Source organism: Methylobacterium sp. E-041 (assembly GCF_022829665.1).
GTDB lineage: Bacteria > Pseudomonadota > Alphaproteobacteria > Rhizobiales > Beijerinckiaceae > Methylobacterium.
Genome location: NZ_JAKSYQ010000268.1, coordinates 1 through 109,261 on the forward strand (window position 1 = coordinate 1; position 109,261 = coordinate 109,261).

The following is a 109,261-nucleotide window of genomic DNA, read 5'->3' on the forward strand; positions in this document are numbered from 1 at the left end:
CCCGGTGAGCTTGGCGGCGCGGTCGACCGTGTCGGAGACGGCGTCCATGTAGCGCTTGCGCCGGTCCTCCGGCAGGTCCGGCCGGCGCAGGAAGTCGACGGACGAGCGGATGATGGTCAGCAGGTTGTTGAAGTCGTGCGCCACGCCGCCGGTCAGCTGGCCGACCGCCTCGAGCTTCTGCGATTGCCGGAGGTCCTGCTCCATCCGCTCGCGCTCGGCCGCCTCGGCGAGGAGCCGGGCGTTCGCCGCGGCGAGCTCGGCGGTGCGGGCCGCCACCTGGCTCTCGAGGAGGGCCCCCGCCTCGCGGAGGAGGGCGGCCTGCGCCTCCAGCTCCGCGTGGAGCGCCACCACGCCCCGGTTGGTGTCGGACAGCTCCCGGTTCAGGCGCTGGGCTTCCTCCTCGCGTTCGGCGAGTTCGGCGAGGCTGCGCAGGAGCTCGCGGTTCTGCTCGCGCATGGCGGTCGCCGGCTCGTCCGTCCGGGCCCGGGCAACGTCGTCGGCCAGGGTGGTCAGCCGGCGCCCCGTGAAGGTCTCGGAGCCGAACGGCAGCCGCATCCCGAACGTCACCATCGTGCCGTGGTCGACGACGGATTCGATCTCGAAGCGGTTCATCAGCCGGCGCGACCCGGTGATGCCGATGCCGAGCCCGGTGGTCGAGCGGTAGCGCCCCTCCAGGATGGCATCGAGATGCGGGATGCCGGGCCCCGCGTCGCGGACGCGGATCAGCAGGATCTGGCCGCCCTCCACCGCGTCGAGGCCGTACTCGACCCGCCCGCCGCCGGCGTAGCCGTAGGCGTTGCGCGCGATCTCGGACAGGGCCGTGGCGATCCGGGTCTGGTCCTGGACGCCGAAGCCGAGGCGCTCGGCCAGCCCGCGCACCCGCTGGCGCACCGCGATGATGTCGTCCTCGTGCTCGACCAGGCTCGAGAGCAGCGGCCACCTCATGCCGGGTCCCCCCGCACGACGAGCACGGTGGCGTCGTCGCGGGCGCGGGCGAAGTCGCGCAGGATGACCCCGGCCACGAGGGTCGGGTGGGCGCCGGCGAGGCCCGGATGGGCGTCGAGGGACCAGCCCGTCGCGATGCCGTCGGAGCAGAGCACGAACACGTCCCGCGCCTGCATCGGGTACTCGAACTCCTGGATCCGCCGGGCCGCGTGGCCGGCCGTCCCGGCCAGGCTGACCGTCCGCTTCATCGCCGCGCCGGAGACCACCGCCCCGGCGACGTTGCCGATGCCGGCCAGCGCGAGGGTGGCACGATCCCGGGCGTAGCGCGCGACGGAGATCGCGCCGCCCCGGGTGTGGGAGAGGCCCGCGTGGATGGCGGCGAGGATCGCGGCGGGCGGCTCGTCGCGATGGCGCCGGAACAGCTTGAGGGCCTCCTCGGACGCCTTGGCGGCCTCCGGCCCGTGGCCGAGGCCGTCCGACACGATGGCGGTCCAGCCGTCGTCGCGCTCGCGCACGGCGTAGGCGTCGCCGTTGGCGGTCTCGCCCTTCAGCGGCACCGTCACCGCGCCGAAGCCGGGCACGCCGTCCGGGGTGCGCGTCCTGTCGATCGACAGGCGCGCCAGCACCGCGGTGCCGAGGCCGGGCCGGGAGACGATGTCGAAGGCGTCGGAGAGGCGACGCACCGCGCCGAGCCCTTCGCCGGCGCTGCCGCCGGTGGAATGGCCGTCGCGCAGGGCGAGGCCGAGATCCTGGCAACCGTTGCCCTTGTCGAGGGCGAGGATCTCGACCCCCGAGCCGGTCCCGTCCTCGTAGGTGCCCACCAGGACCTCGCCCGGCACGCCGTACTTGACGACGTTGGTGGCGAGCTCGGTGACGACCAGGGCCACGCGTCCGGCCGCGGTCTCGTCGAAGCCGATGCCCTGCGCCACGGCGACGGCGCGCCGCCGCGCCTCGGCCACCTGGCTCGCTTCCGTCACGGTGATCCGGTGCATGCTCACTTCCACCGCGCGATCGTCACGCGGGTGCCGGCTCCGGGGGTCGACGCGATGTGGAACTCGTTCGAGAGCCGCTTGGCGCCGCCCAGACCGAGGCCGAGCCCGCCGCCGGAAGTGTAGTGGTCGGTCATCGCCTGATCGATGTCGGCGATGCCGGGGCCCTGATCCTCGAAGGTCAGGCGCAGGCCCCTGCGCGTCCCGGCCTGGACGATCTCCGCGTGGACGTGGCCGCCCCCGCCGTAGTCGAGGGTGTTGCGCGCGAGCTCGCTCGCGGCGGTGACGATCTTGGTCTGGTCGACGAGCCCGAGGCCGATCTCGATGGCGAGCGCGCGGACCCGCTGGCGCACCCGCACGACGTCGTCGCCCGAGCGGATCGCGAGGGTCTCGGCCTTGGGGGGCTCAGCCTTCGTGGCCTTCACGGTCGCCCCCGCAGCCGTCCTCCTCCTCGGCGAGCCGCGCCTGGATCAGCGCCATGCCGCGCTCGACGTTGAGGGCGGTCTTGATGCCGGTCAGCTCCAGGCCGAGCTCGACCAGGGTGATGGCGACCGCCGGCCGCATGCCGGCCACGACCGTCTCCGCGTCGAGGACGCGCGAGACGGCGGCGATGCTCACCAGCATGCGCCCGATGAAGGAATCGACGATCTCCAGCGCCGAGATCTCGAGCAGGACGCCGCGTGCGCCGGTGCGCGCGATCATCGCGGTGAGGTCCTCCTCCAGCGCGAGGGCGAGGCGGTCGTGCATGTCGACCTGGATGGTGACGATGAGGGCGCCACCCAGCTTGAGGATCGGGATGCGGTCCATGGCGTCAGCCGCGTCCCTCGATGGAGGCCTGCTGGCGCACCACCTTGCGGCCGGTCCGCCTCAGGGCGACGGCGAAGGCGTCGGCCAGGGTCGCCTTCGAGACGACGTTCAGCTCGACGCCGAGATGGACCATGGTCTGGGCGATCTGGGGCCGGATGCCGGAGACGATGCAGTCGGCGCCCATCAGCCGCGCCGCCGCGACGGTCTTCAGCAGGTGCTGCGCCACCAGGGTGTCGACGGTCGGCACGCCGGTGATGTCGATGATGGCGATCTCGGCCTCCTCGTCGACGATCGCCTGGAGCAGGTTCTCCATCACGACGCCGGTCCGGGCGCTGTCGAGGGTGCCGATGAGCGGCAGCGCGAGGATGCCGTCCCAGAGCCGGACCACCGGGGTCGAGAGCTCGGCGATCTCCTGGCCCTGGCGCCCGATCACCTCCTCGCGGCTGGCCAGGAACACCTCCATGGTGTGCAGGCCGAGCCGATCGAGCACCCTGCTCGCGGCCCGGGTCCCCGCCGCCAGCGTCGCCGCGTCCGTCGCGTGGGCCTTCTCGAGGGCCTCGAAGACCGGCGGCTTGAGAGAATACACGAAGTTGGCCGTGTCGGTCGGCGTGAAGCCCTGGATCGCCCGCGAGCGCGAGATGTCGGCGAGGGTGTCGCGGAGCTGGGCGAAGCCCTCCGCGTCGGCGTCGAGCCCGCCCGCGGCGAAAGCGTCCCGAAGCTGGCGATAGACCGCCCTGGCCTGGGTCTGGAGCTCGGCCTCGCGGATGCGGCCGCTCTGAAGGGATGTCCCCTCCCGAAGGGACACGGTCCAGGCATCGAGGATGGCGGCCTCGTCGTCCGCGAGCGTCCGCTTCAGGACCTCGGCGCCATCGATACGCGTCATGTCTTCCCCCTGTCGTGATCCAGCATCTACCTGGGTCGTGACCGTTTCGATAGGCTGCATCGCCGCCAAGTCCGGTCTCTCTCGGGGCAATGCTTGCATTCGGATCAGTGAAAAGAAAGATTTCCCACGCCCGGAACCATCATCGGCCCGGACCGTCCTCGCGCGCCGCGAGACGGATGCGGCGAGGCGCCGCCTGGATTTGAGGTGCTGCGTGACTTTGAAGAGCTTGGCCAAGCTCTTGGCCAAGCGCTTGGCAGAGCCGGAGAAATCGCGTCGGCGACGACGTCCGGCCGGCGTGGAGGAGACGGCTCTCATGGTCGGGCGCCAGCGTCCGGGCGGACGGCGGCTTGCCCGTGGAACCCGGTGACGCCTCGGACGAAGCGGAGACCGACGGCGCGCTGCGCGGCCCGCCGGTCGAGGGCGGCCTCCGACCCGTCAGGGCGTCGGATCGGCCGCCGCGACGGCGTCGTCGAGCTTCCGCAACAGCGTGCAGAGCTGCTCGGAGGGCGGCGGCGTCGGCAAGGCCTCGTACATCGCGCGCAACGTGCGGCCGAGATGCCGCTCGGTCGCGTTCACGGGCGAGGCGTAGAGCCAACGACTCTCGAAGAAGGGCACGGTCGTCTCGCTTTCGGCGTCGGGCAGGGCTGCGTCCCGGCGACCCTGCCCGATCGACGGATTCGATCCGGCGTCGCGGCAGCCCCCGACATCAGACTTAGCCAAGCGTGCTCGTCGCCCGGAGTTCCCGTCACGGGTTCGATGACAGGCATGCGTCCGATCGATGCTTGCGCCATCTTGATGAGCCGAGCCTTCAGGCTCGACCCGACTTGGCCGAGACGCGCAGGATCCGGGCGCCGACGCTCGCGTCCCGGCGTCCGGCCGGACCTCCGATCACTCGGCCGCGCGGAGCGGGCGCTCGCCGACATCGGCCTGCGCGGCCTCGCGCTCGGCGGCTTCGAGGAAGGCGTGCGCCTCCGAGCGGCGCTCGAAGACGTGCGGGGCGAGGCCGCGGCGGCTCAGGGCCTCCTGCATCTTCAGGCGCAGGAAGGCGCTCGTCGCGTAGCGCGTCGTCGTGAGGTAGTGGTACTTCGACAGGTACTCGATCATCTCGGCGTAGTCGTCGTAGAGGTTCTCGCCGATGCGGAACCCGTCGTGGTTGACCACCGAGTTCACCCGCTGCCCGGCCTTCAGGCAGGCGGTCTCGAGCACCTGACGCAGCGCGTCGATGTCGCCCTTCGAGCGGACCTGCCAGCCTTCGAGGTTGACGAACAGCAGGTTGCGCGCCGGGTCGTAGCTCACCCGGTCGGGTAGGTTGAGGTTCAGGAGGTCGGCGAGCAACTCCATCGGCTCGTCGCGGAAGATGCGCGGGTCCATCGGGATCGGGTTCTCGATCACCGGCGTGAAGTCCATGTGGGCGAGGATGTCGCGGCCGATGTCGATGCCCGGCGCCACCTCGATCAGCTCCAGCCCGGCCTGGGTCAGGTTGAAGACGCAGCGTTCCGTCACGTAGAGCACCGGCTGCCGCCGCTCCTGCGCGAACGGCCCGCTGAAGGTGTTCTGCTCGACGGATCCGACGAACTTGCGCGAGCGGCCCTCCTGCACGATCCGCAGGCGGCCCTCGTCGATCTCGGTGACGAGGCCGCCGGAGGTGAAGGTGCCGGCGAACACCACCTTGCGCGCATTCTGCGAGATGTTGATGAAGCCGCCGCAGCCGTTGAGCCGCCCGCCGAAGCGGCTGGTGTTGACGTTGCCGGCGCCGTCGCACTCGGCCATGCCGAGGCAGGTCATGTCGAGGCCGCCGCCGTCGTAGAAGTCGAACATCTGGTTCTGGTCGATGATCGAGTCGGCGTTGGTGGCCGCGCCGAAGCTCGAGCCCGAGGCGAGCACGCCGCCCACGGCGCCGGCTTCCGTCGTCAGGGTGATGTAGGGGGTGACCTTCTCCTCGTTGGCGATCGAGGAGATGCCTTCGGGCGCGCCGACGCCGAGGTTGACCACGCCGTTCGGCGGCAGCTCGAACGCGGCGCGGCGGGCGATGATCTTGCGCGCGTCGAGCGTCATCCGCTTCAGGCCGGTGACCGGCACGCGGATCTCGCCGGCGAGCGCCGCGTCGTGCTGCACGCCGTAGTTCATGCGGTGCTGCTCGGGCGGCGCCACCACGACGCAATCGACCAGGATGCCCGGCACGCGCACGTCCTTGGGCTTGATCGAGCCCTGCTCGACGATGCGCTCGACCTGCGCGATGACGATGCCGCCGTTGTTGCGGGCGGCCATCGCCTGGGCGAGGTTGTCCAGCGTCAGCGCCTCCTTGGAGACGCAGAGGTTGCCCGACGGGTCGGCGCTGGTGGCGCGGATGAAGGCGACGTCGATCTTGGTGGCCCGGTAGAACAGCCACTCCTCGCCCTCGACCTCCACGACCTTGACGATCTCGTCGGTCGTCAGGGTGTTCACGCGGCCGCCGCCGTGGCGCGGGTCGACGTAGGTGTGGAGGCCGACCTTCGAGAACAGGCCGGGCTGGCCGGCGGCGCAGGCCCGGTAGAGCTGCGAGATCACCCCTTGCGGCAGGTTGTAGCCGCGGATGCGGTTGTCCTGCGCGGCCTGCGCCACCTTGGGCATCCGCCCGAAGTTCGCCGCGATCACCCGCCCGAGCAGGCCCTCGTGGTGGAGGCGCCCGGTGCCGAGGCCTTTGCTGTCGCCGGCGCCGGCGGTCATGATCAGGGTGAGGTTGCCGGGCGCGCCGGTCTCGACGAAGCGCTTCTCCAGGGCCGCGTGCAGCGCCTCGGGGATGCAGCTCTGCACGAAGCCCGTCGTCGTGACGACGTCGTCGGTGCGGATGAGGGCGATCGCCTCGTCGGCGCTGACGATCTTGTTCTTCTTCACGCGACTCTCCCTGCCGACGACCGTTCCGGTCTTGCGGCCACTGCCTTGCGGCACCTGTTGGCTCAGGCTCTATTCTTGACGGACCGCGACGGCTCGGCTGCACGGGACCGCTCGGGGGGAGGTTAGGGCAAGCCAAGGCTGCCCTGCAAACGAACATTATTTGTCGCGACGTTGAAATTAACTCGTTCTTCCACGCGCAGAATATTGAATTCAAACCCTGCGCCTTCGGCATCCCGCGGCGCTTCCGCACGCGCGCGGCTCACTGGTCAGCCGGCCGGCGCCGTGTCATGGGCTGAAGCCGTGACCGATGATCCCCACGCCCTCCGCGCCGCAGAAGCGGCCAGCCTCGGCTGGTCCGGCTTCTTCGAGGACCAGTGCGAGGCCGCCGATGCCGGCTTCGCGCCGATGCGGATCGCCCTGGTCCACCGCTCCCGGTTGACGGCGCTGTCGGCCGCCGGCCCCGTCGAGCTGATCCTGCCGGTCCACGCCAGCACCGGCGACGTCACCGTCGGCGACTGGGTCCTGGCCGATCCGCGGACGCTGACCCTGCACCGCCGATTGTCGCGGAGGACCGTGCTGCAGAGGCGCACCGAGGGCGGCAAGGTCCCGCAGGCCGCGGCCGCCAACGTCGACACCCTGTTCGTCGTCACCTCGTGCAACGCCGACTTCAACCCGGCCCGCCTGGAGCGCTACCTCGCCCTGGCCAACCAGGGCGGCACCGACCCGGTGATCCTGCTGACCAAGGCCGACCTGACCGACGACGTCGAGGCCTACCGCCGGCAGGCCGCCGCCCTCCAGCGCGGGCTGTCGGTGGTCGGCGTCAACCCGCGCCGCCCGGACGCCGCGGCGGCGCTGGCGCCCTGGTGCGGGCCCGGGCAGACCGTCGCGCTCGTCGGCTCGTCCGGCGTCGGCAAGTCGACGCTCGTCAACACCCTGGCCGGGCCCGGCCAGGACGCGCCGCAGGAGACCGGCGCGATCCGGGAGCACGACGCCAAGGGGCGCCACACCACGACAGGCCGCTCGCTGCACGCGATGGCCGGGGGCGGCTGGGTGATCGACACGCCGGGGATGCGCACGCTCCACGTCAGCGACGCCGCGGAGGGGATCGACACGCTGTTCGCCGAGATCACCGAGCGCGCGCCCGACTGCCGGTTCCGCGACTGCACCCACGCGCACGAGCCGGGCTGCGCGGTGCAGGCCGCCATCGCCGACGGAACCCTCGACCCCGACCGCCTGGACCGCTGGCGCAAGCTCGTCGCGGAGAATCGCGACAAGACCCCGGCCACGGCGCCGCGGCGCCCGCGCAGGCACTGAGCGCTCGACCGGTATTCGCCGGCTCTTGACCGGGTCGTCCGGCGCGGATCGACTGTCCTTTCGCGCGCCGTCACCGGACCGTCACGCACGCGACCTATCCGAAGGCGTTCGAAGTCCGATCGCCGTCGAGATCCGTCATGTCCGATTCTGCCCGCCTGACACCGCACCTGTCGGGCGCCGAACCGAGGCGCCGCCCGGGTCCGACGCTCGATCGTGGCCTGCATCCGGGCGGGATCGTCGCCTTCCTGCTGATCCTGGTGGCGGGCCTGGTCTACGCCGGCGTCAGCCTGATCACCGACATGAACGCGGTCGGCCAGACGCCGCTGGCGATCGGCGCCTTCGTGCTCCTCGGCCTCGCCCTGCTGATCGCGCTGGCCTTTGAGTTCGTGAACGGCTTCCACGACACCGCCAACGCGGTGGCGACCGTGATCTACACCCACTCGATGCCGCCGCTCGTGGCGGTGATCTGGTCCGGCGCCTTCAACTTCCTCGGCGTGATGCTGTCCTCGGGCGCGGTGGCCTACGCCATCGTCACGCTGCTGCCGGTGGAGCTGATCCTGCAGGTCGGGTCGGGCGCCGGCTACGCGATGATCTTCGCGCTGCTCATCGCCGCGATCGTCTGGAACCTCGGCACCTGGGCCTTCGGCCTGCCGAACTCCTCGTCGCACGCGCTGATCGGCTCGGTGATCGGCGTCGGGCTGGCCAACCAGCTGATGGCGCCGGAAGGCTCCGCGACCTCGGGCGTCGACTGGGCCCAGGCGCTCGGCGTGTTCAAGGCGCTGCTGTTCAGCCCGCTCATCGGCTTCGTCGCGGCGGCCCTCCTGCTGCTGGCGCTCAAGCTCACCGTGCGGCGCAAGGACCTCTACGAGGCGCCCGAGGGCGACACGCCGCCCCCGCTCTGGATCCGTTCGCTGCTGATCCTGACCTGCACGCTGGTCTCGTTCTTCCACGGCGGCAACGACGGCCAGAAGGGCATGGGCTTGATCATGCTGATCCTGATCGGCGCGGCGCCCACCGCCTACGCCCTGAACCGCACCATGGCCGACGACACGACGCCGGCCTTCATCCAGACCTCGCAGAGCGCCAGCGCGGTGTTCGCGAGCCACGCCGGGACGACGGCCCAGCCCGACGCGGCGGCCGCCCGCAAGCAGGTCTCGGACGCGCTCAAGACCAAGGACCTGAACCAGCCGGCGGTCTACGGCGCGCTCGCGGCCCTCTCCACCGACATCGCCGCCAACGTGCGGAACTACGGCGCGATCAAGCAGGTGCCGGCGGCGCAGACCTCGAACCTGCGCAACGACATGTACCTCGCCGCCGACGCGATCCGGCTGCTGCCGAAGAACGGCGCCAGCTTCTCGGAGGCCGAGGCCGGCACGCTGAAGGCCTATACCGGCCTGCTCAACGACGGCACGCGCTACATCCCGACCTGGGTGAAGGTCTGCGTCGCGCTGGCGCTGGGCCTGGGCACCATGGTCGGCTGGAAGCGGATCGTGGTCACGGTCGGCGAGAGGATCGGCAAGACCCACCTGACCTACGCGCAGGGCGCCTCGGCCGAGCTCGTCGCCGCCGGCACGATCGGGCTGGCCGAGGTCTACGGCCTGCCCGTCTCGACCACCCACATCCTGTCCTCGGGCGTCGCCGGCACCATGGCGGCCAACGGCTCCGGGCTGCAGATGTCGACGGTGCGCAACATGGCGCTGGCCTGGGTGCTGACCCTGCCGGCGGCGATCACCCTGGCGGGCGTCCTGTTCTTCATCCTCCGCCACGTCTTCTGAGGCCAACGCCTTTCAAAGCCTGCGCATGTCCCGCTCGTCGCCCCGGGATCGCCCGCGGCGATCACCCGGACGCGTCTGACCGGATCGTGCGCCCGGCCGGGCGAGGGCGCGCGCGGTCGGGTTTCAGGGGCGGCGCCTTGCATGCCGACGGCCGGCTCCACGGCCTCGGCGGGGCTGCAAACCCGGTCGATGTCGGCTAGGCCGGGACCGATCCGGCCTCCTCGGCCGGGCGTTCGCGAGCCGCGGCCCAGCATGCCTCCCACCTCCTCGATCGCTCGCCTGATCCTGGTGCTCGCGGCCGCGGGCTTCTCCAGCACCTTCGCGTGGCGCTCGGTCGAGCCGCTGGTCGGCGTGCTGGCGCGCGACCTGCGCAGCGACGCCCACACCGTGGCGCTGCTCTCGACCGCTTTCGCGCTGCCCTACGCGCTGATCCAGCCGATCCTCGGGCCGGTGGGCGACGCGGTCGGCAAGGAGCGGGTCATCACCGCGTGCCTCGCGGTGCTGGTGGCGGCGCTGGTCGGCTGCGCCTTCGCCGAAGACCTGCGCCTGCTCTTCGGCCTGCGGATGGTGGCGGGCGCCGCGGCCGGCGGGGTGATCCCGCTGGCGCTCGCCCTGATGGGCGACCGGGTGCCGATGGAGCGCCGCCAGGTGGCGATCGGCCGCTTCCTCGTCGCGGTGATCCTCGGCCAGCTCTCGGGCTCAACCTTCGCCGGGCTGATCGAGGGGCAGGTCGGCTGGCACGGCGTGTTCGCGATCAACGCCGCGGTCGCCGTGCTCGGCTGCGCCGCGACCCTGCTCGGGTTCGACCGGAGCGGCCGCCTTCCGGCGCGACGGCCGGAATTCGGGCTGGCGCTGACGCGCTATCGCACGATCGTGGCCAATCCGCGCGCGCGGGTGCTGTTCGCGGCGGTGTTCGTCGAGGCGATCGCGGTGTTCGGCATCTTCCCGCACCTCGCGCCGCTGATCGAGGCGCGCGGCGAGGGCGGCCCGCGCGAGGCCGGGCTGGCGCTCGCCGGCTTCGCCGTCGGCGGGCTGATCTACTCCGCCCTCGTCGGCCTGCTGGTCCGGTTCCTCGGGATGCAGCGGATGCTGGTCGGCGGCGGCCTCGTCTGCGCCGGTGCCCTGACCATGATCGGCCTCGCGGGGCGCTGGCAGCTCGACGCGGCCGCCCTCGTCGCGATGGGGCTCGGCTTCTACATGCTGCACAACACGTTTCAGGTGCAGGTGACCGAGGTCGCCCCGACCGCCCGCGCCTCGGCGGTGGCGCTCCACGCCTTCTCGTTCTTCTGCGGGCAGGCGCTCGGCGTCGCCGTGCTCGGCGTCGCGCTCCAGGGCATCGGCCAGCTCGCGGCGCTCGCCGCCTGCGCCGTCACGATCCTCGCCGTCGGGATCGCGACCGCCGTGCTGCTGGCAAGGCCGGCGGGGCGGGGCGCAGAGTAGGTCTCTTCGCGAATCCGCTCGGTTTCGACGCCCACGCGCGCCTTCCCTCCCCCTCTGCGGGGGAGGGAAAGAGCGCCACGTCACGCCGGCACGCGCGGCCGCGCCCGTGCCGCCACGGTGCGCGAGGCCGTCTCGCGCAGGGCCTGCTCGATGGCGGCGTTGGCGCGGCCGCGCAGCAGCCTGGTCGCCTCCGCCTCGTCGAACGTGTCGGGGAAGCGCCGGGCCAGCCAGAGGTAGGCTGCGGCGAGCTTGACCGTGCGTTCGAGGTACTCGAGCTCGCCGCCGACGTTGGCCCGCAGAGCCGGGACGGCGGCGCCGGCCGCGCGGGCCTGGACCCAGCGGTCGAGCACCGCGGTCGAGGCCGGGTCGCGCCGGTCGATCGGGCAGACCGCGAAGGCGAAGGCCTCGCGGATCGGCAGGTGCGCCGTGTCGACCGCGCGCGCCGCCTCCAGCGCCTCCTCCATCGCGGAGGGCTGGAACGGGGACCCCTCGTAGAACGTCGCGCGGGAAAAATGCGTCAGCACCTCGGCGAGCGAGTCGGTGCCGAGTTCGGCCGCCGCCGCCTCGATCGCGATCAGGTCCGGCCGGACGTAGAACCGGGTGTCGGCGGCGGGCGCCGTCGGCGCGCCGGCCAGCGCATCGCGGATCGGGCCGAGGCTCACGTCGTCGGTGGCCGAGACGTGGCCCTCGTCCTGATGGCCGAAGCGCCCGGCCCGGCCGGCGATCTGGCGGATCTCGGGATTGGTGAGCGGGCGGGTCGCCGTGCCGTCCCACTTGGTGACCGCCGAGAAGATCACCCGCTTGAGCGGTCCGAGGTTCAGGCCCATGCCGATCGCGTCGGTGGTGACCAGCACCTCGGCCTCGGCGTTGCGGAACCGTGCCGCTTCCGCCCGGCGCACCTCCGGCGAGAGCGCGCCGTAGATGGTGGCGACGCTGCGCCCGGCCGCCACCAGCGCCTCGCGGTTCTCGTGCACGGCCCGCCGCGAGAAGGCGACGACGGCATCCCCCGGCTTCACGGATTCGAGGGGCACGGGCTCGTCGAGCGCCACCAGCGGGGTCTTGCGCACGAAGGTCACGACGTCGAGCGATTCGCCCGCGGCCTCCGCCGCGCGGCGGACATGCGAGAGCGCGTCGTCCGAGCCGCAGACGATCACGGTCTTCGCCGGGATCCCGAACAGCGCGTTGGTCCAGGCCCAGCCGCGATCGGGGTCGGACAGCATCTGGATCTCGTCGATCACCGCGACCTCGACCGGGCGGCGCAGGTCCGCGGTCTCGATGGTGCGCGCGGTGTGGCTCGGGTCCGGCTCCCCCAGAATCTCCTCGCCGGTGACCATGCCGGCGCGCAGGCCCCGCTCGAGCAGGGCCTCGTAGTTCTCCAGCGCGAGCAGGCGCAAGGGCGCGAGGTAGGTCCCGGTCGGCGCCTTCGCCAGCACCTCCAGCGCCGCGTAGGTCTTGCCGGAATTGGTCGGGCCCATGTGGAAGACGATGCGCCGGTTCAGCCGGCGGGCGGGCACGAACTTGTCGATGTAGGAGCCGAACCCGACCCGGTCGCGCAGGCGGCGACGGCCGGATTCCTCGCGCGCCACCGCCTTCGCCCGCGTCCGCACCGTCTTCAGGGTGTCGAGGATCGCGTGGGCGAGGTTCGGCGCGGGCGTGAAGACGCGAGCGCGCAGCGACCGGTCGAGATGGGCGATGTAGGTCGGCGCGTCCGCCCCGATCTCGTGGAGGTCGTCCCGGATCTGGTCGCGCAGGCGCGCGACCGTGCGGTGGAGCGTGCGCGCCGAGGCCGCCGACGTCTCGGCCAGCGCCCGGCGCAGGTCGTCGAGGCGCCAGGCCGGATCGTTGCCGAGCGCCATCTCCTCCAGGATCTCGGCCGCCGCCTCGCCCGGCGGCCCGTCGAGGCGCAGGTCGAGGCGGCCGTCGTCGAGGAGCGGCAGGCTCACCCGGAGCCGCCAGGCGAGGGCGCCGTCCCGCCCCGGCTCGGCCCGGAGCGCCGGCAGGGCGAGCTTCAGCGCCGCGACGCCGGTCTGCGAGAAGGCCTGGCGCGCCGTCCCGTCGCGGAGCGCCGCGGCGACGGCGGAATCCTCGACGAAGCCGTCCTGCTCGGGCAGGCCCATCCGGACGCGCAGGGCCTCGCGGTCGATCGCGGCCGCCGCGATCCCGAGCCGGTGCAGGGCGTCGGCCAGGATATCGGTCGTCAGGTGGATGCGCTTGCGAGCCATGCCCTACCTTCTCGGCCGCGACGCGCCGGATCAAGCACGCCGGCAGGTTCTCAACGGTTGCGGACGAGCCAGCGGGCGATGCGGGGGCGGAGCGGCAGGAACGCGCGATAGGCGATCTCGGCGAGCGGCAGCACGACCGGGAGCCGCGCGATCCGCGCGAGCCAACGCCAGCGCGGCAGCGCACTCCACAGCCGGGCGAAGCCCGCCGCCCCCGACCGGAGCCGGCCGTCGGCGTCGCGGACATGGAAGCGGGCGCGGGCCGCCGCACGGTCGAGGTCCGGCCCGAGGGGAGCGCCGTCCGGCGCCACGTCGACGAAGGCGATGCGCTCGGCCCCGCGGCAGCGGCGATAATGCCCGATCTCCGCCCGGCAGAGCGGGCAGGCTCCGTCGTAGTAGACGGTCAGCGTCTCGTCGGGCACGGGATGGTCCTCTTGGCGACCCCCGGGAGATAGGGGGGCAGGGCCCACGCGGCAGCGCGGCCGGACGCCGCTGGGCCGGTCGCACGCCCGGGCCGCAAAGCCCTCGCGCCTCATTAGCGACCGGCGTCGCAGATCCCTCCAAGGGGCCGGGTCGAAGCGGGAGTCCCTTCCCCCAGAGGGAGCCGCGCGGCGCTGGCCACGCCCCATTCGAAGACGTTCGACGCCGTGCGATCCGAACCCCCATCGGCAAGCTCAGCCGCAGCCTCCGCCCTATCGGCGGTCGTAGGGATCGTAGGGCGCGAGCGCATCGCCGAGCGCCTTGGCGGCCGGATCACGCCGGAGATCGAGCTCCCGGTCGAGGGCGCGCACGAAGCGCTCGCGGCCGGCTTCCAGCTCGCGGCCGAGGCCGCCGAAGGCCTCGGCGACCTCGACATGGGGCGGCCCGTCGGTGACGAGGTAGTCGATCCCGCAATCCGGCTCGGCCGGGCGCCCGGCAGGGCGGAGCCAGTAGCAGATGCGGACGCGGGTGAACGGCTCGCCCGCGCGCCGCTCGACCCGGGCGGGCGCCAGTCGAAAGCTGTCTGGCCGGGCCCGCTCGGCATAGGCGAGGCTCTGGCCGACGGTGACGAAGCCCTGCGTGCGGTGCCCGCGCACCAGCGCCATCGCCCGCGCGTCGGAGAGGTCCGCCGGCTGCGCCTGGGCGCCCGCGAGCGAGGCGAGGCCGAGGGCCGCTGTCATAAAAGCCCGCCGCGCCGCCCGCAGCGACGGCCTCGCGGGCCGGCCGGCCTCGTCCGGCGTTGCAGCGCGGCTGGGCTTCACCATGTCTTGCTCCGATCCCGCTTCGCGTGCGTGAAGCCCGATGCTGCAGGAGCCTGTACCGTGCCGCGCTACTTCTTCAACACACGGATCGGCGACGACTGGGTGACGGACCCGGACGGCGCCGACCTGCCCGATGCCGACGCCGCCTGGGAGGCCGCCCGCGACACCATCCTGGCGGCGCTGCGCGCCGGCCAAGCGCGTGAGGCGCGGGACCAGGCCCGGCTGATGACGGCCGACCTCGTCGTCACCGATGCCGCGGGCGAGATCGTGCTGGAATTCCCCTTCGCCGAGGCGGTCGAGATCGACCCGGACCCCGGCGCGACGTTGCACTGACCGCGACACGCGGCATCGATCTCAGCGCTCGGCGCTTCGCTTGCGCAGGGGCCGCGTCAGGCGGGTGCCGGCCGCGACGAAGCCGGTGGCGGCGCAGAAGGCTTCGAGGTCCGGCCGGTCCGGCGGCAGCACCATCTCCAGCCCGTCGCATCCGGCGGTGCGCGCGGCCTGCGCCGCCGCCTTGAGCAGCAGGCGCCCGAGCCCGCGCCGGCGGTCGTCGGGCGCGACGAGGAGCGTCGTGATCTGCGCGATCGGCTCGGCGACGAGGGTGCGGTACCAGTGCAGCACGACGAGGCCGCCCGGCGGCCCCCACTCGACCGCGACGAGGGCCGCACCGTCGCGGCCGCGCAGGGCCTCGATCCGCTCGGCGAGGTCGCGGACCGCGATCGCCGGGCCGCCCGAGCCGATCAGCGCGGCGAGCCCCGGCGCGTCGGCGGCGCTGGCCGCCCGGATCTCCAGCCCGTACCGACCGCTCAAGCCCCACCCCCGCTCATCCCGACCATCGTCATCCCGTCGCTTTCCCGCCGCCGATCGATGCGCGCGCCGCATCGATCCATCCAGCCTTTGAGTTGGACGCCGCGCCGGGGACGCTCCTAACCTGAGATCGCAAGCGGCCGCCGGGGCCCCGTCGAGGGGCCTTCAGAGAACGGCCGCTGTCCGCCGCGGCACCGGCCGGGCGGTCCGCCTTCAGGGAGAAGGTCGTATGAGCGCGGGTCTCGCCATGACCGCGGTGAAGCGCAGCCGCGTGCGGCTCCTCATCGTGACGATGCTCTTCATCGCCACCACCATCAACTACGCCGACCGCGCGACGCTCTCCATCGCCGGCCCGTCGCTGGCCAAGGACCTGGGCCTCGATGCGGTGGCGATGGGCTACGTCTTCTCCGCCTTCGCCTGGTCCTACGTCCTGGCGCAGCTGCCCGGCGGCTGGCTGCTCGACCGCTACGGCGCGAAGTGGGTCTATGCCGGCGCGATCTTCCTGTGGTCGGCCTTCACGCTGATGCAGGGGGCGGTCGGCTTCTTCACCGGCTTCACCGCGGTGGCGGTGCTGTTCGGCCTGCGCCTGCTGGTGGGACTCGCCGAGGCGCCGGTGTTTCCGGCCAACGCCCGGATCACCGCGGCGTGGTTCCCCACCGCCGAGCGCGGCACCGCCTCGGCCTTCTTCAATGCCTCGCAGTACTTCGCCACCGTGCTGTTCACGCCGCTGATGGGCTTCGTCGTCCACCATTACGGCTGGCACCACGTCTTCACCCTGATGGGCGCGCTCGGCATCGCCTTCGCGCTGCTGTGGACCCAGGTGATCTACGGGCCGAAGGAGCACCCCGCGATCAACCAGGGGGAGCGCGACTACATCGAGGCGGGCGGCGCCCTCCTCGACATGGACGGCCGCGACGCGGGCGTGGCCCAGGTCGACGCCGGCCGCACGATCCGGCAGCTGCTCGCCAACCGCATGCTGCTCGGGATCTACGTCGGGCAGTACTGCATCACCACGCTGACGTACTTCTTCCTGACCTGGTTCCCGGTCTACCTCGTGAAGGAGCGCGGCCTGTCGATCCTGCAGGCGGGCTTCGCCGCGGTGCTGCCGGCGCTCTGCGGCTTCGTCGGCGGCATCCTGGGCGGCTGGATCTCGGATCGGCTGCTCAAGCGCGGCTGGTCGCTGACCGCATCACGGAAGATCCCGATCGTCGGCGGGATGCTGCTGTCGATGGTCATCGTCGGCTGCAACTACGTCCAGACCGACGCGCTCGTGGTCGGGCTGATGGCGCTCGCCTTCTTCGGCAAGGGCGTCGGGGCGCTCGGCTGGGCGGTCGTCTCCGACACCTCGCCGCGCCAGGGCGGCGGCCTCTCGGGCGGGCTATTCAACACCTTCGGCAACACCGCCGGCATCACCACCCCGATCGCGATCGGCTACATCGTGCAGCAGACGGGGTCGTTCAACGGCGCGCTGGTGTTCGTCGGGCTGAACGCGCTCGTCGCCGTGTTCTGCTACCTCGTCGTCGTCGGCGAGATCCGGCGGGTGGAGCTGCGCTGAGCGGGCTCGCGCCGGCAAGGCGACGCTTCAAAGGCGACACGTCTCCGGCCCGGCTTCCAGACCGGTCGCAGGTTGCGCGGACCCGCAGAACACGTCCGCGCAACCGGCTCAAGCGGACCGCCGCCGCCACCCCTCGGGCACGGGATGGCGGGCATGCGCCTCGGCCAGCGCTTCGAGCCAGCCTGCGACGTCGGGTGGGATCGCGGCGTCGCCGGAGGCCCAACGGCGCACCAGGCGGTCATCGCAGGCCAGGGCCTGAGCGAAGCCCCGTTGCGACCAGCGCAGCCGGGCGAGCACGTCGCGGAGGCGGCTGGCGGTCACCCGCCCAACACCTTGATGAAGGCGGCGCCCGCGCCGAACAGCGCAGCACCCGCGGCCATGCCGGACAGGGCGATCTGCCAGGGTGCCAAGGCTCGCTCGCGCGTCAGCTTGTCGGCCTCGGCGCGCAGCTTAGCCTGTTCCTCAATGAATTTCTGGGTCTCGGCGTTCGACCGGAGGACGCGAGCGACCTGCTCGGCGATGTCGAGGCTGTTCGGAGCGGATGTGCCGGCCATCGGGGTCGTCCTGCAATTTAGCCGGGGAACTCCCGCGAACATGTCCGCAATATGAGGGACGATCGGACGAACGTCAACGACGGCGAAGTCGAACGTGCCCGTGACGACCCACCTCGCCGAAGCGACGCCACCCGATCGAGACCGTCTTCCGCAAGCCGAAGGCGTTCAAGCGCATCGCGAGGCAGGCCGACGAGACCGATCGAAGCTTTGCTGCCATCATCCGTCTCGCCGCGACCGGCATCGGGATGCGATCAATCCAGGCACGTCGCAACCCGGGTCGCCTTTCCAGGATCGCGCATGTTCGACTTCAGCCAGCTCCGGTGCTTCGCGGCCGTCGCCGAGGAGCTGCATTTCGGCCGGGCCGCCGCCCGGCTGAACATGACCCAGCCGCCGCTCTCGCGGCAGATCCAGGTCCTGGAGCGCATCCTCGACGTGCAGCTCCTCGACCGCACCAGCCGCTCGGTGCGCCTGACCGCGGCCGGGCGCAGCTTCCTGCCCGAGGCGCAGCGCATCCTGCGGCTCGCCGAGACCGCGACCCACGTCACCCGCCAGGTCGCGGCCGGAAGGGCCGGGGTGCTCAAGCTCGGGTTCACGGCGGCTTCGGCCTACGACTTCCTGCCCCGCCTCGTCATCGCCGCCCGGGCCGCGCTGCCGGACGTGACGCTCGCGCTGCGCGAGATGGTGACCAAGGATCAGGTCGAGGAACTGCTGGCCGGGCGCATCGACGCGGCGCTGGTGCGCCCGCCGGTCAGCCATCCCGACCTCGCCTCCGTGCGGGCGCTGGCCGAGCCGATGGTGGTCGCCGTGCCCGCCGGCAATCGCCTGGCGGCGCACGCGGGCCTGACGCTGGCGGACCTCGACGGCGAACCGTTCATCGCCTACGCGCCGAACGAGGCGCACTACTTCCACGACCTCGTCCGCGGCCTGTTCGCCGAGGCCGGCATCCAGCCGCGCATCCTGCAGCAGCTGACGCAGATCCACTCGATCCTGGCACTGGTGCGTGCCGGCCTCGGGGTCGCCCTGGTGCCGGCGGCGGCCGAGCGCCTGCGCTTCGAGGGCGTCGCGTTCCGCCCCCTCGACCTGCCCGCGCCGCGCCCGGCCGAGCTGCACCTCGCCTGGCGCCGCGACGGCGACGACCCGCTGATCGCGCGCCTGATCGCGATCCTGGCAGTGCTGCCGCCGGGATGATCGATGCCTGTCGCGCATCGATCGATCCAGCCTTTGGCTTGGACCCGCATCGGCATCCTTGCGAGAACGTGCGGCAGACGGCGCGCCAGACGCCGGTCCCGTCAACGCCCCGGGAGGCACGCATGCAGGCCGACGCCGTCGATGCCCCGTCGCGCGGATTTTCGCGCTCCCCCACCGTCACCGCGATGCGGGTCGTGCCGGTCGCCGGCCGCGACAGCATGCTGCTCAACCTCAGCGGCGCGCACGGCCCGTTCTTCACCCGCAACCTGGTGATCCTCGAGGATTCCACCGGCGCGACGGGCCTCGGCGAGGTGCCCGGCGGCGAGCGCATCCGCGGCGTGCTGGAGGAGGCCCGCGACCTGATCGTCGGGCGCCCGCTCGGCGCCTGGCAGGCGGTGCTCAACGCGATGCGCGCGCGCTTCGCCGACCGCGATTCCGGCGGGCGCGGCCTCCAGACCTTCGACCTGCGCGTCACCATCCACGCGGTGACGGCGGTGGAATCCGCCTTCCTCGACCTGCTCGGCCAGTTCCTCGACGTGCCGGTGGCGGCCCTGCTGGGCGAGGGCCAGCAGCGCGACGCCGTCGAGATGCTGGGCTACCTGTTCTACGTCGGCGACCGCCGCCGCACCGATCTGCCCTATCGCGAGCCGACCGCCCGCGACGGCTGGATGCGGCTGCGCGACGAGGAGGCCCTGACGCCCGACGCCGTCGCACGCCTGGCCGAGGCCGCGCATGCGGCCTACGGCTTCAACGACTTCAAGCTGAAGGGCGGCGTGCTCGCCGGCGAGGACGAGATCGCCGCCGTCACCGCGATCCACGAGCGCTTCCCGGAAGCCCGCGTCACCCTCGACCCGAACGGCGCGTGGTCGCTCGCCGAGGCGATCCGCCTGTGCAAGGGCCGCGGCGGCGTGCTCGCCTACGCCGAGGATCCGTGCGGGGCCGAGGACGGGTTCTCGGGCCGCGAGATCATGGCCGAGTTCCGCCGCGCCACGGGCCTGCCCACCGCCACCAACATGATCGCCACCGACTGGCGCCAGATGAACCACGCGATTCAGCTGGGCGCCGTCGACATCCCGCTGGCCGACCCGCATTTCTGGACGCTGGCCGGCTCGGTGCGGGTGGCGCAGCTCTGCCGCGACCACGGGCTGACCTGGGGCTCACACTCGAACAACCACTTCGACGTGTCGCTGGCGATGTTCACCCACGTCGCGGCCGCCGCCCCGGGCAAGGTGACGGCGATCGACACGCACTGGATCTGGCAGGACGGCCAGCGCCTGACCAAAGAGCCGCTGGCGATCCGCGGCGGGCTCGTGCGGGTGCCGGATCGTCCGGGGCTGGGCATCGAGATTGACATGGCCGAGGTCGAGGCGGCGCACGCGCTCTATCTGGACCACGGCCTCGGCGCCCGCGACGACGCGGCGGCGATGCAGTTCCTCGTCCCGAACTGGACCTTCGACAACAAGCGCCCGTGCCTCGTGCGCTGAGGGCGACGGACGCTTCAGATCCCTCCCCCTCTGCGGGGGAGGGTGGCCCCTGCGTCGGCAGGGGTCGGGAGAGGGGAGCGCCGTATCCGGCACCGGCGCTCCCCTCTCCCGACCCGCTTCGCGGGCCACCCTCTCCCGCAGAGGGGAGAGGGAGGCGCGTGATCCGGACGACGCTCGACCTCTCAGATCGATTCCACGAAGGAGCACATCCGATGGACATCCTCTCCAACCGCTTCAAGGCGGCGCTCGGCCAGGGCCGGCAGCAGATCGGCCTGTGGTGCAGCCTCGCCAGCCCGATCTCCACCGAGGTCGTAGCCGGCTCCGGCTTCGACTGGCTGCTCCTCGACATGGAGCATTCGGCCAACGACCTGCGGGACGTCTACAGTCAGGTCCAGGCGATGATGGAGAGCCCGGCCCACGCCATGGTGCGGGTGCCGAGCGACGAGGCGATCACCATCAAGCGCATCCTCGACACCGGGGTGCAGTCGCTGATGATCCCCAACATCGACGACGCCGACCAGGCCCGCCGCGCGGTGGCCGCGACCCGCTACGCCCCGCGCGGCGTGCGCGGATTCTCGCAGGCGCCGCGCGCCGCCCGCTTCGGCCGCATCCCCGACTACCACGCCCGCTGCGAGGCCGAGATCTTCGTGGCCGTGCAGATCGAGTCGCGGCGGGCGCTGGACAACCTCGACGAGATCGCCGGCGTGGAGGGCGTCGACGGCGTCTTCATCGGCCCCGGCGACCTCTCGACCAGCCTCGGCTACCTCGGCCAGCAGAATCATCCCGACGTGGTGGCGATCATCGCGGAGACGATCGCGCGCATCACGAAGGCCGGGAAGCATGCCGGCATCCTCACCGCCAACGAGGATCTGGCCCACCGCTACATCGCCGCCGGCACCCGCTTCACCGCGGTCGGCTCCGACATGGGCCTGCTCGCGCGGCAGTCCGAGGCGCTCGCCGCCCGCTTCAGGGGCTGAGCCAGGATCAACCCTCCCCCCTCCGCGGGGGAGGGCGGATGCGCCATTCCGGGAGACACCACCATGAACATCGGATTCATCGGCCTCGGCATCATGGGCGCGCCCATGGCCGGGCACCTGATCGCCGCCGGGCACAGCCTGTTCCTGAAGAGCCGCCGGGCGGTGCCCGAGGCCCTGGTCGCCGCCGGCGGCACGCCCTGCGCCACCGCCGCCGAGGTCGCCGAGCGCGCCGACGTCGTCATCCTGATGCTGCCGGACACCCCCGACGTCGAGACGGTGCTGTTCGGCGCGGACGGCGTCGCGGCGGGCCTGAGGCCCGGCACGACCGTGATCGACATGAGCTCGATCTCGCCGATCGCGACGAAGGACTTCGCCGCCCGCATCAGGGAGCGCGGCGGCGCCTATCTCGACGCGCCGGTCTCCGGCGGCGAGGTCGGGGCGAAGAACGCCGCCCTCTCGATCATGGTCGGCGGCGACGAGGCCGATTTCGGGCGCGCACAACCGCTGTTCGCGGCCATGGGGAAGACCGTGACCCATGTCGGCCCGGTCGGATCGGGCCAGGTGGCGAAGGTCGCCAACCAGATCATCGTCGCGCTCACCATCGAGGCGGTGGCCGAGGGCCTGCTGTTCGCCTCGAAGGCCGGCGCCGACCCGGCCAAGGTCCGCGAGGCCATCACCGGGGGCCTGGCCACCTCGCGCATCCTCGAGCTGCACGGCAAGCGCATGATCGACCGCACCTTCGATCCGGGCTTCCGCATCGGGCTGCACCAGAAGGACCTGAACCTGGCGCTGGAGGGCGCCCGCGCGCTCGGGCTCAGCCTGCCGGCCACAGCTCTGGCGCAGCAGCTGTTCTCGGCCTGCGTCGCCAACGGCGGGGCGGCCTGGGACCATTCGGCGATGGTCCGCGCGCTGGAGATCATGGCCGACCACGAGGTCGGCGCCGCCTGATCAAGGCTCGATCGATCGATGCCGCGATGGCATCGATCGATCCATCGTTTGGATTGGAAGGTATCGACCGGGCGGACTAATCTGGAAACCTCAAGGAAACCGACCGCGACGGGCACGCATCCGTCGGGCGATCCCGAGGAGGAAACCATGTCGCTGGCGATTCCGGTGCAGAGCGCGACGCGCATGCGCGTGCGCTACCTGATCCTCCTCGTACTGTTCGCGGTCACGGTGCTGAACTACGCCGACCGCGCGATCATCTCGATAGCGGGCGTGCCGATCGCGCAGGAATTCGGCATCACGCCCGTGCAGATGGGCTACATCCTCTCCGCCTTCAGCTGGTCCTACGTCGCGGCCCAGCTGCCCGGCGGCTGGCTGCTCGACCGCTACGGCACCAAGTGGATCTATGCCGGCGGCGTGTTCTTCTGGTCGTTCTTCACCTTCGTCCAGGGCTGGGCCGGCTTCCTCGGCGCGGGCTCCGCGGTGGCGGTGTTCTTCCTGATGCGGATGCTGGTGGGCATCGCCGAGGCGCCGTCCTTCCCCGGCAACGCCCGCCTCGTCACCGCCTGGTTCCCGGCGGCCGAGCGCGGCAAGGCCTCGGCCGTGTTCAACGCGGCCCAATACTTCGCGCCGGTGCTGTTCGCGCCGCTCACCGCCTGGGTGACCCAGAGCTTCGGCTGGCGCTACGCGTTCTTCAGCATGGGCCTGATCGGCCTGGCGATGGTGCTGCTCTGGGTCTGGCTGATCCACGACCCCAAGGACCATCCGAGCGTCACCTCGGGCGAGCTCGACGAGATCGCCCGGGGCGGCGCGCTGGTGCAGGTCGGCGCCGCGCCGTCGGGCGCGACCACGTCGACATCGCGCGACGCGAAGCCAGTGCGGGCGGGCGCCGCCCCCGCCGCCGGCACCTGGGGAACGATCAAGCAGCTCCTCGGCAACCGGATGCTGCTCGGCATCTACGTGGCGCAGCACTGCATCAACGTGATGACCTACTTCTTCCTGACGTGGTTTCCGATCTACCTCGTCAAGCAGCGCGGCATGTCCGTGCTCCAGGCCGGCTTCACCGCCTCGCTCCCGGCCTTGTGCGGCTTCGTCGGCGGTATCCTCGGCGGCGTGATCTCCGACGCGCTCCTGCGCCGGACCGGCTCGCTCAACATCGCCCGCAAGCTGCCGATCATCGCCGGCATGCTGCTGTCGATGGTGATCATCGCCTGCAACTACGTCGACTCGCATGCCCTGGTGATCGGCCTGATGGCGGCGGCCTTCTTCGGCAAGGGCCTCGGGGCGCTCGGCTGGGCGGTGGTGTCCGACACCTCGCCCAAGGAGGCGGCGGGCCTGAGCGGCGCGCTGTTCAACATGTTCGGCAACACCGCCGGCATCACCACGCCGATCATCATCGGCTATCTCGTCCAGTCCTCGGGCTCGTTCGACACGGCGTTGGTCTTCGTCGGGATCAACGCGCTCGTGGCGATGAGCGCCTATCTCCTCCTCGTCGGCGACATCCGGCGGGTCGAGCTGCGCCGCGCCTGACCGACCGCCGACCGCCAGGGAGCATGCGATGCCAGACGCCGTGATCGAAGCCCCGCCGGTGCCGCCGGCCGGGCCCGCCCTGGGCGACGCCCCCCGCACCATCCGCCTGCACGCGAGCGACAACGTCGCCATCGTCGTCAACGCCTTCGGGCTGCCGGCCGGCACGGTGTTCCCGGACGGGCTGACCCTCGTCGAGTTCGTGCCGCAGGGCCACAAGGTGGCGCTCGCCGCGATCCCCGAGGGCGGCGAGGTCCGGCGCTACGGCGAGATCGTCGGCATCGCGACGCAGGATATCCCGCGCGGCGCCTGGGTCGAGGAATCGCGCGTGGCCACCCCGACCGCCCCCGCCCTCGACGCGCTGGAGATGGCGACCCGCGTGCCGGCGCCCCTGCCGCCGCTGACCGGCTGCACCTTCGAGGGGTTCCGCAACCCGGACGGCTCGGTCGGCACCAAGAACATCCTCGCGATCTCGATCAGCGTGCAATGCGTCGCCGGCACCCTCGACGTGGCGATCCGGCGGATCAAGGCGGAGCTGCTGCCGCGCTTCCCCAACGTCGACGACGTGGTCGGGCTGACCCACGCCTACGGCTGCGGCGTCGCGATCAACGCGCCGCAGGCGGTGATCCCGATCCGCACCCTCCAGAGCCTCGCCCGCAACCCGAATTTCGGCGGCGAGGTGATGGTGGTGGGCCTCGGCTGCGAGAAGCTCGTCTCCGAGCGCCTGCTGCCGGACGGCGACGACGCGCAGGACGGCGGCGTCGTGCGGATGCAGGACGAGCGCCACCAGGGCTTTTCCATGATGCTCGACAGCATCATGGCGATGGCCGAGGCCCGGCTCGCGATCCTGAACCGGCGCCGGCGCGAGACCTGCCCGGCCTCCGACCTCGTGGTCGGCCTGCAATGCGGCGGCAGCGACGCGTTCTCCGGCGTCACCGCCAACCCGGCGCTCGGGTACTGCGCCGACCTGATCGTCGCCGCCGGCGGCACGGTCCTGTTCTCGGAGGTCACCGAGGTCCGCGACGCGATCCACCTGCTGACGCCGCGCGCCAAGACGCCGGCGGTGGCCGAGGCTTTGGTGCGCGAGATGGCGTGGTACGACGACTACCTCGCCAAGGGCGAGGCCGACCGGCGCGCCAACCCGTCCCCCGGCAACAAGAAGGGCGGGCTGAACAACATCGTCGAGAAGGCGCTCGGGTCGGTCGCCAAATCCGGCACCTCGGCGATCTCCGGCGTGCTCGCCCCGGGCGAGCGGGTCCGCGAGAAGGGCCTGATCTTCGCGGCGACGCCGGCGAGCGACTTCGTCTGCGGCACGCTGCAGCTCGCCTCCGGGATCACCCTCCAGGTGTTCTCGACCGGGCGCGGCACGCCCTACGGCCTCGCGCAATGCCCCGTGATCAAGGTCGCGACCCGCACCGAGCTCAGCCAGCGCTGGTCCGACCTGATCGACCTCGACGCCGGCCGCATCGCCACCGGCCACGCGACGATCGAGGAGGTCGGCCGCGAGCTGTTTCAGCTCATCCTCGACGTGGCGAGCGGGCGCAAGACGCCGTGGTCCGACCGCTGGGGCCTGTTCAACGACCTGACGCTGTTCAACCCGGCGCCGATCACCTGAGGGTTCCGACGCCACGGAAGGAGCGGACACGCCGCACGCCATGCGCCGTGCCCGCCGGGGACCGAGCGACGGACAGGCCGGGACGACACCGGCCGGGAGGACACGATGGGCGCACTCGATCGCCGGACCCTGCTGGCGCTGGCGGGCGCCGCCGCCACGACGGCGTGGGCCGGGCCTGCGCAGGCCGCCTTCGAGCCGTCCGAGCGCCTGCCCGACCCGGCGATCGAGATCCTCGACCCGTCGTTCGCCCGGTACCGGATCTTCTCGGCGACGGTGGAGCGGATCGCCACGGGCTTTCGCTGGGCGGAAGGACCGGTCTGGCTCGGCGACATGCGCTGCCTGCTGTTCAGCGACGTGGTCAATGACGCGATCATGCGGTGGGACGAGGCGACGGGCACGACGAGCGTGTTCCGCAAGCCCTCGAACTACGCCAACGGCAACGCCCGCGACCGCCAGGGCCGCCTCGTCACCTGCGAGCACAAATCCCGCCGGGTGACCCGCACCGAGCACGACGGCACGATCACCACCCTGTTCAGCGGGTTCGACGGCAAGCCCGCCAACGCCCCGAACGACGTCGTCTGCCGCTCAGACGGCGCGATCTGGTTCACCGACCCGGCCTTCGGCCCCAACCCCTACGAGGCGATGGCCCAGCCGGAACGGCCGGGCCAGGTCTTCCGCCTCGATCCGCGGACCGGCGAGGCGAGGGTCGTCGTCGCCGACATCGCGGGCCCGAACGGGCTGTGCTTCTCGCCCGACGAGACCAAGCTCTACGTCATCGAATCCCGCGCCCAGCCGAACCGGCTGATCCGGGTCTACGACGTGGTCGGGGACGGCAGCGCGCTCGCCGACGGCCGGGTGCTGTTCGATTGCGGCAGGGGCACCGCGGACGGGTTCCGGGCGGATGCCGACGGCAACCTCTGGTGCGGCTGGGGCATGGGCGCCGATCTCGACGGCGTCCTGGTGATCTCGCCCGAGGGCAGGGCGATCGGCCGGATCCGCCTGCCGGAGCGCTGCGCCAACCTGTGCTTCGGCGGCGCCGACGGCAACCGCCTGTTCATGGCCTCGACCAAGTCGATCTACGCGCTCTCCGTCAACACCCGGGGTGCGGTGCGGTAGGGCCGCCCTACACCAGCTCGAGGATCGCGAGCCGGTCCGTCACGCCGAGGGTCAGCGTCCGGGCCGGGCCGAGCGTTTCCACGCCGACGGAGCCGTCGTCGGCGAAGCGGTGCAGCCGCGCCGCCTTCGGGACGCCCGAGAGGGTGAGGGTCACGCCCTGCGCCGGCGCGTCGGGCCGTGCCCGGCGTTGCACCCGGTCCCAGCCGTCGATCCCGAGCCAGAGCGGCACGAGGACGGCGCCGTCGCCGCGCAGGAAGCGGATCGCCTGGAGGTCGCGCGGGGCCGCGTCGAGGGCCACGTCGAGGGCGGGGCCGGCCACGGCCGGGCCGGCCCGGAACAGGCGCATCAGGTTGGCGACCGCGGCAAAAGTCGGCGTGGCTGAGCCGTCGAAGCGCAAGAGGCCGAACCGGCCTTCCGGGTCGCCCTCGCCCCGGTCGACCGAGGCGGCCAGCTCGTAGAGGTAGGTGCGGCGGATGCCCTGGAGGAAGCTCCACAGCAGCAGGCGGGGCGTGTAGCGCGCCCGCACGGCCTCCGAGACCGGGAAGTGGAAGCTCCGGGTGGCGAGCGCGGTGTGGTAGCCGTTCTCGGTGGCGAGCAGCGGCGCGCGGCCGAAGATGGGCTGAGCGGCGGCGACGAAGCGGCGCAGGTCGCCGTTGCCGGCGTTCTCCGGGTGCTCCATGCCGGGGTAGGGGTGGATGTTGCCGTAGTCGACGGCGTTGGCCAGGGACTCCGCCGCCGCGACGTTGGCCTGGACGTAGCTCGGCCCGGCGACCTTCACCGCGCCGCCGGCATTGCGTGCCGCCCGGTAGAGCGCGCGCTGGTGCTCGGCCGAGGCCTGCGGGCGGCCGGCGCCGGCGGCGATGTTGGGCTCGTTGCTGCCCTCGGCGATCGCGAGCCCGCCCGCGCTCCAGGCGGCGATGTCGGGCAGGCGCCGGGGCGGCACCAGCGGCCCGACGTCGAGCCCGTCGTAGAAGACGAGGCTGAACCGGTAGCCGGCCCGCGCCAGCTCGGCGATCCGCCGGAACTGCGGCGGCGGCCCCGATGGCGGCTCGCCCGCCGGCAGGACGATGTCGTCGCGCAGGTGCCGGATCCCGAGGGCGTCGAGCGCCGCCGCGCAGCGCGCGAACCGGTCGACGTACGGGGTCCCGTCGTGCCCGAAATGGGTGTTGATGCCGACGGACTGCGCGAAGTCCTCGCTCGGATACGACGGCAGCGGGCCGGCCAGGGCCGGGCGTGCCGCCAGCGCCGACGCGCCCGCCGCCAGCACGAGGCGGCGGGTCGGTCCATGGGGCCTCATCGATCGCACCTCCTCTAAGGCGTCGCGGCCGCGGGCACCGCCTCGGCGCGCGGCGCGGCGGCGGCGACCAGGGCGGCCTTGCGGTTCAGGATCAGCGCGACGCTCCGGCGCAGCGGCGCGCGCAGGAACAGCAGCGCCAGGATCCCGTAGACCAGGATGCCGAGGCCGATCGCCGCCGCGAGGCCGGCGTGGTCGCCGAGCCGCGCGTAGAGGCGATCCTGCGCCAGGAACACGGTGGCGCCCATCGCGAGCGAGCAGGCGAGGATCGGCGCCAGCGAGGCGGCGACCGCCAAGGTGCCGACCGGCACGAACCGGCCGGCGGCCCGCACCACCACGGGCGAGAACAGGTAGGCGCGCAGCACGTGCCCGACGACGAGGGCCGACAGGCCGAACGGCGCCGTCACCAACGAGGCCAGGATCGTGATCGTGAACTGCGCGGCCGACAGGACCAGCGCGGTGCCGGTCCGGTCGGAGGCGGTGAAGATCATCCACAGCATCGAGGTCGCGACGAATTCCGGGCCGAGCAGCGCCAGGATGCGCAGCACCGGCACCGCGTCGCGCCACTGCTCGCCGAAGAGCAGCGGCACGAGGTGCGGCGCCACCACGGCCATGCCGACGAAGGCCGGCAGCGCCAGCACCGCCGACATCGCGACGAAGCCGTCGAAGGCCGCGGCCAGGTCGCGCGGCCGGTCCTGCAGCCGGGCGTAGGTCGGCAGCGCGACCGCCGCGAGCGGGATCACCGCGACCTGGCTGATCAGGTCGATGCAGCGCCAGGCCATGCGCAGCAGGCCGATATCGGCGGTGGAGAGGAAGTAGGCGGCGACCACCTCCTGGCTGCGGATGCTGAGCGTCAGGAGGAGCTGGGTCGAGAACACCCGCGAGCCGAAGGCGAGCTGGCGGCGGGCATGGGCGCGCACGAAGCGCCATCCGGGAAGCCACGGAAACGCCGCCCAGGTCAGCAGCGTCGTCATGCCGGTGGCGAGCAGCCGCTGGATCACCAGGCTCCAGACCCCGAACCCGTTCAGCGCGAGCGCGATCGCCACCGACCCGCCGATCAGGTTGGCGACGAGGGCCCGGATCGCGAGGCTGCGGAAGCCGAAGAGGCGCTGCAGCCGCGCCTCGTGGATCACGCCCGCGGCCGCGATCACGAAGGTGGCGGCGAGCGCCGCCAGCACCGGCTGCAGCTCGGGGATCCGCAGCATCCACGCGATCGGCCACGACAGCGCGACCAGCGCCAGCCCGTAGAGGCAGCCGGAGGCCAAAGCCACCCAGAAGGCGGTGTCGACGAAGCCGTCGTCGAGCCGGTCGGTCTGCACGACGAGGTCGGGCAGGCCGCCCCGCGTGACGATGAGCAGGATGTCGATGAACACGACCGCCACGGCGACGAGGCCGAACTCGCTCGGGTCGAGCAGGCGCGCCAGCACCAGGAACACCACGAAGCTCAGGACGACGTTGCCGATTGCGCTGACGGCGACCCACCCGGCCGCCCGGACGGAGCGGCCGGCCATATCGTCCCGGGTCGCAGCCGCGTCCGGCGCCGCGGCGGACGGGCCGGGCGGGCTAGGCGCCATGATGGATGCCGTGCGCTGGCGACGGTTCCGGCGCGATGCCGCGGCGCTCGGCGAGAAGCTCGGCGTAGAGGTCGAGATACTTCTCGGCGACGCGCTCGGAGGTCGATTCGCGCAGGACGTGCTGGAACGCGCGCTCGTCCGGCAGGCTGGCGCGGCCGCGGGCCAGCACCGTGCGGATGCGGTCCGCGAGGTCGGGCGCGTCGCCGGCGCGAAACAGCCAGTCGGCGTTGTCCTCGCCGATCAGCTCGGGGATGCCGCCGGAATCGGCGCCGATCACCGGCACGCCCATGGCGTAGGCCTCGTAGACCGTGCGCGGCGAGGGTTCGGCCCAGAACGAGGGCACGACGAGGACGTCGACCTCGGTGAGGAAGTCCTTCGGGTCGACCCAGCCGACGAACTCGATCGGCAGCCCTTCGGCCTTCGCCTTGAACCGCTCGATCGAGTCGTCCATCGCCTGGCCCGCGAACAGGCAGCGCCAGCCGCCGGAGGCGGGATTCCCTTCGGTGGCGTGCGCGCGTGAGCCGATCTCGGCCAGCGCGTCGATCAGCGTGCCGACGCCCTTCTCGACGTTGATCCGCCCGAGATAGCCGAAGGTCATCGGCTTGGCGCTCCGGTCGACCCGGCGGCGCGCCTCGGGATCGCCGTCCGGCACCGTGCAGGAATAGTAGATCACCCGTCGCCGCTCGGGAGCGAGGTGGCGGAACAGGCCATGGTCGACATGGGTCTGCAGGATCCGGGTGCCGACGCTCGCCACCGCGTCGACCCAGCGGTTGGTCAGCTGCTTGGAGGCGTTCACGACCTTGCAGCCGAGGTGCCAGTGCGTGCACGGCGCGCCGTGCTTGAACATCGCCGCGTTGCCGCAGATCAGGTCGTACTCGCAGACCGTGTGCACGATCGGGATGTCGCGCCGGGCCGCCTCGCGCCAGACCAGCGTCGAGATGTCGAGCAGCGAGTGGGTGTTGACGACGTCCGGCCGGAAGTCGTCGAGCACCCGGCCGAAATCGGCGGCGATCGCGAAGTTCCACTGCTGCTTGAGCTTGGCGGCGTTGCGCGCGAAGCGGCCGTGCTGCGCCCAGTCCTCGAGCCAGAAGTCGTTGTGATGCGCCATGCGGTAGACCGTGACGCCGTTGCGCACGGTCTTGGGCTCGGCCTGCCGCTCGATGCAGGCGGCGGCGACCGTGTGCCCGAGGCCGGCGAGCTCCTCGGCCAGATGCTCGACGGACCGCTCGGCGCCGCCGACGATATGGGGCGGGTAGAGCGAGCTAAGGTGCAGGATGCGCATGGCGCCTTGATCCTTGAGGCGTTGATTCTCGAGGCGTTGACCGCTGGGACGTCGATCCTTGGGACGCCGATCCGTGGGCGACGGCGGGCTCACGGGCGAGGAGGCTGCGGTAGAGGTCGAGGTAGCGGGTGGCGACCGCCTGCGGCCGAGTTCCTTCGGCGACCGCGGCGGCGTTGGCGAGGCCGGTCGCGAGGCGGGCGGGGTCGGCGACGATCCGCGCCATCGCGGCGGCCAGCGCCGCCGCGTCGCCGGGCGGCACGAGCCAGGCGGGATCGTCGGTGCCGACCTGCTCGGCGATGCCGCCGACGGCGGTGCCGATCACCGGCACGCCGCGGGCGTAGGCTTCGGCCACCGTGCGCCCGAAGGCCTCGGGCCAGACCGGCGGGACGACGAGGCAGTCGATGCCGTCGAGGAAGGCGTCGGCCGCGACGAACCCGTCGAAGGCGACGGGCAGCCCGGCGGCGAGGCCTTCGTAGCGGTCGAGCCCGTCGACGGCGCGCCCGGCGATGCGCAGCCGCCAGCCGGTGCCGGGCAGGCGGCGGCAGGCCTCGATCAGGGTGTCGACGCCCTTCGACGGCTCGATCCGGCCGATGTAGCCGAACGTGACTTCGCCCGAGGGGAGGGCGCGCGGCGCCGGCGGCGGCCCCGCCTCGATCGGGTTCCAGATCACCTGCCGCAACGCGGCCGGCACGTCGCGGAAGAACCCGGCCGCGAGGTGGCGGGCGAGGATGTCGCTGCCGACACCGACCACGGCGTCGACCGGCCGCTGGCAGAGCCGGTGCAGGAGCGCGTAGGCGCGGCACTTGGCGTGCTGCCGCTCGCAGGCGCGGCCGTGCCGCACCATCGCGCCGTTGCTGCACAGGCTCGTGAAGTCGTGCAGCGTGTGGACGACCGGCACCCCGAGCCGGCGCAGCATCGGCCAGATCTGCGGCGTCAGCTCCGACATCGAGTGCGTGTTCACCACGTCGGGCGAAAAATCCCGCACCGCGGCCTCCATCGCGGCGAGCGTGCGCCCGTCCCACTGCGCGGCGAGCTTGTAGCGCAGGCGGTCGAGCCGCCCGTGCTCGGCCCAGTCGAGGACGTGGAACGGCGTGCCGTGGCCGAGGCGGTAGATCGTCGCCGCGCCCGACCGGTCGGGCGGCTCCGCCCGGCGCGACAGGCAGGCGACGCCGACCTGCGCCCCGAGACCCGCCTGCATCCGCACGAGGGTCTCCACCATCAGCTCCGCCCCCCCGACCTGTTCGGGCTGATACAGCGATGAGAGGTGGAGAATACGCATCTGATCAATCTGACGGTGCTAGATCGACCCTAGTCCGGGGTTATTGCCAGTCGATGAAGCGCATCCTGCTCAACATGCCGAGCCAGTTCGGCGGCAAGCCGTCCGGCGTCGCCCGCGTCGCCTTCGCACTGATCGACGAGCTCGTCCGGCGGCCCGACGTCGCCGTGGTGCTGCGCTCGCCCTGGACCCGAGCCGAGCTTCCCGCGGCGTGGCGCGACGCCGTCGCGGTCGTGACGGTGCGCCGCCCGCGCATCGTGGTCCTCGACGTGCTGGCCCAGCTCGTCACCGTTCCGGCCTGCTGCCGGCGGCACGCCATCGACGTGGTGCTGAACATCGACCCCTACGGCGCGGGCGCCGGCGGACGGGCGCGCATCGTCGTCGTCCACGACCTGTACTTCCGCACGATCCCTCAGAGCACCGGCCCGCGCGAGGCGCTCACCACCGACTGGATCTTCCGGCTGATGCTGGCGCGCAACCACGCCGCCGTCGCTGTCTCGGACGCGACGCGGCGCGACCTGGAGCAGCATTACCCTGCCGTCCGCGGGCGCGTCCGCGTGATCCCCTCGGCTTCCGTGCTCGACCCTGCGGCCCTCGCCGTCGGGGCGCCCGCGGAGGTCGCCGGCCCCTACGTGCTCGCCGTCGGGAACGCCACGCACAACAAGAACTTCGGCTTGCTCGCCGAAGCGGTGGCCTCGATCGCGCACGCCCATCCCGATCTCGCCGTCGTCCATGTCGGCGAGGACCCCGCCGACGCCGTCGCCGGGACGCTCCGGCGGATCGGGGCGGCTTCCCGCGTGGTGCGCCTGTCGCGCATCAACGACCAAAGGCTCGCCGCGCTCTACCGCGGCGCGCTGTGCCTTTGCGTCCCGTCCTTCGCGGAAGGCTTCTGCCTGCCGGTGCTGGAGGCGCAGGCGCTCGGCTGCCCGGTGGTGTGCTCGGACCGCTCCGCGACGCCGGAGGTCGCAGGGGAGGGCGCCCTGACCTTCGATCCCACCGATGCCGGCGCCCTGGCCGCCTGCCTGCGCCGGCTGATCGAAGAGCCGGCCCTGCGCGAGAGCCTGGTCGCGAAGGGCCGGAGCAACCAGGCCCGCTACACCTGGGACGCCACCGCCCGCGGCTACGCCGACCTCCTCGACGCCGTGCTAGCAGGCGGCGACCCGCCGTCGCGCCCGCTCTGAGGCCGGCGCGGCCGGCAGCGGGCCGGAACCGCGCGCCGAGCGGCTTCAGCATAGTTAAGATTTACCAAGCGGACGAATTCAGCAGTCTTTGCGCTGTCGGCAGGCCTTTGAGCCGTCGATATTTCTAAAAGTGCAAGCATCTCCGCCTATCACCAGCATTGGCCGCGACCATTCAGGTGACTACACCTTTAAGTTGCATCCATACCGGGCTTCGCCTCGGTGCCCCCTTCCTTCGAGGTCTCGAAGATGCGCGTCGCGATCGTCCATGATTGGCTCTACGTCGTCGGCGGTGCCGAGCGCGTCCTGCACGAGATCCTGGCGATCTATCCCGAGGCGGACATCTTCACGCTGTTCGACTTCCTGAGCCCGGCCGACCGCGCCAAGATCGGCGTCGGCGCCACGCGGACGAGCTTCCTGCAGCGGATGCCGCTGGTGCGCACCCGGCACCGCGCCTACCTGCCGCTGATGCCGATCGCCGTCGAGCAGTTCGACCTCTCGGCCTACGACCTCGTGATCTCGAGCAGCTACGCCGTCGCCAAGGGCATCCTGACCGGGCCGAGCCAGGTCCACGTGTCCTACATCCATTCGCCGATGCGCTACGCCTGGGACATGCAGCACAGCTACCTGCGCGAGAGCGGGTACGAGCACGGCGTCAAGAGCATGGTCGCCCGCATGATCCTGCACCGGATGCGCCTGTGGGACACCCGCACCGCCAGCGGGCCGGACGCGGTGGTCGCCAACTCCGCCTTCGTCGCCCGGCGCATCCGCAAGGTCTACGGCCGCGCCGCCGAGGTGATCCATCCGCCGGTCACGCAATCGGCGATCCGGGCGGACCTGCCGCGCGGCGACCACTTCCTCGTGGCGAGCCGCCTCGTGCCGTACAAGAACGTGCGCGCGGTGATCGAGGCCTTCGCCCTGATGCCGGACCTCCGGCTCGTCGTCGCCGGGACCGGCTCCGAGGAGGCGCGCCTGCGCGAGGCGGCCGGGCCGAACGTGACGTTCGCCGGCTTCGTCGGGGATTCCGAGCTCCGCCGGCTGATGGGGACGGCGCGCGCCTTCGTGTTCGCGGCGGAGGAGGATTTCGGGATCATCCCAGTGGAGGCGCAGGCCGAGGGCACCCCCGTGCTGGCGCTCGGCCGCGGCGGCGCGCGCGAGACCGTGGCGACGCTTCCGCCCAACCGCTCGGGCATGTTCTTCGCCGAGCCGGACCCCGCCGCGATCGCGGCCTGCGTCCGCGACTTCACGGAGCAGGAGGGCATGTTCTCGCGCGCCGCCTGCCGCGCCCAGGCGGCGCTGTTCGCCCCGGAGGTGTTCCGCACCCGGTTCGCCGGCTTCGTCGACGAGCAGATGGCCCTCCACCGCGACCTCGGCGCCGGCCAGGAGCGCTCGGGCCACCGCCTCAAGGCCCTGGCCTGACCGAATCCGCCACGCTCGGCCCGCGCGCGGCGGCCCGAACCTCACAATCCCTTCCGCACGGTCGCGCGACCCCGTTCGCGAACCGGCGCCAGACCCGGTGGTCGACGATGACGACGTCCTACCTCAACCCCGCCCGCACCGCCGTGCCGGCCGCGCCGAGTTCGGGCCCGGCCACCGACCAAGCCGGCCCGTTCGCGACGATCTGGCGGCGGCGGCGCCTGTTCGCGGCGGTCTTCATCGGCGTCATGTCGGTGGCGATCGGGCTGCTGATGGTCGCGCCGGTGCAGTACCTGGCGGTCGGCTCGGTGATCGTGGCCGAGCCGGAGCCCGGCAGCAACAACGCCAACGCGTCGGTCGCCTGGATCCAGAAGCTCGGCGACCCGGCCGACATCGAGAGCCAGATGCTGGTGATCCGCGCGCCGCGGATCATGCGCCTCGTCGCCTCGGGCGACGTGGTCGAGAAGGTTGTGGCCGAGTGCCGGCAAATCGCGCGCGGCGGGCTCCTCGCGAGCCTGCTGCCGCCCAAGGAGGACGGCTGCGACAAGCTGCGCGGCAACACCGACCTGGTGGTCGACTACCTGCAGCGCCGCTACGTCGTCACCGGCGCCGGCCGCTCGCGCGTCATCAACATCGCCTACCGCTCGCCGAACGCCGAGACCTCCCAGGCGCTGACCAACGCGCTGATCACCGCCTTCCTCGACGACCAGCGCGGCGTGCTCGCCAACAGCCGCGAGGCGGCGACCGAGTGGCTGTGGAAGGAGATCCGCCAGCTCGACGCGTCCCTGCGCGACGACGAGGCCAAGATCCAGGCCTTCCGCCGGCGCAAGGGCCTGATGTCGGGCGCCAACGCGCCGATCACCTCCGAGCGGCTCAGCACCATCACCCAGCAGCTCTCGGCGGCCGAGACCGCCAAGGCCGACGCCGCGGCGCGCCTCTCCGAGATCAACGCCGACCAGGCCCGGGGCTCGATCAACGCCCCGGCGGTGCTGGCGAGCCGGACGATCGGCGACCTCAAGCAGCAGATGAACGTGGTGGCCGCGCAGATCGCCAACACCGGCACGGTGCTGGGGCCGAACCATCCGACGCTGCAGGCGATGCGCACGGAGCTCGCCGGCCTGAAGCTGCGCGTCGACCGGGAGGTCGCGAGCATCAGCGCCGGCCTGAAGAAGACCTTCGACGCGTCGAGCGCGCTCGCCAAGTCGCTGCGCCAGCAGATGGAGACCGCGAAGGCCGAGGCGGCGTCCGCGATGGACGACGAATCGGTCGTCGCCGGCATGGTGCGCAACGCCGAGATCAAGCGCGGCCAGTACACCGACCTGTACAAGCGCGCCAACGAGCTCGAGACCGAGCGCCGCATCCTCGTCGGCAGCACCCGGCTCGTCAGCCTCGCCGACGTGCCGGCCGCGCCGGTCACCCCGAAGCCGCTGCTGTTCCTCGGCGCCGGCTTCGTCCTGGCCGCCGCGCTGGCCGCGGCCGCCGCGCTGCTGCGCGAACGCGCCGACCGCAGCGTTCGGACCTCGACGCAGCTCGCCGCGGTGGCCCACGCCCCCGTCTTCGCCCAGCTGCCGCACCTGCGCGCCGCCGGCGGACCGGCGCTGCTCGGACGGATGGGGGCCGCCGCCGGCGAGCTGCCGCTCGCCGCGGCGCTGCGCGACGCGCGCAGCGATCCGCTGATGCAGCAGGTCCTGCGCAACCTCGGCGCCCGGCTGATGCTGGCCGGCGCCGACGGCACGAGCCGCGCGATCCTGCTCACCTCGGCCGCGCCCGGCGAGGGCAAGTCCTTCACCACCCTGGCGCTCGCCCAGCTCAACGCGGCGAGCGGGCGCCGCGTGCTCGTCCTCGAATGCGACCTGCGCCGCCCGGTCTTCGAGACGGCTCTGGACCTGCCCGCCGGCCCCGGCCTCGCCGGCGTGCTGCGCGGCGAGGCCCTGCCGCGGGAGGCGGTGATCGCGACGGCGACGCCCAACCTCGACGCCATCCCCGCCGGCGCGGCGACCACGGAATCGACCGAGCTGCTGATGGGCAAGCGCATGACCGAGCTGCTGCTCTGGGCCCGCAAGTACGACCTTGTGCTGATCGACAGCCCGCCCGCGGCGATGCTGATGGACGCCCAAATTTTGGCGCGGCAGGTCGACGGCGTGCTGTGCTGCACCCGCTGGGGCCGCTCGCAGGTGTCGGCGATCAGCGCCACCGTCAACGGCCTGCGCGAGGCCGGCGGCGACGTGTTCGGGCTCGCGATCACCATGGTGCGGGCCGACGACCACCCGTTCTACGACACCGGGCACGAGCCGGCGCGCCGCTATCTCGGAGCCGCGTGATGGACCGTCCGCGGGTCGTGTTCGTCAACCACACCAGCACGATGTCGGGCGCCGAGATGGTGCTGTGCGATGCCGTGGGACCCTGGCGCGGCGCCACCGCCTTCCTGTTCGAGGACGGGCCGCTCGCGACCGCGCTGCGGGAGCGGGGGCTGGCGGTCGTCCGTGCGCGGCACGGATCCGGGCTGTCGTGCCTGCGCCGCGACGGCTCGCCCTGGCGCGCGATTCCGCTGGCCGGACGGCTCGCCGCGACGATCCTCGCGCTGGCGCGGACCGCGAAGGCCCACGACGTGGTCTACGCCAACTCGCAGAAGGCCTTCGTCCTCTCGGCCCTCGCCGCGGCTCTCGTGCGCCGCCCGCTGATCTGGCACCTGCACGACATCCTCGATCCCGCGCATTTCGGGGCGGCGCAGCGTGGGCTTCAGGTCCGCCTCGCCAACGCGTTCGCCGCCCGGGTCGTGGTTCCGTCGCAGGCCGCCGCCGACGCCTTCGTCGCGGCGGGCGGGCGCCGGAATCTCGTCGAGGTTGTGCCCAACGGCCTCGACCTCGACGGCGAGCCCGGCGACCCGGCCGCCCTGCGCACGAGCCTCGGGCTGCCGCACGGCCCGCTGGTCGGCGTCTTCAGCCGGCTCGCCCCGTGGAAGGGGCAGCACGTGGTGCTGGAGGCCCTGGCCCGCTCGCCCGGCACGGCGTGCATCGTCGCCGGCACCGCCCTGTTCGGCGAGGATGCCTACGCGAACGGTCTGCATGCGCGCGCGGCCGAGCGCGGGCTCGCCGACCGCGTCCACTTCCTCGGCCAGCGCGGGGACGTGACGCGCCTGATGCGCGCGGTGGACGCGGTGATCCATCCCTCGATCGCCCCCGAGCCGTTCGGGCGCACCCTGGTCGAGGCGATGCTGGTCGGGACGCCGGTGATCGCCACCGATACGGGCGCGGCGGCCGAGATCCTCGACCGGGGTGCGGCGGGGACCCTGGTGCCGCCCGGCGACGCGGGGGCGCTCGCCGACGCCATCGCCCGCGTCCTGTCCGCGCCGCCGGGGCTCTCGGCCCAGGTCGCCCGGGCGCAGGCGACGGCCCGCGCGCGCTACGGCGCCGCGCGGATGCAGGCGAGCCTGGCCGAGATCGTCCGCCGCGTGGCGGCCGGTAAGCGATGGGCCGCCGCGATCGCGGGCGCTTCGCTGGACCGGCCGGCATGACCGCCGCGACGACGACGGGCGCCCTCGATCGGCCGGCGCCGGGGCGCCTTCACCGCCTCGACGGCGTGCAGATCCTGCGGGCGGTGGCGGCGGTGATGGTCGTCCTGCTCCATGCCGAGCTCCTGCTCGCGCTCCAGGCGGAGGCGCGCGGCCTCGCCATGCCGCGCTTCGCCGCCCTGCCGCTCGGGGCCGGCGTCGACCTGTTCTTCGTCATCTCCGGCTTCATCATCGTCTACGCGTCCGAGCCGCTGTTCGGCGCGCCCGGGGGCGCCGCGCGCTTCCTCAAGCGCCGCCTGCTGCGGATCGTGCCGCTGTACTGGTTCGCGCTCACGCTGCGCCTCGTCGTCCTGCTGGCCGCGGCCGCCGCCGGCCAGGCCGCCGCGCCGAGCCTGGCGGACGTGGCGACCTCGTACCTGTTCATCCCGTTCGACACCCGCGGCTTCGGGCCGGACTACCCGTTCCCGATCCTCGATCTCGGCTGGACGCTGAACTACGAGATGGCGTTCTACCTCGTCTTCGCCGGGGCGATGATGCTCGCGGCGCGGGCGATGAAGGCCTCCGCGCCCGCCGCGGCCCTGCGCGAGCGGGCGGCGCTGGCGGCCGTTTCGATCCTCGCCGTCGGCGTGCTCCTGGCCTGGCTGCGGCCGCCGGCCTTCGACCCGCTCCGGTTCTGGCTGCGGCCGATCGTGCTCGAATTCGCCGCCGGCATCGGCCTCGCGCTGCTGTTCCGCCGCGGCGTCCGGCTCGGCGTCGCCGGCGGCGTCCTGCTCTGCGGCCTCGGGGTCGGCGTCTGGGCGTCGATCGACCTGTCCGGGTTCGACGCCTCGTCTGCGCCCGGGAATTACGGCTGGGCCCGCACCCTGATCTGGGGCGGCGGCGCGGTGCTGATCGTCGCCGGCCTCGTCCTCGGCGGGCTCCGGTTCGACCAGGCGATCGCCCGGCGGATCGCGCGGATCGGCGACGCGTCCTACGCGCTCTACCTGCTGCACCCCTTCGTCTTCCTTGCCGCCAAGGCGGTCCTGCCGCGGCTGCCGCTGAGCGCCGGCCTGCTCTGGCCGCTGACGCTGCTCCTCGTCGCCGTGTCGATCGCCGCGACCGAGGCCTTCCATCGCAGCGTCGAGCGGCCGGTGCTGCGCTGGCTGCAGGGCCGGCCGCGCGACGCCGGCGCGGCGGGCGTGCGGGCGGGGGCATGACGGGCCATCGCGCTCGTGGCACGCGTTCCGCGGGGTCACACCGTCGCGCGGCGGGGTTGGAACGGCGGCCTCGCTTTCCCCATCCGGCGGGGCGGCGTATGAGGACGTTCCCGAACCGTTGCGAGACCCCATGTCCGCCTCCCCGATCGCTCTCCACGCGAGCGGTCCCGCACGCGACCCGGCCGCCGACGAGGCCCTCGACCCCGATGCGATGCGCCGGCCGCTGCCGGATGCGTGGTACTGCGTCGGCCAAGCCTCGGGCCTGACCGGCAAGGCGCTCCGCGCGGTCGAGCTAAACGGCGAGCAGATCGTGATCGGGCGCGATGCGGACGGCGCCCCGTTCGCGCTGCGCGACCGCTGCCCGCACCGCGGCATGGCGCTGTCCAAGGGCGGCTTCGACGGCGCCGAGCTGGTCTGCCCGTTCCACGGCTGGCGCTTCTCCACCGAAGGCCGCTGCCGCGACGTGCCGACCCTCTCCGAGCACGACACGGCCGACTTCTCGAAGATCGTGGTGCAGCGCTTCCCCGTGATCGAGAGCGCCGGCTTCGTCTGGGTCAACCCGCATCTCGGGACGCCGGGCGAGACGCCCGCCCTGCCGGCGCTCGACTTCCACCCGGTCGGCTCGCTCGTGGTCGAGCTCGTGGTCGAGGCCTCGTTCGACCTGACGACCTTGAGCCTCGTCGATCCCGGCCACGTCGCCTTCGTTCACGATTCGTGGTGGTTCCGGCCGTCCAAGGCGCTGCGCGAGAAGAAGAAGACGTTTCGGCCGGTGCCGCACGGCTTCGTCATGTCGAGCCACGCGACGACGACGAGCTCGCCGGTCTACCGCCTGCTCGGCGGGGTGCCCGACGTCGAGATCGAGTTCCGCCTTCCCGGCGTGCGCCTGGAGCGGATCACGGCGGGCGCCAAGCGCCTGGCGAACTACACCTTCGCGACGCCGCTGACCGCCAACCGCACGATGCTCACCAACGCCCTCTACTGGAACGTCCCCGGCCTCAACCTGCTCAAGCCCGTCGCCCGCCCGCTGATGCGCCAGTTCCTGACCCAGGACCAGCAGGTGCTCCAGCACGCGCAACTGGGCCTCGACCGCAAGCCGACCATGGTGCTGTTCGGCCAGGGCGACCTGCCCTCGCAATGGTACTTTCGCCTGAAGCGCGAGGCGCTGGAGGCCGCGCGCGCCGGGCGCCCGTTCGCGAACCCGCTGGAGTCGCGGGAGCTGCGCTGGCGCTCGTGAGGGGCATCGGGGCGACCCGATGCGCGTCTCGGTCGCGATCCCGCCCGGGAACGTCGGTTCGGACCGCGCGATCTTGCCGTTCAGCTCCGATCAGTTCGGCAGCAGCCCCGCTTCCCGATAACTCTGGATCAGGGAATCGAACAGCGTTATGTCCGCGCGGCTTCGCGCGACGATCTGTGCGCCGGCGACCGCCGCGTAGACGGCACGCGCTCTCGCCTCGCCCTCGTTCGGCGCGACCAGCTCGGCGGCGACGAGCTGCCGACGCAGCCACGCCGTGTTGACGTCGGCGAAAGCCTGAACCTCCTTCAGGACCGGCTCGGGCAACGCATCGTATTCCGTCGCCATGAAGCTGCTGAGGCACATGCGGTTGTCGCGCGCCAGCGACAGGCGAAAGATGCCGGGGTACCGTCTCAGCGCCTCCGTCGGGCTCGAGGCATGCGCCGACACGTCCTCGAGGTCGCGGGCGATGTCCTCCCAATAGCGGCGCGCGACCGCCTCGCCGAGGAGGGCCTTGTTGGCGAAGTAGTAGTTGATGCTCGCGGCCTTGATGCCGACGGTCTCGGCGAGGTCGCGGAAATTGAGACCGCCGTAGCCGTAGGCCATCGCCGCCTCCCGGGCGGCCGCCAGGATCGCCTCCCGCACGTTCTCCTTCGACGTCGCTGCCATGCCCAACCTCCATCTGTCATATGGCAGACAGGGGTTGACGAGACAAGCGCCGGGACGTAGCGTGATGCCTGTCATCTGACAGACAGGTGAACGTGATGGAAAGCGAGACGACGATGTCCGACAAGCTCAGGCTCTTCACCTCCCCCTCGGCCTTCCCGAACCCGCAGCGCCTGCGGATCTTCATGCACGAGAAGGGCATCGCCGACCGCTTCGACGAGACGGTCTACGACATGTCGCCCGTCGGCGAGCAACGGGGATGGAAGCACCTGAAGATGAACGCCTGGGGCGAGACGCCGACCCTCGCGCTCGCGGACGGGTCCTTTCTCAGCGAGACCTCCGCCATCGCCCGCTACCTCGACGACGCGTTCGAAGGCCGCAAGATCATGGGCGAAACGGCACTCGAGCGCGGCCTCGACCAGATGTGGGACAGCCGGGTGTGGGTGCACATCCTCTACCCCATCGTCACCGCGTTCCACGTCCTGCACCAGGGCCTGGGCCCGAAGCTCGAGCTGACCAGCAACCCGGCCTGGGGCGAGCATTCGCGCAAGGTGGCGCTGGCGCATGCCGGCCTGGTCGACCGGCATCTCGCCGACGGCCGCGCGTGGCTCCTGGGCGGCGATCAGCCGACCTTCTCGGACATCACGCTGGCGACGGCGATCGCGTTCTCCAAGTTTCCGGTCAACGCGACGCCGCTCGATGAGCGCTTCGAGCATCTCGATGCCTTCTGGCAGCGCTGGCAGACCCGGCCGACCTTCATCGCCGCCTACGCCGACCGGAGCAGCGGCGTCCCGGAGATCGACGAACGCGCCTGAGCGTCCGGCGGTCGGTTCCGGTCATCGCCCCACCGCGAGCCGCCCCGTGCCGCCCTTGGACGCCGGCTTGCATTGGACGGCGGCCGGCAGACGCCGCCTTCCGACCAGTGCCGGCGCCCGTCCGCATGCCCGACATGGATCGGAGGAGGGCGGTCGCGAAACCGGGCCTCGACCCCTATCGCGCCTTCCCCCGCGTCGCCTCATCCTTGCAAGGCGTGATCGCCTTCGGATCGGGCCGCCGGTCGGGGGCCGGCGCCTCGAACACCGCGAGGTAGCCCACCCCGCCGTCGAGCACCGAAAAGCCCGTCTCGCGAAAACCCGCGGCGGACAGCTCGCAGCGCAGGAGCTTGGGCGGCGTGCCGTGGCGCGAGGGGATGTCGTCGGCGTCCACGATCCCGACCCGGCCGCCGGGCCTCATCGCGGCGGCGAGGTTGTGGAGCAGGCCGTAGGGCTGGGTGATCTCGTGGTACATGTGCACCAGGATCGCCGCGTCGACCGATCCAGGCGCGAGGCGCGGATCGTGCGGCTCGCCGCGCACCACCGTGACGTTGGACAGGTCGGCCTTGCGCAGCCGGGCTTCGAGGTCGGCGAGGTAGCGCGGGGTCACGTCTTCGGCGAGCACCCGGCCCTGCGGCCCGACCAGCGGGCTCAGCCGCGTGACGTAGTAGCCGCTGCCGGCGCCGATGTCGGCCACCGTCTCGCCCGGCTTGAAGCCCATCAGGCGGGCGACCTGCCCGAACTCGTCGGCCTTGTCGCGCTGCGCCTCGAAGGCCCATTGCGCCGCGACGATCTCGGCCACCGGCCGGTCGGGCTTCGGGAAGGCGGCAGCCGGGGCGCCGGGCGGTCCCAGGGGTTCCGCCGCCTGCGCGCCGTGCGCCAGGGCCGGGAGAGCGAGGAGGAGGGCGAGGAGCGGTCTGATCATCGAAGTCCTGAACGCGCGAGGGCGGCGCTCGGTGCCGCGGCGTTGACCGCGCAGGCGTCCCGGCGCCATCAAGCGGCCATGACGAACCCGCCCCCTTCCGCCCCGCCCTGGCGGGCGACGATCCTCACGCTCTACCCCGAGATGTTTCCCGGGCCGCTCGGCGCCTCGCTGTCGGGCAGCGCGCTCGCCCGCGGCGACTGGGTCTGCGAGGCCCGCGACATCCGCGAGCACGGGCTCGGCCGCCACCGCAGCGTCGACGACAACCCGGCCGGCGGCGGCGCCGGCATGGTGCTGCGCTGCGACGTGCTCGGCCCCGCCATCGACGCCGCGACCGGGCCGGATGACGCCCGCCCCCGCCTGCTGATGTCGCCCCGCGGAAAGCCGCTGACGCAGGCGCGGGTGCGGGCGCTGAGCGCCGGGCCGGGCGCGCTGATCGTCTGCGGCCGCTTCGAGGGGGTCGACGAGCGGGTGATCGCCGGCCGCGCCCTCGAGGAGGTCTCGATCGGCGACTACGTGCTCTCCGGCGGCGAGGTCGCGGCGATCACCCTGATCGACGCCTGCGTGCGCCTGCTGCCCGGCGTGATGGGCAAGGCGGCGTCCGGCGACGAGGAGAGCTTCGAGGGCGGCCGGCTCGAATACCCGCACTACACCCGCCCCCGCGACTGGGAGGGCCGGACGATCCCGGAGGTGCTGACCGGCGGCGACCACGGCGCGATCCGCGCCTGGCGCCGGGCCGAATCCGAGCGGATCACCGCCGAGCGCCGGCCGGATCTGATGGCGCGGCCGCGCGGCGGCTGAGGCGCATCCCGGCAGGCGCGCGAACACCGCGGCGCGATGCAAGCGGATCGGGGTGTCCACGCGTCCCCGGCCCTTGCAGGGCCGCCGGCATCGGCGCATCCCGGCGGCGGGACACGCCTCCCCGACGAGGTGCGCCCATCTGTAAGGATGGATCCTCATGTTGCGCCGACCCGACACCCGCCCCCGGGTGCCCCATTTCTCCTCCGGCCCCTGCGCCAAGCGCCCCGGCTGGACCCCGGCGGCCCTGGCCGACGCGCCGCTCGGCCGCTCGCATCGCTCGGTCGCCGGCAGGGCCAAGCTCCGCCGGGCGATCGACCTGACCCGCGACGTGCTGCGCGTGCCGGCCGACTACCGCATCGGCATCGTCCCGGCCTCCGACACCGGCGCCGTCGAGATGGCGATGTGGTCGATGCTCGGGCCGCGGACCGTGGAGGTGGCGGCCTGGGAGGCGTTCGGCTCGGAGTGGGTCACCGACGCGTTGAGGCAGCTCAAGATCAGCCCGCGCATCCACCAGACGCCCTACGGCGTGCTGCCCGACCTGTCGGCGATCGACACGAAGCACAACGACGTGGTCTTCACCTGGAACGGCACCGCCGCCGGGGTGAAGGTGCTGAACGGCGACTGGATCGCCGCCGACCGCGAGGGGCTGACGATCTGCGACGCGACCTCGGCCGCCTTCGCCCAGGCGCTCGACTGGGACAAGCTCGATGTGGTGACCTTCTCCTGGCAGAAGGTGATGGGCGGCGAGGCGGCGCACGGCATGCTGGTGCTCTCGCCCCGCGCCGTCGCCCGCCTCGAGAGCCACGTCCCGGCCTGGCCGCTGCCGAAGGTGTTCCGCCTGACCAAGGGCGGAAAGCTGATCGAGGGGATCTTCTCCGGCGACACCATCAACACGCCCTCCATGCTCGCGGTCGAGGACTACCTCGACACGCTGGCCTGGGCGCAGGACCTCGGCGGGCTCGACGCCCTGCATGCGCGGGCGGACGGCAACGCGCGGGTGATCCACGACTGGGTCGCGCGCACGCCCTGGATCGCCAACCTCGCGGTCGACCCGGCGACGTATTCCAACACCGGCGTGTGCCTCGTCATCGCCGATGCCGACGTGCTGGCGCTGGGCGACGCGGTGGTGGAGCGCGTGGCCAAGGGCATCGTCGAGACCCTGGAGCGCGAGGGCGTGGCCCTCGACATCGGCGCCTACCGCGACGCGCCGCCCGGCCTGCGCATCTGGTGCGGCGGCACGGTGGAGCGGAGCGACCTCGAGGCGCTGACGCCCTGGCTCGACTGGGCCTTCGCCCGGGAGAAGGCGGCCCTGACGCAGGCGGCGTAGGAACGCGGCCCGCGCGCCACCCGGCAGCGCGCCAACGAAAACGGGCGGCCCGATCGGGCCGCCCGTTTTCGTTGGCGTGGTGGATGCGGGACCGTGAGGACGGCCCCGCAGGCCGCCGGGATCAGAAGGTGATGCCGGTCTCGACCATGTAGCGGTCCTGCGAGGTGCGGTTGCCGGTGCGGCCGAAGCCGGTGCCGAGGGTGCCGGCCGCCAGGCTGCCGCGGGTGATGTCGTAGAGCTCGACCCGCGAGTACTCGCCGCGGAGGAAGTACTGGCCGAAGGTGAAGGTCGGCGTGACGGTGAAGGAGAGCGCTTCGCTGCCGGCGCCGTAGAGGACGGAGGTGTCGGGGAACAGGCTCAAGCGGTTTCCGCTCTGGGCGATGTACTCGAAGCGGCCGGCCAGGGCGAAGTTGTCGGTGAAGGCGTAGCTCGCGAGGATCGCGCCGCCGAAGGTCTCGGCGCCGTTGAGCCCGAGGGCGGCGTTGCGCTCGACGTTGGTGTACTGGATGTAGGGCGTCACGATCCAGGGACCGGCCGAGTAGGTGTAGTTCAGGCTGATGATGCTGCTGTTCTGCAGCGACAGGGGCGTGGCGTACTGGAAGCGCAGGCTCTGCAGGCCGGAATTGAAGCTGCTGAAGTGCGTGCCGCCGTTGATGCCGATCGTGTTGGCGTCGTCAATCTTGTAGGTGATCAGGCCGGTGATCCAGTTGAGCTCACCCGAGAAGAACCCGTCGGTCGCCGCCAGCGAGGCCGCCCACGGGCCGCTGGCGTAGTTCACCTGGACGCCCTGGTTGATCACGTTCTCCTGGTTGAATAGCAGGCCGCGGGAGATGTTCAGGTTTTGGAAGGTGAACGGCAGCTCCGAGCCGATGTTGGTCGGCATGCGGCCGCCCTGGAGCGACCACTCGTCGTTGATCTGGTACTTGCCGAACGCGATCGAGACCGGGGTGAAGAGCAGATCGGTCTGATCGAAGGCGCTGTAGATCGGCGCGCCGAGGCCGGGGATCGTGTAGGCGCCGACCGCGACGTAGAACTGGAACGGGCCGTCGGCCTTCTGGATGAAGCCCTGCAGGTTCGAGAAGTCGACGCGGCCGGCGCGGTCGGCGGGAACGCCGGGCGGCGTGACCGCGGTGTTGAACGGGTTGGTCTGCGTGTAGGCGTAGCCGGTCACCGCGCCGCCGACGTAGATCTCGCCGATGCCGCCGATGGTGAAGCAGCTCGGGTTCGGGTTCTGCTTGATGACGCCGCCGTAGGCCGGGAAGGTGATCGCGACCTTGCAGGCCTCGGGGACCGGGGGCGGAGCGGGCTTGGCCGACAGGTCGGCGGCCGACACCTGTCCGACGCAGAGCAGCGTGGCGATCGACGCCGTGGCGCCCTGGAGGAACAGCTTCAAGGTCATAGTCCGAGCCCCGTTTGTTTTTTGCTGCGGCCAAGGTGCCGAAAGTTCCCACCCTCCGCAAAAACAACTTTCGGGCAATTGCCTACGAAACGGGCAATCGCGGCCGCAGCCGCCCCAAGCTCAAGATGTGTTGCCGTCGCACCACAACCAGTCGGCCCATCCGGCGCGGATCATCCGGAATTCCGTGCGTCTTCGTTAACGGATCGTTACCAAGCGCCGCCGGACCGGGCCGGATCGACTGCATCGGCGAATCGCTCGACGATCGAGGACTGATCCTGGACTTGGTCGCGAGCCTCGGGACACGTTGCACGCATCGGCTTGGTTCGAGACGCCTCCGGACGAAGGACCGGATCCCCCGACCGCTGCCCCGCGACCGCCTCGGGGATGGCCGCCACGAAAGAAGCCCCGGTGCGGGGCACCGGGGCTTCGTCGGCGTCACGGGGACGTCGATGGATCAGTAGTTGTAGGCGCGCTCGCCGTGATCGGCGATGTCGAGGCCCTCGCGCTCCTCGTCCTGGGTCACGCGCAGGCCGATCGTCAGGTCGACGAGCTTGTACAGGATCGCCGAGCCGATGCCCGACCACAGCAGGGTGAGGCCGACGGCCTCGGCCTGGATGATGAACTGGCTCATCATGTCGTAGGTGCCGAGAACCATCTCGCCGGGCTTGGTCGCGTAGTCGGGGATGCCGACGCCGCCGAGCTTCGGATCCACCAGGATGCCCGTCGCCAGGGCGCCGAGGATGCCGCCGATGCAGTGGACGCCGAACACGTCGAGCGAGTCGTCGTAGCCGATCGCGTTCTTCACGGTGGAGCACATCACGAAGCAGACGCCGCCGGCGACGAGGCCGAGCACGATCGAGCCCATCGGGCCGGCGAAGCCCGAGGCCGGGGTGACGGCGACGAGGCCGGCGATGGCGCCGGAGACCATGCCGAGCAGCGACGGCTTGCCCTTCATCGCCCACTCCACGAACAGCCAGGAGACCGCCGCCGCCGCGGTCGCGACGAAGGTGTTGATCATGGCGAGCGCCGTGGTGCCGTTCGACTCGAGGTTGGAGCCGGCGTTGAAGCCGAACCAGCCGACCCAGAGCAGCGAGGCGCCGATCATGGTCATGGTCAGCGAGTGCGGGGCGAGCAGGTCACGGCCGTAGCCGATGCGCTTGCCGAGCATCAGGCAGCCGACGAAGCCGGCGATGCCCGCGTTGATGTGCACGACGGTGCCGCCGGCGAAGTCGAGGGCGCCCTTCTTGAACAGGAAGCCCGCATCGGCGTTGACGGCGTCGAGCGCGTCCTGCGCGGTCTTCTTGGCCGCGTCGTCGGTCGCCATGGCGAGCGCCTTGGCGGCGTTGCCGACCGCGTCCGGGCCGCCCCAGTACCAGACCATGTGCGCCATCGGGAAGTAGATCAGCGTCACCCAGAGGATGGTGAACACCACGAGCGCCGAGAACTTCATCCGCTCGGCGAAGGCGCCGACGATGAGGGCCGGGGTGATCATCGCGAACGTCATCTGGAAGCAGATGTAGACGTATTCCGGGATGACGACGCCGTTGGAGAAGGTGGCGACGGTCGAGTTCGGGTCGACGCCCTTCAGGAACGCCTTCGAGAAGCCGCCGACGAAGTCGTTGATGGTGCCGCCGTTGGTGAAGGCGAGGCTGTAGCCGTAGAACACCCACAGCAGGCAGACGATCGAGACGATCGCGAAGACCTGGGTCAGGACGGAGAGCATGTTCTTGGTGCGCACGAGGCCGCCGTAGAACAGCGCCAGGCCCGGCACGCTCATCATCAGCACGAGGGCCGACGAGATCAGCATCCAGGAGGTGTCGCCCTTGTTGGGCACCAGGGCGACGGGCGCGGGCGCCGAGGCCGCTTCCGGCACCGGCGTCTGCGCGAGGGACGGCTCGACGAGGACCAGGGCGAGCGCGGCCCCTCCCAGTCCGAGCGCGAGGGCGTTGCGAAGTTTCATGGACACGAGACTCCCGGGTCGCGGTGCTGTCAGGATTGTTGCGAGGCAGAAATGGGTGGTGAGGGCGGCGGCCCTCGCGGGCCGGCTCAGAGCGCGTCGGCGTCGGTCTCGCCGGTGCGGATCCGGACGGCCTTCTCCAGCGGCATGACGAAGATCTTGCCGTCGCCGATCTGGCCGGTGCGGGCGGCGCCCGCGATGGCGTCGATCACCGTGCTGGTCAGGTCGGCGGCGACCGCGACCTCGATCTTCAGCTTGGGCAGGAAGCTCACGGCGTATTCCGCGCCGCGGTAGATCTCGGTGTGGCCCTTCTGGCGGCCGTAGCCCTTGACCTCGGTCACCGTCAGGCCGTGCACGCCGATGCCGGTCAGTGCGTCACGCACCTCCTCCAGCTTGAACGGCTTGATGATGGCCATCACGATCTTCATGCTTGGCGCCCCCTGCGTGGGTTGGGAACCGTGTGCCGCAGCCGACGCTCGGCAGGGGGTTCCGGTCCAGGATGGTCGCGCAGGATCCGAATGACCCCGCGATCGCCGGGCCCTCATTCAAGGACTATGCCAGCGCCGAACTTTTTGGGAACCTTTTCACGCGACCGCCGGATGCACACGCTTTGGTCGCGGACTGGCGCGGGGACGGGCTCAAGCTGAGCAGTAATCGCACACAAAACGGGCAAATGCTCATCAGAAGCGCAGTAATTCGGCGCGTGCGGCGGCCTGCCGGCGGTTTGACGCCAAACTAGGCCGGCCGCGGGCGGATCAGGCCCTCCTGCGCCACCGACGCCACCAGCGTCCCGTCGCGCGCGAAGATCTGGCCGCGGGCGAACCCCCGCGCGCCGGCGGAATTGGGGCTGTCCTGGGCGTAGAGCAGCCACTCGTCGGCCCGGAACGGGCGGTGGAACCACAGGGCGTGGTCGAGGCTCGCCGACTGGATGTCGGCATCGAACACCGAGCGCCCGTGGACGATCAGCGTGGCATCGAGCAGCGTCATGTCGGACGCGTAGGCGAGCACCGCCTGGTGGATCGCCGGATCGTCGGGGAGCTGCGAGGCCGCGCGCAGCCAGACGTTGCACAGCGGCGCCTGCGGCCCGCCTTCGAGATAGCGTCGCAGGTCGACCGGCTTCAGCTCGATCGGGCGCGGACGGCCGAAATAGCCGGCCACCGCCGCGGGGATGCCGGGCATGCCCCTGGCGAGCAGGGACTTGGTGTCGGGCAGCGATTCCGGGGGCGGCGCGTCGGGCATCGCCGCCTGGTGGGCGTGGCCGGCTTCCGTCACCTGGTACGAGGCGGTCATCGCGAAGATTGCGCGCCCGTGCTGGATCGCCTTGACCCGGCGCGTGGTGAAGCTCTGCCCGTCGCGGATGCGCTCGACCTCGTAGACGATCGGGACGCTCGGGTCGCCGCCGAGCAGGAAGTAGGCGTGGAGCGAGTGCGGCGCGCGGGCGCTCGGCACCGTCCGGGTCGCGGCGACCAGCGCCTGACCCACCACCTGCCCGCCGAACACCCGCTTCCAGCCGTTCCGCGGGCTGACGCCGCGGAACAGGTCGGTCTCCAGCCGCTCGAGGTCGAGGATGGCGAGAAGCTCGGCGACGATGCCGGAATCGGTCGGCGGGACGGGATCGGTCGGCATGGCTGTGCGGCGGGCTTTCGGGGCGAGGAGGCGTCCGCCATAGCATCCGCGCGGCCTGCCTCGCCATCGGGCTCGCGGTGCGACCGCGCTTCCCTGCGCCCGCCGGACGAGCCCGCGCGTTGCCTGCGGGCGGAAGCGGTGTCACTTCCTCGCGCGAGGGAACGATGAGGACGAGGCGATGAGGGGTTCGACGACCCGCCCGGGCAGCCGCCACCTGCTGCTCGCGGGCGCAGGCATCCCGGGCCTGTCGCTGGCCCTGGCGCTGCGCCAGGCGCACGGCGACGCGCTCGCCGTCACGGTCTGCGATCCGGGCCTTCCGCGCGCGGCCGAGCGGCAGCGCGGCCGGGCCTTCGCTATCGCGGCCGGCGGCCGGCGCATGCTGGAGCGGCTCGGGATCTGGGACCGGCTCGGGGCGGCGGCCGCGCCGATCACCGAGATGGCGATCAGCGACAGCCGGCTCGCCGACCCGGTCCGCCCGGTCTTCCTGACCTTCGCGCAGACGCCGCGCGATTCCGACGGCCCCTTCGCCCACATGGTCGAGGCGGAGACGCTGGCGGCGGCGCTCCGCGCGGCCTGCGCGGCGGCCGGCGTCGCGCTCGACCCGGTCGGGATCGCCCGCGCGGTGCCCGACGGCGACGCGATCCGCGCCACCCTCTCCGACGGCCGCACCCTCCGGGCCGCGCTGCTGGTGGCCGCCGACGGGGCGCGCTCGCGCCTGCGCGAGGCGGCCGGGATCGGCTGGGTCGGCTGGTCGTACCCGCAGACGGGCATCGTCGCGACGATCCGGCACGCGCGTCCGCACGGGGGCCGGGCGACCGAGCACTTCCTCCCGAGCGGGCCGTTCGCGATCCTGCCGCTGGCCGACGGGCCGCAAGGGCACCGCTCCTCGATCGTCTGGACCGAGCGGGCCGCCGACGTCGACGCCCTGCTCGGGGGCGAGCCCGACGCGGTGCTGGCCGAGATCGAGCGCCGGTTCACGCCCGATCTCGGGCGGCTGGCCCTGGAGCAGGGCCCGAGCGCCCATCCGCTCGCCTTCGGCATCGCCCGGCGCTTCCGCGCCGAACGCCTCGCGCTCCTGGGGGATGCCGCCCACGTCATCCACCCGATCGCGGGCCAGGGCCTCAATCTCGGCCTGGCGGATGCGGCAGCCCTCGCCGAGGCGGTCACCGGCGCCCTGCGCCTCGGGCTCGATCCCGGTGCGGCGGACGTGCTCGTCGCCTACGAGCGGGCGCGCCGGTTCGACACGCTGGCGATGGCGGCGGCGACCGACTGGCTCAACCGGCTGTTCTCGAACGACGCCCTGCCGCTGCGGATCGCCCGCGACCTGGGCCTCGGCCTCGTCGACCGGATGCCCGGCCTCAAGCGCTTCTTCGTCGGCGAGGCCGCCGGCGCGCGCGGCGCCCAGCCGCGCCTGCTGCGCGGCGAGGCGCTCTGACGTCTCACGTCATCTCTTTGAAGCGCCCGGCTCTCTCCCCGTCCGCGGGGAAGGGAGCCGGGCGCGGGCCTCGATCGGCCCGGGGAAACCCTTCAGGCCTTGGCCTTCTTGGCGCGGTCGATCGCCTCGTGGATCAGGCGGTGCGCCTCGGCCTTGTCGCCCCAGCGCACGAACTTGACCCACTTGCCGGGCTCGAGATCCTTGTAGTGCTCGAAGAAGTGCTGGATCTGCTGGATCGTGATCTCGGGCAGGTCGGTGTAGTTCTCGATCCGGTCGTAGCGCTTGGTGAGGTGGCGCGAGGGCACGGCGATGATCTTCTCGTCCTCGCCGCCCTCGTCCTCCATCACCATCACGCCGACCACGCGGGCGCTCATGATCGCGCCGGGCGCCACGGCGCGGGTGTTGGCCACCAGCACGTCGCAGGGGTCGCCGTCGCCGGACAGGGTGTGCGGGATGAAGCCGTAGTTCCCCGGGTAGAACATCGGGGTGTAGAGGAAGCGGTCGACGACGAGCGCGCCGGCTTCCTTGTCCATCTCGTACTTGATCGGTTCGCCGCCGAGCGGCACCTCGATGATGACGTTGACGTCGTGCGGCGGGTTCTTGCCGATCGAGATGTTGTCGATGATCATGGCGCTGGCGCATCCCGGAAGATCGGGGCCTCGCCCCATTGCGAGCGTCTCATAAAGCCCTTGGCGCGCGAAGCAAATCCGCGCCGCGCCGCACGCCGCGACGAACGGGAAGAACCGTCAGCCGAACAGGTAGCCGACCTTCGGCAGCGGCACGCCGGCCAAGCGGTCGAGCGCGTGCGGGCCGGGTCGCCCGCCGAGGCCGGCGTAGAAGTCGGCAGCGCGGGCGTTGTCCTCCAGCGTCCAGGCGCCGATCCGCGCCAGGCCGTGGTCGGCGAGGTCGTTGCGGACCGCCAGGAACAGGCGCCGCCCGAGGCCGACGCCCTGGTATTCCGGCCGGAGATAGAGCTCGTCGACCTCGCCCTCGACGCCGAGCGACCGGCTGCGGGCGCGGCCGTAGCCGGCGTAGCCGACCACCGTGTCGGCGGTCTCGACCACCGCGATCGGCCGGCCGCGCTTGAGCGCGGCGCGCCACCACGCGCCGTCGCGCTGCGCGATCAGCCGCTCCAGCGCGACGCCCGGGATGATCCCGCGATAGGCCTCGCGCCAGGCCGCATCGAACACCGCCGACAGCGCGCCGACATCCGCGTTGCGGGCCCGGCGGATGCTCGTGGTGCGGGTGCTCATGGCCGGACCCTTCGGTTCGATCGTGCGGTTGGCGGGGGGCAACCCGCGGCAGGCCGTCAGGTTCGCCCCCGATCGGGGCGAACAGAAGGCAGCCAAGCGCCCTTCGCGACGGGCACAGGCAAGGGAGATGCCGAATTGCCGGCCCGGGGGCGCGCTGATAGAGCCTGCCCCTCGCCACCACCGCGAGAGCCCGTGTTCAACCGCTTCCTCAGCCCCGAGACCCGCTACGCCCGGCGCATGGCCCGCATCGAGCGCTTCGCGCGGCCGATCAGCGGCGCGCCGGCACGGCTCGGCGCCTGGGCGAACATGCTGTTCGTCGATCACGGCATCTTCCGGATGGCCTATCTCAACCGCCACCGGATCGGCACGGGCAAGATGTGGCGCTCGGCCCAGCCGGGCCCGCACCAGCTGGCGCGCTTCCGGGCGGAGGGGGTCCGCACCGTGGTCTCGCTGCGCGGCGGGCGCGAGCACGGCTCCTGGCCGCTGGAGCGCGAGGCCTGCGAGCGCCAGGGGCTCAAGCTCGTCGAGTTCGTGCTGCGCTCGCGCGAGGCGCCCTCCCGCGAGACGATCCTGGCCGCGCGCGACTTCTTCGCCGGCCTCGAATACCCGGCGGTGATGCACTGCAAGTCGGGCGCCGACCGGGCGGGCCTAGGCGCCGCCCTCTACCTGATCCTGCACGAGGACCGCCCGGTGGCGGAGGCCGCGCGCCAGCTCTCGGCCCGCTACGGCCATTTCCGCTTCGCCAAGACCGGGATCCTGGATGCGTTCTTCGCCCGCTACGCCCTCGAGGGCGCAGGGCAGGGGCTCGACTTCCTGACCTGGGTCGAGACCGTCTACGACCCGGAGGCGCTCAAGCGCGGCTTCCGGCCGGGCTTCTGGTCCGACGTGGTGGTCGACCGGGTGATCGGGCGGGAGTGAGCTACTCCGCCGCCGGCCGCGCCGCGTCGCGGAACGGGTGGGCCGGGTAGGTCCCGACGATCCGCAGCTCGCGCGAGAAGTAGGCGAGCTCGGCCAGCGCGCGGGCGAGGCCCGGCTCCTCGGGATGGCCGTCGACCTCGGCGTAGAACTGCGTCGCGGTGAACTCGCCGTCGACCATGTAGCTCTCGAGCTTCGACATGTTGACGCCGTTGGTCGCGAAGCCGCCGAGCGCCTTGTAGAGCGCGGCCGGGATGTTGCGCACCCGGAAGACGAAGCTCGTCACCATCGGGCGGTCGCCCGCCGCCACCGGCAGGGCCTCGGGGCGGAACACCACGAAGCGCGTCGTGTTGTGGGCCTCGTCCTCGACGTCGCGGGCGAGGATGTCGAGGCCGTAGACCTCCGCCGCCAGAGCCGGCGCCAGCGCCGCGCGGGAAGGATCGCCCGCCTCCATCACCTCGCGGGCGGCGCCCGCGGTGTCGCCGGCCACCACCGCCTTGAGGCCGAGCCGCCGGATGATGCGACGGCACTGGCCGAGCGCGTGGACGTGGGTGTGGACCGAGCGCAGGTCCTCGATCCGCGTGCCCGGCAGCACCATGAGCTGGAAGTGGATCGGCAGGAAGTGCTCGGCGACGATGTGCAGGGCCGAGGTCGGGATCAGGTGGTGGATGTCGGCGACGCGGCCGGCGATCGAGTTCTCGATCGGGATCATCGCCGCCTGCGCACGGCCCTCGGTGACCGCCGCGAAGGCGTCCTCGAAGGTGGGGCAGGGCAGGGCGGTCCAGTCCGGGTAGGCCTCCGCGCAGATGATGTGCGAGTTGGCGCCGGGCTCGCCCTGGTAGCTGATGGTCTTCGGATCGGTCATCGCAACGGTCAGTTGAGGCGGCGGGCGCCGAGCAGCGCGCGGGCGCGCTCCAGGTCGGCGGGGGTGTCGACGCCGAGCGGCAGGTCGTCGACGATCGCGGCGTCGATGCGCATCCCGGCCTCCAGCGCGCGGAGCTGCTCCAGCTTCTCGCGGGTCTCGAGCTCGCCCGGCGGCAGCGCCATGAAGCGCGCCAGCGCCCGGCGGCGATAGGCGTAGAGGCCGATATGGTGGAACAGCGGCCCATCGCCCCAGGGGGCGCGGGCGCGGGTGAAGTAGAGCGCGCGCAGGCGCTCCGGCCCGACCGTGTGGCCGACGAGCTTGACCACGTTCGGGTTCTCGGCCTCCGCCGGGTCGACGATCGGCGCGCACAGCGTGGCGATGTCGACCGCGCGGTCGGCGAGCAGCGCCACCGCCGCCCCGATCGCCCGCGGATCGATCGTCGGCAGGTCGCCCTGCACGTTGACGACGACGTCGTGGTTGCCCTGCGGGTCGACGATCTCCAGGGCCTCGGCGAGGCGGTCGGAGCCCGACGGGTGATCGGCCCGCGTCATCACCGCGACGCCGCCCACCGCCTCGACCGCGGCGGCGATCTCGGCGGTGTCGGTGGCGACGACCACCGGCCCGATCCCGGCCTCGACCGCGCGGCGCCAGACATGCACGATCATCGCCTCGCCGGCGATCAGCGCCAGGGGCTTGTTCGGCAGCCGCGTCGCCGCGAGGCGGGCGGGGATCAGGACAAGGGGATCGGACATCGACGGGCGATCTGCGGGACGGCGGCCGGGCCGCGGGCCGGTGCTTAACAGGCGCCCGCCGGCTTGTCATCGAAGCCGTGCGCCGGGCCTCGGGCGCGCGGCGCGGGCACTCGCGCCGCCCGGGCGCGTCGAGGCGGGCGGCGGCGTGCGACCAATCGTGTGCCGACTGTCACCCATTCCGCCATTGTCAAGGTCGGCTTCGAGCGGCTAAGCACCCTCGAAATCTTCCAAAGTCCGGCGCCGGCAGGCCGGGCGCGGATTCGCCCGCCGCGCAGCGCGACAGGAGTTGAAGAAAGCATGGACTCGTTCGAGCTGAACAAGGTGGCCGGTGCAGTGCTCGGCGCCCTGCTGTTGGTGGCCGGATCGGGCTTCGTCGCCGAGCTGATCTACCATCCCAAGCCCGCGGGCAAGGCCGGCTACGACCTGCCCGAGGCCAAGGAGGAGAGCGCCGCGGCGCCCGAGGCCGCCAAGGTCGAGCCGATCGCCGTGCGGCTGGCCTCCGCCAACGTCGAGAAGGGCCAGGGCGGCACCAAGGCGTGCCAGGCCTGCCACAGCTTCGAGAAGGGCGGCCCGAACAAGGTCGGCCCCGACCTGTGGGAGGTGGTCGAGCGCAAGAAGGGCAGCCACGAGGGCTTCGACTACTCGGCCGGCATGAAGGAGAAGGGCGGCACCTGGACCTACGCCGACCTCGACGAGTTCCTCACGAGCCCCAAGGCCTACGTGAAGGGCACCAAGATGGCGTTCGCCGGCATCAGCTCGCCTCAGGAGCGCGCCAACGTCATCGCCTACCTCCACACCCTGTCGGACAGCCCCAAGCCGCTGCCGGCGGTCGAGAAGGCGGCCGATGCCAAGCCGGCCGATGCCAAGCCCGCCGACAAGCCGGCCGACGACAAGCCCGCCGAAGCCAACCCCGCCGAAGCCAAGCCGGCGGACAAGCCGACCTCCGAGAAGCCGGCGGCCGGCAAGGCCTCCGAGGGCAAGGACAGCCCGGCCAAGCCCGCCGACACCAAGGCGGAGGGCGCCAAGCCGGTGACCGAGAAGCCGCCGGGCGCGCCCGCCGGCGCCGGCTCCGAGAACCGCAACGCGGTCGAGCAGAAGTCGGCGCCCGAGAGCAGCGGGCCGTCGCCCGCCGCCGACACGGCGCCTGCGCCGACCGCGCCGCCGGCGCCCGCGACCACCGAGGCGCCGGCCAAGGCCGACCCCGCGGCGGAGCAGAAGGCCCAGGATCTCAAGGCGAACGGCAGCGAGCAGGGCGTCCCCGCCGACAAGCCGCAATAGCCCGGCACGGACGGGATCGGACGACGAGGGCCGGGCGGCGACGCCCGGCCCTTTTTCGTCCCGCCGCGACGGTCGGCCCCGGCCGCCATGCGCGGGCGCGTGTTGACCCGCGGGGCGATCCTACCGCAAACCGGACCCGACCCGGCGCGCCCGGTGCGCCACGCACCCGGACCGCCCTTCGCGATCACCGCGTCGCGACCCCACCCTCGCGAACAAGGACGCGATCCGTGACCCTCTCTCCCCCTCCGAACTCGTTCCGCACCGGCCCCGACGAGCGCGGCCGGTTCGGCATCTTCGGCGGCCGCTTCGTCGCCGAGACGCTGATGCCGCTGATCCTCTCCCTGGAAGAGGCCTACGCCGCGGCCAAGGCCGACCCGGGGTTCCAGGCCGAGATGGACGGCTACCTCAAGCACTACGTCGGCCGGCCGAGCCCGCTCTACTTCGCGGAGCGGCTGACCGAGCATTGCGGCGGCGCGAAGATCTACTTCAAGCGCGACGAGCTGAACCACACCGGCTCGCACAAGGTGAACAACGTCCTCGGGCAGATCCTGCTCGCCCGCCGGATGGGCAAGAAGCGGATCATCGCCGAGACCGGCGCCGGCCAGCACGGCGTCGCCACCGCGACCCTCTGCGCCCGGTTCGGCCTGACCTGCGTGGTCTACATGGGCGCCGTCGACGTGGCGCGCCAAGCCCCGAACGTCTTCCGGATGAAGATGCTCGGCGCCGAGGTGATCCCGGTCGAGTCCGGCACCAAGACCCTGAAGGACGCGATGAACGAGGCCCTGCGCGACTGGGTCACCAACGTCGCCGACACGTTCTACTGCATCGGCACGGTCGCCGGCCCGCACCCCTATCCGGCGATGGTGCGCGACTTCCAGTCGATCATCGGCCGCGAGACCAAGGAGCAGATGCTGGAGGCCGAGGGGCGGCTGCCCGATTCGCTCGTGGCCTGCATCGGCGGCGGCTCCAACGCGATGGGGCTGTTCCACCCCTTCCTCGACGACCGCGACGTGGAGATCTTCGGCGTCGAGGCCGCCGGCCACGGCGTCTCGTCGGGCCTGCACGCGGCCTCGCTCTCGGGCGGACGGCCGGGGGTGCTGCACGGCAACCGCACCTACCTGCTGATGGACGACGACGGGCAGATCGCGGACGCGCACTCGATCTCGGCCGGCCTCGACTATCCCGGCATCGGCCCCGAGCACGCCTGGCTGCACGAGGCCGGCCGCGTCACCTACCTCTCGGCCACCGACCAGGAGGCGCTCGGCGCGTTCAAGCTGTGCTCGATGCTCGAGGGCATCATCCCGGCGCTGGAGCCGGCCCACGCCCTCGCCAAGGTGCTGGAGATGGCCCCGAAGAAGCCGGCCGACCATCTCATGGTGATGAACCTGTGCGGCCGCGGCGACAAGGACATCCCGCAGGTGGCGGAGATCTTCGGGACGAAGCTCTGAGACTCCAAGCCCTCCCCCCCCGCACCCAAGTCGGGCCTGCCCGACTTGGGCACACGGGGTGCGGATCTCGGGCGAGCACGAGATCCGTCGGGGGAGGGAAGAGCCGGTCCTACACCACCACCGTGATCGCCTGCGCCGCGCGGGTTAGGCCGGTGTAGAGCCACCGCGCCCGGTGCTCGCGGAAGGCGAACGATTCGTCGAACAGCACCACCTTGTCCCACTGCGAGCCCTGCGCCTTGTGGACGGTGAGGGCGTAGCCGTAGGTGAACTCGTCGGTCTCCCGGCGCAGGAAGGCCGGGATCTCCTCCTCCGACCCGGAAATCACGGCGCGTAAAACCTTGATGTCGATGGCGCGCTTGCGCGTGCCGGCGTCGTCCTCCGGCACCACGTCGAGGCGGATCGTGTCGGGGCGGGGCGGTGCGCGCAGGGCCTGCACGGTCCAGGTCGAGCCGTTGAGCAGGCCCTTGGTGCGGTCGTTGCGCAGGCAGACCAGCTTCTCGCCCACCGCCGGCATCGGGTCGACGTGGCCGGCCAGCTCCCGCAGCCGCCCGTTGTAGAGACGGCGGGTCTTGTTCATGCCCACCAGCACCTGGTCGCAGTCGAGCACCTGGGTCGGGTCGATGGCGCGGCGCGAGACCACGCGGCTGGCGCCGTACTCGCCGAGCGCGAGCCGGCCGCCCTCGCGCACCGTCATCGCCATGCGCACGATCGGGTCGTCCTTGGCCTGGCGGTGGACCTCGGTCAGCATCACGTCGGGCTCGGCCTCGGTGAAGAAGCCGCCGCCGCGCACCGGCGGCAGCTGCGCCGGGTCGCCGAGCACCAGCACCGGCTTGTCGAACGACAGCAGGTCGTGGCCCAGGTCGGAATCGACCATCGAGCACTCGTCGATGACGATGAGGTCGGCCTTGGCCGCCGGCCCGGCGCGGTTCAGCGAGAAGGCGGGGCCGCCCTCTTCCGTCTCCTTGGTGCGGTAGATCAGCGAGTGGATCGTCGCGGCGTCCTGGCAGCCCTTCTGGCGCATCACCGAGGCCGCCTTGCCGGTGAAGGCGCCGAACACCACCGAGCCGTCGACGTCGTCGGCGATGCGGCGGGCCAGCGTGGTCTTGCCGGTGCCGGCGTAGCCGAACAGCCGGAACACCTGGGCGGCGCCCTTGTCCTTGCGCCAGGCGGCGATGGCCTTCAGCGCCGCGTCCTGCTGCGGGGCGAAGCTTTTGGGGAGGCCCTCGCTCACGGCCAGCGCACGGTCGGCGGCAGCGACGACAGGATCGAGGCGACGTTGCCGCCGGTCTTCAGGCCGAAGATCGTGCCGCGGTCGTGGAGCAGGTTGAACTCGACGTAGCGCCCGCGCCGCACCTGCTGCTCCAGCCGGTCGGCCTCGGTCCAGGGCGTCGCGACGTTGCGCCGGACGATCTCGGGATAGGCCGCGAGGAAGGCGCCGCCGACGTCGCGGGTGTAGGCGAGGTCGGCCTGCGGGTCGCCGGTCCAGTGGTAGTCGTAGAAGATCCCGCCGACGCCGCGGGGCTCCTTGCGGTGCGGCAGGTAGAAGTATTCCTCGCACCACTGCTTGTACTTGTCGTAGTTCGCCGCCGGGGCGTGGGCGTCGCAGGCTGCCTTGAGGCAGGCGTGGAAGTGCTGCGTGTCGGGGTCGTCCTGCGTCCGCCGGCGCTCGAGCACCGGGGTGAGGTCGGCCCCGCCGCCGAACCACGTCTTCGTCGTCACCACGAAGCGGGTGTTCATGTGGACCGTCGGCACGTTCGGGTTCCACGGATGCGCGATCAGCGAGATGCCGGTGGCGAAGAAGCGCGGATCCTCCGCAGCGCCCGGCATCTGGGCGCGGAACTCCGGCGCGAACTCGCCGTGCACCGCCGAGACGTGGACGCCGGCCTTCTCGAACACCCGGCCGTGCAGCATCGCCATGGTGCCGCCGCCGCCGGGCCGGCCGGTGTGGTCGGTCCGCTCCCAGGGGGTTTTTTCGAAGTGCCCAGCCGCAGCGGGTGCGTCCGGATGGAACGGCCCCTCGGCCTCGGCCTCCAGGGTCTCGAGCGCGCCGACGATGCGGTCGCGCAGCGTCGTGAACCACGCGGTCGCCTCGGCCTTGAGCGCCGTGACGTCGGCCTCGGGCAGGCGGGGGCGGGCTGTCTCGGTGTCCGGCATCGTCATGGACGGGATGTCCCACTCCGCCCCGGCGGCGTCAATTCACGCATCGCGAAACCGGGCTTCGACCCGCGCTTGACTTCGAGCGCGCTCGAAGCCGTAGCCTCGATGGCATCGTGGCGAGGGCCAAAGGGTCAAAGGGCCGAAAGGCAAGCGGTGCATGCGGATCGGCGAACTCGCCAAACGCTCGGGCCTGACGGCCCACGCCCTCCGCTACTATGAGCGGATCGGGCTGCTGCCGTTCGTCGAGCGGGACGCCGCGGGGCACCGGGACTACGACGGGTCGATCCTGGCCTGGATCGGCTTCCTCGACCGTCTCAAGACCACCGGCATGCCGATCCGGACGATGCTGCATTACGCGGCCCTGCGGCGCGCCGGACCGGCGACGGCTCCGGAACGGCGCCTGCTGCTCGAACGGCATCGCGCGCAGGTCCGCGCGCACGTCGCCGCGTTGCAGGACGCCCTGGCCGTCCTCGACACGAAGATCGCCGGCTATGCCTGCTCGACCGAAGGGATGCACGATGACGACCGACCAGAGCCCGACCCTGGAAAGCCGCTACGCGCGGGGCGCCCGCGCGCTCGCTGAGATCGACGGGCAGGCCGGGGAGCACGTGATCGCGGCGCTGTCCGGCATCGCCCCGGATTTCGCCCGCTACCTGATCGAGTTCCCGTTCGGCGACATCTACAGCCGCCCCGGCCTCGACCTGCGATCGCGGGAGATCGCCACGATCGCGGCGCTGACGGCGATGGGCAACGCCGCGCCGCAGCTGAAGGTGCACATCGAGGCGGGCCTGAACGTCGGCCTGTCCCGCGACGAGATCACCGAGGTGATCATGCAGATGGCGGTCTATGCCGGCTTCCCGGCCGCCCTCAACGGCCTGTTCGCCGCCAAGGAGGTCTTCGCGGCCCGCGCGCCGGCGTGACGGCGTGACGCCGATCGCGCGGGCGCGAGCCACCGCCCACGGCCGCGAACCGGCGCGAGGCGCCCGGCGACACCGTCGGGCGCGCGTGGGCCGGGCGCCTCAGGCCGTCGGCCCGGCCCCCTGCCGGATCGCCTCGCCGCAGATCATCGCCGCGGCGACCGCGACGTTGAGCGAGCGCATTCCGGCGCGGATCGGCACCACCACCCGCGCGTCGGCCGCGGCGTGGACCGCCTCGGGCACGCCGGCCGATTCGCGGCCCATCAGGATGCAGTCGCCGTCGCGGAAGGCGAAGCCCGTGTAGGGCAGGGCGCCCGCGGTGGTGGCGAGCACCAGGCGGATTCCTGCCTGGAGGCGCCATTCCGAGAACGCCGCCCAGGAACGGTGCCGGGTGATCGCGACGTGGTCGAGGTAGTCGAGCCCCGAGCGGCGCAGGTGACGGTCGGACACGTCGAAGCCCGCCGGCTCGACGATCTCGACGGAGAGCCCGAGGCAGGCCGCCATGCGCAGCAGCGTGCCGGTGTTCTGGGGGATGTCGGGCTGGTAGAGCGCGAGGCGGAGCATGCTCCGGGGATATCCGCTTCGGCGCCGCCGACCAATCCACGCCGGCACGGCCGATCCGTGCCGACGCATGGCAGCCCCGACGCGCTGCGGCATCGCTCCCCGCTTGGCCGGGACGACCGCAGGCTTACATGAGGGTCACGCCTCCCCGACGCAAAGCACCGTGACACCATGTTCCTCGATTGGCTCGAGCGCCGCATCGACCCGTTCGCGCCCTTCGACGCGGAGCGGATGCCCCCCAAGACCGTGCTCGGCTTCGCCGCGTTCTACCTGCGCCCGATGCGGGCCGCGCTCGCCGCCCTGTTCGTCATCGCGGTGGTGGCGGGCACGGTCGAGGCCTCGCTCTACCTGCTGATGCGCTGGTCCATCGACCTGATGAACGGCGCCGACCGGACGACGCTGCTGCAGGATCATGGGCTCGCGCTGGCGCTCGCCGCGCTGTTCCTCGTGGTGGTGCGGCCGACCACGATCTGGCTGCACGAGGTCGCCTCGAACCAGCTCATCGTGCCGCAGACCACCAACCAGGTCCGCTGGCGCACCCACCTCTATACGCTCGGCCACTCGCTCTCGTACTTCCAGGGCGACTTCGCCGGCCGCCTCGCCAACCGCATCGTCCAGGTCGGCCCGGCGGTGCGCGAGATCGCGGTCGTGTTCATCGACACCCTGCTCTACGTGGCGATCTACGCGATCACCGCGGTCGGCCTGTTCTCGTCGATCTCGGTATGGCTGGCCTTGCCGGTGGTGGCCTGGATCGCGGCCTATGCCGGGCTGACGGCGTGGTTCGTGCCGCGGGCGCGCGAGCGGTCGCACCGCACCGCCGAGACCCGCTCGGCGCTGGTCGGGCGGGTGGTCGACAGCTACACCAACATCCTCACCGTCAAGCTCTTCGCCCGCGACCGCGAGGAGCGCGCGGCCGTGCGCGAGGCGATCGACAGCAACACCCGGACCTACCTGCACCAGTTCCGGCTGGTGACGCTGACCACGACCCTGCTCGGCATCCTCAACAGCGCCCTGCTGCTCGCCACCGGCGCCCTGTGCCTGATGCTGTGGCAGCGCGGCGGCATGACCACGGGCGAGGCCGCCGCCGGCCTCGCGCTGGTGCTGCGCCTGCTCGCGATGTCGGGCTGGGTGATGCAGACCGTGCGCGGCGTGTTCGAGAACGTCGGCGTGATCCAGGAGAGCATGCAGACGATCAGTCGTCCGCACGGGCTCGTCGACGCGCCCGACGCCGCCGTGCTGAAGGTCGCGGGCGGGGACATCCGCTTCGAGAACGTCGGCTTCCATTACGGCCGCGGCGACGCCAACGTGATCGAGAACCTGTCGCTGCACATCCGGGCCGGCGAGAAGGTCGGGCTCGTCGGCGTCAGCGGCGCGGGCAAGACCACGATCACCTCGCTGCTGCTGCGCCTGCACGACGTCGAGAGCGGCCGCATCACCGTCGACGGCCAGGACATCGCGCGCGTCACGCAGGATTCGCTGCGGGGCGCCATCGCCATGGTCAGCCAGGACACCTCGCTGCTGCACCGCTCGATCCGCGACAACATCGCCTACGGCCGCCCCGACGCGACCATGGACGCGGTCGCCCGCGCCGCCGAGCTCGCCCATGCCGACGCCTTCATCCACGACCTCGTCGACCACAAGGGGCGGCGCGGCTACGACGCCCAGGTCGGCGAGCGCGGGGTGAAGCTCTCGGGCGGCCAGCGCCAGCGCATCGCCATCGCCCGGGTGATCCTCAAGGACGCCCCGGTGCTGATCCTCGACGAGGCGACCTCGGCGCTGGATTCGGAGGTCGAGGCGGCGATCCAGGAGAGCCTCGACACCCTGATGCAGGGCAAGACCGTGCTCGCCATCGCCCACCGGCTCTCGACCATCGCGGCGCTCGACCGCCTCGTGGTCATCGACGAGGGCCGCATCGTCGAGGAGGGGACGCATGCCGAGCTGATCGGCCGCGGCGGCCTCTACGCCCGATTGTGGGAGCGCCAGTCCGGCGGCTTCCTGCCCGACCGGGCGCCCAAACCCGAGCCCCGTCGGATTTCCGACGCGTTGCCGGGGTAGAACGCGCGGAACCAGAGCCCGGAATGACGGGGAGGGCATAGGACCTCTCTTCATTCAAATGGGCGGCCGCGCCGGCCAGATCATCGAAAGACCAAGACATGCCGGCATTCGGCCTCGCGGCCTCGGCCGGGGAGGGGCGGCCTCCCGTCCGGCGACCGTGGATCGCGGAGCTGCGCGCGACCCTCGCGCTCGCCGCGCCCCTCGTCCTCACCAACCTCGCCCAGCACGGGCTGATCACCGCCGACACGGTGATGCTCGGCCGCCTGGGCGCGCCCGAGCTCGCGGCGGCGACGCTGGCCACCAGCCTGTACTTCATCCTGTTCATCTGCGGCATCGGCCTGACCTCGGCGGTGGCGCCCCTGATCGCGGAGGCGCTCGGGCGCGACCGCACCGATTCGGACGCCGTGCGCCGCCTCGTGCGGGCCGGGTTCTGGGCCGCGACCCTCGTCGCGATCCCGCTGATGCTCGGGCTGTGGCACACGCGGGCGCTGCTGGAAGCGATCGGCGAGCCGCCGGCGCTGGCCGAGGATGCCGGCCGCTACATGCGCGCGCTGGAATGGGCGATGTGGCCGGCCCTGCTGTTCATGGTGCTGCGCGGCACTTTCGCGGCGCTGGAGCGCCCGAGCTGGCCGCTCGCCGCCAGCCTGATGGCGCTGCCGGTCAATATCGGCCTCGGGGTCTGGCTCGCCTTCGAGGGCCCCGGACGCCTCGGCATGGGGCTGGTCGGGGTCGGCATCGCCACCACCTGCGCCGCGTTCTTCACCCTCCTCGTGCTCGTCGCGGTGATCCTGCGCGACCGCGGCCTGCGCCGGTACCGGCTGCTGCACCGGGTCTGGCGCTTCGATGCGAAGCGCCTCTCGGCCCTGTTCCGCCTCGGCCTGCCGATGGCGGGGACGGGGCTCGCGGAAGCCGGCCTGTTCGAGGCGGCGGTGCTCGGCATGGGGCTGTTCGGCGCGGCCCAGCTCGCCGCGCACGCGGTGGCGATCCAGATCGCGGCGCTCTGCTTCATGGTCCCGAACGGGGTCGCGCAGGGCGCCACCGTGCGCGTCGGCCTGCGGCACGGCGCGCACGACCCGCAGGGCGTGCGGCTCGCCGGCCGCGTCGCGCTGGCGCTCGGCTTCGGCTTCATGGCGGCCTGCGCCAGCCTCCAGCTCGGCGCGCCGCGCCTGCTGATCGGGCTGTTCCTCGACGTCGAGGCACCCGCCAACGCCGCGGTGATGCCCTACGCGGTCGGCTTCCTTGGCTTCGCGGCGCTGTTCGCGGTGGCCGACGGGGTCCAGTCCGTCGCCCTCGGGATGCTGCGCGGCCTGCAAGATACGAAGGTGCCGATGCTGATCGCCGTCGGCGGCTACTGGGGCATCGGCGTACCCGCCGGCGCGGCGCTCGCCTGGGGGGCGGGGCTGCAGGGCTACGGGATCTGGCTCGGTTTCTGCGCCGGCCTGTTCGTCGTCGCGATCCTGCTCACCGCCCGCTGGCGCCGCCTGACCGCGCTTCGGGACCGCAGGCCCGGGCCCGCCGGGCCGCCCGCGCGATAGGAAACCCGATCCGTGTCGTCCCCCGGCACAGCTTGGCTTGACTTCGGGCGACGTGCGGTCGCATTGCACAGATTAGAACGATGATGCTCTGGTCCGCTCCGCACGGGCGGTCCGACGCGGCGGGCGAGATCGGATTCCCATCCGCCCGGGAGCGCTCCGCCGACCTGCCCGACGCCACGAGATCGGGCGACGGCACACTGGGAGATTGACGACCTTGGCGAACACCTCCGCCGCCGCGTCCACCGGCACCGCCGCCCCGGACGGAACCCGCCGCGACTTCCTGTACCTGGCCACCGGCGCGGGCGCCGCCGTCGGCGTCGGCGCCGTCGCCTGGCCCTTCGTCGCCTCGATGGCGCCGGACGCCGCCACCATCGCCGCCGGCGCGCCGATCGACGTCGACCTCGCCCCGATCACCGACGGCCAGATCATCAACGTGTTCTGGCGCGGCAAGCTGATCTTCGTCCGCAAGCTCACCGAGAAGGAGGTGACGGACATGAAGGCGATCCCGGAGAGCCAGCTCTCCGATCCGGCTCCCTTCGGCACGCGGGTGAAGAAGGGCCACGACCAGTGGCTCGTGGTCTACGGCAACTGCACCCATCTCGGCTGCGTGCCGATCGGCCACCAGGGCAACTTCGAGGGCTGGGCCTGCCCCTGCCACGGCTCGCAGTTCGACGCGGTCGGCCGCGTCCGCCGCGGCCCCGCCCCGATCAACCTTCCGATCCCGCCCTATTCCTTCCAGACCGACGCGAAGATCCGCATCGGCGAGGAAGCCAAGGCCGCGGCCTGAGACACGAGGGACCGCCCATGAGCGCTCACGCCAACGCCTACGTCCCCAAGAGCCGCCTCGCGAAGTGGTTCGAGGCCCGCCTGCCGATCGTCGGGCTGGTGCACTCGTCGTTCGTCGCCTTCCCGGTGCCGCGCAACCTGAACTACTTCTGGACCTTCGGCGCGATCCTGATCGCCTTCCTCGGCATCCAGATCGTCACCGGCGTCTGGCTCGCGATGCACTACGAGCCCTCGGCGACCCAGGCGTTCAACTCCGTCGAGCACATCATGCGCGACGTGAACTACGGCTGGCTGCTGCGCTACGCCCACGCCAACGGCGCGTCGATGTTCTTCGTCGCGGTCTACGTGCACATCTTCCGAGCGCTGTATTACGGGTCGTACAAGGCCCCGCGCGAGGTGCTCTACATCCTCGGCGTGATCATCTACCTCCTGATGATGGCGACCGCCTTCCTCGGCTACACCCTGCCGTGGGGCCAGATGAGCTTCTGGGGCGCGACCGTCATCACCAACATCCTCGCGGCGATCCCCGTGGTCGGCGACACCATCCAGAGCCTGCTCTGGGGCGGATACTCGGTCGGCAACCCGACGATCAACCGCTTCTTCTCGCTGCACTACCTGCTGCCGTGGATGATCGCCGGCGTCGTGGTGCTCCACGTCTGGGCGCTGCACGTCACCGGCCAGAACAACCCGACCGGCATCCCGATCAAGTCCTCGAAGGACGCGGTGCCCTTCACCCCCTACGCCACGATCAAGGACGTGTTCGCCACCGTGGTGTTCATGATCCTGTTCGCGTGGTTCATCTTCTACCAGCCGAACTATCTCGGCCACGCCGACAACTACGTCCCGGCCAACCCCGCCGTGACCCCGGCCCACATCGTGCCCGAATGGTACTTCCTGCCGTTCTACGCGATCCTGCGCGCGGTGCCGTCGAAGCTCGGCGGCGTGATCCTGATGTTCTCGGCGGTGCTGATCCTCGCGCTCGCGCCGTGGCTCGACACCTCGCGGGTGCGCTCGTGCAACTACCGGCCGATCTACCGCCAGTTCTTCTGGCTGTTCCTGGCGGTCACGGTCATCCTCGGCTGGCTCGGCGCCAAGCCGCCGGAAGGCGGCTACGTCATCGCCTCGCAGATCTGCACCTTCTACTACTTCGCCCACTTCCTCCTCGTGATGCCGATCGTCGGCCTGATCGAGACGCCGAAGGCGCTGCCCGGGTCGATCCTGGAGAGCGTGACCGGGCCGGGCAAGCAGGTGAGCGGGTCCGGGCTGCCGGCGGGCGCCGCCGCGGCGCCGACGACCAAGGGCTGAGGGCAGGACCGGAACCGACGATGAAACTCTCGAGCCTTCTCGCCGCCTCCCTGCTGGCGCTCTCCCTCGGCGCCCCGCTGGGCTCCTCGGCGGCCTCCGCCGAGGACGCGCATGGCGGCAACCAGCCGCCCCGCCTCCAGTGGAGCTACGCCGGCGTGTTCGGCCGCTTCGACCAGGCGCAGCTCCAGCGCGGGTTCCAGGTCTACAAGGAGGTCTGCTCCGCCTGCCACTCGATGAAGCTCGTGGACTTCCGCAACCTCGCGGAGGAGGGCGGTCCCGACTTCTCGGAGAGCCAGGTCAAGGCGCTCGCCGCGACCTACCAGGTCAAGGACGGCCCGAACGACGCCGGCGAGATGTTCGAGCGACCCGGCCGCCCGGCCGACAAGTTCCCGCCGCCCTTCCCGAACGACCAGGCGGCGGCGGCGGCCAACGGCGGCAAGGCGCCGCCGGACTTCTCGGTGCTGGCCAAGGCCCGCACCTTCGAGCGCGGCTTCCCGTGGTTCATCACCGACGCGCTGCCCTTCGTCGGCTATTCCGAACAGGGCGTGGACTACATCCACGCGGTGCTGAACGGCTACGAGGAGCCCCCGAAGGGCACCGACGTGCCGGACGGCGTGCACTACAACAAGTACTATCCCGGCCACCTGATCGCGATGCCGAACCCGATCAGCGACGGCCAGGTGACCTACCCGAAGAACGAGGCCGGCCAGCCGGTCGTGCCGGAGACGGTCGACCAGTACACCCGCGACGTCGCGGCCTTCATGGCCTGGGCCGCCGAGCCGCACATGATGGCGCGCAAGGCGCTCGGCTTCCGGGTGATCCTGTTCCTGATCCTGCTCTCGGGGCTGCTGTACTACGTCAAGAAGCGGGTCTGGGCCGACGTCGGCGGCGAGGTCCACGGCCTCCAGCCCGAGCTGCACAAGGCGGGTTGACCGCCCGATCGATCCACGGACGACCGAACGGGCCCCTCGCGGGGCCCGTTCGCGTTTTTGCCGCGCGCGCAGTTCGTGATAGCGGGACGCGGAGATCTCGACCTCGCCGAGACCTGCGCGGGTCCCTTCCCCCGGGGGAAGGAGGACAGGATGAGGGGCGTGCGCCGTCCGGAGAGGTCACGCCCCTCACCCCACCCCTCTCCCCATGGGAGAGGGAGCCCCGCAGCGGCTCCTACGCACCACTTTCGACAATGGACGATCGACATGACGGCAGCGGTGCTCGGTGTGATGGGCGGGTCGGGGGTCTACGACCTGCCGGGGCTCGAGGACGTGCGCGAGGAGCGGGTGGCGTCGCCCTGGGGCGAGCCGTCCGACGCCCTGCGGATCGGGCGCATCGGGGACACCAAGGTGGTGTTCCTGGCCCGCCACGGCCGCGGGCACCGCCTCTCCCCGTCCGGCATCGACTACCGCGCCAACATCGACGCGCTGAAGCGGGCCGGCGTCACCGACCTCGTCGCGCTGTCGGCCTGCGGCTCGTTCCGCAACGAGCTGCATCCGGGCCTGTTCGTAATCGTCGACCAGTTCGTCGACCGGACGGTGGGGCGCGCGTCCTCGTTCTTCGGCAACGGCTGCGTCGCCCACGTCTCGCTCGCCCACCCGGTCGGCCCGAACCTGCAGAAGCGCATCGCGAACGCGGCGGAGGCGGAGGGGATCGCCGTGCATCGCGGCGGCACCTACGTCTGCATGGAGGGGCCGCAATTCTCCTCGCTCGCCGAATCGAAGAGCTACAAGGCGCAAGGGTTCGACGTGATCGGCATGACCAACATGCCCGAGGCCAAGCTCGCCCGCGAGGCCGAGATCACCTACGCCACCATCGCGATGGTCACCGACTTCGACTGCTGGCATCCGGGCCACGACGCGGTCGACGTGGCCTCGGTCGTCGCGGTGGCGCGGGCCAACGCCGACAAGGCCGCCCGCCTCGTGGCGCGGCTCGCCCGCGACCTGCCCGCGACCCGCGAGGATTGCCCGGCCGGCTCGCACCGGGCGCTCGACGGCGCGATCATGACGGCGCCGTCCCACCGCGACCCGGACCTGCTGGCCAAGCTCGACGCGGTGGCGGGGCGCGTGCTCAAGGATTGAGCCGAGCCCTTCCCCCGGCGACGGCTTCCGCACTAGAAGGCACGAAAGCCGGCCGCATCGGCCCGGCGAACGAACACCCACGAAGACCATGCGCAGCGCCAGCATCAGCCGGAAGACGGCGGAGACCGACGTGTCGGTCTCGATCGACCTCGACGGCACCGGCAAGGCCGGGATCGCCACCGGGGTCGGCTTCCTCGACCACATGCTCGAGCTGTTCGCCCGGCACGGCCTGTTCGACGTCGAGGCGCGGGTGACCGGCGACCTGCACGTCGACCAGCACCACACGGTGGAGGATTGCGGCATCGCGCTCGGCCAGGCCTTCGCGAAGGCGCTCGGCGACAAGCGCGGCATCGCCCGCTACGCCGACATCCACATGCCGATGGACGAGACGTTGAGCCGGGTCGCGATCGACATCTCGGGCAGGCCGTTCCTGGTGTTCCGCACCGCCTTCCGCGTCGAGAAGATCGGTGCCTTCGACACCGAGCTGGTGCGCGAGTGGTTCCAGGCCTTCGCCATGAACGCCGGCATCACGCTCCACGTCGAGACGCTCTACGGCGACAACGCCCATCACATCGCCGAGAGCTGCTTCAAGGGGCTGGCCCGCGCCTTGCGGAAGGCCGTCGCGGTCGATCCCCGCGAGGAGGGACGCGTTCCCTCGACCAAGGGTTCGCTCTAGGCGAGGATCGCGGACGGCCGTCGCGGCGGGCTCGCGCAGCCACATCCGGCGTTCGGCCGACAGGAAAGGGAAGGGGTCGCCATGAGGATGCGCAGCTACACGCTCCATCTGCCGCACGAGGCCCGCTCCGGCGAGGCGCACGACCTCGACCGGGCGCAGCTGGTGCCGGACGGGTTCTCGTGGGCGGCCTTCGCCTTCTCGGTGCTGTGGTTCCTCTATCACCGCCTCTGGCTCGCAGCCCTGCTGGTGCTGGCCGGGCTCGGCGCCACCGCGCTCGTCGGCTACGGCCTCGGCCTGTCGCCCGCCGCCGGCACCGCGATCACGCTGCTGGTCCTGGTGCTGATCGGGCTCGAGGCGTCCTCGCTCCGGCGCTGGACGCTCGCCCGCAACGGCCGGCCGGCGCGCGACGCGGTGGTGGCCTTCAACGCCGACGAGGCCGAAGCCAAGGCGATGACGCGCTGGCTCGACCCCGCCCCCGCGCCGACCGTCCGGGCCTCAACCGCGTTCGCGGGCAACCGCGCGGCCGAGCCTGTGATCGGCCTGTTTCCCGCGCAGGGCGGCCGGTGAGCGTCTTCGAGGAACAACGACCGTGAGCGCCGAGACCGTCGCGATCATCGATTACGGGTCGGGCAACCTGCACTCGGCGGCCAAGGCCTTCGAGCGGGCGGCCCGCGAGGCCGGGCTGCCGGAGACCCGCATCGTCGTCACCGGCGATCCGGACGCGGTCGCGTGCGCCGACCGGATCGTGCTCCCCGGGGTCGGCGCCTACGCCGATTGCCGCCGCGGGCTCGACGCCGTCCCCGGCCTCGTGGCGGCGATGACCGATGCCGCCATCGGGTCGGGGCGTCCCTTCCTCGGCATCTGCGTCGGCATGCAGCTGATGGCTACCCGCGGCCTCGAATACGAGACCACGGAAGGCCTCGGCTGGATCTCCGGCGACGTCGGCCCGATCCGGCCGTCCGACCCCACGCTCAAGATCCCGCACATGGGCTGGAACACCCTGACGCCGTCCCGCGACCATCCGCTGCTCGACGGCATCCGCACCGGGCCGGACGGGCTGCACGCCTACTTCGTGCACAGCTTCGCCCTGAAGGCGGATCGCCCGGACGAGGTCGTCGCCGAGGCGGCCTACGGCGGTCCCGTCACCGCGATGGTGGCGCGCGACAACCTCGCCGGCACCCAGTTCCACCCGGAGAAGAGCCAGCATCTCGGGCTGGCCCTGCTCGCGAACTTTCTGCGCTGGCGGCCGTAACCGCTGCGCCCTCCGTCGAACGACCAGAAGAAACGAGCGTCCGCGTGATCCTGTATCCGGCCATCGATCTCAAGGAAGGGCACTGCGTCCGCCTCGTGCAGGGCGACATGGCCCAGGCCGTGGTGTTCAACGACGACCCGGCGGCGCAGGCCCGGGCCTTCGCCGAGCAGGGCTTCTCCTGGCTCCACGTGGTCGACCTCGACGGTGCCTTCGCCGGGGCGCCGATGAACGCGGGCGCCGTCGACGCGATCCTCGCCCAGGTCGACATCCCGGTGCAGCTCGGGGGCGGCATCCGCGAGATGCGCACGCTGGAGGGCTGGCTCGAGAAGGGCGTCGCCCGGGTGATCATCGGCACGGCGGCCGTGCGCGACCCGGCCTTCGTCCACGAGGCGGCGCGGCGCCATCCGGGCAGGATCGCGGTGGGCATCGACGCCAAGGACGGGCGCGTCGCGGTGGCGGGCTGGGCCGAGACCTCGAGCATGACCGCCGAGGACCTCGGCCGCCGGTTCGAGGATGCCGGCGTCTCGGCGATCATCTACACCGACATCGCCCGCGACGGCATCCTAAAGGGCCTCAACATCGAGATGACGGTGGCGCTCGCCGAAGCCGTGAGCATCCCGGTGATCGCGTCGGGCGGCCTCGCCTCGATCGAGGACGTGCACCGCCTGCTCGAGCCCGATTGCGCGATGCTGGCCGGCGCGATCACGGGGCGCGCCCTCTACGACGGCCGCATCGACCCGCGCGCGGCGCTGTTCGCGATCAGCGCGGCGCGCGGAGGCGGCGCTTCGTGATAGGCTCGCCCGGTCAAGGGTTTGCCGGGAGGCGGCGATGACGGCTTCGGCGAGGGCGGCGCGACCGGCCGAGACCGGGACGGCCTACGCGGACGACTTCTACGCCTGGACGCAGGAGCAGGGGGCACGCCTCCGGGCGGGCGACCTGACCGGCCTCGATCGGGAGAACCTCGCCGAGGAGATCGAGAGCTTGGGTCGCAGCCAGTTCAGCAGCCTCGTCGGCGCGTGGCGCATCGTCCTGCTGCATATGCTCAAGTGGGATCACCAGCCATCGCGACGGACGCGAAGCTGGGTGATCTCGATCGCGACGCATCGGGTGGCTGCGGCCGACGAGCTGGCGGACAGTCCCGGCCTGAAGAGCCGTCGGGTGGAAGCGATGGAACGCGCCTACCGCCGCGCCCGTCTCGAAGCGGCTGACGAGACCGGCCTTCCGCTGAAAACCTTTCCCGAGACCTGCCCCTACACCCACGACGAGATGCTCACGCGTCCCTTCGCGATCGACCCCGACGACACGACCGCCTGAAGGCTCCCAGCGTGCTCAAGACCCGCATCATTCCCTGCCTCGACGTCAAGGACGGCCGCGTCGTCAAGGGCGTGAAGTTCCTCGAGCTGCGCGACGCGGGCGATCCGGTCGAGGCGGCCAAGGCCTACGACGCGGCCGGGGCCGACGAGCTCTGTTTCCTCGACATCACCGCGAGCCACGAGGCGCGCGGCACCCTGCTCGACGTGGTGAGCCGCACGGCGGAGGCCTGCTTCATGCCGCTCACCGTCGGGGGCGGCGTGCGCGCGGTGGCGGACGTGCGCGCGCTGCTGCTCGCCGGCGCCGACAAGGTCGCGATCAACACCGCGGCCGTGAACGATCCCGACCTCGTCGCGCGGGCCGCCGAGAAGTTCGGCGCGCAATGCGTCGTGGTGGCGATCGACGCCAAGCGCACCTCCGCGCCGGGCGAGCCGGACGCGTGGCAGATCTTCACCCATGGCGGCCGCACCCCCACCGGCCTCGACGCGATCGCCTTCGCCCGCACGGTGGCGGCCAAGGGAGCGGGCGAATTGCTCGTCACCTCCATGGACCGGGACGGGACGCGCTCGGGCTACGACCTCGCGCTGATCCGCGCCGTCGCCGACGCGGTGACCGTGCCGGTGATCGCCTCGGGCGGCGTCGGCGGGCTCGACGACCTCGTGGCCGGCGTCGCCGAAGGCCATGCCAGCGCGGTGCTCGCGGCCTCGATCTTCCATTTCGGGGAAGCCAGCGTCGCCGAGGCCAAGGCGCACATGGCGGCGGCCGGCCTCGCGATGCGGCTGGACGCCTGACCCGAGATCGGGAAGACGCCGGGGGCCGCGGCCGGATCCGGCACCATTTTTCCGACAATTCCACCCGCCCGTCGCGCAAATGCGGGTGGCGAGGCGCTGCTGTGCCGGCTCCCGGCTTGCCCGGCGCCCGCCGTTGACGCAGGTTCCGGCGACGGCATCGTCGTTTCCGAACCCTGCCGCACGGGTCCTCTATGTCCGCCTATACCCTCGACGACCTCGCCCGCCTGGTGGCGAGCCGCGCCGGCACCGCGCCCGACCAATCGTACACGGCCAAGCTGCTCGCGGGCGGCCCGGCCAAGGCCGCCAAGAAGCTCGGCGAGGAGGCGGTGGAGGCCGCCATCGCCGCGGTGCAGGGCGACAAGGCCGGGCTGACCAACGAGGCGGCGGACGTGCTCTACCACCTCGTGGTGCTGCTGCGCGCCGGCGGCGTCGAGCTCTCCGCGGTGATGGCGGAGCTGGAGCGCCGCACGGCGCAGAGCGGCATCGCCGAGAAGGCGTCGAGGCCGCCGGCATGAAGGCGGCCGCGCTCGCCGCCGGCCAGACCCCGGTGACGGGGCAGAACCCGGTCACCGGCGACGGGTCGGAGCGGCTGTCGCCCTACCGCCTGTTCAGCCGCGAATCCTGGGCGCAGCTGCGCGCCGACACGCCGCTGACGCTGACGCAGGAGGACATCGAGCGCCTGCAATCGCTGAACGACCCGATCTCGGTGGAGGAGGTGGTCGCGATCTACCTGCCGCTGTCGCGGCTGCTCGCGCTCTACGTCGCGGCGAGCCAGGGCCTGTTCAAGGCGACCCAGCGCTTCCTGATGGCCGAGCGCGAGACCAAGGCGCCCTACATCATCGGGCTCGCCGGATCGGTGGCAGTGGGCAAGTCGACCACGGCCCGCGTGCTCGCCGCGCTGCTCGCGCGCTGGCCGAACACCCCGAAGGTCGACCTCGTCACCACCGACGGGTTCCTGCTGCCGAACGCCGCGCTCGCCGCGCAGGGCATTATGGACCGGAAGGGATTTCCCGAGAGCTACGACACCGCCGCCCTGCTGCAGTTCCTGCACGACGTGAAATCGGGCCGGAAGCGCGTCACCGCTCCCCTCTACTCGCACCTCGTCTACGACCGGGTGGACGGCGAGGAGCGGGTGGTCGAGAGCCCCGACATCCTGATCGTCGAGGGCCTGAACGTGCTGCAGCCGGCCCGCCTGCCGCGCGACGGCACCGCGATTCCGTTCGTCTCCGACTTCTTCGACTTCTCGATCTACCTCGACGGGCACGAGGACGACCTGCACCGCTGGTACGTGATGCGCTTCATGCGCCTGCGGCAGACCGCGTTCCGCGACCCCCGCTCGTATTTCCGCAAGTACGCCGAGGTGCCCGAATCGGAAGCGCTCGCCATCGCCGACCGGCTGTGGACGACGATCAACCTGCCGAACCTGCGCGACAACATCCTGCCGACCCGCCAGCGCGCCAGCCTGATCCTGGCCAAGGGCGCGAGCCACCGCATCGAGAGCGTCGCGCTGCGGCGGTTGTAGGACCCCGCTCAGGCGAACGGAAACGCCGCCTCCGCGACGTAGGGCCCGCCCCCGGTCGAGTCGCGCGCCGAGTACAGCACCACCTGCGTCGCGGAAAAGCGCAGCGGCGTGAAGATCGGCGCCTGCGACAGGTACATCGCCACCGCCTCGGGCGTGGCCTCGCGGCGCAGGCGCGCCAGCGTCACGTGTGGCACGAACCTTCGCCGTTCCGGCTCGGCGCCCGCCCGGCGGATCAGGCGCTCCTGCTCGGCCTGGAGGTCCATCAGATCGGCGTTGGCGGCGACGCTGGCGAGCAGCGCGCGCGGCTTGTCGCCGCCGAACACCGAGAGGCCGTCCAGCACCACCTCGAGCGCCGGCCGCGCCCGCATCTCCGACAGCGCCTCGACCGCGTCCTCGGCAAGCGCGACCGGCACGTCGCCGAGGAAGCGCAGGGTGACGTGGTGATCCGACGGCTCGATCCAGCGTGCGCCCTGCAGGCCGCCGCGGAACGGCGCCAGCCCGGCGGCGATCTCCGGCGGGAGGCCGAGCGCCGTGAACAGGCGCGGCATCGCTAACGAGCCCCGGCCGGGAGCCGCCCGAGGAAGGTCTCGACCGAGGGCAGGATGCCGGCCACGATCACGTCGACGCCCTTGGCGTTCGGGTGGAGCCCGTCGTCGAGGGTGTAGGCGCGGTCGCCGACCATTCCGGCCATGAAGAACGGGTACAGCACGAGGTCGTAGGTCCGGGCGAGATCCGGGTAGATCGCGTCGAAGCGCGCGACGTAGTCGGGCCCGAGGTTGGTCGAGGCCCGCATGCCGGCGAGCAGCACCGGGATGCCGCGCGCCTTCAGCCGCGTCACGATCGCCTCCAGCGCCTTCCGCGTCACGGCGGGGTCGGTGCCGCGCAGCATGTCGTTGGCGCCGAGCTCCAGGATCACCCCGTCGGTGCCGTCGGGCACCGACCAGTCGACCCGGTCGAGGCCGTTGGTGGCGGTCTCGCCCGAGACGCCGGCATTGGCGACCGTCACCGTCCGGCCTTTCGCAGCGAGCGCCCGCTCCAGCACCGCCGGGAAGGCGGAGCCCGCCGGAAGGCGGTAGCCCGCGGTGAGGCTGTCGCCGAGCGCGACGAGCCGGATCGGCTTCGATTCGGGCTTCGGATCCGCCTTGGCCGGCGCGAGGCCCGCCATCGACAGGACCAGCCCCGCTGCGGCAAAGAGTGCCATCAGCGCCGCCCTGCGCCGGCCATCATGGCGTGGCTCCGTCGCGCTCGCCATATCGGGCCCGCGCGCATCGCCCGGCACGGGTCGTGCCGGAGCGCACCGAACGTTCGTCCGCCAACCGTGATCTCCGTCCCGCATGTTCGCCATCCGCCACAGATCGGCTCGACCGTGACCGCCGACAACCCCTCTCCGGGCAAGACCTCGCCTGCCATGTCCGCGTCCGGGACGCCAGCCATCGCTCTCTCTGGCATCGACCTCAGCCTCGGGCGGGGGGCCGCCCGCGTCCACGTGCTCCGCGGCATCTCGCTCGACGTCGGCCGCGGCGAGGCGGTCGGCCTCGTCGGGCCGTCGGGCTCCGGCAAGTCGACCCTGCTGATGGTAATGGCGGGCCTCGAGCGGCCCGATGCCGGCGCGATCCGGATCGAGGACACCGACCTGGGCGCCCTCGACGAGGACGCGCTCGCGCGCTTCCGCGGCCGGCGGATCGGCATCGTGTTCCAGGCCTTCCACCTCGTCCCGACGATGACCGCCCTGGAGAACGTCGCCCTGCCGCTGGAGCTGGCCGACAAGCCGGGTGCCCATGCCCGCGCCCGGCGGGAGCTCGAAGCCGTTGGCCTCGGCCACCGGCTGAACCACTACCCGGCCCAGCTCTCGGGCGGCGAGCAGCAGCGCGTCGCCATCGCCCGCGCCGTCGCACCGGACCCGGCGATCCTGGTCGCCGACGAGCCGACGGGCAATCTCGACGAGGCGACCGGCCGCCAGATCGTCGACCTGCTGTTCGCGCTGAAGCGCGACCGCGGCGCGACGCTCGTCCTCGTCACCCACGATCCGGGGCTCGCCCGCCTCTGCGACCGCACCGTGCGCCTGCGCTCGGGGCGGATCGAGGAGCCGGTGGCGGCCTGATGCACGGCACCCTCTCCCAACCCCGGCCGACGCCCGCCTCGCGCCTGCCGCTGACCCTGCGCCTCGCGCTGCGCGAGCTCCGCGGGGGCTTGCGCGGCTTCGCCGTGTTCCTCGCCTGCATCGCGCTCGGCGTCGCGGCGATCGCCGGGGTCGCCTCGATCTCGCGCTCGCTGTCGGACGGGCTCGGCCGCGAGGGCAAGCGCATCCTCGGCGGCGACCTCAGCTACAGCCTGATCAACCGCGAGGCGACGGAGCCGGAGCGCGCGGTGCTCGACGCGCAGGGGCGTGTCGACGTGGTCGCCTCGCTCCGCGCCATGGCGGTGGCGGGCGAGGGCGCGGCGCTGGTCGAGCTGAAGGCGGTCGATGCCGGCTACCCGACCGCCGGAGAGCTCGTCACCGAGCCGCAGGCGCCCCTCGCCGACCTGCTGGCCGAGCGTGACGGGATCGACGGCGCGCTCGCCGACCCGGCGCTGCTGACCCGCCTCGACCTCAAGGTCGGCGACCGGATCACGCTCGCCGGCCGGCCCTTCGCCATCCGCGCGACCCTCGTCTCGGAGCCCGACAAGATCGCCGGCGGCATCGGCTTCGGGCCGCGGCTGATCGTGTCGCAGGGTGCGCTGCGCCGCACCGGCCTGGTCCAGCCGGGAAGCCTCAACCGCTGGAGCTACCGGCTGCTGCTGCCCGGCGCCGACGATGCGGGCCTCGACGCCGCCGCCGCCCGGATCGCGGCGGCCGCTCCGCAGGCCGGCTGGGAGATGCGGGCGCGCACCAATGCCGACCCGCGGTTCTCCAAGAGCATCGAGCGCTTCACCCAGTTCCTGACGCTGGTCGGCCTCACCGCGCTGATCGTCGGCGGGGTCGGCGTCGCCAACGCCGTCAACGCCTTCGTCGAGCGCAAGCGCCCCTCGATCGCGACCCTGAAGAGCGTCGGTGCGCCGGGCTCGAAGGTCGTCGCCCTGTACCTGACGCAGGTGATGCTGATCGCCGGGCTCGGCACGGCGATCGGGCTCACTGTGGGCGCCGCGCTGCCCTTCGCCCTCGACGCGCTGTTCCGGGACAGCCTGCCCCTGCCGCTGAACCCGACGCTGGCGCCCCTCGAGCTGCTCCAGGCGGCGGCCTACGGGCTCCTCACGGCCCTGGCCTTCGCGATCACGCCCCTGGGGCGCGCCCACGACGTCCCGGTCTCGGGGCTGTTTCGCGACGCCGTCGACCCGGCAGCCAGCGGCATCCGCCCGCGCTACCGGGCGATCCTGGCGCTGGCGCTCGCCGCCCTGGTGGGGCTCGCCGTCGGCACCGCCTTCGACCGGCGCGTGGCGCTGATCTTCATCGCCGCCGCCGGCCTCGCCTTCGGCCTGCTGCGGCTGGTCGCGGTCGGCGTGATGGCGCTCGCCCGCCGGCTGCCGCATCCGCGGCGGGCCGCGCCGCGGATGGCCTTGGCCAACCTCCACCGCCCCGGCGCCCTGACGCCGGCCATCGTCCTCTCCCTCGGCCTCGGCGTGACCCTGCTGGTGACCCTGAGCCTGATCGACGTGAACGTGCGCCGCACCATCTCGGCGACCCTGCCGGCGCGCGCGCCGAACCTGTTCTTCCTGGACATCCCGGCCGCCGATTCGGGCGCCTTCCACGACTTCCTCGCGCGCCAGGCGCCCAGCGCCAAGATCGAGCGGGTGCCGATGATGCGCGGGCGCATCGTGGCGCTGGACGACGTCCCGGCCGAGAAGATCCGCCCGCCGGAGGACGCCGCCTGGGTGCTCGACGGCGACCGGGGCATTACCTACGCCGAGGACGTGCCCGAGGGCTCGACGCTCACCGCAGGCACGTGGTGGAACGCGGAACAAGCCAGGACGCCGCTGGTCTCGTTCGAGGCGGATCTCGCGAAAAACCTCGGCCTCAAGGTCGGCAGCCGCGTCACCGTCAACGTGCTCGGGCGGAACCTCACCGCCACCATCGCCAACCTGCGCAAGGTCGAGTGGCGCAACCTCGGCATCAACTTCGTGATGGTGTTCTCCCCCGGCACCTTCCGCGGCGCGCCGCACTCGGACCTGGCGACGCTCACCCTGCCCGGGGGCACCGACGGCGCGGTCGAGAACCGGATCCTGCGGGACGTCGCCAAGGCGTTCCCCTCCGTCACCAGCGTGCGGGTGAAGGACGCCCTCGATGCCGTCGGCGACCTCGTCGGCCGGCTGGTGCTGGCGATCCGCGGCGCGAGCGCGGTGGCGGTGCTGGCGAGCCTGTTCGTGCTGGCCGGCGCCATCGCCGCGGGGCACCGGGCGCGGCTCTACGACGCCGTGGTGCTGAAAGTGCTCGGCGCGACCCGCGGACGGCTGCTGGCCGCCTACGGCCTCGAATACGGGGCGCTCGGCCTCGTCACCGCCCTGTTCGGGCTGCTCGCCGGCACGCTCGCCGGCTGGGTGATCGTCACCCGGGTGATGCGCCTCGACTTCGTCCTCGACCTCGCGGGGGCGCTGGCGGCGGCCGCGGCCGCGGTGGTGCTCGCCGTGGTGCTGGGGCTCGCCGGGACCTGGCGCATCCTCGGCCAGAAGCCGGCACCGTACCTGCGGCAGTCGTGACCGTTGCGTATCCCCCGCGTGAGCTTGCCGCGATCGTGAACGACGGCATCGGGAGCCGTCGGCGAAGTAGCAGCGAACTTTAATCCCAGACTTCGTGAACAAATTTCACCCGCGGGGATTCATCGAAAGCGCTTTTTCAAGCTCTGCCGGGCTCTTGTGCGGGGCGGCCGAAAGCAACATATTCCAACACGAGGCGCTCGATGGCGCCAGAGGTCCCCTGCGTGGGCCTCGTCTCAAACACCACGCACGAGCGAGCCTTCCGAGGTCACTCCCATGGCATTCGACAACTCTCCCTTCCGCTACGGCGCCCAGGCGCCGTCGCAGGCCGGCACCCAGGTCGCGTTCGACCAGGGCCTGCGGACCTTCATGCTCGGCGTCTACAACAACATGGTCGTCGGGCTCGGCATCTCCGGCCTCGTCGCGCTCGGCCTCAACATGGCCGCCACCACCGCGACCGCGACCGGCCGCCTCGCCCTGACCCCGTTCGGCCAGACGCTCTACAACAGCCCGCTCAAGTGGGTTCTGATGTTCGCCCCGCTCGCCTTCATCCTGGCCTTCTCGATGCGGATGGACCGGATGTCGGCCTCGTCGGCGCGGACGATGTTCTTCGCCTTCGCGGCGGTGATGGGCGCCTCGATGTCGACGCTGCTGCTGGTGTTCACCGGCGCCAGCGTGGTGCGGGTGTTCTTCATCACCTCGGCGACCTTCGGCGCGCTGAGCCTCTACGGCTACACCACCAAGCGCAGCCTTTCGGGGATGGGCTCGTTCCTGATGATGGGCCTGATCGGCATCATCATCGCCTCGATCGTCAACATCTTCCTGGCCTCGTCGGCGCTGCAGTTCGCCGTCTCGGTGCTCGGCGTGCTGATCTTCGCGGGGCTCACCGCCTACGACACCCAGAAGCTGAAGGAGATGTATCTCTCCAGCGGCTTCGACGGCGAAGCGGCGGCCAAGATGTCGGTCAACGGCGCGCTGACGCTGTACCTCGACTTCATCAACATGTTCCAGTTCCTGCTCTCGCTCCTCGGCGACCGCCGCTGAGCGAAGACGGATCGGACGAACGAAGAAGGCCCCGGCGGAAACGCCGGGGCCTTCTTCGTTCCGGGGAGCTACGCTTACGCTGCGCCACTTCCCCCAGCGGGCAATGTCCGCCCTGCGCAGCCCCGGGATGACGGGGAGGGTCCGGAAAAGGAATCTGAAGATGTGCGAGGCCGATCGCCTGCTCGGGGGAAGGCCCCCCCGCGCCGCGATCCGAGCGCGCAGCGAGCGTACCATCGGCCAAGACGGCACCGGACGAAGGATCGCCGAGCAGAAATCCGAACGCTTCACACGGCCCGCAGGGGCTTCTCCAGCACCGCCAGCACGCGGGCGAGGTCGGTGCCGCGCTTGAGCACCACGCCGGTCGCGGCGACCACGGCGTAGGCGCCCTGGCGGCGCGCGAGCTTCGGGTCCTTCTCGATCCGGTAGAGCGGCATCTCGGAGGTGCGGCGGTAGATCGAGAACACCGCCTTGTCGCGGCGGAAGTCGAGGGCGTAGTCGCGCCACTCCCCCTCCGCGACCCGGCGGCCGTAGAGGTTGAAGATCGTGCGCAGCTCGTGCCGATCGAACGCGATCTGCGGGGCGGTGGATGGGCTCGGGAAGGGGACCACGCGGGCCGTCGAATCGTCTGTCCGGATCTCGCCGCTCGTCCGCTCGGTCATCGTTCCTCCGCCGTCGGCCTGCCGCCGTCGTCTTGCCGTCAGCCGCTGAGGATGGGCCTCGGGTGGCCGGCCCGCAAGAGTCCCGCGGCGGCGATCCGATTCGTTGCGGACGGGACACGCCCAAGAAACAAATGCCGCGCTTTCGCCCCGATCACGCCTTTCCCGAGCCGCGTTGCGGCGCGACAACGAAGGCCGAACCCTCGTCGGGTCGTGCCCGTCGACGCCCGAATCCCGAGCTCCCCAGCCCTCGGGCGTCACCGGATCCCACGACGCGACATCCCAGAGGTTTCGAGACCCAAGGACTTCAGGCCGCCCGCGAGGGCGGCCTTTTTTTGTGCCCGCCCGGCCCGTTCGATCTCCCCGGGCCCACGGGCAGCGGGAAGGCGCAAAACCCGCTATGAGGCGGACCGACCATGACCGACCCCCGCCCGCCCCGCTTCGACGACGACTTCCGGCAGGCGCTCGACGACCTGTTCGCGTGGCGCCGCGACGTGCGCCGCTTCCGGCCCGACCCGGTGGACGAGGCCCTGCTCCGCCAGAGCCTGGCGGCGGCCCATCGCAGCCCTTCCGTCGGCAACAGCCAGCCGTGGCGCTTCGTGCGCGTCGCCGACCCCGAGCGCCGCGCCGGCGTGGTCGCGAGCTTCGAGCGCTGCAACGCCGATGCGGCCCTGCGCTACGCCGACGCCCGCCAGGCGCAGTATCGCGCCCTGAAGCTCGCGGGCCTGCGCGAAGCGCCGGTGCACCTGGCCGTCTTCTGCGACGAGGCGACCGAGGCGGGCCACGGCCTCGGTCGCGCGACCATGCCGGAGATGCTGCGCTACTCCGTGGTCGGCGCCGTGCAGACCTTCTGGCTCGCCGCCCGCGCCCGCGGCCTCGGCACCGGATGGGTCTCGATCCTCGAGCCGGCGCGCATCGCGGCGCTGCTGGACGTGCCGGGCAGCTGGCACCTCGTCGCCTACCTCTGCGTCGGCTGGCCCGTCGAGGAGCATGCCGACCCCGAGCTCGTCCGCCACGGCTGGCAGGCCCAGGACGCGACGGCGCTGGATCTGATCGAGCGGTAAAGCAGGTCTTTCGACGGACGATCGCCTTTATCACGATGAAGCCCGGCGCTTTTTACCGTCTTCCCCGAAGACGGTGAGCAAGCCCGCAGTCGTCGCAGGATGAGCTGGAACGCCGAGCTTGGCCGTGGATTATTGCTGCAGCGAACGGTCACGCTTTGCAGGAAGATCCCAAGATGTCGGTCAGGAAGTACGTGTCCACGAGCCTCGGCGGCGCGCTGCTGGCCGGTCTCGTCGCGGGGGCGCCGGCCCTGGCACGCGAGGTGGTGCCGTTCTCGGACGGGGTGATGCCGGGCTCGGTGGTGATCAGCGTCTCGCAGCGCCGGCTCTACCTCGTGAACGGCGACGGAACCGCGATCCGCTACCCCGTCGCGGTCGGCAAGCCGGGCAAGCAGTGGTTCGGCACCAAGTCGATCGACGGCAAGTACGTGCAGCCGGCATGGTCGCCGCCGAGCGAGGTCAAGCGCGACAACCCGCGCCTGCCGAACCTGATCGCCGGCGGCTCGCCGCACAACCCGATGGGCGCCGCCGCGATGACGCTGTCGGGCGGCGAATACGCCATCCACGGCACCAACCGCCCGAGCTCGGTCGGCACCTGGGCCTCCTACGGCTGCATCCGGATGTACAACCAGGACGTGGTCGACCTCTACGACCGCGTCTCGGTCGGCACCCCGGTCTACGTGACGCGCTGAACGCCCCGGAGCCCGCGGGATCAGGCGGCGGGCGGGGCCGTCGCCTCGATCGCCGTGAAGGTCTCCAGGATGTGGTAGGTGTGCGCGATGCCGGCCGGCACGCAGTAGGAATCGCCGGGCTCCAGTGCGACCGTCCGGTCCTCGAGCACCAGCTTGGCCCGGCCGGCGATCACGTAGCCCACGGTCTCGTGCTCCGAGGTGGTGCTCGGCTTGTCGTCGGTCGGCGGCTCGTCGCGCCACATCCGCATGGCGACCAGCGCGCCCTTCGCGAGCGCGATCTCGCCGTCGGCGCCGCTCGGCGCATCCTTGCTCGATACCTTGGTCGCCATCGGGTCCCTTGTCTCGCCGTATGCTTCGCGAGCCCAACAGCGGGCCGGCACGGTCGTTCCGGCCGGCGAGGCGCGACGTCAGAAGTCGACGGCGAGCCCCTTCACCTCCCAGTCGTCGTAGCGGACCGGCTCCAGGCCGCCGCGCCCGAGGCGCTCGGGGGCGGCCGAGACCGCGGCGGCCCGCGCGTCGATCGCCCTGCGGCGCTCGGCCGCCTCCGCCAGGGCGCGCGCGGCCGCCGGGGTGAGGGGACGGGGGGCGGTCCCGCCGCCGTCCTCGACGTGTTCGGTCCGGGCTTCGTCGGTCCCGTCGCGGCTGGTTTCACCTTGCATCGGACTCGCTCAAGTGGGAGGGCATCGGGGTCCGGCGGCAGCACGCCGGCACGAAGGGTCTTTCGAGAAGTGGCATCCATGGGCAGAGGGCGCAACGCGTCCGGGCCGGCGCGGGCGGCGGGCGCGACCAAGGGTCCGCGCCCGGGGCCGAAATCGCCGCCGAAATCCGCACCGGAGGCGGTCGAGGCGGACGTCGCCGGCCTCGCCGCGCGCCGGGTGGCGCACGCCGTCGTCGCCGACCTGCTGGGCAAGAACCGCGCCCTCGCCCTGGAGGATGCGCTGGCCCAGGCGTCCCGCGTCGCGGGGCTCGACGCCGGCGATGCCGGTCTGGCGCGGGCCATCGCCACGGTCACCTTCCGCCGCCTCGGCTTCCTCCGGCGCGCGCTCGCCGCGCGGATGGAGCAGGGCCTGCCCGAGGACAAGCCGCGCCTCGTCGCGCTGCTCGCCACCGGCGCCGCCCAGATCCTCGACCTCGCCGTTCCCGACCATGCCGCGGTCGACCTCGCGGTGCGCCTGGCCAAGGCCGATCCGCAGGCGCGGCATCTCGCCGGCCTCGTCAACGCGGTGCTGCGCCGGGTCGTGCGCGAGCGCGAGGCGATCCTGGCCGAATGCGACGACCCGCTCGAGGCCAACACCCCGGATTGGCTGGCCGCGCGCTGGCGCGAGGCCTACGGGCCGGAGAAAGCCGCCGCCATCGCCCGCGCGCACCTGGCCGGCGCCGCGATCGACCTGACGCTGAAGGGCGAGGCCGGCGACTGGGCCGAGCGCCTCGGCGCGGCGGCGCTGCCCACCGGCTCGCTCCGGCTCGGCGACCTGCGGGTGCCGGTCTCCGAGCTTCCCGGCTTCGCCGATGGCGCGTGGTGGGTGCAGGATGCCGCCGCCGCGATCCCCGCGCGGCTCCTCGGCGCGCAGCCCGGCGAGCGCATCGCCGACCTCTGCGCCGCGCCGGGCGGCAAGACCGCGCAGCTCGCGAGCCGGGGCGCCGTGGTGACCGCGCTGGACCGTTCGGCCCCGCGCCTGGAGCGCTTGTCCGAAAACCTCGCCCGGCTCGGGCTGACCGCCGAGGTGGTCGTCGGCGACGCGCTCGCCTTCGAGCCCCCAAAGCCGTTCGACGCGGTGCTGCTCGACGCGCCGTGCTCGGCCACCGGCACGATCCGCCGCCATCCGGACGTCGCCTGGACCAAGACCGAATCCGACCTGATCCGCCTGCACCTCCTCCAGGCGCGCCTGCTCGACAAGGCCGCGACCCTGGTGCGGCCGGGCGGGCGCCTCGTCTACTGCACCTGCTCGCTGGAGCGGGAGGAGGGCGAGCGCCAGGTCGCCGCCTTCCTGAAGCGCAACGCCGCGTTCGAGCGGGTGCCGGTGCGGGCGGACGAGGTCGGCGGCCTCGACGGCGTGATCAACGCCGACGGCGACCTGCGCACGCTCCCGGCCGACCTCGAAGGCTCGGACAGCCGGCGCGGCGGCCTCGACGGCTTCTTCGCGAGCCGGCTGCGGCACAAGGGGTAGCGCGGGGGGCAGGGGAGCGTCCCGACCGGCCGATTGCCACGCAGGCATGCGCCGCCGTAGGAAGCGCGACGCGACCGCCCCGACTCGGAGGTGCGGCCGCGCATCGCCGGGCCGACGTCGCCCGGCTCGGGGGAGCATGATGCAGAGCTTCGTTCGGGCCAAGCTGCACGGCATCCGCGTGACGGGCGCCGACCTGAACTATCACGGCTCGATCACGCTCGATGCCGACCTCTGCCGCGAGGCGGGGCTCGATCCGCTCGAATTCGTCGAGATCTGGAACAAGATGTCGGGGGCGCGGATCAGCACCTACGTGCTGTACGGCCCCGCCGGCTCGCGCTGCTGCGTCCTGAACGGCGCCGCCGCCCGCACCTGCCAGGTCGGCGACGAGGTCATCATTGCCTCGGCGAGCTACGGCGGCGTCGACGACGTGATCGCCCACAAGCCGCGCGTGCTGATCTTCGGCGACGGCAACGCCGTGGTCGACCGGGTCGTCTACGACGTATTCCGCGACGACGAGGGCCGGCTCGACATGCGCATCCTCGAAGCGGAGACGGGCGCCGAGGAGCCGCCGCGGGTGGCGACCCACATCCGCGTGGCGTGAGCGTCGCGCCCCCTCGGGACGGAGGAGGGAAGCGGCGTCGCCCGCCGCGGCGCGGCCTCAGGTGGCGGGGAGCGCCCGCGGCGCCGGGCGCCGCTGATGCCGGACCAGCGACAGGGCCAGCCCCGACAGGGTCAGCAGGTCGCAGGTGAGCCCGAAGACCGAGCCGACGAGGCCGTTGTGGACGGCCCAGCACAGGCTGGCGCCGAGGAAGAGGCGCCGCATGCCCTGCGGATCGCCCTGGAGGCGGGCAGCCGTCGCCAGGAGGGCGCCGAGCCCGGCGCAGGCCGACGGCCAGCCGGACCAGGTCGCCAGCGTCGTCCCGGCGGCGACCAGCGTCGTCGCGGCGAAGAGTGGTGCCACCCAGGCGGCACGGCCCGCGGGCCCGATCGCCTGCGCCGAGACGAGGTTCTGCAGCAGGGCGATGGCGCACATCGCCGTGCCGGTGAGCGCGCCGAGATGCAGGTAGTGCAGGCCGAAGGCGGCGGCGCATCCGGCCGAGGCGAGAAGCATCCCGCGCCGATGCGGCAGGATCCCGGCGGCGAAGCCGAGCAGCAGGCCGAGGGTTCCGAAGAGGTCGAGATGCGGCTTCGCCGCGGCCCATCCGCTCAGGGCCAACGTCATCAGGGTCATGGTCCGCGCCCGGTCGGCGCGGAAGCGCGCCGCACTGGCGGCAGGCGCTAGGTCGTCATGGTAACCGGTCGGTTAACGGGCATTTCGGGTGCCCGCCCCCGTCGCTGCGGCGCAACCGCAGATCACCGCGTGGGGCGGCGCGGGCGGGACCCTCCGACGGGGGCCGGAAGCCTCTACGCCGTGCCGGCGGCTCGGGCCGCCGCGCCGACCGCCCGGTCGCGCCCGGCGCCCATCCCGGCGACGCCCGCCGCCGCGATGATCGTCGCGAACAGGGCGGCCGGGAGGACCCAGCCGTCGGTGGCGTCGTGGGCGAGGCCGAAGCCGAGGGGGCCGAGCGAGGCGAAGACGTAGCCGATCCCCTGCGCCATCGCCGAGAGGGCGCCGGCCGAGGCGGCGTCGCGGGTGCGCAGGACGAGGAGGCTCAAGCCCAGCCCGAAGCAGCCGCCGATGCCGAGGCCGAGGAGCCCGGAGGCGGGGAACCGCAGGCTCTCCGGTCCGAAGGCGAGGACGAGGAAGCCGGTCAGCGTCGCGGCCAGCACCGCGACGATCCAGCCGCGCTGGTCGCGCACGCGCGCGGCCAGCATCGCCACGACGAGGGCGCCCGGCGCCTGATGCAGCGTCACCACCGAGGCGACGAGGCCGGCATCCAGCGCCGGGAGCCCGCGCCCCTGCAGGATCGCCGGCAGCCAGCCGAACAGCACGTAGGCGAGCGAGGATTGCAGGCCCATGAAGGCGGTGACCTGCCAGGCCAGCGGATCGCGCAGGAGCCGGCCCGGCGCGGCCGCCGACGACCGCTCCGGCACGGCCCGGCTCAACGGTGCCCAGGCGAGGGCGGCGACGACCGCCGGCAGCGCCCAGACCGCGAGCGCCAGCGGCCAGCCCCGGCCGATCGCCTGCTCCAGCGGCACCGCGAGGCCGGCGCCGGCGGCGGCCCCGAGGCAGAGCGTCATGGTGTAGAGCCCGGTCATCGCCCCGGCGCGGCCGGGGAAGTCGCGCTTGACCACGGCCGGCAGCAGCACGTTGGCGAGCCCGATGCCGAAGGCGGCGACCGCGGTGCCGGCGAACAGCGCCGCGACACCGCCGAGGCCGCGCAGGGCCAGGCCGGCCGCGACCACGACGATGCCGAGGAGCACGCCGCGGTCGGCGCCGAGCCGTCGCAGGATCAGCGGCGTCAGCGCGCAGGCGAGGCCGAGGCAGAGGACGGGGAGGGTGGTCAGCACCGCGGCCCCCGCCGCGGAGAGACCCGTCGCCGCGCGGATGGACGAGAGCAGCGGCCCGACGGTGCTCAGCGCCGGGCGCAGGTTGAACGCCACCGCCATCAGGCCGCAGGTCAGCAGGAGGGGCGGGATGCGCCGCGCCGCCCTCACGCGAGCCGCCGGGCCCGGAGGGCGCCCGCGAGGCAGGCGGCGAGCATCGCCGCGAAGGGCCAGTCGCCGGCCCGGCCGTAGAGGGTGCCGCCGAGGATGCGGACGGGCAGGTCGGCATCGAGCACCGCCTCCTGCTCGATCGGCAGCTGCGCGACGACGCGCCCGTGCGCGTCGATCACCGCCGAGATCCCGGTGTTGGCGTCGCGCACCAGCGGCAGGCCCTCCTCGACGGCGCGCAGGCGGGCCTGCGCCAGGTGCTGGCGCGGGCCAGGCGTGTCGCCGAACCAGGCGTCGTTGGTCACGTTCAGGATCAGGCCGGGGGGCCGATCGGCGGCGGTGGCGCCGGCCGGCAGGATCGCGCCGGGGAAGATCGCCTCGTAGCAGATCGTCGCCGCCACCGGCGGCAGGCCCGGCACGTTGAGGATGCGCTGGCCGGCGAGCGTCCCGGCCGAGAAGCCGCCCGGCACGGCCACGAACTGGCGCAGGCCCACCGCCCGCAGGGCCGCGTCGAGGGGCGCGGGCAGGTACTCGCCGAACGGCACGAGGTGGACCTTGTCGTAGCTGTCGACGATGCGGCCGCCGGGCTCGATCGCCATGATCGCGTTGAAGTAGCGCAGGCGCTCGCCGGGCAGCGGCTCCTCGGCGCGGGCCGCGCCGGTGATCAGGTGCTGGCCGGGCTCCAGCCCGGCGCCGACCTGCGCCATCGCCGCGGGATCGCGCTGGATCAGGAACGGGAAGGCCGATTCCGGCCAGAGGATGTGCGTCGGCGCCGCCTCGCCGGCCTCCGGCGGGCGCCGGCTCAGCTCGACGTAGCGGTCGACGATGTCCTGCCGGTTCTCGGGGCGGAACTTCGCGTCCTGAGGCAAGTTCGGCTGCACCAGCCGCAGGCGCACCCCGGCGACGGTGGGGTCGGGATCGGGCCCGACCCGCTCCGCGCCGTGGAGCGCCATGGCGGCCAGCACGATCGCGGCGGCGGCCGTCGGGCCGAGGCGGCTGCGCGGATGCGAGCCGGTGGCGAGCGTCGCCGGCGCGGCGCAGACGAGGACGGCGAGCAGCGTCAGGCCGTAGAGCCCGACGAGGGAGGCCGACTGCATCAGCCAGAGGTTCTGGCCGAGCGCCATGCCGAGGGTGTTCCAGGGGAAGCCGGTGAAGACGTGCCCGCGCACCCACTCGGCGCCCGCCAGCCCGAAGGCGAGGCCGGCGATGCGCGCCGGGCCGCGGACCCAGAGCAGGCCGGCGACGGCGAAGCCCGCGGCGTAGAACAGCCCGAGCGCCAGCGGCAGGCCGACGACGCCGAGCGGCAGCGCCCACAGGAACTCGTCGGCCTCCACGAGGAAGGCCGAGCCGAGCCACCACAGCCCGGCGAACAGGTAGCCGAAGCCCCAGGCCCAGCCGACCAGCGCGCAGGGGCGGAGCCGGGCGGCGACCGTGCTGCGCGAGCCCGCCGCCCCGTCCACCAGCCAGACCGCGACGACGAGGGACACGGCCAGCGCGGGCAGGAGGCCGAAGGGCGGCATCGCCAGCGCGCCGACGCTGCCGGCGAGGAAGCTCAGGGCGAGCCGGCGCCAGCCGCGCAGCAGCATGACGCCGTTGGCCAGGCGCGCGGCCGCGCCGCCCGGCAGCGTGGCTGCTGGGGGCGCTTCGGGAGCCGGCGTCACGGTGCGGGCGTCTCGATCGCGTTGACGGCAGGGGGCGCGGCGGGCGGGGGCAGGGCGAGCGGCACGGCGGAGGCCGCGATGCGTGCGGGCCCGCGCTGGAAGCGCAGGCGCTTGAGGCGGCGCGGGTCGGCGTCGAGCACCTCGAACTCGAGGTCGCCGGGGCCGGCGATGAGCTCGCCGCGCGAGGGCACGCGGCCGGCCAGCGTCACGATCATGCCGCCGATCGTGTCGATCTCCTCGGCCATCTCGCCCACCGCCGCGACGAGGTCGACGCCGGTGGCCTCGGAGACCTCCGCCAGCGGCGCACGGGCATCGGCCACGAACACCTCGGCCTCGCCCTCGAGGCGCTGGACGAGGCGGCCCTCGACCACGTCGTGCTCGTCCTCGATGTCGCCGACCACCATCTCGATCAGGTCCTCGATCGAGATCAGCCCGTCGGTGCCGCCGTACTCGTCGATGACGAGCGCCATGTGGGTGCGGGTCGCCTGCATCCGCACCAGCAGGTCGATCGCCGGCATCGAGGGCGGCACGAACAGCACCGGCCGCTGGATGCGGGTGGAGGCGAGCGTCGCGGTGAGGTCGACGTTGCCGAGGTTGAGCGTGCGCAGGGCGCGGGCGGGCGCCCGGCGCACCCGCGGGGCGGGCTTCTGCGCGTCCTTCAGCGCATCCTTGGCCGCCTCGGCCTCGGCGGGGGCGGGCGTCGCGCCGTTGGCGGCGGCCGCGGCGCTGCGGCGCGGGGCGGCCTCGGCCCGCGCGGCGATGTGGTCCACGAAGTCGCGGATGTGGACCATGCCGCGCGGGTCGTCGAGCGTCTCGCCGTAGACCGGCAGGCGGGAATGGCCGGCGGTGCGGAACAGCTTCAGCAGGTCGCCGAGGCTGGTCTCGACCGAGACCGCGACGATGTCGGCCCGCGGGATCATCACGTCGTCGACGCGCACCTTGTGCAGCCCGAGGACGTTCTTGAGCATGGCGCGCTCGAGCGGCGAGAACGCGTTCTCGCCCGAATCGGGCTCGGCCAGGGCCTCTTCGATGTCGCCGCGCAGCGAATCGCGCGGTTTCAGGTGCAGCACCTGGAGGAGGCGGTCGTACCAGGGCTCGCGCGCACCCGATTCCGCCTCGTTGGAACTGAGCGCGGCCTGGGCCGCGCCGCGACTTCGATCGTGGGTCATGTCTCTCGTGTCTGGGATCGGTTGGGACGTCGTCGCTCAGCCGGCCGCGGAGTCCGCGTAAGGGTCGGGCACGCCGAGGGTCGCGAGCGCCGCGACCTCCAGGGCCTCCATGGCCTCCGCGTCCGCGTCGCCGGTCTCGTGGTCCTGACCGAGCAGGTGGAGGGTGCCATGAACCAGGAGATGCGCGAGGTGGTGGACGAGCGGCTTCGACTGCTCGGCACTTTCGCGCACCAACGTGTCGTACGCAAGAACGACGTCGCCGAGCGGCACCGCGACGCCGGCATGGGCGGGCTGCGGCGAGGACGGAAACGACAGCACGTTGGTGGGCCGGTCCTTGCCCCGCCAGGTCCAGTTGAGCGCCTGCACGGTGGCGTCGTCGGCGAGCAGGACGCTGACCTCGACCGGGCCGGCGGGCGGCTCGGGGGCCGCGGCGAGACCGGCCTCGACGGCGCGAATCACGAAGGCTTCGAGGTCGGGGACCGCGCCGCTCCAGCGTTCGTCCTCGATCGCCACCTCGACCACCATGTCGATCGCGTGCCCCATCACGCGAGCGGCCGCCGCCGCGGGTTCGGGTTGCGGTCGGCATCCGCCTCGCCGTGGGCCGCGCCCTCGTAGGCGGTGACGATGCGGCGCACGAGGTCGTGGCGGACCACGTCCTTGTCCCGGAAGGTGATGCGGCCGATGCCCTCGACGCCGTCGAGCACCCGCACCGCCTCGACCAGCCCCGACTTCTGCCCCGGCGGCAGGTCGACCTGGGAGGGATCGCCGGTGACGATCATCCGCGAGTTCTCGCCGAGCCGGGTCAGGAACATCTTCATCTGCATCGAGGTGGTGTTCTGCGCCTCGTCCAGCAGCACGATCGCGTTGGTAAGCGTGCGCCCGCGCATGAAGGCCAGCGGCGCGATCTCGATCACCCCGGTCTGCAGGCCGCGGTCGACGTGGCGCGCCTCCATGAAGTCGTAGAGCGCGTCGTAGATCGGGCGCAGGTACGGGTCGACCTTGTCGCGCATGTCGCCGGGGAGGAAGCCGAGGCGCTCGCCGGCCTCGACCGCCGGGCGCGAGAGGATCAGCCGCTCGGCGTGGCCCTGCTCCAGCAGCGAGACCGCGTGGCCGACGGCGAGCCAGGTCTTGCCGGTGCCGGCCGGACCCTCGGCGAAGACGAGCTCGTTGGCGCGCAGGGCCTTGATGTAGGCGTCCTGTGCCGCGTTCCGGGCGCGGACCGCGCCGCGCTTGCGCGTGGCGATCTGCTCGAAATGCGGCCGGTCCGGCTCGGCGGCGATGGCGGCCGCCGGGAACAGCTGGCCCTGGACGGTGGCCTCCTGGATCGCGCCGTCGACGTCGCCGAGCGTCAGGGCGCTGCCGCCGGTCCGGGCGCGGGCGTAGAGCTTCTCGAACACCCGGCGGGCACGCTCGGTCGCGTCCGGCGAGCCCTTGAGCACGACGTGGTTGCCCAGCGCGGTGGCCGTCACCTCCAGCCGCCGCTCGATATGCGCGACGTTCTGGTCGTACTGGCCGAAGACGAGGCTCGCGAGGCGGTTGTCGTCGAAGGTCAGCGAGACCTCGACCGGCTCGTCGTGGCCGAAGCCCGGGCCGAGCGGCCGCGCGGCGGGCCCGCGCCCGCGCAAGGGGCCGCTGCGCCCGGCCGTTCCGTCGAATGACGCCACGAACACTCCCTTCATCGCCCGGCCCGCCGCCCTACGCGGCCGCCGCGGCCTCGATCGCCGCGCCGAACAGGCTGTTGGTCCCCGCCTCGACGATGCGCACGGGCACGACCTGCCCGATACGGGAGGTGGGGGCGTCGAACTGAACGGCGAGCAGGTGCGGCGTCTTGCCCGCGACCTGGCCGGGCCTGCGGCCGGCCTTCTCGACCAGGACCTCGACCACCTGCCCCACCGCCGCGCGCTGGAACGCGTGGCGCTGCGCGTCGAGCAGCGCCTGCAGCGCGTGCAGGCGGCCGGTCATCACGTCCTCCGGGACCGCGTCGCTGCGCTCGGCGGCCGGCGTGCCGGGGCGCGGGCTGTACTTGAAGGAATAGGCGCTCTCGAACCCGATGTCGGAGACGAGCCGCATCGTGTCGGCGAACTCGGCGTCGGTCTCGCCGGGAAAGCCGACGATGAAGTCCGAGGACAGGGCGATGTCGGGGCGGGCCCTGCGGACGCGGTCGATGATCCGCCGGTAGGCGTCGCCGGTGTGGCGCCGGTTCATCGCGGACAGGATCCGGTCGGAGCCCGACTGCACCGGAAGGTGCAGGTAGGGCATCAGCGCCGGGATCTCGGCATGGGCCGCGATCAGGTCGTCGCCCATGTCGTTGGGGTGGCTCGTGGTGTAGCGGATCCGCGCGATGCCCGGCACGCGCGCCACCGCGCGGATCAGGTCGGCCAGCGTCGCCGCGCCGCCGTCGGCCCCGAGCCCGTGATAGGCGTTCACGTTCTGGCCGACGAGGCCGATCTCGCGGACCCCGCCGGCGGCGAGCTTCTCCGCCTCCGCGACGACGGCGGCGACGGAACGCGAGACCTCGGCGCCGCGGGTGTAGGGCACCACGCAGAACGCGCAGAACTTGTCGCAGCCCTCCTGCACCGTGAGGAAGGCGGAGACGCCCGCGGTGCGGCGCGCCGGCAGGTGGTCGAACTTGTCCTCGACGGGGAATTCGGTGTCGACCACGCGCCTGGCATGCGAGCGGGCGAGCAGGTCCGGCAGCCGATGGTAGCTCTGCGGCCCGACGACCACGTCCACCACGGGCGCGCGGTGCAGGATCTCGGAGCCTTCCGCCTGCGCGACGCAGCCGGCGACGACGATGCGGGTGTCGCGGCCTTCGAGCTTCCGCGCGTCCTTGAGCACGCGCAGCCGGCCGAGCTCGGAATAGACCTTCTCGGCCGCCTTCTCGCGGATGTGGCAGGTGTTGAGCACCACCACGTCCGCCTCCTCGACGGCGTCGGTGGCGGAGAACCCCTGCTCGGCCAGGACGTCCGCCATGCGGGCGGCGTCGTAGGCGTTCATCTGGCAGCCGTAGGATTTGACGAAGGCTTTTTTCGACACCGCGTCGGGTCCCGGGTTCCTTGGGATACGGCGCGCGAACATCTCTGCGGCCGAGGCGGCACGCCTCTATCATAGATCCGGCCCGCCGTCGCGGCCCGGTCTGAGCGCTTGCCAGTCCGTATCCTATAGAATACGAACATTTAGGATTCCGGCCCGACGCACGGCTGATTTCGATGCTTGGCTCGGCGCCTTGCGGGATCCGCGTGCCAAGGCGCGGATCGCGATCCGGATCGACCGTCTCGCTCTGGGCAATGCCGGCGACGCGAAGCCGGTCGGCTCCGGGGTGAGCGAGATGCGCATCGATTACGGACCTGGCTACCGACTGTACTTCATCCGTCGCGGCGAAGCCCTGATCGTTCTGCTCTGCGGCGGAGACAAGGGCAGCCAGCAACGGGATATCGTGCGGGCCAGGGCGCTGGCCGCAGATCTGAAGGATGGAGACGGCGGATGACCGAGACGCAGCCCTACGATTCGGCAGACTATCTCGAGACCGACGAGGCGCTGGCGGAATACCTCACCGCGGCCTTCGAGGAAGGAGACACGGCGCTCTTCCGCCACGCGCTCGGCGTCGCCGCCCGCGCCCGCGGCATGACGCGGATCGCCCGCACCTCCGGCCTGTCGCGCGAGAGCCTGTACAAGGCCCTCTCCGAGGAGGGCAATCCGAGCCTCGATACGACGGTGCGCGTCCTGAGGGCGATGAACCTGCGGCTGACGGCGACCGTGCCGCACGCGCCCGAACCGGCCTGACGGGATTCAGGCCGCCGCCGTGCCGTCCGTGAGGCCCGGCAGCAGCCGGGCGGGCGCGTGGCCCGGCACCCCCGCGTGGCCCTGCATCGCCCCCGGGCCCTTCATCGCGGCGCGGACGGCGGCCTCCGCCTGGGCCGTGACGGCCTTGCGGTCGGTGCCGGCCTCGAAGGCGATCGGCTGGCCCCAGACCACGTGGACGTCGATCGGCCCGCGCTCGAAGAACAGGGCGAGATGGGGGGCGAGGTCCATGTCGCCGTACCACGCGATCTCGGGGCGCTCGGCCCGGCCCACGGGCAGGCCGTTGCGGCGCGGATAGGTGATCGCCAGGGGCTGCAGGCGGATGCGGTCGAGGCCGCCGTCGGCCCCTCGCGCCTGGATCGCGGCCCGCGCCGCGCCGACGAGCGAGGAGCGGAACGGCAGCAGGCGGGTGCCGTCGCCGGTGGTGCCCTCGGCGAACAGCACCACGAGCTCGCCCCGCGCCAGCCGGTCGCCGATCGCGGCGTTGACGGTCGCGGTCGCGCCGCGCCGCGCCCGGTCGATGAACACCGTGCGCTGGAGGGCGGCGAGCGTGCCGATCACCGGCCAGCCGGCGATCTCGGACTTCGCCACGAAGGAGAGCGGCCGCAGCGAGCCGACGGCGATGATGTCGAGCCAGGAGACGTGGTTGGCGAGCACCAGCGCGGCCTCGCCGGGGCGGGGCGGGGTGCCGCTCTGCGTCACGCGCACCGAGAACAGGGCCAGGAACACCCGGTGGAACAGCGCCGGCGCGAGGCCCCATCCGCGGCGCTCGCCGAAGCGCAGGGCCAGCCAGTGCGGACCGGCGAGCAGCGCGAAGGCCAGCGCGCAGACGACCAGGCGCAGGGCCACCCCGACGCGCGTCACCGGGCGCTCACGTCAGGTCGGCGCGCATGGTGAGCGCGGTCGCGCGGCTGCCGTCGGCCTGCGCGTAGTAGCCGGTCCGCGTGCCCACCCGGGTGAACCCGTGCCGGGCGTAGAGCTTGAGCGCGGGCGCATTGCCCTCGTCGACCTCCAGGTGGACCTGCGCGACGCCGATCAGCGCCAGGTGCCCGAGATGCTCGCGCAGCAGCCGATGGCTCAGGCCGCCGCCGCGGGCGGAGGGCGCCAGCACGACGGTGAGGATCTCGGCCTCGTCGGCGACCTTGCGGGACAGGATGAAGCCCTGCATCGCGCCGGCCCGCCACAGGGCGTGCCCCTGCGTCGCGCGCTCGCACAGCATCCGCTCGAACTCGTGCGCGTCCCAGGGCCGCGCGAAGGCGGTGGCGTGGAGCCGGGCGAGCGTGCGCGCCTGGTCGGCCTCGCGCAAGGGCGCGACGTAGGGCTCGGGGCCCCAGGCCTCCCACCAGGCGAGCCACCATTCCAGCGGCCAGAAGGGCGAGACCGGGCGGCTCATGCCTGTGGCCCTCGATGCCGCCGCATCGCGGGCGATCCGCCGCATCGGCGGCGCGCCTTCGCGCTTGCCGGCGGCCGAAGGCCGCTGGAACGGTCCGAGCGATGAGGCTTGCGTGTCATCGGCGGGCGATCCGCGCGTGGTCCTGCGGCTGGGCGTCGGCCCCGCGCAGGTACATCGGCCGGGGCAGGGCCTGGGCCGGGTCGGCGACCAGGCCGAGCGAGGCGACCCAGGCGATGTCGGGCCCGCCGGCGCCCGCGACGTCGACCGCGATCCCGCGGGCCCGGAGCACGGCGGCCAGGAGGGCGGCACCGGAGCCGACGAGGGTGACGGGGCCGGCCCCGAGCCGGTCGGCGGCCTCCTCGAGGCGCAGGTGCGTCGGCGGCACGACGATGCCGTCGCCCGCGCTCATCGCCTGGAGGTAGACCGCACCGTGGCGGGCATCGATCGCGGCGGCGACCAGGCCGTCGCCGTTCAGCGCCAGCTGCGGCGCCAGCAGCGCCGAGAGGGTGGTGACCCCGACCACGGGAATGCCGGCGGCGAGGCCGACGGCGCGGGCCGCCGACAGGCCGACGCGCAGGCCGGTGTAGCTGCCGGGGCCGACGGTGACGGCGACGCGGGACAGGCCCTCGAACCCGGCTGCGAACCGGGCCATCACCCGCTCGACCAGCGGCAGCAGCGCCTCGGCATGGCCGCGGGCGAGCGTCATGGATTCCTGCGCGAGCAGATCGACGGACCCGTCGGCCGCCTCGGTCGCGACGCAGGCCGAGCAGAGCTCGAGTGCCGTGTCGATGGCCAGGATATGCACGCCCACTCCCGTTCGCCGGGGCTTCGCTCCCGTCCGCCCTCTGAAGGAAGCCGCGAGCCTAAGCCAAAACGGCCGCGCCCGTCAGTGCGGGGCGGCCGTCGGCGCGCGGTTCGGGAGAAGGTGTTGCAAAGGCGCTTCGGGTGCCGGCTGGGCGCGCACCCGAAGCGCCGCGATTTCGAAGCGCCGGTCTCAGACCGCCTGGACTTCCCGGATCTCGGGCAGGAAGTGCTTGAACAGGTTCTGCACGCCGTGCCGGAGCGTCGCGGTCGAGGACGGGCAGCCGGAGCAGGCGCCCTTCATCTCCAGGTAGACGACGCCTTCCTTGTAGCCGCGGAAGGTGATGTCGCCGCCGTCGCCCGCCACGGCCGGGCGCACGCGGGTCTCGAGCAGGTCCTTGATCGTCACCACGGTGTCGTGGTCGGCGGCGTCGTAGAATTCCTCGGCGTCGTCGTCGGCCTGCGCGGAGCCTTCCGCCATCACCGGCGCGCCGGACTGGAAGTGCTCCATGATCGCGCCCAGAAGGGCCGGCTTGACCTGCGGCCACTCGTCGACGCCGTCGGCCTTGGTCACCGAGATGAAGTCGTGGCCGAAATACACGCCGGCGACGCCGGGCACGTCGAACAGGCGCTGCGCCAGGGGCGAGCGGGCGGCGCCGTCCGCGTCCTTGGCCTCGAAGGTGCCCTCCTGCAGCACCACCCGGCCGGGCAGGAACTTCAGGGTGGCGGGGTTCGGGGTCGCTTCGGTCTGGATGAACATGTCTGACAGGATCCTCGTCCGCTGCGCCGGTTCAAGGCCGGGCGGGAACGGCGCGTCTCGCGCCATCCTCCATGTGGACCGCGGACCGGATTTTCTCAACCGGCGCGGGCAATCGACGGGCCCCGCCGGCAATGGGCAATCGCCGCCGGCAATCGACGGGCGCGGCCGGCAATCGACAAGCGCGTGGGCTTGGTGTATCGCGGCGCCAACTCAAAACAGGATGCCGAAATCCTGACGCCCGCAAGCCCATCCGGGGCAGCGCGGCGCGACGGCCGGAGCTATTCATGAACATCATCCAGCAGCTCGAGCAGGAAGAAGTCGCTCGACTGAACAAGACCATCCCCGACTTCCAGCCCGGCGACACGGTGATCGTGAACGTCAAGGTCAAGGAAGGCGAGCGCACCCGCGTCCAGGCCTACGAGGGCGTGGTGATCGCGCGCTCCGGCGGCGGCCTCAACGAGAGCTTCACCGTCCGCAAGATCTCCTACGGCGAGGGCGTCGAGCGCCTGTTCCCGGTCCACGGCCCGCTGATCGATTCGATCAAGGTGGTGCGCCGCGGCAAGGTGCGCCGGGCCAAGCTGTACTACCTGCGCGATCGCCGCGGTAAGTCCGCCCGCATCGCCGAGCGCACCGACAAGAACAAGGGCAAGGCGAAGGCCGCGCCGGCCGCCGCCGAGTAGTCCGCGCCTCCCCGTACGGGGAGCGGACGCGACGAGAAAAGCCCGCCGCGATCCGATCGCGGCGGGCTTTTCGTTGCCGCTGTTGCGTGCCGGCCGAGGCGCTCAGGCGGTGCGCAGGGCCCGGCGCTTGCTCGAGGCGGTCACCTGCATCAGCCCGACCATCACCAGGATCGTGCCGACGTAGACGATGCCCTGGAGCGCGGTCGGGCGGTCGGTGTAGCCGACGAGCGCGTGCAGCACGCGGCCCGGCCAGCCGTTCTCCGGGATCAGGCCGGACGAGTTCCACAGGATCTGGTCGAGCCCGGTGACGATGCCGGCGTTCGACAGGAACTGCGCCGCCTGCGCCGCGAGGCCGGCGGCGAGGAAGATGATCAGCGCGCTCGTCACCGAGAACACGTAGCGGCTCGGGATCGCGGCGAGGCCGAAATAGCTGATGCCCGAGAGCAGGGCGCCCGCGCCGACGCCGGCGAGCGCCCCGGCCTGCAGGTCGGCCCCCGACGCCCCCGAGGCGACGAGGCCGTAGAGGAACAGCACCAGCTCCGCGCCCTCGCGCAGGATCGCCGCGCCGACGACCAGCGCCAGCGCCGCCGCGGTGCGCTGCCCGGAGCGGACGGCCTCGCCCGCCGCCCGCAGCTCGCCCGCGAGCTCGCGCCCGTGGGCCGCCATCCAGGTGTTGTGCCAGACCAGCATCAGCACGGCGACGATGAGCACGGCGGCGTTGAGCAGGTCCTGCCCCGCGCCCTCGAACGCGTCCGAGATCTTCTCGGCGAACAGCGCGACGAGGGCGGCGCCGGCCAGGCCCCCGACGATGCCGAGCGCGACCCAGCGGCCGCGCCCGGGAATGCCGCGAGTGGCCGCCAGCACGATCGAGATGATGAGGCCCGCCTCGATGACCTCGCGGAAGGCGATGACGAAGGCTCCGATCATGCGGATATCCCGGCTTTCGCGTTGATGGGGCGCTCGCGCGCTACCAGATCCAGAACAGAAGCGCCCAGTTCGCCACCGCGAGGCCCGCGGCGGCACCGATGCACAGGGTGGTGGCGACCCGGCGCGGGCCGCCGGCCGACAGGCCGGCGATCCGCCAGGCCAGCCAGAGGCTCCACAGGCTGGCCCCGCCGAGTAGGCCGGCGCGGACCTCGTCGACGAAGGGCAGGACGAAGCCCTCGCCGCGCAGGAAGGTGACCGTGAGCGCCGAGAGGCCGAGGAAGACGCCGCAGCCGGCGATCGGGATCAGCGCCTGCGTCAGGTGGTGGAAGCGGGCGGTGGACCACGGCCCGCCCGCACGGGTCGCGAGCGCGACCAGGCCGGTCAGCGCGAGCCCGATGCCGAGGCAGGCGGCGGCGATGTAGGCGAGCAGCATCGCGCCGTCGAGGAGGGTGAGCACGTCGTTGTGCTCGGGGTAGTTCGTCAGCACGAACCACGGCGCCGAGGTCTCCAGCGGCCAGGTGACGCCGCGCTCGATCAGCCAGGTGGCGAGCCACTGCTTGCCGTCGATGTACCAGGGGCTCGACGACCACTGGAACGCGCCGACGGCGAGGCCCATCATGCCGAACAGGATCAGCACGGTCTGGTCGAGGGAGGGCTCGTCGCCGGCCACGTGCACGATCTCGTGGTTGGGCGAACGGCGGGCCAGCCGCACGGCGCCGCGATAGCCGCTGCAGCGCCCGCACATGTGGCAGGCGCCCGAGCCGCGCATGGTCTTCACCGCCACGAGGGGCGCGCAGTTGAAGCCTTGCCCCGGCTTCGGCTTCGGCGAGGCGCTCCAGGCGGCGCCGTCGACCTGGAAGCTCACCGGCGCGAGCTTGGAGAGCACCACGAACACGCCGTTGACCGGGCAGAGGTAGCGGCACCACACCCGCTTGTTGCGCCCGTACACGGCGCCGACGAGGATCGCCGCCACGGTCGAGCCGCCGAGCACGGCGAGCACCGGCTTCGGGTAGCCGTAGACGCTGACCATCTGGCCGTAGACCGTGGTGCCGGCGAACGCCAGGAACGGCCACCCGCCCCAGGTGATCCAGCGCGGCACGGCGCGGCCGAGGCTCCACCGGCTGGCGAACTCGGTGAGCGTGCCTTCGGGGCACAGCACCCCGCACCAGGCGCGCCCGGCGATGACCATGCTGAGCAGCACGAACGGCCACCAGATGCCCCAGAACGCGAATTGCGCCGCCAGCGTCAGGTTCGACCAGAGATGGGCGCCGCGGTCGGGCAGCGGCAGGAAGGCGGGCACGGCCACGAGCACGACGTAGATGCCGACCACCGCCCACTGGATGGTGCGCAGCACGCCGCCGTGCCGGCGGAGCCAGTCGCCGAAGTCGGCGAGGCGTCCGTCGATCCAGGCCTCCCGGCCGGGGCTGAGGGTCGCGCCGGCCACCGGCTACTTCGCCACCGAGTCCTTGGCCACCAGCGTCGCCTTCGCCTCCGGATGGAAGTCGTCGAAGACGTCGTAGCTGCCAGGATCGAGGGTGCGGAAGATGATCGACGAGGTCGAGCCGGCGGCGAGCGCCTTTTCGCGCTTCAGCTCGAGGCTCTCGAACTCCACCGGCGAGGTTCCGGTGTTCGAGATCTCCAGCTTGAAGCGGGTCTTGGCCGGAACCTCGATGATCGCGGGCAGGATCACGCCGTCCTTCATCTCGACCTTGATCACCGGCATGTCGTCGGCGCGCGCGGCCCGAGGCGCCAGGAGAAGCGGCGCCAGGAGAAGCGGTGCGAGGGCGAGCAGCGCCCAGCGGGCGGGAAGACCGGTCGCGGCCCGCATCCTCAGTACGCGCCCTTCTTGCCGATGCCGGCGAAGGTGAAGTCCTGGGTGATGTCGAACGGTTTGAACCACTCGGCCACCCCGGTCTCCTTGTCGACGTGGCGGCCGAAATGGGCGTGCGGGCCGGGGGGCGCCACGGTGAGCTTGAGGCGGTAGCGGCCCGGCCCGAACAGCTTGACGTTGTCGCCGTAATGCGGGCCGTCGTTGGCGACCATGCCCATCAGCGGCCCCGAGACCTTCTGGTCGGTGGGCTTGTCGCCGTCGAGCTTCACCACCTCGAAGGTCACGGTCAGCGACGGCACGAAGTCGCCCTCGGCGAAGCCGTTGCGGTTGTCCTTGGCGGCGCGGATGTCGGCCTCGAGGTGCAGGTCGGACTGCGCCGCCGCGCGCATCATGTCGGGCGGGTCCATCTCGATCGGCTGCAGGTACACCGCCGCGACCTCGAGACCGTTCTGGGTCACGTGGGGCCCGACGGGGATCTCCTTGGCGACCGCGGAGGCGGTGAGGCCGGCCAGGCCGGCGAGCAGGGGGAGGGTGAGACGGAGCGCGCGCATGGGATGCATCGCATACCCGGCCGCGCCGAAATTGGAAGAGGCTTGTTCGTCACATGCTCAAATCATAATCGTTCCAAACTGGGAACTATACAGTCCAGGTTGGTGGAAATCAGCCGGTTTGAAAGATGAATCATAGATCTCGGAAGCTCGAACTCCGGCGGGTGCCTGCCCCGCCGGAGGTCTCGACTTAGAAATGCCCTGCGAGCAGCACGACGCCGGAGGCGACCACCGCGCCGCCGAGCATGGGAGCCATGACCGTACGGCGGGTGCCGGCCGCGATCGCCAGGCCGAGGCCGAGGCCGGCGGCGTGGAGCAGGGCGGTGCCGGCGAGGAACCCGAGGCTGTAGACGAGGCCGGAGGCGGTCTCGGGCATCTCCGCGCCGTGGGCATAGCCGTGGAACGCGGCAAAGCCGCCGACGAGGGCGCCGAGCGCGGCGACCGGAAGCCGGAGGCCGAACGCGGCCGCGAGGCCGAAGGCGACCACCGACAGGGCGATCCCGGTCTCGGCCACCGGCAGGCCGAGGCCGGAGACCTCGACGCCCGCCATGCCGAGCCCGGCGCCCGCCGCCATCAGCGCCAGGAAGGCCGCGGGCAGCGCCCACAGGGCCCGGCCGCCGCGCAGGGCCGCCAGCAGCCCGACCGCGACCATGGCGAGGACGTGGTCGGCTCCGCTCACCGGGTGCAGGAAGCCGTGGACGAGGCCCGCGGCCTCGCCGTGGCCGGGATGGGCGAGCGCGGCCTGCGGCAGCAGGACGAGGGCGGGAAGAGCGAGGGCGGCGAGACGCTTCATGGGGTGTCCTGACGGTCTGGTCGGGTCGATCATCGGATGGATAGGCGGCGGGCGCCAGGGGTCACCGACACCCTGGCAAAAATCACTCCATCGTCGGGGCGAGGGTCTTCACCCCCGGGACGTCCTCCCCGAGCCAGGCCGCGTTCTTGGCGGTGCCGTCGAAGGTCGCGCTGGTCTTGAACAGCTCGTACTTGCCTTCGAGCGCGTAGGGGCGGCTGCGCCCGAGCAGCTCGGCGACCGCCGCCTTGTCCATCGGCCGGAAGGTCTTCACCGCCTCGAACGCCTGGTCGAGGTCGCGCTGGCTCTGGATGCCGGTGATCAGCACCGAGACCGGCAGGTTGAGGCCGAAATGCAGGTACTCGATCGGCTTGATCGGCGCGTCGCTCTTCAGGATGACGCCGTCGCCGAAGGTCTTCATGCCGAGCGCGGCGATGCCGTTCTGCACGAGGTAGGGCAGGACGAGGTGGCCGAACGAGCGGAAATGCGCGTCCATGACGTTGAGCGGCATCTGCACCGAATCGAACTGGAACCCGCGCTCGTGGGCGACCTCCAGCATCTGCAGATGGATGCGCGGGTCCTTGTGCCCGGTGAAGCCGATGTAGCGCAGCTTGCCCGCCTTCTTCGCCTCGACGAAGGCCTCCATCGCGCCGCCCTCGGCGAAGACCCGGTCCGGGTCGTCGTAGCGCAGGATCTCGTGGTGCTGGACGAGGTCGATCCGGTCGGTGCGCAGGCGGTGCAGCGAGGCGTCGATCTGCTTCATCGCCTCCTCCTTGGTGCGCCCGTCCATCTTGGACATCAGGAACACCTTGTCGCGCCGGCTGCCCTCCTGCAGCGCCGCGCCCATGCGCAGCTCGGAGCGGCCCTCGTTGTAGTCCCAGCAATTGTCCATGAAGGTGATGCCGCGCTCGATCCCCTGGTGGATCAGCCGCGTCGCCTCGTCGTCCGTCACCGCGCTCTTGCCGAGGTGGAACCCGCCCATGCCGATGGCCGAGATCTTGTCGGAATGGCGTCCGAAGGCGCGATAGAGCATCTCGCCGCGGCGCTCACCCGGATCGGTGACGAGGGGGAGGCTCGCGGGATCGGACGGCCGGTTGCCGGGCAGGGCCGTCGGGTCGACGGCCGCGGTGGCGGTGCTGCCGCCGGCTGCGGCGAGGCCCGCGCCGACGACGGCGCTCTGAAGGAAGCTGCGGCGTTCCATGGGATTCTCCTGAGTTCGGGCGACGGATCGGTTCAGCCGGCCGCCCGGAGGCGTTCGGCGGTGTGGAGCAGGCGCAGGGCGGCGCAGGCCGCGCCGTAGCCGTTGTCGATGTTGACGACCGCGAGGCCGGGGGCGCAGCTCGCGAGCATCGCGTCGAGCGCCGTGCGGCCGCCCTCGGCGACGCCGTAGCCGACCGAGGTCGGCACGCCGATCACCGCGCCGGCGACGAGGCCGCCGAGCACGCTGGGCAGCGCCGCGTCCATGCCGGCGACGCAGATCACCACCGGGTGCGCGCGGATCTCGTCGAGGCGCCGGGTCAGCCGCCACAGGCCGGCGACGCCGACATCGGCGACGAGGGTCGCCGCGCAACCCTGGTAGGCCAGCGTCCGCAGCGCCTCGCGGGCGACCGGCACGTCGGAGGTGCCGGCCGCGACCACGGCGATGCGGGCCGGCCCCTCGAGCGGACGGGCAGCACCGAAGACGGCGGTGCGCGAGACCAGGCAGTAATCCAGCGCCGCGCGGTGGGCCGCCTGCAGGGCGGCGTGCTTGTCCGCGTCGAGGCGGGTCAGGAGGAAGCGCGCCTCCCGCTCGGCCGCGGCAGCGAGGATCGCGTCGATCTGCGCGGCGGACTTGCCGGCGCAGAACACCGCCTCCTCGAGGCCGATCCGGTCGGCGCGGGCGAAATCCAGGGTGAACTCGTCGGAAACGCTCATGCCCGGGCCCCGCCGCCGACGAGAAAGGCGCTGCCGGTGCGGTAGGGCTCGAAGCGGATCGCGTTCGCGGCGAGGCGTCCCGGTGCCTGCGCGGCGATCCAGCCTTCGAGCGCGTCCCGGCCGCCGGCATCGAGCGCCGCGAGGCTCGCCGGATCGAGCTCGACGACGATCCCCGCGGCGCGCACGCGGCAACGCACGGCGCGGCCCGGCTCCGCCCGGGTCGCCAGCGCGGCCCCGACGCGGCGCTCGACCGCGTGGATGAAGGCCAGCACCTCCGGCTCGATGCGGATGCCGGTCTCGACCCGGCTCGACAGGCAGGGGGCGGAGGGCAGCTCGGCCACCGCGCCGAGGCCGAGATCGCGGCTCAGCCGCCGCACCGCCGCCTTGTCGAGGCCGGCCTCGACGAAGGGGTGGCGGACGCCGTAGCCGGCCGCGGCGTCGAGGCCGGGCCGGTACTCGCCGAGGTCGTCGAGGTTGGCGCCCGAGGCCATCGGCCGGTCGGTGACGCCGCGGATCGCGCCGTAGAGATTGGTCTTGCAGAAGAAGCAGCGGTTCACTGGGTTGGCGCGATAGGCCGGATCGGAGAACTCGCCGGCCTCGATCACCCGCAGGCTCCAGCCGGCGCGCGCCGCCTCGGCGCGGACGCGGTCGGTGGCTTCCGCCGGCACGGCGGGGGAGGCGGCATGCACCATCAGCGCGGCGTCGGCGCCGAGCACGCGATGGGCGAGCGCCGCCAGCGTCAGGCTGTCGACACCGCCGCTCACCGCCACGGCGACGGACCCGATCTCGCGCAGGACGGCCTCGAGCCGGGTGGGAAGGGCGCTCACGACGTCGGCTCCGGCCTCTCGAGGGCGATCCGCTCGGCCTCGCGGCGCAGGGCGGCCCGGGCGGCGTGGCCGCCGAGCGACCGGGCGTCGTCGGCCTCGGCCTTGGCGGTGGGCCCGCCCGGCCGCTCCGCGAGCTTGACCCGCACGTCCCGGCCTTCGACCGCGACGGTCGCGGCCCGGCGGGGCAGGGCGCGGCCGGCGACGAGCGCGTGGCGCAGGCCGATCGTCGCGGTCTCGGAGAAGCACGCGGCGACCACGGCATCGAGGGCGTCGGCGCGGGCGAGCAGGCGGACATGCGCCATCATCCGGCCCTTCTTGCCGAAGACCGGCATCTGCACGACGTCGAGCACGTCGTCCCGCATCCGCAGGCGGTCGAGCCCCATGGCCAAGTCCTCGCCGGACTGGTCGTCGACCTCGAACTCGATCACCGCGATCGTGCGATGGTCCGAATGCGTCTCCGGCGCCGCCATCGGGGCCGCGTCATCGAAGGCGAGCACCCGCACGCAATTGCTCAGGCCGGGCAGGCGCCTGGTGCCGAAGCCGACGCCGGAGCGCCCGAGACGGCGCGGGCCGCTCGGCGCCGATCCGGCCCCGCCGCAGAGATGGCGCAGGATCGCGGCGCCGGTGGGCGTCACCCGCTCGCCCGGCACGCCGTCGTCGCGGGTCGGGAAGCCGTCGAGCAGCAGCGCGGTCGCCGGGGCCGGTACCGGCAGCAGGCCGTGCTGCGTGCGCACCATCCCGGAGCCGAGGGGGAGGGCGCCGACGCTCCATCGCGTGGCGCCGAGCGCGGCGACGAGGTGGGCGGCGGCGACGATGTCGGCGATCGAATCCCAGGCGCCGACCTCGTGGAACGCCACCTGCTCGACCGCGATGCCGTGCACGCGCGCCTCCGCCTCGGCGAGGTGGCCGAAGATCGCGAGCGCGTGCCCGCGCACCACCGCTTCGAGATCGGCGCGTTCGAGCGCGACGCGGATCTCGGACCACGGGCGGTGATCGTGACCGTGGTCGCCCGCGTGGGCGTGGGCGTGCGACGGGCCGTGCGCAGGATCGTGATCGTGGGGGCCGTGCGCGTGCCGGTCCGCGCCCTGCGGCGCGGGACCGGGCTCGCCGGGCCCGGAGACCAGGAAGCGGCTGCCCTGGAGCACGCCGTCGTTGTGCGGCAGCACGCGGCAGGCGACGCCCGCCCGGCTCGCCGCGCGGACGCTCGCCGACACGCCCTCGGCGTGCTCGGGAAAGGCGTCGAGGAGGGCGGCGACGAACATGTCGCCGGCCATGCCGCCGACCGCGTCGAGGTGGATCTGCATGCCTGTCCGATGGTGGAGCGGGCGAAAGGCCCGTCGGTTCGAACACCAGATCGGCCGGAAAGGTTTCGCGGCAAGGCCCCGCGGCCGAGCCCCGGCGAGGCGGATGGCCGCGCCGGCCGGCGGGTGCCGGGCCCGGCGCCGGCATGATAGCGGTCGGGCCGCAGCCGCAGGCTTTCGGACGATCGTGCCGGATGGTCGGGCCTTCCCAACGACAGGACCCTCATGACACGCCTCCCGCTTCTCGCCCTCGCCGGCCTCCTGTCGATCGGCGGCGCCCAGGCCGCCCCGGTCGTCGAGCGCCTGCGCGGCACGATCGAGGCGGTCGCGCCCGGCGCGATCACCCTGAAGACCATCGACGGCGTGTCGGAGACGATCGCGCTCGGCGACGACACCAAGTTCGTCTCGGTGGTCAAGGCCAGCCTCGACGACGTGAAGGAGGGCACCTTCATCGGCACCGCCACCAAGGGCGAGAGCCCGCGCACCGCGATCGAGGTCGTGCTGTTCCCCGAAGCCATGCGCGGCACCGGCGAGGGCCATTACGGCTGGGACGCGATCCCCGACACCACCGCCGGCGGCGCCCGGGTGAAGAGCGCCATGACCAATGGCACGGTCAAGGCCGACGCCCCGGCCCCCCGGGTGAAGAGCGCGATGACCAACGGCACCGTGTCGGCCAGCGCCGCCGGCGGCGGGGAGCGCACGCTGACCGTGACCTACAAGGACGGCGCGCAGACGGTGGTCGTGCCGCCCCAGGTGCCGGTGGTGACCTTCGAGCCGGCCGACCGGGCGGTCCTGAAGCCCGGCGCCAAGGCCTTCGTCACCGCGGCCCGCGACGGCAGCGCGTTGAGCGCCCGCCGGGTCGCCGTCGGCAAGGACGGGCTGACACCGCCGATGTAGGCGTCGCGCCCCGATCGCGCGGGCGGGCCGGGGATTCCGACCCGCCCGCCGCCCCGCCCGCGTTCGTCGTCACACGGACGTCATGGGGACGTGGGGAGAAGCGGCCCCGAGCCGCGTTCCAGCCGGCGCTTCAGGAGACGACGGCGATGCGTGCGATCCTCAACGGCGTCATCGTCGCCGGCCTGCTCGGCACCGCCGCCGCGGCGGCCGAGCGCCCCCGCAACGTGATCCTGTTCGTCCCCGACGGGATGCGCGCCGGGATGGTCACCCCGGAGACCGCGCCCGCCATGGCGGCGCTGCGCGACCAGGGCGTGAACCTCGCCAACAGCCATTCGCTGTTCCCGACCTTCACCACCGCCAACGGCTCGGCGATGGCGACCGGCCACCACCTCGGCGACACCGGCGACTTCTCGAACACGATCTACGTCGGCAAGCCGGTCGCGGCGCAGAACGGGACGGTGACGCCCTTCGTCGAGAACGATGCGGTGCTCGGCGAGATGAACGGCTTCTTCAACGGCGACTGGCTCAACGAGGAGACGGTGCTGCGGGCCGCCGCCAAGGCCGGGATCAGCACCGCGGCGATCGGCAAGCTCGGGCCGACCCTCAACTTCGACAACACCAGCCGCGACGGCGCCCCGACGATCATCGTCGACGACGACACCGGCTCGGCGCGCGGCATCCCCTTCAGCGCCGAGATGCGGGGCCTGCTGGCGGCCGGCGGCCTGCCGCTGGCCGCCCCCTCGCGCGGGGAGAACGGCAAGGCCGGCGACGCGACGACGCCGGGCACGCTGGTCGCCAACGTCGCGCAGCAGGCCTACTTCGTCGACGTCGCCACGAAGGTCGTGCTGCCGCTGTTCAAGGCCCGCGGAAAACCGTTCGTGCTGGTCTACTGGTCGCGCGACCCGGACGCCGTGCAGCACAACCACGGCGACAGCCTCGGCAAGCTCGTGCCCGGCATCAACGGGCCGACCTCGCTGGCCGGCATCCGCAACGCCGACGACAACCTCGCGGCGCTGCGCCGGGCGCTGGACGCGCTCGGGCTGGCCGACACCACCGACATCGTCGTCGCCGCCGACCACGGCTTCTCGACCATCTCGAAGGAGAGCGCGACGAGCCCGTCCGCGAAGACCGCGCTTCCCGGCGTGCCCGCGGGGCAGCTGCCGCCGGGCTTCCTCGCGCTCGACCTCGCGGCCGCCCTCGACCTGCCGCTGCACGAGCCCGATGCGAGCGCCGCCCCCGTCCTCGCCGGCCAGCGGCCGAAGCTCGGCAACGCGCTGCTCGGCCCCGACCCGAAGGCGCCGGACCTCGTCGTCGCGGTCAACGGCGGCTCGGACCTCGTCTACCTGCCGAAGGGCGACAGGGCGCTCGCCGCGCGCACGATCGCGGCGCTCCTGGCGCAGGACTACGTCAGCGGCCTCTTCGTCGACGACGCGCTCGGGCGCTTCCCCGGCACGCTGCCGCTCTCGGCGGTGAACCTGAAGGGCGAGGCCGCGACGCCGACGCCGGCGATCGTCGTCAACTTCCGCTCGTACAGCACCGGCTGCGCCAACCCGGAGACCTGCGTCGTCGAGGTCGCCGACACGGCGCTGCAGCAGGGCCAGGGCATGCACGGCAGCTTCAGCCGGGCCGACACCCACAACTTCATGGCCGCGATCGGCCCGAGCTTCAAGGCCGGCTTCGTCGACCCGCTGCCGGTGAGCAACGCCGATGTCGGGCAGACGCTCGCCGCCCTGCTCAAGCTCGAGATCCCCGCCAAGGGCCGCCTGATCGGCCGCCCGATGCGGGAGGCGATGCGGGAGGCGCCGGTGCCGCAGGCGCAGGCCGGCACGCTCCGCTCGGAACCGTCGCCGGCGGGCCTGACCACGGTGCTGCGCTTCCAGCAGGTCGGGGACCAGCGCTACTTCGATGCGGCCGGGTTCCCGGGGCGGACGTTCGGGCTGGAGTGAGGCCGCCGGCCGAGGCGCCCGACGCCGGGCGTTTGCCATCACGACGGATTCGCGGCCGGCCGGACCGGCATCGAGTCGCCTCGCGGCGGCGCGGGCGCTACCGTGGGTTCGCCGAGACCGGGCCGTGCGGCCCGGTCCCAGGAACAGGAGTCGTCCGATGAGCACCGTCCGCATCCTGCCCGTGATCCTGTGCGGCGGCTCGGGCACGCGGCTGTGGCCGGTATCGCGCGAGAGCATGCCGAAGCAGTTCGCGCGGCTGGTGGACGCGTCGGAATCGACGTTCCAGGCCACCGCGCGGCGGGTGGGCGACGCGGCGGTCTTCGCCCGGCCGGCGGTGATCGCGGCAGCCGAGTCGCGCTTCATCGTCGCCGAGCAGCTGGCCCAGGCCGGGATGTCCGCCGACATCATCCTGGAGCCGGAGGGGCGCGACTCGGCCGCCGCCGTGGCGGTGGCGGCCTTGCACGCGGCCAAGGCAGACCCGGAGGCGGTGGTGCTGATCATGGCCGCCGACCACGTGATCGG

At 72.4% G+C, this 109,261-nt stretch carries 109 protein-coding genes; 54 read left to right on the top strand and 55 right to left on the bottom strand.

Going from position 1 to position 109,261, the window contains the following annotated elements:
- The 7 genes from MKK70_RS23915 to MKK70_RS23945 all read right to left on the bottom strand — a co-directional run.
- A partial coding sequence (locus tag MKK70_RS23915) for an anti-sigma regulatory factor (protein ID WP_243950369.1) occupies positions 1 to 945 on the bottom strand: 945 nt, incomplete at its 3' end.
- Positions 942 to 1,937, bottom strand: a complete 996-nt coding sequence (locus MKK70_RS23920) for an ATP-binding protein (protein ID WP_243938998.1) — start codon at positions 1,935 to 1,937, stop codon at positions 942 to 944. The genes MKK70_RS23920 and MKK70_RS23915, both read right to left, overlap by 4 nt.
- A 2-nt stretch (positions 1,938 to 1,939) precedes the next feature.
- Positions 1,940 to 2,359, bottom strand: coding sequence for an anti-sigma regulatory factor (locus tag MKK70_RS23925; protein WP_147842251.1), 420 nt, complete (start codon positions 2,357 to 2,359; stop codon positions 1,940 to 1,942).
- Positions 2,340 to 2,741: an STAS domain-containing protein gene (locus tag MKK70_RS23930; RefSeq protein WP_147725694.1), complete on the bottom strand. Its 402-nt coding sequence runs from the start codon at positions 2,739 to 2,741 to the stop codon at positions 2,340 to 2,342. Before MKK70_RS23930 ends, MKK70_RS23925 begins: the two co-directional genes overlap by 20 nt.
- 4 nt (positions 2,742 to 2,745) lie before the next feature.
- Positions 2,746 to 3,624: an STAS domain-containing protein gene (locus tag MKK70_RS23935; RefSeq protein ID WP_243938966.1), complete on the bottom strand. Its 879-nt coding sequence runs from the start codon at positions 3,622 to 3,624 to the stop codon at positions 2,746 to 2,748.
- 435 nt (positions 3,625 to 4,059) lie between these two features.
- Positions 4,060 to 4,344, bottom strand: a complete 285-nt coding sequence (locus tag MKK70_RS23940; RefSeq protein ID WP_147858714.1) for a hypothetical protein — start codon at positions 4,342 to 4,344, stop codon at positions 4,060 to 4,062.
- A gap of 168 nt (positions 4,345 to 4,512) precedes the next feature.
- Positions 4,513 to 6,498 (bottom strand): acyl CoA:acetate/3-ketoacid CoA transferase, encoded by a 1,986-nt coding sequence (locus MKK70_RS23945; protein WP_243938968.1) that lies wholly within the window; start codon positions 6,496 to 6,498, stop codon positions 4,513 to 4,515.
- A gap of 282 nt (positions 6,499 to 6,780) precedes the next feature.
- Here MKK70_RS23945 and rsgA point away from each other — a divergent pair, with 282 nt between their 5' ends.
- The 3 genes from rsgA to MKK70_RS23960 all read left to right on the top strand — a co-directional run bounded on the left by rsgA (position 6,781) and on the right by MKK70_RS23960 (position 11,027).
- The gene (gene rsgA / locus MKK70_RS23950) at positions 6,781 to 7,812 is read left to right on the top strand and encodes a ribosome small subunit-dependent GTPase A (protein WP_405042872.1); all 1,032 of its coding nucleotides are present in this window, start codon (positions 6,781 to 6,783) and stop codon (positions 7,810 to 7,812) included.
- 137 nt (positions 7,813 to 7,949) lie between these two features.
- Positions 7,950 to 9,587, top strand: a complete 1,638-nt coding sequence (locus MKK70_RS23955) for an inorganic phosphate transporter (RefSeq protein ID WP_147858715.1) — start codon at positions 7,950 to 7,952, stop codon at positions 9,585 to 9,587.
- Between the two features lie 252 nt (positions 9,588 to 9,839).
- Positions 9,840 to 11,027, top strand: a complete 1,188-nt coding sequence (locus MKK70_RS23960) for an MFS transporter (RefSeq protein ID WP_243950371.1) — start codon at positions 9,840 to 9,842, stop codon at positions 11,025 to 11,027.
- 80 nt (positions 11,028 to 11,107) lie between these two features.
- On the opposite strand, the gene MKK70_RS23965 is transcribed toward MKK70_RS23960, so the two are convergent.
- The 3 genes from MKK70_RS23965 to MKK70_RS23975 all read right to left on the bottom strand — a co-directional run bounded on the left by MKK70_RS23965 (position 11,108) and on the right by MKK70_RS23975 (position 14,490).
- Positions 11,108 to 13,249, bottom strand: a complete 2,142-nt coding sequence (locus MKK70_RS23965) for a helicase-related protein (RefSeq protein ID WP_243950373.1) — start codon at positions 13,247 to 13,249, stop codon at positions 11,108 to 11,110.
- Between the two features lie 50 nt (positions 13,250 to 13,299).
- The gene (locus tag MKK70_RS23970) at positions 13,300 to 13,668 is read right to left on the bottom strand and encodes a thiol-disulfide oxidoreductase DCC family protein (protein ID WP_147843464.1); all 369 of its coding nucleotides are present in this window, start codon (positions 13,666 to 13,668) and stop codon (positions 13,300 to 13,302) included.
- 270 nt (positions 13,669 to 13,938) lie between these two features.
- A complete protein-coding gene (locus tag MKK70_RS23975; RefSeq protein WP_243950375.1) occupies positions 13,939 to 14,490 on the bottom strand; it encodes a hypothetical protein in 552 nt (183 codons plus the stop codon).
- A 57-nt stretch (positions 14,491 to 14,547) separates the two neighbouring features.
- Here MKK70_RS23975 and MKK70_RS23980 point away from each other — a divergent pair, with 57 nt between their 5' ends.
- Positions 14,548 to 14,820 carry a DUF6894 family protein gene (locus MKK70_RS23980; protein WP_147843465.1) on the top strand — a complete coding sequence of 91 codons (273 nt, stop codon included), beginning with the start codon at positions 14,548 to 14,550 and terminating at the stop codon, positions 14,818 to 14,820.
- 21 nt (positions 14,821 to 14,841) lie between these two features.
- On the opposite strand, the gene MKK70_RS23985 is transcribed toward MKK70_RS23980, so the two are convergent.
- Positions 14,842 to 15,297, bottom strand: coding sequence for a GNAT family N-acetyltransferase (locus MKK70_RS23985; protein ID WP_243950377.1), 456 nt, complete (start codon positions 15,295 to 15,297; stop codon positions 14,842 to 14,844).
- 226 nt (positions 15,298 to 15,523) lie between these two features.
- Here MKK70_RS23985 and MKK70_RS23990 point away from each other — a divergent pair, with 226 nt between their 5' ends.
- Entirely contained in the window at positions 15,524 to 16,849 is a 1,326-nt protein-coding gene (locus MKK70_RS23990) for an MFS transporter (protein WP_147729290.1), read from the top strand.
- 108 nt (positions 16,850 to 16,957) lie between these two features.
- Here the strand turns inward: MKK70_RS23990 and MKK70_RS23995 are convergent, their stop codons facing one another.
- Positions 16,958 to 17,170 (bottom strand): hypothetical protein, encoded by a 213-nt coding sequence (locus MKK70_RS23995; RefSeq protein WP_147729291.1) that lies wholly within the window; start codon positions 17,168 to 17,170, stop codon positions 16,958 to 16,960.
- On the bottom strand, positions 17,167 to 17,403 hold the full coding sequence (locus MKK70_RS24000) for a hypothetical protein (protein WP_147729292.1): 237 nt from the start codon (positions 17,401 to 17,403) through the stop codon (positions 17,167 to 17,169). Before MKK70_RS24000 ends, MKK70_RS23995 begins: the two co-directional genes overlap by 4 nt.
- Positions 17,404 to 17,700: 297 nt before the next feature.
- Here MKK70_RS24000 and MKK70_RS24005 point away from each other — a divergent pair, with 297 nt between their 5' ends.
- The 7 genes from MKK70_RS24005 to MKK70_RS24035 all read left to right on the top strand — a co-directional run bounded on the left by MKK70_RS24005 (position 17,701) and on the right by MKK70_RS24035 (position 26,255).
- On the top strand, positions 17,701 to 18,591 hold the full coding sequence (locus MKK70_RS24005; protein ID WP_243950379.1) for a LysR substrate-binding domain-containing protein: 891 nt from the start codon (positions 17,701 to 17,703) through the stop codon (positions 18,589 to 18,591).
- A gap of 122 nt (positions 18,592 to 18,713) precedes the next feature.
- Positions 18,714 to 20,075 carry a glucarate dehydratase gene (gene gudD, locus MKK70_RS24010; protein ID WP_243950380.1) on the top strand — a complete coding sequence of 454 codons (1,362 nt, stop codon included), beginning with the start codon at positions 18,714 to 18,716 and terminating at the stop codon, positions 20,073 to 20,075.
- Positions 20,076 to 20,287: 212 nt separating this feature from the next.
- Positions 20,288 to 21,052, top strand: a complete 765-nt coding sequence (locus MKK70_RS24015; protein ID WP_147843655.1) for an HpcH/HpaI aldolase family protein — start codon at positions 20,288 to 20,290, stop codon at positions 21,050 to 21,052.
- A gap of 63 nt (positions 21,053 to 21,115) precedes the next feature.
- Positions 21,116 to 22,000: a 2-hydroxy-3-oxopropionate reductase gene (locus MKK70_RS24020; RefSeq protein WP_147843654.1), complete on the top strand. Its 885-nt coding sequence runs from the start codon at positions 21,116 to 21,118 to the stop codon at positions 21,998 to 22,000.
- 147 nt (positions 22,001 to 22,147) lie between these two features.
- Positions 22,148 to 23,527 (top strand): MFS transporter, encoded by a 1,380-nt coding sequence (locus MKK70_RS24025; protein ID WP_243950382.1) that lies wholly within the window; start codon positions 22,148 to 22,150, stop codon positions 23,525 to 23,527.
- A 28-nt stretch (positions 23,528 to 23,555) separates the two neighbouring features.
- Positions 23,556 to 25,139 carry a galactarate dehydratase gene (gene garD / locus MKK70_RS24030; RefSeq protein WP_243950384.1) on the top strand — a complete coding sequence of 528 codons (1,584 nt, stop codon included), beginning with the start codon at positions 23,556 to 23,558 and terminating at the stop codon, positions 25,137 to 25,139.
- A 105-nt stretch (positions 25,140 to 25,244) separates the two neighbouring features.
- Entirely contained in the window at positions 25,245 to 26,255 is a 1,011-nt protein-coding gene (locus tag MKK70_RS24035) for an SMP-30/gluconolactonase/LRE family protein (protein WP_243950386.1), read from the top strand.
- Positions 26,256 to 26,262: 7 nt separating this feature from the next.
- On the opposite strand, the gene MKK70_RS24040 is transcribed toward MKK70_RS24035, so the two are convergent.
- The 4 genes from MKK70_RS24040 to MKK70_RS24055 are packed head-to-tail and all read right to left on the bottom strand — an operon-like array spanning position 26,263 to position 31,684.
- Positions 26,263 to 27,552, bottom strand: a complete 1,290-nt coding sequence (locus MKK70_RS24040; RefSeq protein WP_243950388.1) for a hypothetical protein — start codon at positions 27,550 to 27,552, stop codon at positions 26,263 to 26,265.
- A gap of 14 nt (positions 27,553 to 27,566) precedes the next feature.
- Positions 27,567 to 29,060 (bottom strand): lipopolysaccharide biosynthesis protein, encoded by a 1,494-nt coding sequence (locus MKK70_RS24045; RefSeq protein WP_243935769.1) that lies wholly within the window; start codon positions 29,058 to 29,060, stop codon positions 27,567 to 27,569.
- Positions 29,061 to 29,112: 52 nt separating this feature from the next.
- Positions 29,113 to 30,405: a glycosyltransferase family 4 protein gene (locus MKK70_RS24050; protein WP_243950391.1), complete on the bottom strand. Its 1,293-nt coding sequence runs from the start codon at positions 30,403 to 30,405 to the stop codon at positions 29,113 to 29,115.
- Positions 30,386 to 31,684 carry a glycosyltransferase family 4 protein gene (locus tag MKK70_RS24055; protein WP_243950393.1) on the bottom strand — a complete coding sequence of 433 codons (1,299 nt, stop codon included), beginning with the start codon at positions 31,682 to 31,684 and terminating at the stop codon, positions 30,386 to 30,388. The genes MKK70_RS24050 and MKK70_RS24055 overlap by 20 nt, the downstream gene beginning before the upstream one ends.
- A 53-nt stretch (positions 31,685 to 31,737) precedes the next feature.
- Here MKK70_RS24055 and MKK70_RS24060 point away from each other — a divergent pair, with 53 nt between their 5' ends.
- The 6 genes from MKK70_RS24060 (at position 31,738) to MKK70_RS24085 (ending at position 40,216) form a co-directional block, all read left to right on the top strand.
- Entirely contained in the window at positions 31,738 to 32,862 is a 1,125-nt protein-coding gene (locus tag MKK70_RS24060; protein ID WP_243950395.1) for a glycosyltransferase family 4 protein, read from the top strand.
- A 246-nt stretch (positions 32,863 to 33,108) separates the two neighbouring features.
- Positions 33,109 to 34,278: a glycosyltransferase gene (locus tag MKK70_RS24065; protein ID WP_243950396.1), complete on the top strand. Its 1,170-nt coding sequence runs from the start codon at positions 33,109 to 33,111 to the stop codon at positions 34,276 to 34,278.
- A gap of 107 nt (positions 34,279 to 34,385) precedes the next feature.
- Positions 34,386 to 36,596 carry a GumC family protein gene (locus MKK70_RS24070; protein WP_243950398.1) on the top strand — a complete coding sequence of 737 codons (2,211 nt, stop codon included), beginning with the start codon at positions 34,386 to 34,388 and terminating at the stop codon, positions 36,594 to 36,596.
- Positions 36,596 to 37,789 carry a glycosyltransferase family 4 protein gene (locus MKK70_RS24075; RefSeq protein WP_243950400.1) on the top strand — a complete coding sequence of 398 codons (1,194 nt, stop codon included), beginning with the start codon at positions 36,596 to 36,598 and terminating at the stop codon, positions 37,787 to 37,789. Before MKK70_RS24070 ends, MKK70_RS24075 begins: the two co-directional genes overlap by 1 nt.
- On the top strand, positions 37,786 to 38,982 hold the full coding sequence (locus MKK70_RS24080; RefSeq protein WP_243950402.1) for an acyltransferase family protein: 1,197 nt from the start codon (positions 37,786 to 37,788) through the stop codon (positions 38,980 to 38,982). Before MKK70_RS24075 ends, MKK70_RS24080 begins: the two co-directional genes overlap by 4 nt.
- A gap of 130 nt (positions 38,983 to 39,112) precedes the next feature.
- Positions 39,113 to 40,216, top strand: coding sequence for an aromatic ring-hydroxylating oxygenase subunit alpha (locus tag MKK70_RS24085; protein ID WP_243935753.1), 1,104 nt, complete (start codon positions 39,113 to 39,115; stop codon positions 40,214 to 40,216).
- 90 nt (positions 40,217 to 40,306) lie between these two features.
- On the opposite strand, the gene MKK70_RS24090 is transcribed toward MKK70_RS24085, so the two are convergent.
- Positions 40,307 to 40,882, bottom strand: a complete 576-nt coding sequence (locus MKK70_RS24090; RefSeq protein WP_147729122.1) for a TetR/AcrR family transcriptional regulator — start codon at positions 40,880 to 40,882, stop codon at positions 40,307 to 40,309.
- A gap of 95 nt (positions 40,883 to 40,977) precedes the next feature.
- Here MKK70_RS24090 and MKK70_RS24095 point away from each other — a divergent pair, with 95 nt between their 5' ends.
- Positions 40,978 to 41,694 carry a glutathione S-transferase family protein gene (locus tag MKK70_RS24095; RefSeq protein ID WP_243950404.1) on the top strand — a complete coding sequence of 239 codons (717 nt, stop codon included), beginning with the start codon at positions 40,978 to 40,980 and terminating at the stop codon, positions 41,692 to 41,694.
- Positions 41,695 to 41,869: 175 nt separating this feature from the next.
- Here the strand turns inward: MKK70_RS24095 and MKK70_RS24100 are convergent, their stop codons facing one another.
- Complete coding sequence (locus MKK70_RS24100) at positions 41,870 to 42,616, bottom strand: class I SAM-dependent methyltransferase (protein WP_243950406.1); 747 nt, start codon at positions 42,614 to 42,616, stop codon at positions 41,870 to 41,872.
- Between the two features lie 78 nt (positions 42,617 to 42,694).
- On the opposite strand from MKK70_RS24100, the gene trmD reads away from it, so the two are divergent.
- Together trmD and MKK70_RS24110 are read left to right on the top strand one after the other, a co-directional pair.
- Positions 42,695 to 43,414 (top strand): tRNA (guanosine(37)-N1)-methyltransferase TrmD, encoded by a 720-nt coding sequence (trmD, locus tag MKK70_RS24105; protein WP_243950408.1) that lies wholly within the window; start codon positions 42,695 to 42,697, stop codon positions 43,412 to 43,414.
- Between the two features lie 157 nt (positions 43,415 to 43,571).
- The gene (locus tag MKK70_RS24110) at positions 43,572 to 44,741 is read left to right on the top strand and encodes a phosphoserine transaminase (RefSeq protein ID WP_243950410.1); all 1,170 of its coding nucleotides are present in this window, start codon (positions 43,572 to 43,574) and stop codon (positions 44,739 to 44,741) included.
- A gap of 121 nt (positions 44,742 to 44,862) precedes the next feature.
- Here MKK70_RS24110 and MKK70_RS24115 read toward each other — a convergent pair whose 3' ends face one another.
- The 4 genes from MKK70_RS24115 to tesB form a co-directional block, all read right to left on the bottom strand.
- Positions 44,863 to 46,140, bottom strand: a complete 1,278-nt coding sequence (locus MKK70_RS24115) for an outer membrane beta-barrel protein (RefSeq protein ID WP_147728186.1) — start codon at positions 46,138 to 46,140, stop codon at positions 44,863 to 44,865.
- Positions 46,141 to 46,594: 454 nt separating this feature from the next.
- Entirely contained in the window at positions 46,595 to 48,100 is a 1,506-nt protein-coding gene (locus MKK70_RS24120) for an ammonium transporter (protein ID WP_147728185.1), read from the bottom strand.
- Positions 48,101 to 48,186: 86 nt separating this feature from the next.
- Positions 48,187 to 48,525 (bottom strand): P-II family nitrogen regulator, encoded by a 339-nt coding sequence (locus MKK70_RS24125; protein WP_147728184.1) that lies wholly within the window; start codon positions 48,523 to 48,525, stop codon positions 48,187 to 48,189.
- A gap of 307 nt (positions 48,526 to 48,832) precedes the next feature.
- Positions 48,833 to 49,723, bottom strand: a complete 891-nt coding sequence (gene tesB, locus MKK70_RS24130; protein WP_147728183.1) for an acyl-CoA thioesterase II — start codon at positions 49,721 to 49,723, stop codon at positions 48,833 to 48,835.
- A 178-nt stretch (positions 49,724 to 49,901) separates the two neighbouring features.
- Here tesB and MKK70_RS24135 point away from each other — a divergent pair, with 178 nt between their 5' ends.
- Positions 49,902 to 51,158: an FAD-dependent monooxygenase gene (locus tag MKK70_RS24135; RefSeq protein ID WP_243950412.1), complete on the top strand. Its 1,257-nt coding sequence runs from the start codon at positions 49,902 to 49,904 to the stop codon at positions 51,156 to 51,158.
- Positions 51,159 to 51,250: 92 nt separating this feature from the next.
- Here the strand turns inward: MKK70_RS24135 and ppa are convergent, their stop codons facing one another.
- Positions 51,251 to 51,787 carry an inorganic diphosphatase gene (gene ppa / locus MKK70_RS24140; RefSeq protein WP_147730016.1) on the bottom strand — a complete coding sequence of 179 codons (537 nt, stop codon included), beginning with the start codon at positions 51,785 to 51,787 and terminating at the stop codon, positions 51,251 to 51,253.
- Positions 51,788 to 51,904: 117 nt separating this feature from the next.
- Complete coding sequence (locus MKK70_RS24145; protein WP_243950414.1) at positions 51,905 to 52,411, bottom strand: GNAT family N-acetyltransferase; 507 nt, start codon at positions 52,409 to 52,411, stop codon at positions 51,905 to 51,907.
- A gap of 192 nt (positions 52,412 to 52,603) precedes the next feature.
- On the opposite strand from MKK70_RS24145, the gene MKK70_RS24150 reads away from it, so the two are divergent.
- Positions 52,604 to 53,329 carry a tyrosine-protein phosphatase gene (locus MKK70_RS24150; protein ID WP_147844116.1) on the top strand — a complete coding sequence of 242 codons (726 nt, stop codon included), beginning with the start codon at positions 52,604 to 52,606 and terminating at the stop codon, positions 53,327 to 53,329.
- A 1-nt stretch (position 53,330) separates the two neighbouring features.
- On the opposite strand, the gene MKK70_RS24155 is transcribed toward MKK70_RS24150, so the two are convergent.
- Positions 53,331 to 54,191 (bottom strand): prephenate dehydratase, encoded by an 861-nt coding sequence (locus tag MKK70_RS24155; RefSeq protein ID WP_147729380.1) that lies wholly within the window; start codon positions 54,189 to 54,191, stop codon positions 53,331 to 53,333.
- Positions 54,192 to 54,199: 8 nt separating this feature from the next.
- Positions 54,200 to 54,943 (bottom strand): 3-deoxy-manno-octulosonate cytidylyltransferase, encoded by a 744-nt coding sequence (locus tag MKK70_RS24160; RefSeq protein WP_147729379.1) that lies wholly within the window; start codon positions 54,941 to 54,943, stop codon positions 54,200 to 54,202.
- A 297-nt stretch (positions 54,944 to 55,240) separates the two neighbouring features.
- On the opposite strand from MKK70_RS24160, the gene MKK70_RS24165 reads away from it, so the two are divergent.
- Positions 55,241 to 56,221 (top strand): c-type cytochrome, encoded by a 981-nt coding sequence (locus MKK70_RS24165; protein ID WP_147860259.1) that lies wholly within the window; start codon positions 55,241 to 55,243, stop codon positions 56,219 to 56,221.
- A gap of 227 nt (positions 56,222 to 56,448) precedes the next feature.
- Entirely contained in the window at positions 56,449 to 57,669 is a 1,221-nt protein-coding gene (gene trpB / locus MKK70_RS24170; protein WP_147844278.1) for a tryptophan synthase subunit beta, read from the top strand.
- A 109-nt stretch (positions 57,670 to 57,778) separates the two neighbouring features.
- Here trpB and MKK70_RS24175 read toward each other — a convergent pair whose 3' ends face one another.
- A complete protein-coding gene (locus tag MKK70_RS24175) occupies positions 57,779 to 58,900 on the bottom strand; it encodes an ATP-dependent RecD-like DNA helicase (RefSeq protein ID WP_147727513.1) in 1,122 nt (373 codons plus the stop codon).
- The gene (gene hemF / locus MKK70_RS24180; protein ID WP_243937862.1) at positions 58,897 to 59,823 is read right to left on the bottom strand and encodes an oxygen-dependent coproporphyrinogen oxidase; all 927 of its coding nucleotides are present in this window, start codon (positions 59,821 to 59,823) and stop codon (positions 58,897 to 58,899) included. The genes MKK70_RS24175 and hemF overlap by 4 nt, the downstream gene beginning before the upstream one ends.
- A gap of 160 nt (positions 59,824 to 59,983) precedes the next feature.
- Between hemF and MKK70_RS24185 the strand changes: the two genes are divergently transcribed.
- Together MKK70_RS24185 and MKK70_RS24190 are read left to right on the top strand one after the other, a co-directional pair.
- Positions 59,984 to 60,409 (top strand): MerR family transcriptional regulator, encoded by a 426-nt coding sequence (locus tag MKK70_RS24185; RefSeq protein WP_243950416.1) that lies wholly within the window; start codon positions 59,984 to 59,986, stop codon positions 60,407 to 60,409.
- Positions 60,345 to 60,746 carry a carboxymuconolactone decarboxylase family protein gene (locus MKK70_RS24190; protein ID WP_243950418.1) on the top strand — a complete coding sequence of 134 codons (402 nt, stop codon included), beginning with the start codon at positions 60,345 to 60,347 and terminating at the stop codon, positions 60,744 to 60,746. Before MKK70_RS24185 ends, MKK70_RS24190 begins: the two co-directional genes overlap by 65 nt.
- Positions 60,747 to 60,845: 99 nt before the next feature.
- Here the strand turns inward: MKK70_RS24190 and MKK70_RS24195 are convergent, their stop codons facing one another.
- Positions 60,846 to 61,307 carry a tRNA (cytidine(34)-2'-O)-methyltransferase gene (locus tag MKK70_RS24195; RefSeq protein ID WP_147842697.1) on the bottom strand — a complete coding sequence of 154 codons (462 nt, stop codon included), beginning with the start codon at positions 61,305 to 61,307 and terminating at the stop codon, positions 60,846 to 60,848.
- Positions 61,308 to 61,475: 168 nt separating this feature from the next.
- On the opposite strand from MKK70_RS24195, the gene MKK70_RS24200 reads away from it, so the two are divergent.
- From MKK70_RS24200 to coaA, 14 genes are all read left to right on the top strand, one after another.
- Positions 61,476 to 63,359 (top strand): ABC transporter ATP-binding protein, encoded by a 1,884-nt coding sequence (locus MKK70_RS24200; protein WP_243950420.1) that lies wholly within the window; start codon positions 61,476 to 61,478, stop codon positions 63,357 to 63,359.
- A gap of 98 nt (positions 63,360 to 63,457) precedes the next feature.
- A complete protein-coding gene (locus MKK70_RS24205) occupies positions 63,458 to 64,894 on the top strand; it encodes an MATE family efflux transporter (protein ID WP_243950422.1) in 1,437 nt (478 codons plus the stop codon).
- A 214-nt stretch (positions 64,895 to 65,108) separates the two neighbouring features.
- Positions 65,109 to 65,681: a ubiquinol-cytochrome c reductase iron-sulfur subunit gene (gene petA, locus MKK70_RS24210; RefSeq protein ID WP_147842694.1), complete on the top strand. Its 573-nt coding sequence runs from the start codon at positions 65,109 to 65,111 to the stop codon at positions 65,679 to 65,681.
- Positions 65,682 to 65,698: 17 nt separating this feature from the next.
- Positions 65,699 to 66,985 (top strand): cytochrome b, encoded by a 1,287-nt coding sequence (locus tag MKK70_RS24215; protein WP_147725806.1) that lies wholly within the window; start codon positions 65,699 to 65,701, stop codon positions 66,983 to 66,985.
- Between the two features lie 20 nt (positions 66,986 to 67,005).
- The gene (locus MKK70_RS24220) at positions 67,006 to 67,917 is read left to right on the top strand and encodes a cytochrome c1 (RefSeq protein ID WP_147725805.1); all 912 of its coding nucleotides are present in this window, start codon (positions 67,006 to 67,008) and stop codon (positions 67,915 to 67,917) included.
- Between the two features lie 264 nt (positions 67,918 to 68,181).
- Complete coding sequence (locus MKK70_RS24225; protein WP_243950424.1) at positions 68,182 to 69,057, top strand: S-methyl-5'-thioadenosine phosphorylase; 876 nt, start codon at positions 68,182 to 68,184, stop codon at positions 69,055 to 69,057.
- Between the two features lie 88 nt (positions 69,058 to 69,145).
- Positions 69,146 to 69,733, top strand: coding sequence for an imidazoleglycerol-phosphate dehydratase HisB (gene hisB, locus MKK70_RS24230; RefSeq protein ID WP_147842693.1), 588 nt, complete (start codon positions 69,146 to 69,148; stop codon positions 69,731 to 69,733).
- Between the two features lie 87 nt (positions 69,734 to 69,820).
- A complete protein-coding gene (locus tag MKK70_RS24235; protein ID WP_147725814.1) occupies positions 69,821 to 70,300 on the top strand; it encodes a DUF2628 domain-containing protein in 480 nt (159 codons plus the stop codon).
- A gap of 22 nt (positions 70,301 to 70,322) precedes the next feature.
- Complete coding sequence (hisH, locus tag MKK70_RS24240; protein WP_243937833.1) at positions 70,323 to 70,985, top strand: imidazole glycerol phosphate synthase subunit HisH; 663 nt, start codon at positions 70,323 to 70,325, stop codon at positions 70,983 to 70,985.
- A 44-nt stretch (positions 70,986 to 71,029) separates the two neighbouring features.
- On the top strand, positions 71,030 to 71,776 hold the full coding sequence (hisA, locus tag MKK70_RS24245; RefSeq protein WP_243950426.1) for a 1-(5-phosphoribosyl)-5-[(5-phosphoribosylamino)methylideneamino]imidazole-4-carboxamide isomerase: 747 nt from the start codon (positions 71,030 to 71,032) through the stop codon (positions 71,774 to 71,776).
- 37 nt (positions 71,777 to 71,813) lie between these two features.
- Entirely contained in the window at positions 71,814 to 72,299 is a 486-nt protein-coding gene (locus tag MKK70_RS24250) for a DUF29 domain-containing protein (RefSeq protein WP_243950428.1), read from the top strand.
- A gap of 11 nt (positions 72,300 to 72,310) precedes the next feature.
- Positions 72,311 to 73,087: an imidazole glycerol phosphate synthase subunit HisF gene (gene hisF, locus MKK70_RS24255; protein ID WP_147725799.1), complete on the top strand. Its 777-nt coding sequence runs from the start codon at positions 72,311 to 72,313 to the stop codon at positions 73,085 to 73,087.
- A 191-nt stretch (positions 73,088 to 73,278) separates the two neighbouring features.
- On the top strand, positions 73,279 to 73,602 hold the full coding sequence (locus MKK70_RS24260; protein ID WP_147750565.1) for a phosphoribosyl-ATP diphosphatase: 324 nt from the start codon (positions 73,279 to 73,281) through the stop codon (positions 73,600 to 73,602).
- Positions 73,599 to 74,609: a type I pantothenate kinase gene (coaA, locus tag MKK70_RS24265; protein ID WP_147725797.1), complete on the top strand. Its 1,011-nt coding sequence runs from the start codon at positions 73,599 to 73,601 to the stop codon at positions 74,607 to 74,609. The genes MKK70_RS24260 and coaA overlap by 4 nt, the downstream gene beginning before the upstream one ends.
- Before the next feature lie 8 nt (positions 74,610 to 74,617).
- Here coaA and thpR read toward each other — a convergent pair whose 3' ends face one another.
- Together thpR and MKK70_RS24275 are read right to left on the bottom strand one after the other, a co-directional pair.
- Positions 74,618 to 75,157 carry an RNA 2',3'-cyclic phosphodiesterase gene (gene thpR, locus MKK70_RS24270; RefSeq protein ID WP_243950430.1) on the bottom strand — a complete coding sequence of 180 codons (540 nt, stop codon included), beginning with the start codon at positions 75,155 to 75,157 and terminating at the stop codon, positions 74,618 to 74,620.
- A 2-nt stretch (positions 75,158 to 75,159) separates the two neighbouring features.
- A complete protein-coding gene (locus MKK70_RS24275) occupies positions 75,160 to 75,810 on the bottom strand; it encodes an arylesterase (protein ID WP_243935727.1) in 651 nt (216 codons plus the stop codon).
- Positions 75,811 to 76,017: 207 nt separating this feature from the next.
- On the opposite strand from MKK70_RS24275, the gene MKK70_RS24280 reads away from it, so the two are divergent.
- The 3 genes from MKK70_RS24280 to MKK70_RS24290 all read left to right on the top strand — a co-directional run bounded on the left by MKK70_RS24280 (position 76,018) and on the right by MKK70_RS24290 (position 80,321).
- Entirely contained in the window at positions 76,018 to 76,710 is a 693-nt protein-coding gene (locus tag MKK70_RS24280; protein WP_243950464.1) for an ABC transporter ATP-binding protein, read from the top strand.
- Positions 76,710 to 79,280: an ABC transporter permease gene (locus MKK70_RS24285; protein ID WP_243950432.1), complete on the top strand. Its 2,571-nt coding sequence runs from the start codon at positions 76,710 to 76,712 to the stop codon at positions 79,278 to 79,280. The genes MKK70_RS24280 and MKK70_RS24285 overlap by 1 nt, the downstream gene beginning before the upstream one ends.
- 273 nt (positions 79,281 to 79,553) lie before the next feature.
- Positions 79,554 to 80,321: a Bax inhibitor-1/YccA family protein gene (locus MKK70_RS24290; RefSeq protein ID WP_243950434.1), complete on the top strand. Its 768-nt coding sequence runs from the start codon at positions 79,554 to 79,556 to the stop codon at positions 80,319 to 80,321.
- A 284-nt stretch (positions 80,322 to 80,605) separates the two neighbouring features.
- Here MKK70_RS24290 and MKK70_RS24295 read toward each other — a convergent pair whose 3' ends face one another.
- On the bottom strand, positions 80,606 to 80,980 hold the full coding sequence (locus MKK70_RS24295; RefSeq protein ID WP_147727234.1) for a DUF2794 domain-containing protein: 375 nt from the start codon (positions 80,978 to 80,980) through the stop codon (positions 80,606 to 80,608).
- A 413-nt stretch (positions 80,981 to 81,393) separates the two neighbouring features.
- Between MKK70_RS24295 and bluB the strand changes: the two genes are divergently transcribed.
- Together bluB and MKK70_RS24305 are read left to right on the top strand one after the other, a co-directional pair.
- Entirely contained in the window at positions 81,394 to 82,041 is a 648-nt protein-coding gene (gene bluB / locus MKK70_RS24300) for a 5,6-dimethylbenzimidazole synthase (RefSeq protein WP_147727235.1), read from the top strand.
- A 173-nt stretch (positions 82,042 to 82,214) separates the two neighbouring features.
- Positions 82,215 to 82,730 (top strand): L,D-transpeptidase, encoded by a 516-nt coding sequence (locus MKK70_RS24305; protein ID WP_243950436.1) that lies wholly within the window; start codon positions 82,215 to 82,217, stop codon positions 82,728 to 82,730.
- 20 nt (positions 82,731 to 82,750) lie between these two features.
- On the opposite strand, the gene MKK70_RS24310 is transcribed toward MKK70_RS24305, so the two are convergent.
- Positions 82,751 to 83,059, bottom strand: coding sequence for a cupin domain-containing protein (locus MKK70_RS24310; RefSeq protein ID WP_147727237.1), 309 nt, complete (start codon positions 83,057 to 83,059; stop codon positions 82,751 to 82,753).
- Between the two features lie 78 nt (positions 83,060 to 83,137).
- Positions 83,138 to 83,389, bottom strand: a complete 252-nt coding sequence (locus MKK70_RS24315; RefSeq protein WP_147859053.1) for a DUF1674 domain-containing protein — start codon at positions 83,387 to 83,389, stop codon at positions 83,138 to 83,140.
- Between the two features lie 78 nt (positions 83,390 to 83,467).
- On the opposite strand from MKK70_RS24315, the gene MKK70_RS24320 reads away from it, so the two are divergent.
- Complete coding sequence (locus tag MKK70_RS24320; protein WP_243950438.1) at positions 83,468 to 84,898, top strand: RsmB/NOP family class I SAM-dependent RNA methyltransferase; 1,431 nt, start codon at positions 83,468 to 83,470, stop codon at positions 84,896 to 84,898.
- Between the two features lie 139 nt (positions 84,899 to 85,037).
- Positions 85,038 to 85,499 (top strand): aspartate 1-decarboxylase, encoded by a 462-nt coding sequence (gene panD, locus MKK70_RS24325; RefSeq protein WP_147729911.1) that lies wholly within the window; start codon positions 85,038 to 85,040, stop codon positions 85,497 to 85,499.
- Positions 85,500 to 85,556: 57 nt separating this feature from the next.
- On the opposite strand, the gene MKK70_RS24330 is transcribed toward panD, so the two are convergent.
- The 7 genes from MKK70_RS24330 to miaB all read right to left on the bottom strand — a co-directional run bounded on the left by MKK70_RS24330 (position 85,557) and on the right by miaB (position 93,401).
- Positions 85,557 to 86,120: a YgjV family protein gene (locus MKK70_RS24330; protein ID WP_243950440.1), complete on the bottom strand. Its 564-nt coding sequence runs from the start codon at positions 86,118 to 86,120 to the stop codon at positions 85,557 to 85,559.
- Positions 86,121 to 86,302: 182 nt separating this feature from the next.
- The gene (locus MKK70_RS24335) at positions 86,303 to 87,496 is read right to left on the bottom strand and encodes an MFS transporter (RefSeq protein ID WP_409566112.1); all 1,194 of its coding nucleotides are present in this window, start codon (positions 87,494 to 87,496) and stop codon (positions 86,303 to 86,305) included.
- On the bottom strand, positions 87,493 to 89,154 hold the full coding sequence (gene lnt, locus MKK70_RS24340) for an apolipoprotein N-acyltransferase (RefSeq protein WP_409567177.1): 1,662 nt from the start codon (positions 89,152 to 89,154) through the stop codon (positions 87,493 to 87,495). Before lnt ends, MKK70_RS24335 begins: the two co-directional genes overlap by 4 nt.
- Entirely contained in the window at positions 89,151 to 90,323 is a 1,173-nt protein-coding gene (locus MKK70_RS24345; RefSeq protein ID WP_147859051.1) for a CBS domain-containing protein, read from the bottom strand. Before MKK70_RS24345 ends, lnt begins: the two co-directional genes overlap by 4 nt.
- A gap of 36 nt (positions 90,324 to 90,359) precedes the next feature.
- The gene (gene ybeY, locus MKK70_RS24350; RefSeq protein ID WP_243950441.1) at positions 90,360 to 90,866 is read right to left on the bottom strand and encodes an rRNA maturation RNase YbeY; all 507 of its coding nucleotides are present in this window, start codon (positions 90,864 to 90,866) and stop codon (positions 90,360 to 90,362) included.
- Positions 90,866 to 91,948 carry a PhoH family protein gene (locus MKK70_RS24355; RefSeq protein WP_243950466.1) on the bottom strand — a complete coding sequence of 361 codons (1,083 nt, stop codon included), beginning with the start codon at positions 91,946 to 91,948 and terminating at the stop codon, positions 90,866 to 90,868. Before MKK70_RS24355 ends, ybeY begins: the two co-directional genes overlap by 1 nt.
- A 70-nt stretch (positions 91,949 to 92,018) precedes the next feature.
- Positions 92,019 to 93,401 (bottom strand): tRNA (N6-isopentenyl adenosine(37)-C2)-methylthiotransferase MiaB, encoded by a 1,383-nt coding sequence (gene miaB, locus MKK70_RS24360; RefSeq protein ID WP_147729193.1) that lies wholly within the window; start codon positions 93,399 to 93,401, stop codon positions 92,019 to 92,021.
- A 148-nt stretch (positions 93,402 to 93,549) separates the two neighbouring features.
- On the opposite strand from miaB, the gene MKK70_RS24365 reads away from it, so the two are divergent.
- On the top strand, positions 93,550 to 93,810 hold the full coding sequence (locus MKK70_RS24365) for a type II toxin-antitoxin system RelE/ParE family toxin (RefSeq protein WP_409567179.1): 261 nt from the start codon (positions 93,550 to 93,552) through the stop codon (positions 93,808 to 93,810).
- Positions 93,807 to 94,106 (top strand): addiction module antidote protein, encoded by a 300-nt coding sequence (locus MKK70_RS24370; protein ID WP_147844005.1) that lies wholly within the window; start codon positions 93,807 to 93,809, stop codon positions 94,104 to 94,106. The genes MKK70_RS24365 and MKK70_RS24370 overlap by 4 nt, the downstream gene beginning before the upstream one ends.
- Positions 94,107 to 94,112: 6 nt before the next feature.
- Here the strand turns inward: MKK70_RS24370 and MKK70_RS24375 are convergent, their stop codons facing one another.
- The 4 genes from MKK70_RS24375 to MKK70_RS24390 form a co-directional block, all read right to left on the bottom strand.
- Positions 94,113 to 94,988 (bottom strand): lysophospholipid acyltransferase family protein, encoded by an 876-nt coding sequence (locus MKK70_RS24375; RefSeq protein ID WP_243950443.1) that lies wholly within the window; start codon positions 94,986 to 94,988, stop codon positions 94,113 to 94,115.
- 7 nt (positions 94,989 to 94,995) lie between these two features.
- Positions 94,996 to 95,517, bottom strand: coding sequence for a GNAT family N-acetyltransferase (locus MKK70_RS24380; RefSeq protein ID WP_147844003.1), 522 nt, complete (start codon positions 95,515 to 95,517; stop codon positions 94,996 to 94,998).
- Between the two features lie 115 nt (positions 95,518 to 95,632).
- Positions 95,633 to 96,322 carry a tRNA (adenosine(37)-N6)-threonylcarbamoyltransferase complex dimerization subunit type 1 TsaB gene (tsaB, locus tag MKK70_RS24385; protein ID WP_243950445.1) on the bottom strand — a complete coding sequence of 230 codons (690 nt, stop codon included), beginning with the start codon at positions 96,320 to 96,322 and terminating at the stop codon, positions 95,633 to 95,635.
- A 189-nt stretch (positions 96,323 to 96,511) separates the two neighbouring features.
- Positions 96,512 to 97,078 (bottom strand): NifU family protein, encoded by a 567-nt coding sequence (locus MKK70_RS24390; protein WP_147729514.1) that lies wholly within the window; start codon positions 97,076 to 97,078, stop codon positions 96,512 to 96,514.
- Between the two features lie 284 nt (positions 97,079 to 97,362).
- Between MKK70_RS24390 and rplS the strand changes: the two genes are divergently transcribed.
- The gene (rplS, locus tag MKK70_RS24395) at positions 97,363 to 97,758 is read left to right on the top strand and encodes a 50S ribosomal protein L19 (protein WP_147729513.1); all 396 of its coding nucleotides are present in this window, start codon (positions 97,363 to 97,365) and stop codon (positions 97,756 to 97,758) included.
- A 102-nt stretch (positions 97,759 to 97,860) separates the two neighbouring features.
- Here the strand turns inward: rplS and MKK70_RS24400 are convergent, their stop codons facing one another.
- From MKK70_RS24400 to MKK70_RS24440, 9 genes are all read right to left on the bottom strand, one after another.
- Entirely contained in the window at positions 97,861 to 98,685 is an 825-nt protein-coding gene (locus MKK70_RS24400; RefSeq protein WP_147859047.1) for an FTR1 family protein, read from the bottom strand.
- Between the two features lie 40 nt (positions 98,686 to 98,725).
- Positions 98,726 to 100,129 carry a 4Fe-4S binding protein gene (locus tag MKK70_RS24405; RefSeq protein WP_243950447.1) on the bottom strand — a complete coding sequence of 468 codons (1,404 nt, stop codon included), beginning with the start codon at positions 100,127 to 100,129 and terminating at the stop codon, positions 98,726 to 98,728.
- 3 nt (positions 100,130 to 100,132) lie between these two features.
- Complete coding sequence (locus MKK70_RS24410; RefSeq protein ID WP_243935714.1) at positions 100,133 to 100,513, bottom strand: cupredoxin domain-containing protein; 381 nt, start codon at positions 100,511 to 100,513, stop codon at positions 100,133 to 100,135.
- Between the two features lie 2 nt (positions 100,514 to 100,515).
- Positions 100,516 to 101,076, bottom strand: coding sequence for an iron transporter (locus MKK70_RS24415; protein WP_405042906.1), 561 nt, complete (start codon positions 101,074 to 101,076; stop codon positions 100,516 to 100,518).
- A gap of 178 nt (positions 101,077 to 101,254) precedes the next feature.
- The gene (locus MKK70_RS24420; protein ID WP_243950449.1) at positions 101,255 to 101,857 is read right to left on the bottom strand and encodes a HupE/UreJ family protein; all 603 of its coding nucleotides are present in this window, start codon (positions 101,855 to 101,857) and stop codon (positions 101,255 to 101,257) included.
- An 82-nt stretch (positions 101,858 to 101,939) separates the two neighbouring features.
- Complete coding sequence (locus tag MKK70_RS24425) at positions 101,940 to 103,055, bottom strand: aldo/keto reductase (RefSeq protein WP_243950451.1); 1,116 nt, start codon at positions 103,053 to 103,055, stop codon at positions 101,940 to 101,942.
- A gap of 32 nt (positions 103,056 to 103,087) precedes the next feature.
- Positions 103,088 to 103,768, bottom strand: a complete 681-nt coding sequence (larB, locus tag MKK70_RS24430; protein ID WP_243950453.1) for a nickel pincer cofactor biosynthesis protein LarB — start codon at positions 103,766 to 103,768, stop codon at positions 103,088 to 103,090.
- Positions 103,765 to 104,595: an adenine nucleotide alpha hydrolase gene (locus MKK70_RS24435; RefSeq protein ID WP_243950455.1), complete on the bottom strand. Its 831-nt coding sequence runs from the start codon at positions 104,593 to 104,595 to the stop codon at positions 103,765 to 103,767. The genes larB and MKK70_RS24435 overlap by 4 nt, the downstream gene beginning before the upstream one ends.
- Complete coding sequence (locus tag MKK70_RS24440) at positions 104,592 to 105,899, bottom strand: LarC family nickel insertion protein (RefSeq protein WP_243950457.1); 1,308 nt, start codon at positions 105,897 to 105,899, stop codon at positions 104,592 to 104,594. The genes MKK70_RS24435 and MKK70_RS24440 overlap by 4 nt, the downstream gene beginning before the upstream one ends.
- Positions 105,900 to 106,121: 222 nt before the next feature.
- Between MKK70_RS24440 and MKK70_RS24445 the strand changes: the two genes are divergently transcribed.
- The 3 genes from MKK70_RS24445 to MKK70_RS24455 all read left to right on the top strand — a co-directional run.
- The gene (locus tag MKK70_RS24445) at positions 106,122 to 106,793 is read left to right on the top strand and encodes a metal ABC transporter permease (protein WP_147729579.1); all 672 of its coding nucleotides are present in this window, start codon (positions 106,122 to 106,124) and stop codon (positions 106,791 to 106,793) included.
- 146 nt (positions 106,794 to 106,939) lie between these two features.
- A complete protein-coding gene (locus MKK70_RS24450; RefSeq protein ID WP_243950459.1) occupies positions 106,940 to 108,739 on the top strand; it encodes an alkaline phosphatase family protein in 1,800 nt (599 codons plus the stop codon).
- Between the two features lie 157 nt (positions 108,740 to 108,896).
- Positions 108,897 to 109,261 (top strand): sugar phosphate nucleotidyltransferase (locus MKK70_RS24455; protein ID WP_243950462.1); only part of this gene is annotated, 365 nt, incomplete at its 3' end.

Excerpts from the sequence above, each read along its gene's own strand:
- MKK70_RS24060 (WP_243950395.1), top strand. The coding sequence starts at position 31,738 with ATGAAGCGCATCCTGCTCAACATGCCGAGCCAGTTCGGCGGCAAGCCG.
- MKK70_RS24420 (WP_243950449.1), bottom strand. The coding sequence starts at position 101,857 with ATGAAGCGTCTCGCCGCCCTCGCTCTTCCCGCCCTCGTCCTGCTGCCG.
- trmD (WP_243950408.1), top strand. The coding sequence starts at position 42,695 with ATGACGAACCCGCCCCCTTCCGCCCCGCCCTGGCGGGCGACGATCCTC.
- coaA (WP_147725797.1), top strand. The coding sequence starts at position 73,599 with ATGAAGGCGGCCGCGCTCGCCGCCGGCCAGACCCCGGTGACGGGGCAG.
- MKK70_RS24200 (WP_243950420.1), top strand. The coding sequence starts at position 61,476 with ATGTTCCTCGATTGGCTCGAGCGCCGCATCGACCCGTTCGCGCCCTTC.
- bluB (WP_147727235.1), top strand. The coding sequence starts at position 81,394 with ATGACCGACCCCCGCCCGCCCCGCTTCGACGACGACTTCCGGCAGGCG.
- MKK70_RS24015 (WP_147843655.1), top strand. The coding sequence starts at position 20,288 with ATGGACATCCTCTCCAACCGCTTCAAGGCGGCGCTCGGCCAGGGCCGG.
- larB (WP_243950453.1), bottom strand. The coding sequence starts at position 103,768 with ATGAGCGTTTCCGACGAGTTCACCCTGGATTTCGCCCGCGCCGACCGG.
- MKK70_RS24065 (WP_243950396.1), top strand. The coding sequence starts at position 33,109 with ATGCGCGTCGCGATCGTCCATGATTGGCTCTACGTCGTCGGCGGTGCC.
- MKK70_RS24295 (WP_147727234.1), bottom strand. The coding sequence starts at position 80,980 with ATGACCGAGCGGACGAGCGGCGAGATCCGGACAGACGATTCGACGGCC.
- MKK70_RS24120 (WP_147728185.1), bottom strand. The coding sequence starts at position 48,100 with ATGAAACTTCGCAACGCCCTCGCGCTCGGACTGGGAGGGGCCGCGCTC.
- MKK70_RS23930 (WP_147725694.1), bottom strand. The coding sequence starts at position 2,741 with ATGGACCGCATCCCGATCCTCAAGCTGGGTGGCGCCCTCATCGTCACC.
- MKK70_RS24070 (WP_243950398.1), top strand. The coding sequence starts at position 34,386 with ATGACGACGTCCTACCTCAACCCCGCCCGCACCGCCGTGCCGGCCGCG.
- MKK70_RS24390 (WP_147729514.1), bottom strand. The coding sequence starts at position 97,078 with ATGTTCATCCAGACCGAAGCGACCCCGAACCCCGCCACCCTGAAGTTC.
- MKK70_RS24160 (WP_147729379.1), bottom strand. The coding sequence starts at position 54,943 with ATGTCCGATCCCCTTGTCCTGATCCCCGCCCGCCTCGCGGCGACGCGG.
- MKK70_RS24450 (WP_243950459.1), top strand. The coding sequence starts at position 106,940 with ATGCGTGCGATCCTCAACGGCGTCATCGTCGCCGGCCTGCTCGGCACC.
- MKK70_RS24315 (WP_147859053.1), bottom strand. The coding sequence starts at position 83,389 with ATGCAAGGTGAAACCAGCCGCGACGGGACCGACGAAGCCCGGACCGAA.
- MKK70_RS24285 (WP_243950432.1), top strand. The coding sequence starts at position 76,710 with ATGCACGGCACCCTCTCCCAACCCCGGCCGACGCCCGCCTCGCGCCTG.
- MKK70_RS24005 (WP_243950379.1), top strand. The coding sequence starts at position 17,701 with ATGTTCGACTTCAGCCAGCTCCGGTGCTTCGCGGCCGTCGCCGAGGAG.
- MKK70_RS23965 (WP_243950373.1), bottom strand. The coding sequence starts at position 13,249 with ATGGCTCGCAAGCGCATCCACCTGACGACCGATATCCTGGCCGACGCC.
- MKK70_RS24215 (WP_147725806.1), top strand. The coding sequence starts at position 65,699 with ATGAGCGCTCACGCCAACGCCTACGTCCCCAAGAGCCGCCTCGCGAAG.
- MKK70_RS23935 (WP_243938966.1), bottom strand. The coding sequence starts at position 3,624 with ATGACGCGTATCGATGGCGCCGAGGTCCTGAAGCGGACGCTCGCGGAC.
- tesB (WP_147728183.1), bottom strand. The coding sequence starts at position 49,723 with ATGCCGACCGATCCCGTCCCGCCGACCGATTCCGGCATCGTCGCCGAG.
- MKK70_RS24275 (WP_243935727.1), bottom strand. The coding sequence starts at position 75,810 with ATGGCACTCTTTGCCGCAGCGGGGCTGGTCCTGTCGATGGCGGGCCTC.
- MKK70_RS23990 (WP_147729290.1), top strand. The coding sequence starts at position 15,524 with ATGAGCGCGGGTCTCGCCATGACCGCGGTGAAGCGCAGCCGCGTGCGG.
- MKK70_RS24095 (WP_243950404.1), top strand. The coding sequence starts at position 40,978 with ATGGAAAGCGAGACGACGATGTCCGACAAGCTCAGGCTCTTCACCTCC.
- MKK70_RS24135 (WP_243950412.1), top strand. The coding sequence starts at position 49,902 with ATGAGGGGTTCGACGACCCGCCCGGGCAGCCGCCACCTGCTGCTCGCG.
- MKK70_RS24110 (WP_243950410.1), top strand. The coding sequence starts at position 43,572 with ATGTTGCGCCGACCCGACACCCGCCCCCGGGTGCCCCATTTCTCCTCC.
- MKK70_RS24330 (WP_243950440.1), bottom strand. The coding sequence starts at position 86,120 with ATGACGTTGGCCCTGAGCGGATGGGCCGCGGCGAAGCCGCATCTCGAC.
- MKK70_RS24025 (WP_243950382.1), top strand. The coding sequence starts at position 22,148 with ATGTCGCTGGCGATTCCGGTGCAGAGCGCGACGCGCATGCGCGTGCGC.
- MKK70_RS24020 (WP_147843654.1), top strand. The coding sequence starts at position 21,116 with ATGAACATCGGATTCATCGGCCTCGGCATCATGGGCGCGCCCATGGCC.
- gudD (WP_243950380.1), top strand. The coding sequence starts at position 18,714 with ATGCAGGCCGACGCCGTCGATGCCCCGTCGCGCGGATTTTCGCGCTCC.
- MKK70_RS23975 (WP_243950375.1), bottom strand. The coding sequence starts at position 14,490 with ATGGTGAAGCCCAGCCGCGCTGCAACGCCGGACGAGGCCGGCCGGCCC.
- MKK70_RS23960 (WP_243950371.1), top strand. The coding sequence starts at position 9,840 with ATGCCTCCCACCTCCTCGATCGCTCGCCTGATCCTGGTGCTCGCGGCC.
- ppa (WP_147730016.1), bottom strand. The coding sequence starts at position 51,787 with ATGATCATCGACAACATCTCGATCGGCAAGAACCCGCCGCACGACGTC.
- MKK70_RS24035 (WP_243950386.1), top strand. The coding sequence starts at position 25,245 with ATGGGCGCACTCGATCGCCGGACCCTGCTGGCGCTGGCGGGCGCCGCC.
- MKK70_RS24400 (WP_147859047.1), bottom strand. The coding sequence starts at position 98,685 with ATGATCGGAGCCTTCGTCATCGCCTTCCGCGAGGTCATCGAGGCGGGC.
- rplS (WP_147729513.1), top strand. The coding sequence starts at position 97,363 with ATGAACATCATCCAGCAGCTCGAGCAGGAAGAAGTCGCTCGACTGAAC.
- miaB (WP_147729193.1), bottom strand. The coding sequence starts at position 93,401 with ATGTTCGCGCGCCGTATCCCAAGGAACCCGGGACCCGACGCGGTGTCG.
- MKK70_RS24445 (WP_147729579.1), top strand. The coding sequence starts at position 106,122 with ATGACACGCCTCCCGCTTCTCGCCCTCGCCGGCCTCCTGTCGATCGGC.
- MKK70_RS24305 (WP_243950436.1), top strand. The coding sequence starts at position 82,215 with ATGTCGGTCAGGAAGTACGTGTCCACGAGCCTCGGCGGCGCGCTGCTG.
- MKK70_RS24080 (WP_243950402.1), top strand. The coding sequence starts at position 37,786 with ATGACCGCCGCGACGACGACGGGCGCCCTCGATCGGCCGGCGCCGGGG.
- MKK70_RS24115 (WP_147728186.1), bottom strand. The coding sequence starts at position 46,140 with ATGACCTTGAAGCTGTTCCTCCAGGGCGCCACGGCGTCGATCGCCACG.
- MKK70_RS24250 (WP_243950428.1), top strand. The coding sequence starts at position 71,814 with ATGACGGCTTCGGCGAGGGCGGCGCGACCGGCCGAGACCGGGACGGCC.
- panD (WP_147729911.1), top strand. The coding sequence starts at position 85,038 with ATGCAGAGCTTCGTTCGGGCCAAGCTGCACGGCATCCGCGTGACGGGC.
- MKK70_RS24425 (WP_243950451.1), bottom strand. The coding sequence starts at position 103,055 with ATGGAACGCCGCAGCTTCCTTCAGAGCGCCGTCGTCGGCGCGGGCCTC.
- MKK70_RS24040 (WP_243950388.1), bottom strand. The coding sequence starts at position 27,552 with ATGAGGCCCCATGGACCGACCCGCCGCCTCGTGCTGGCGGCGGGCGCG.
- MKK70_RS24100 (WP_243950406.1), bottom strand. The coding sequence starts at position 42,616 with ATGATCAGACCGCTCCTCGCCCTCCTCCTCGCTCTCCCGGCCCTGGCG.
- MKK70_RS24370 (WP_147844005.1), top strand. The coding sequence starts at position 93,807 with ATGACCGAGACGCAGCCCTACGATTCGGCAGACTATCTCGAGACCGAC.
- MKK70_RS24235 (WP_147725814.1), top strand. The coding sequence starts at position 69,821 with ATGCGCAGCTACACGCTCCATCTGCCGCACGAGGCCCGCTCCGGCGAG.
- MKK70_RS24310 (WP_147727237.1), bottom strand. The coding sequence starts at position 83,059 with ATGGCGACCAAGGTATCGAGCAAGGATGCGCCGAGCGGCGCCGACGGC.
- MKK70_RS23920 (WP_243938998.1), bottom strand. The coding sequence starts at position 1,937 with ATGCACCGGATCACCGTGACGGAAGCGAGCCAGGTGGCCGAGGCGCGG.
- MKK70_RS24050 (WP_243950391.1), bottom strand. The coding sequence starts at position 30,405 with ATGCGCATCCTGCACCTTAGCTCGCTCTACCCGCCCCATATCGTCGGC.
- MKK70_RS24125 (WP_147728184.1), bottom strand. The coding sequence starts at position 48,525 with ATGAAGATCGTGATGGCCATCATCAAGCCGTTCAAGCTGGAGGAGGTG.
- MKK70_RS24345 (WP_147859051.1), bottom strand. The coding sequence starts at position 90,323 with ATGACCCACGATCGAAGTCGCGGCGCGGCCCAGGCCGCGCTCAGTTCC.
- MKK70_RS24205 (WP_243950422.1), top strand. The coding sequence starts at position 63,458 with ATGCCGGCATTCGGCCTCGCGGCCTCGGCCGGGGAGGGGCGGCCTCCC.
- MKK70_RS23955 (WP_147858715.1), top strand. The coding sequence starts at position 7,950 with ATGTCCGATTCTGCCCGCCTGACACCGCACCTGTCGGGCGCCGAACCG.
- MKK70_RS24075 (WP_243950400.1), top strand. The coding sequence starts at position 36,596 with ATGGACCGTCCGCGGGTCGTGTTCGTCAACCACACCAGCACGATGTCG.
- MKK70_RS24000 (WP_147729292.1), bottom strand. The coding sequence starts at position 17,403 with ATGGCCGGCACATCCGCTCCGAACAGCCTCGACATCGCCGAGCAGGTC.
- MKK70_RS24190 (WP_243950418.1), top strand. The coding sequence starts at position 60,345 with ATGACGACCGACCAGAGCCCGACCCTGGAAAGCCGCTACGCGCGGGGC.
- hemF (WP_243937862.1), bottom strand. The coding sequence starts at position 59,823 with ATGCCGGACACCGAGACAGCCCGCCCCCGCCTGCCCGAGGCCGACGTC.
- MKK70_RS24045 (WP_243935769.1), bottom strand. The coding sequence starts at position 29,060 with ATGGCCGGCCGCTCCGTCCGGGCGGCCGGGTGGGTCGCCGTCAGCGCA.
- MKK70_RS24380 (WP_147844003.1), bottom strand. The coding sequence starts at position 95,517 with ATGAGCCGCCCGGTCTCGCCCTTCTGGCCGCTGGAATGGTGGCTCGCC.
- hisB (WP_147842693.1), top strand. The coding sequence starts at position 69,146 with ATGCGCAGCGCCAGCATCAGCCGGAAGACGGCGGAGACCGACGTGTCG.
- MKK70_RS24165 (WP_147860259.1), top strand. The coding sequence starts at position 55,241 with ATGGACTCGTTCGAGCTGAACAAGGTGGCCGGTGCAGTGCTCGGCGCC.
- MKK70_RS24155 (WP_147729380.1), bottom strand. The coding sequence starts at position 54,191 with ATGACCGATCCGAAGACCATCAGCTACCAGGGCGAGCCCGGCGCCAAC.
- MKK70_RS24410 (WP_243935714.1), bottom strand. The coding sequence starts at position 100,513 with ATGCGGGCCGCGACCGGTCTTCCCGCCCGCTGGGCGCTGCTCGCCCTC.
- MKK70_RS24260 (WP_147750565.1), top strand. The coding sequence starts at position 73,279 with ATGTCCGCCTATACCCTCGACGACCTCGCCCGCCTGGTGGCGAGCCGC.
- thpR (WP_243950430.1), bottom strand. The coding sequence starts at position 75,157 with ATGCCGCGCCTGTTCACGGCGCTCGGCCTCCCGCCGGAGATCGCCGCC.
- MKK70_RS24145 (WP_243950414.1), bottom strand. The coding sequence starts at position 52,411 with ATGAGCACCCGCACCACGAGCATCCGCCGGGCCCGCAACGCGGATGTC.
- ybeY (WP_243950441.1), bottom strand. The coding sequence starts at position 90,866 with ATGGGGCACGCGATCGACATGGTGGTCGAGGTGGCGATCGAGGACGAA.
- MKK70_RS24085 (WP_243935753.1), top strand. The coding sequence starts at position 39,113 with ATGTCCGCCTCCCCGATCGCTCTCCACGCGAGCGGTCCCGCACGCGAC.
- MKK70_RS24320 (WP_243950438.1), top strand. The coding sequence starts at position 83,468 with ATGGGCAGAGGGCGCAACGCGTCCGGGCCGGCGCGGGCGGCGGGCGCG.
- MKK70_RS24220 (WP_147725805.1), top strand. The coding sequence starts at position 67,006 with ATGAAACTCTCGAGCCTTCTCGCCGCCTCCCTGCTGGCGCTCTCCCTC.
- MKK70_RS24055 (WP_243950393.1), bottom strand. The coding sequence starts at position 31,684 with ATGCGTATTCTCCACCTCTCATCGCTGTATCAGCCCGAACAGGTCGGG.
- MKK70_RS24415 (WP_405042906.1), bottom strand. The coding sequence starts at position 101,076 with ATGCATCCCATGCGCGCGCTCCGTCTCACCCTCCCCCTGCTCGCCGGC.
- MKK70_RS24090 (WP_147729122.1), bottom strand. The coding sequence starts at position 40,882 with ATGGCAGCGACGTCGAAGGAGAACGTGCGGGAGGCGATCCTGGCGGCC.
- MKK70_RS24195 (WP_147842697.1), bottom strand. The coding sequence starts at position 61,307 with ATGCTCCGCCTCGCGCTCTACCAGCCCGACATCCCCCAGAACACCGGC.
- garD (WP_243950384.1), top strand. The coding sequence starts at position 23,556 with ATGCCAGACGCCGTGATCGAAGCCCCGCCGGTGCCGCCGGCCGGGCCC.
- MKK70_RS24440 (WP_243950457.1), bottom strand. The coding sequence starts at position 105,899 with ATGCAGATCCACCTCGACGCGGTCGGCGGCATGGCCGGCGACATGTTC.
- MKK70_RS24185 (WP_243950416.1), top strand. The coding sequence starts at position 59,984 with ATGCGGATCGGCGAACTCGCCAAACGCTCGGGCCTGACGGCCCACGCC.
- MKK70_RS24225 (WP_243950424.1), top strand. The coding sequence starts at position 68,182 with ATGACGGCAGCGGTGCTCGGTGTGATGGGCGGGTCGGGGGTCTACGAC.
- MKK70_RS24280 (WP_243950464.1), top strand. The coding sequence starts at position 76,018 with ATGTCCGCGTCCGGGACGCCAGCCATCGCTCTCTCTGGCATCGACCTC.
- MKK70_RS24290 (WP_243950434.1), top strand. The coding sequence starts at position 79,554 with ATGGCATTCGACAACTCTCCCTTCCGCTACGGCGCCCAGGCGCCGTCG.